Annotated in this window: 93 protein-coding genes, 4 tRNA genes and 1 pseudogene (1 of these 98 cut by a window edge); 46 read left to right on the top strand and 52 right to left on the bottom strand. The window is 59.3% G+C overall.

All coding sequences use genetic code 11. The features are described from left to right. Nucleotides 1–227: 227 nt before the first annotated feature. The 6 genes from msrQ to ACP7D9_RS18520 all read right to left on the bottom strand — a co-directional run bounded on the left by msrQ (nucleotide 228) and on the right by ACP7D9_RS18520 (nucleotide 6,215). Nucleotides 228–851: a protein-methionine-sulfoxide reductase heme-binding subunit MsrQ gene (msrQ, locus tag ACP7D9_RS18545; RefSeq protein WP_426159018.1), complete on the bottom strand. Its 624-nt coding sequence runs from the start codon at nucleotides 849–851 to the stop codon at nucleotides 228–230. Next, nucleotides 851–1,864: a protein-methionine-sulfoxide reductase catalytic subunit MsrP gene (gene msrP / locus ACP7D9_RS18540; protein ID WP_426159016.1), complete on the bottom strand. Its 1,014-nt coding sequence runs from the start codon at nucleotides 1,862–1,864 to the stop codon at nucleotides 851–853. Before msrP ends, msrQ begins: the two co-directional genes overlap by 1 nt. Before the next feature lie 63 nt (nucleotides 1,865–1,927). Continuing rightward, a complete protein-coding gene (pssA, locus tag ACP7D9_RS18535) occupies nucleotides 1,928–2,785 on the bottom strand; it encodes a CDP-diacylglycerol--serine O-phosphatidyltransferase (protein WP_016773182.1) in 858 nt (285 codons plus the stop codon). 148 nt (nucleotides 2,786–2,933) lie between these two features. Beyond that, nucleotides 2,934–3,950 (bottom strand): ketol-acid reductoisomerase, encoded by a 1,017-nt coding sequence (gene ilvC / locus ACP7D9_RS18530; protein ID WP_003228216.1) that lies wholly within the window; start codon nucleotides 3,948–3,950, stop codon nucleotides 2,934–2,936. A 46-nt stretch (nucleotides 3,951–3,996) separates the two neighbouring features. After that, on the bottom strand, nucleotides 3,997–4,488 hold the full coding sequence (gene ilvN / locus ACP7D9_RS18525; protein ID WP_003176102.1) for an acetolactate synthase small subunit: 492 nt from the start codon (nucleotides 4,486–4,488) through the stop codon (nucleotides 3,997–3,999). A gap of 2 nt (nucleotides 4,489–4,490) precedes the next feature. Further along, nucleotides 4,491–6,215 (bottom strand): acetolactate synthase 3 large subunit, encoded by a 1,725-nt coding sequence (locus tag ACP7D9_RS18520; protein ID WP_039761986.1) that lies wholly within the window; start codon nucleotides 6,213–6,215, stop codon nucleotides 4,491–4,493. Nucleotides 6,216–6,613: 398 nt separating this feature from the next. Here ACP7D9_RS18520 and ACP7D9_RS18515 point away from each other — a divergent pair, with 398 nt between their 5' ends. Further along, nucleotides 6,614–7,030 carry a DUF4124 domain-containing protein gene (locus tag ACP7D9_RS18515; protein ID WP_426159013.1) on the top strand — a complete coding sequence of 139 codons (417 nt, stop codon included), beginning with the start codon at nucleotides 6,614–6,616 and terminating at the stop codon, nucleotides 7,028–7,030. Nucleotides 7,031–7,152: 122 nt separating this feature from the next. On the opposite strand, the gene ACP7D9_RS18510 is transcribed toward ACP7D9_RS18515, so the two are convergent. Genes ACP7D9_RS18510 through mrcB form a run of 3 tightly spaced genes read right to left on the bottom strand, consistent with a single transcriptional unit; the run spans nucleotide 7,153 to nucleotide 10,578 of the window. Continuing rightward, nucleotides 7,153–7,488 carry a YqcC family protein gene (locus ACP7D9_RS18510; protein WP_426159011.1) on the bottom strand — a complete coding sequence of 112 codons (336 nt, stop codon included), beginning with the start codon at nucleotides 7,486–7,488 and terminating at the stop codon, nucleotides 7,153–7,155. Beyond that, nucleotides 7,488–8,237: a tetratricopeptide repeat protein gene (locus ACP7D9_RS18505; RefSeq protein ID WP_101157670.1), complete on the bottom strand. Its 750-nt coding sequence runs from the start codon at nucleotides 8,235–8,237 to the stop codon at nucleotides 7,488–7,490. Before ACP7D9_RS18505 ends, ACP7D9_RS18510 begins: the two co-directional genes overlap by 1 nt. A 16-nt stretch (nucleotides 8,238–8,253) precedes the next feature. After that, nucleotides 8,254–10,578 carry a penicillin-binding protein 1B gene (mrcB, locus tag ACP7D9_RS18500; protein WP_426159009.1) on the bottom strand — a complete coding sequence of 775 codons (2,325 nt, stop codon included), beginning with the start codon at nucleotides 10,576–10,578 and terminating at the stop codon, nucleotides 8,254–8,256. Nucleotides 10,579–10,694: 116 nt separating this feature from the next. Here mrcB and ACP7D9_RS18495 point away from each other — a divergent pair, with 116 nt between their 5' ends. The 4 genes from ACP7D9_RS18495 to ACP7D9_RS18480 all read left to right on the top strand — a co-directional run bounded on the left by ACP7D9_RS18495 (nucleotide 10,695) and on the right by ACP7D9_RS18480 (nucleotide 14,061). Then, complete coding sequence (locus ACP7D9_RS18495; RefSeq protein ID WP_101157666.1) at nucleotides 10,695–12,251, top strand: AAA family ATPase; 1,557 nt, start codon at nucleotides 10,695–10,697, stop codon at nucleotides 12,249–12,251. 91 nt (nucleotides 12,252–12,342) lie between these two features. Further along, on the top strand, nucleotides 12,343–12,687 hold the full coding sequence (locus ACP7D9_RS18490) for a pentapeptide repeat-containing protein (RefSeq protein ID WP_039761605.1): 345 nt from the start codon (nucleotides 12,343–12,345) through the stop codon (nucleotides 12,685–12,687). 291 nt (nucleotides 12,688–12,978) lie between these two features. After that, nucleotides 12,979–13,251, top strand: coding sequence for a TfoX/Sxy family protein (locus ACP7D9_RS18485; protein WP_101157664.1), 273 nt, complete (start codon nucleotides 12,979–12,981; stop codon nucleotides 13,249–13,251). 15 nt (nucleotides 13,252–13,266) lie between these two features. After that, nucleotides 13,267–14,061 carry a Crp/Fnr family transcriptional regulator gene (locus tag ACP7D9_RS18480; RefSeq protein ID WP_426159006.1) on the top strand — a complete coding sequence of 265 codons (795 nt, stop codon included), beginning with the start codon at nucleotides 13,267–13,269 and terminating at the stop codon, nucleotides 14,059–14,061. Between the two features lie 231 nt (nucleotides 14,062–14,292). On the opposite strand, the gene ACP7D9_RS18475 is transcribed toward ACP7D9_RS18480, so the two are convergent. From ACP7D9_RS18475 to ACP7D9_RS18460, 4 genes are read right to left on the bottom strand one after another with little or no spacing between them, the layout of a single operon-like run. Further along, nucleotides 14,293–15,141, bottom strand: a complete 849-nt coding sequence (locus tag ACP7D9_RS18475; RefSeq protein WP_426159004.1) for a ChaN family lipoprotein — start codon at nucleotides 15,139–15,141, stop codon at nucleotides 14,293–14,295. Nucleotides 15,142–15,161: 20 nt separating this feature from the next. Next, the gene (locus tag ACP7D9_RS18470; protein ID WP_426159002.1) at nucleotides 15,162–15,929 is read right to left on the bottom strand and encodes a heme ABC transporter ATP-binding protein; all 768 of its coding nucleotides are present in this window, start codon (nucleotides 15,927–15,929) and stop codon (nucleotides 15,162–15,164) included. Beyond that, nucleotides 15,929–16,912 carry a FecCD family ABC transporter permease gene (locus ACP7D9_RS18465; protein WP_178081163.1) on the bottom strand — a complete coding sequence of 328 codons (984 nt, stop codon included), beginning with the start codon at nucleotides 16,910–16,912 and terminating at the stop codon, nucleotides 15,929–15,931. The genes ACP7D9_RS18470 and ACP7D9_RS18465 overlap by 1 nt, the downstream gene beginning before the upstream one ends. A 50-nt stretch (nucleotides 16,913–16,962) precedes the next feature. Then, complete coding sequence (locus ACP7D9_RS18460) at nucleotides 16,963–17,835, bottom strand: heme/hemin ABC transporter substrate-binding protein (protein ID WP_426159000.1); 873 nt, start codon at nucleotides 17,833–17,835, stop codon at nucleotides 16,963–16,965. Between the two features lie 164 nt (nucleotides 17,836–17,999). Between ACP7D9_RS18460 and ACP7D9_RS18455 the strand changes: the two genes are divergently transcribed. Next, complete coding sequence (locus ACP7D9_RS18455) at nucleotides 18,000–18,317, top strand: Rieske (2Fe-2S) protein (protein WP_426158998.1); 318 nt, start codon at nucleotides 18,000–18,002, stop codon at nucleotides 18,315–18,317. On the opposite strand, the gene sfsA is transcribed toward ACP7D9_RS18455, so the two are convergent. Next, on the bottom strand, nucleotides 18,314–19,027 hold the full coding sequence (sfsA, locus tag ACP7D9_RS18450) for a DNA/RNA nuclease SfsA (protein WP_426158996.1): 714 nt from the start codon (nucleotides 19,025–19,027) through the stop codon (nucleotides 18,314–18,316). The two genes, ACP7D9_RS18455 and sfsA, sit on opposite strands and share 4 nt — an antisense overlap. Further along, the gene (locus tag ACP7D9_RS18445; RefSeq protein ID WP_426158994.1) at nucleotides 19,027–20,196 is read right to left on the bottom strand and encodes a pyridoxal phosphate-dependent aminotransferase; all 1,170 of its coding nucleotides are present in this window, start codon (nucleotides 20,194–20,196) and stop codon (nucleotides 19,027–19,029) included. Before ACP7D9_RS18445 ends, sfsA begins: the two co-directional genes overlap by 1 nt. A 333-nt stretch (nucleotides 20,197–20,529) precedes the next feature. Between ACP7D9_RS18445 and dksA the strand changes: the two genes are divergently transcribed. The 14 genes from dksA (at nucleotide 20,530) to ACP7D9_RS18375 (ending at nucleotide 40,258) form a co-directional block, all read left to right on the top strand. After that, a complete protein-coding gene (gene dksA / locus ACP7D9_RS18440) occupies nucleotides 20,530–20,973 on the top strand; it encodes an RNA polymerase-binding protein DksA (protein ID WP_101157646.1) in 444 nt (147 codons plus the stop codon). Nucleotides 20,974–21,168: 195 nt separating this feature from the next. Beyond that, on the top strand, nucleotides 21,169–22,065 hold the full coding sequence (gene gluQRS / locus ACP7D9_RS18435) for a tRNA glutamyl-Q(34) synthetase GluQRS (protein WP_101157644.1): 897 nt from the start codon (nucleotides 21,169–21,171) through the stop codon (nucleotides 22,063–22,065). Nucleotides 22,066–22,142: 77 nt separating this feature from the next. Further along, nucleotides 22,143–22,319, top strand: coding sequence for a hypothetical protein (locus ACP7D9_RS18430; protein WP_003176118.1), 177 nt, complete (start codon nucleotides 22,143–22,145; stop codon nucleotides 22,317–22,319). Then, nucleotides 22,303–25,257, top strand: a complete 2,955-nt coding sequence (locus ACP7D9_RS18425) for a sensor histidine kinase (RefSeq protein WP_178081162.1) — start codon at nucleotides 22,303–22,305, stop codon at nucleotides 25,255–25,257. Before ACP7D9_RS18430 ends, ACP7D9_RS18425 begins: the two co-directional genes overlap by 17 nt. Before the next feature lie 22 nt (nucleotides 25,258–25,279). Then, on the top strand, nucleotides 25,280–26,716 hold the full coding sequence (locus tag ACP7D9_RS18420; RefSeq protein WP_101157640.1) for a sigma-54-dependent transcriptional regulator: 1,437 nt from the start codon (nucleotides 25,280–25,282) through the stop codon (nucleotides 26,714–26,716). 736 nt (nucleotides 26,717–27,452) lie between these two features. Beyond that, a complete protein-coding gene (locus tag ACP7D9_RS18415) occupies nucleotides 27,453–28,853 on the top strand; it encodes a polynucleotide adenylyltransferase PcnB (protein WP_426158991.1) in 1,401 nt (466 codons plus the stop codon). Nucleotides 28,854–28,856: 3 nt separating this feature from the next. After that, nucleotides 28,857–29,342, top strand: coding sequence for a 2-amino-4-hydroxy-6-hydroxymethyldihydropteridine diphosphokinase (folK, locus tag ACP7D9_RS18410; protein ID WP_101157637.1), 486 nt, complete (start codon nucleotides 28,857–28,859; stop codon nucleotides 29,340–29,342). A 398-nt stretch (nucleotides 29,343–29,740) separates the two neighbouring features. Further along, entirely contained in the window at nucleotides 29,741–30,541 is an 801-nt protein-coding gene (panB, locus tag ACP7D9_RS18405) for a 3-methyl-2-oxobutanoate hydroxymethyltransferase (RefSeq protein WP_101157635.1), read from the top strand. Continuing rightward, entirely contained in the window at nucleotides 30,538–31,398 is an 861-nt protein-coding gene (panC, locus tag ACP7D9_RS18400) for a pantoate--beta-alanine ligase (RefSeq protein ID WP_426158988.1), read from the top strand. The genes panB and panC overlap by 4 nt, the downstream gene beginning before the upstream one ends. Nucleotides 31,399–31,777: 379 nt before the next feature. Further along, on the top strand, nucleotides 31,778–33,442 hold the full coding sequence (gene pgi / locus ACP7D9_RS18395; protein ID WP_101157631.1) for a glucose-6-phosphate isomerase: 1,665 nt from the start codon (nucleotides 31,778–31,780) through the stop codon (nucleotides 33,440–33,442). Nucleotides 33,443–33,691: 249 nt separating this feature from the next. Then, nucleotides 33,692–35,629, top strand: a complete 1,938-nt coding sequence (gene acs, locus ACP7D9_RS18390; RefSeq protein WP_426158986.1) for an acetate--CoA ligase — start codon at nucleotides 33,692–33,694, stop codon at nucleotides 35,627–35,629. A 143-nt stretch (nucleotides 35,630–35,772) separates the two neighbouring features. Beyond that, on the top strand, nucleotides 35,773–36,789 hold the full coding sequence (locus ACP7D9_RS18385) for a class I SAM-dependent rRNA methyltransferase (RefSeq protein WP_426158984.1): 1,017 nt from the start codon (nucleotides 35,773–35,775) through the stop codon (nucleotides 36,787–36,789). A 221-nt stretch (nucleotides 36,790–37,010) separates the two neighbouring features. Continuing rightward, nucleotides 37,011–39,962 carry a DUF748 domain-containing protein gene (locus tag ACP7D9_RS18380; protein WP_426158982.1) on the top strand — a complete coding sequence of 984 codons (2,952 nt, stop codon included), beginning with the start codon at nucleotides 37,011–37,013 and terminating at the stop codon, nucleotides 39,960–39,962. Beyond that, nucleotides 39,959–40,258, top strand: coding sequence for a DUF2845 domain-containing protein (locus ACP7D9_RS18375; protein ID WP_426158980.1), 300 nt, complete (start codon nucleotides 39,959–39,961; stop codon nucleotides 40,256–40,258). The genes ACP7D9_RS18380 and ACP7D9_RS18375 overlap by 4 nt, the downstream gene beginning before the upstream one ends. A 143-nt stretch (nucleotides 40,259–40,401) precedes the next feature. Here the strand turns inward: ACP7D9_RS18375 and ACP7D9_RS18370 are convergent, their stop codons facing one another. Together ACP7D9_RS18370 and ACP7D9_RS18365 are read right to left on the bottom strand one after the other, a co-directional pair. Continuing rightward, nucleotides 40,402–40,755 carry a BON domain-containing protein gene (locus ACP7D9_RS18370; RefSeq protein WP_101157621.1) on the bottom strand — a complete coding sequence of 118 codons (354 nt, stop codon included), beginning with the start codon at nucleotides 40,753–40,755 and terminating at the stop codon, nucleotides 40,402–40,404. Between the two features lie 298 nt (nucleotides 40,756–41,053). Beyond that, nucleotides 41,054–41,491: a pilin gene (locus ACP7D9_RS18365; RefSeq protein WP_426158977.1), complete on the bottom strand. Its 438-nt coding sequence runs from the start codon at nucleotides 41,489–41,491 to the stop codon at nucleotides 41,054–41,056. Nucleotides 41,492–41,717: 226 nt separating this feature from the next. On the opposite strand from ACP7D9_RS18365, the gene pilB reads away from it, so the two are divergent. The 5 genes from pilB to yacG are packed head-to-tail and all read left to right on the top strand — an operon-like array spanning nucleotide 41,718 to nucleotide 46,329. After that, nucleotides 41,718–43,418, top strand: coding sequence for a type IV-A pilus assembly ATPase PilB (pilB, locus tag ACP7D9_RS18360; protein ID WP_101157617.1), 1,701 nt, complete (start codon nucleotides 41,718–41,720; stop codon nucleotides 43,416–43,418). Between the two features lie 2 nt (nucleotides 43,419–43,420). Next, nucleotides 43,421–44,638 (top strand): type II secretion system F family protein, encoded by a 1,218-nt coding sequence (locus ACP7D9_RS18355; protein WP_101157615.1) that lies wholly within the window; start codon nucleotides 43,421–43,423, stop codon nucleotides 44,636–44,638. Between the two features lies 1 nt (nucleotide 44,639). Beyond that, on the top strand, nucleotides 44,640–45,512 hold the full coding sequence (locus ACP7D9_RS18350) for a prepilin peptidase (RefSeq protein WP_397479507.1): 873 nt from the start codon (nucleotides 44,640–44,642) through the stop codon (nucleotides 45,510–45,512). Beyond that, nucleotides 45,509–46,132 carry a dephospho-CoA kinase gene (coaE, locus tag ACP7D9_RS18345; protein ID WP_313005931.1) on the top strand — a complete coding sequence of 208 codons (624 nt, stop codon included), beginning with the start codon at nucleotides 45,509–45,511 and terminating at the stop codon, nucleotides 46,130–46,132. Before ACP7D9_RS18350 ends, coaE begins: the two co-directional genes overlap by 4 nt. Then, nucleotides 46,129–46,329, top strand: a complete 201-nt coding sequence (gene yacG, locus ACP7D9_RS18340) for a DNA gyrase inhibitor YacG (protein WP_016773149.1) — start codon at nucleotides 46,129–46,131, stop codon at nucleotides 46,327–46,329. The genes coaE and yacG overlap by 4 nt, the downstream gene beginning before the upstream one ends. Before the next feature lie 50 nt (nucleotides 46,330–46,379). Here yacG and ACP7D9_RS18335 read toward each other — a convergent pair whose 3' ends face one another. Beyond that, nucleotides 46,380–47,069, bottom strand: coding sequence for an energy-coupling factor ABC transporter permease (locus ACP7D9_RS18335; RefSeq protein ID WP_101157609.1), 690 nt, complete (start codon nucleotides 47,067–47,069; stop codon nucleotides 46,380–46,382). Nucleotides 47,070–47,258: 189 nt separating this feature from the next. Here ACP7D9_RS18335 and ACP7D9_RS18330 point away from each other — a divergent pair, with 189 nt between their 5' ends. The 4 genes from ACP7D9_RS18330 (at nucleotide 47,259) to ACP7D9_RS18315 (ending at nucleotide 49,996) form a co-directional block, all read left to right on the top strand. Continuing rightward, nucleotides 47,259–47,885, top strand: coding sequence for a DUF1780 domain-containing protein (locus ACP7D9_RS18330; RefSeq protein ID WP_101157607.1), 627 nt, complete (start codon nucleotides 47,259–47,261; stop codon nucleotides 47,883–47,885). Next, nucleotides 47,882–48,409 (top strand): MOSC domain-containing protein, encoded by a 528-nt coding sequence (locus ACP7D9_RS18325; RefSeq protein WP_426158973.1) that lies wholly within the window; start codon nucleotides 47,882–47,884, stop codon nucleotides 48,407–48,409. Before ACP7D9_RS18330 ends, ACP7D9_RS18325 begins: the two co-directional genes overlap by 4 nt. 51 nt (nucleotides 48,410–48,460) lie before the next feature. After that, complete coding sequence (locus ACP7D9_RS18320; RefSeq protein ID WP_007909875.1) at nucleotides 48,461–48,634, top strand: DUF3094 domain-containing protein; 174 nt, start codon at nucleotides 48,461–48,463, stop codon at nucleotides 48,632–48,634. 63 nt (nucleotides 48,635–48,697) lie between these two features. Further along, nucleotides 48,698–49,996, top strand: coding sequence for an NAD(P)/FAD-dependent oxidoreductase (locus tag ACP7D9_RS18315; RefSeq protein WP_101157603.1), 1,299 nt, complete (start codon nucleotides 48,698–48,700; stop codon nucleotides 49,994–49,996). A gap of 152 nt (nucleotides 49,997–50,148) precedes the next feature. On the opposite strand, the gene ACP7D9_RS18310 is transcribed toward ACP7D9_RS18315, so the two are convergent. The 9 genes and pseudogenes from ACP7D9_RS18310 to rluD form a co-directional block, all read right to left on the bottom strand. After that, the gene (locus ACP7D9_RS18310) at nucleotides 50,149–51,012 is read right to left on the bottom strand and encodes a methyl-accepting chemotaxis protein (protein WP_426159023.1); all 864 of its coding nucleotides are present in this window, start codon (nucleotides 51,010–51,012) and stop codon (nucleotides 50,149–50,151) included. After that, nucleotides 51,004–51,774, bottom strand: a pseudogene (locus tag ACP7D9_RS18305) (MCP four helix bundle domain-containing protein); the annotation flags it as partial. The pseudogene ACP7D9_RS18305 and the gene ACP7D9_RS18310, both read right to left, overlap by 9 nt. A 161-nt stretch (nucleotides 51,775–51,935) precedes the next feature. Further along, nucleotides 51,936–52,012, bottom strand: a tRNA-Pro gene (locus ACP7D9_RS18300). A gap of 97 nt (nucleotides 52,013–52,109) precedes the next feature. Further along, nucleotides 52,110–52,185: transfer RNA gene (locus tag ACP7D9_RS18295), tRNA-Lys, on the bottom strand. A gap of 5 nt (nucleotides 52,186–52,190) precedes the next feature. Beyond that, nucleotides 52,191–52,267: transfer RNA gene (locus tag ACP7D9_RS18290), tRNA-Pro, on the bottom strand. 9 nt (nucleotides 52,268–52,276) lie between these two features. Then, nucleotides 52,277–52,352 (bottom strand) — tRNA-Asn (locus ACP7D9_RS18285). A 296-nt stretch (nucleotides 52,353–52,648) separates the two neighbouring features. Further along, the gene (clpB, locus tag ACP7D9_RS18280; protein WP_016773142.1) at nucleotides 52,649–55,213 is read right to left on the bottom strand and encodes an ATP-dependent chaperone ClpB; all 2,565 of its coding nucleotides are present in this window, start codon (nucleotides 55,211–55,213) and stop codon (nucleotides 52,649–52,651) included. A 130-nt stretch (nucleotides 55,214–55,343) separates the two neighbouring features. Continuing rightward, nucleotides 55,344–56,066: a peptidoglycan editing factor PgeF gene (gene pgeF / locus ACP7D9_RS18275; protein ID WP_426158970.1), complete on the bottom strand. Its 723-nt coding sequence runs from the start codon at nucleotides 56,064–56,066 to the stop codon at nucleotides 55,344–55,346. Next, a complete protein-coding gene (gene rluD, locus ACP7D9_RS18270) occupies nucleotides 56,063–57,025 on the bottom strand; it encodes a 23S rRNA pseudouridine(1911/1915/1917) synthase RluD (protein ID WP_426158969.1) in 963 nt (320 codons plus the stop codon). The genes pgeF and rluD overlap by 4 nt, the downstream gene beginning before the upstream one ends. Before the next feature lie 151 nt (nucleotides 57,026–57,176). Between rluD and ACP7D9_RS18265 the strand changes: the two genes are divergently transcribed. The 4 genes from ACP7D9_RS18265 to ACP7D9_RS18250 all read left to right on the top strand — a co-directional run bounded on the left by ACP7D9_RS18265 (nucleotide 57,177) and on the right by ACP7D9_RS18250 (nucleotide 61,475). Beyond that, nucleotides 57,177–58,193 (top strand): outer membrane protein assembly factor BamD, encoded by a 1,017-nt coding sequence (locus tag ACP7D9_RS18265; protein WP_101157596.1) that lies wholly within the window; start codon nucleotides 57,177–57,179, stop codon nucleotides 58,191–58,193. 126 nt (nucleotides 58,194–58,319) lie between these two features. Continuing rightward, complete coding sequence (locus tag ACP7D9_RS18260; protein ID WP_426158967.1) at nucleotides 58,320–58,553, top strand: PP0621 family protein; 234 nt, start codon at nucleotides 58,320–58,322, stop codon at nucleotides 58,551–58,553. Beyond that, the gene (locus tag ACP7D9_RS18255) at nucleotides 58,543–60,132 is read left to right on the top strand and encodes a sensor histidine kinase (RefSeq protein WP_313005342.1); all 1,590 of its coding nucleotides are present in this window, start codon (nucleotides 58,543–58,545) and stop codon (nucleotides 60,130–60,132) included. Before ACP7D9_RS18260 ends, ACP7D9_RS18255 begins: the two co-directional genes overlap by 11 nt. Beyond that, nucleotides 60,129–61,475 carry a sigma-54-dependent transcriptional regulator gene (locus ACP7D9_RS18250; RefSeq protein WP_426158965.1) on the top strand — a complete coding sequence of 449 codons (1,347 nt, stop codon included), beginning with the start codon at nucleotides 60,129–60,131 and terminating at the stop codon, nucleotides 61,473–61,475. Before ACP7D9_RS18255 ends, ACP7D9_RS18250 begins: the two co-directional genes overlap by 4 nt. 88 nt (nucleotides 61,476–61,563) lie before the next feature. Here the strand turns inward: ACP7D9_RS18250 and thiO are convergent, their stop codons facing one another. The 7 genes from thiO to ACP7D9_RS18215 are packed head-to-tail and all read right to left on the bottom strand — an operon-like array spanning nucleotide 61,564 to nucleotide 68,334. Beyond that, complete coding sequence (gene thiO, locus ACP7D9_RS18245) at nucleotides 61,564–62,664, bottom strand: glycine oxidase ThiO (RefSeq protein WP_426158963.1); 1,101 nt, start codon at nucleotides 62,662–62,664, stop codon at nucleotides 61,564–61,566. A gap of 57 nt (nucleotides 62,665–62,721) precedes the next feature. Further along, nucleotides 62,722–63,123, bottom strand: coding sequence for a type IV pilin protein (locus tag ACP7D9_RS18240; protein ID WP_426158961.1), 402 nt, complete (start codon nucleotides 63,121–63,123; stop codon nucleotides 62,722–62,724). A 15-nt stretch (nucleotides 63,124–63,138) separates the two neighbouring features. Further along, entirely contained in the window at nucleotides 63,139–66,228 is a 3,090-nt protein-coding gene (locus ACP7D9_RS18235; protein WP_426158959.1) for a pilus assembly protein, read from the bottom strand. After that, the gene (locus ACP7D9_RS18230) at nucleotides 66,215–66,694 is read right to left on the bottom strand and encodes a pilus assembly PilX family protein (RefSeq protein ID WP_101157679.1); all 480 of its coding nucleotides are present in this window, start codon (nucleotides 66,692–66,694) and stop codon (nucleotides 66,215–66,217) included. Before ACP7D9_RS18230 ends, ACP7D9_RS18235 begins: the two co-directional genes overlap by 14 nt. A 10-nt stretch (nucleotides 66,695–66,704) precedes the next feature. Beyond that, nucleotides 66,705–67,418 carry a PilW family protein gene (locus tag ACP7D9_RS18225; RefSeq protein WP_313005352.1) on the bottom strand — a complete coding sequence of 238 codons (714 nt, stop codon included), beginning with the start codon at nucleotides 67,416–67,418 and terminating at the stop codon, nucleotides 66,705–66,707. After that, the gene (gene pilV, locus ACP7D9_RS18220; protein ID WP_426158957.1) at nucleotides 67,415–67,864 is read right to left on the bottom strand and encodes a type IV pilus modification protein PilV; all 450 of its coding nucleotides are present in this window, start codon (nucleotides 67,862–67,864) and stop codon (nucleotides 67,415–67,417) included. Before pilV ends, ACP7D9_RS18225 begins: the two co-directional genes overlap by 4 nt. Then, entirely contained in the window at nucleotides 67,861–68,334 is a 474-nt protein-coding gene (locus tag ACP7D9_RS18215) for a GspH/FimT family pseudopilin (RefSeq protein ID WP_426158955.1), read from the bottom strand. Before ACP7D9_RS18215 ends, pilV begins: the two co-directional genes overlap by 4 nt. A gap of 130 nt (nucleotides 68,335–68,464) precedes the next feature. Between ACP7D9_RS18215 and ACP7D9_RS18210 the strand changes: the two genes are divergently transcribed. Continuing rightward, nucleotides 68,465–69,034 carry a GspH/FimT family pseudopilin gene (locus tag ACP7D9_RS18210; protein WP_101157577.1) on the top strand — a complete coding sequence of 190 codons (570 nt, stop codon included), beginning with the start codon at nucleotides 68,465–68,467 and terminating at the stop codon, nucleotides 69,032–69,034. Here ACP7D9_RS18210 and ispH read toward each other — a convergent pair. The 6 genes from ispH to murJ all read right to left on the bottom strand — a co-directional run bounded on the left by ispH (nucleotide 68,991) and on the right by murJ (nucleotide 76,527). Beyond that, nucleotides 68,991–69,935, bottom strand: coding sequence for a 4-hydroxy-3-methylbut-2-enyl diphosphate reductase (gene ispH, locus ACP7D9_RS18205; protein ID WP_313005357.1), 945 nt, complete (start codon nucleotides 69,933–69,935; stop codon nucleotides 68,991–68,993). The two genes, ACP7D9_RS18210 and ispH, sit on opposite strands and share 44 nt — an antisense overlap. 190 nt (nucleotides 69,936–70,125) lie before the next feature. Further along, complete coding sequence (gene fkpB, locus ACP7D9_RS18200) at nucleotides 70,126–70,578, bottom strand: FKBP-type peptidyl-prolyl cis-trans isomerase (RefSeq protein WP_101157575.1); 453 nt, start codon at nucleotides 70,576–70,578, stop codon at nucleotides 70,126–70,128. Continuing rightward, complete coding sequence (gene lspA, locus ACP7D9_RS18195; RefSeq protein ID WP_426158952.1) at nucleotides 70,571–71,083, bottom strand: signal peptidase II; 513 nt, start codon at nucleotides 71,081–71,083, stop codon at nucleotides 70,571–70,573. The genes fkpB and lspA overlap by 8 nt, the downstream gene beginning before the upstream one ends. Then, complete coding sequence (gene ileS, locus ACP7D9_RS18190; protein WP_426158950.1) at nucleotides 71,076–73,907, bottom strand: isoleucine--tRNA ligase; 2,832 nt, start codon at nucleotides 73,905–73,907, stop codon at nucleotides 71,076–71,078. The genes lspA and ileS overlap by 8 nt, the downstream gene beginning before the upstream one ends. Nucleotides 73,908–73,920: 13 nt before the next feature. After that, nucleotides 73,921–74,859, bottom strand: coding sequence for a bifunctional riboflavin kinase/FAD synthetase (ribF, locus tag ACP7D9_RS18185; RefSeq protein ID WP_178081160.1), 939 nt, complete (start codon nucleotides 74,857–74,859; stop codon nucleotides 73,921–73,923). Nucleotides 74,860–74,988: 129 nt separating this feature from the next. After that, nucleotides 74,989–76,527: a murein biosynthesis integral membrane protein MurJ gene (gene murJ, locus ACP7D9_RS18180; protein WP_101157567.1), complete on the bottom strand. Its 1,539-nt coding sequence runs from the start codon at nucleotides 76,525–76,527 to the stop codon at nucleotides 74,989–74,991. A 252-nt stretch (nucleotides 76,528–76,779) separates the two neighbouring features. Between murJ and rpsT the strand changes: the two genes are divergently transcribed. Further along, a complete protein-coding gene (gene rpsT / locus ACP7D9_RS18175) occupies nucleotides 76,780–77,052 on the top strand; it encodes a 30S ribosomal protein S20 (protein ID WP_003228351.1) in 273 nt (90 codons plus the stop codon). Between the two features lie 181 nt (nucleotides 77,053–77,233). Here the strand turns inward: rpsT and ACP7D9_RS18170 are convergent, their stop codons facing one another. The 5 genes from ACP7D9_RS18170 to rplU all read right to left on the bottom strand — a co-directional run bounded on the left by ACP7D9_RS18170 (nucleotide 77,234) and on the right by rplU (nucleotide 80,989). After that, nucleotides 77,234–77,701 (bottom strand): CreA family protein, encoded by a 468-nt coding sequence (locus tag ACP7D9_RS18170; protein ID WP_039761698.1) that lies wholly within the window; start codon nucleotides 77,699–77,701, stop codon nucleotides 77,234–77,236. Between the two features lie 10 nt (nucleotides 77,702–77,711). Next, complete coding sequence (gene proB / locus ACP7D9_RS18165; protein ID WP_039761700.1) at nucleotides 77,712–78,830, bottom strand: glutamate 5-kinase; 1,119 nt, start codon at nucleotides 78,828–78,830, stop codon at nucleotides 77,712–77,714. A gap of 137 nt (nucleotides 78,831–78,967) precedes the next feature. Further along, nucleotides 78,968–80,191, bottom strand: coding sequence for an Obg family GTPase CgtA (gene cgtA / locus ACP7D9_RS18160; RefSeq protein ID WP_426158946.1), 1,224 nt, complete (start codon nucleotides 80,189–80,191; stop codon nucleotides 78,968–78,970). A gap of 193 nt (nucleotides 80,192–80,384) precedes the next feature. Further along, complete coding sequence (rpmA, locus tag ACP7D9_RS18155) at nucleotides 80,385–80,642, bottom strand: 50S ribosomal protein L27 (protein WP_016773121.1); 258 nt, start codon at nucleotides 80,640–80,642, stop codon at nucleotides 80,385–80,387. A 35-nt stretch (nucleotides 80,643–80,677) separates the two neighbouring features. Then, a complete protein-coding gene (gene rplU / locus ACP7D9_RS18150; RefSeq protein ID WP_007924746.1) occupies nucleotides 80,678–80,989 on the bottom strand; it encodes a 50S ribosomal protein L21 in 312 nt (103 codons plus the stop codon). Between the two features lie 241 nt (nucleotides 80,990–81,230). Between rplU and ACP7D9_RS18145 the strand changes: the two genes are divergently transcribed. From ACP7D9_RS18145 to ACP7D9_RS18135, 3 genes are all read left to right on the top strand, one after another. Continuing rightward, a complete protein-coding gene (locus tag ACP7D9_RS18145; RefSeq protein ID WP_016773120.1) occupies nucleotides 81,231–82,199 on the top strand; it encodes a polyprenyl synthetase family protein in 969 nt (322 codons plus the stop codon). Nucleotides 82,200–82,358: 159 nt separating this feature from the next. After that, the gene (locus tag ACP7D9_RS18140) at nucleotides 82,359–82,700 is read left to right on the top strand and encodes a zinc ribbon domain-containing protein YjdM (protein WP_090286447.1); all 342 of its coding nucleotides are present in this window, start codon (nucleotides 82,359–82,361) and stop codon (nucleotides 82,698–82,700) included. 205 nt (nucleotides 82,701–82,905) lie between these two features. Then, the gene (locus ACP7D9_RS18135; RefSeq protein ID WP_016773118.1) at nucleotides 82,906–83,163 is read left to right on the top strand and encodes a hypothetical protein; all 258 of its coding nucleotides are present in this window, start codon (nucleotides 82,906–82,908) and stop codon (nucleotides 83,161–83,163) included. A 146-nt stretch (nucleotides 83,164–83,309) separates the two neighbouring features. Here ACP7D9_RS18135 and ACP7D9_RS18130 read toward each other — a convergent pair whose 3' ends face one another. The 3 genes from ACP7D9_RS18130 to ACP7D9_RS18120 form a co-directional block, all read right to left on the bottom strand. Beyond that, on the bottom strand, nucleotides 83,310–83,927 hold the full coding sequence (locus ACP7D9_RS18130; protein WP_426158943.1) for an FKBP-type peptidyl-prolyl cis-trans isomerase: 618 nt from the start codon (nucleotides 83,925–83,927) through the stop codon (nucleotides 83,310–83,312). A gap of 120 nt (nucleotides 83,928–84,047) precedes the next feature. After that, nucleotides 84,048–84,353, bottom strand: coding sequence for a DUF6482 family protein (locus tag ACP7D9_RS18125; protein WP_101157563.1), 306 nt, complete (start codon nucleotides 84,351–84,353; stop codon nucleotides 84,048–84,050). A gap of 129 nt (nucleotides 84,354–84,482) precedes the next feature. Next, nucleotides 84,483–84,971 (bottom strand): TIGR00645 family protein, encoded by a 489-nt coding sequence (locus tag ACP7D9_RS18120; protein ID WP_090286455.1) that lies wholly within the window; start codon nucleotides 84,969–84,971, stop codon nucleotides 84,483–84,485. 160 nt (nucleotides 84,972–85,131) lie between these two features. On the opposite strand from ACP7D9_RS18120, the gene ACP7D9_RS18115 reads away from it, so the two are divergent. Then, entirely contained in the window at nucleotides 85,132–86,961 is a 1,830-nt protein-coding gene (locus ACP7D9_RS18115) for a hypothetical protein (protein ID WP_426158940.1), read from the top strand. Here the strand turns inward: ACP7D9_RS18115 and ACP7D9_RS18110 are convergent. Together ACP7D9_RS18110 and ACP7D9_RS18105 are read right to left on the bottom strand one after the other, a co-directional pair. Then, a complete protein-coding gene (locus ACP7D9_RS18110) occupies nucleotides 86,958–87,278 on the bottom strand; it encodes a hypothetical protein (RefSeq protein ID WP_016773114.1) in 321 nt (106 codons plus the stop codon). The two genes, ACP7D9_RS18115 and ACP7D9_RS18110, sit on opposite strands and share 4 nt — an antisense overlap. Nucleotides 87,279–87,592: 314 nt before the next feature. Beyond that, nucleotides 87,593–90,031 (bottom strand): Lon protease family protein, encoded by a 2,439-nt coding sequence (locus tag ACP7D9_RS18105; RefSeq protein WP_426158938.1) that lies wholly within the window; start codon nucleotides 90,029–90,031, stop codon nucleotides 87,593–87,595. A 302-nt stretch (nucleotides 90,032–90,333) separates the two neighbouring features. Here ACP7D9_RS18105 and ACP7D9_RS18100 point away from each other — a divergent pair, with 302 nt between their 5' ends. The 4 genes from ACP7D9_RS18100 (at nucleotide 90,334) to ACP7D9_RS18085 (ending at nucleotide 94,015) form a co-directional block, all read left to right on the top strand. Further along, on the top strand, nucleotides 90,334–90,822 hold the full coding sequence (locus ACP7D9_RS18100) for a DUF3015 domain-containing protein (protein WP_007909797.1): 489 nt from the start codon (nucleotides 90,334–90,336) through the stop codon (nucleotides 90,820–90,822). 192 nt (nucleotides 90,823–91,014) lie between these two features. Next, on the top strand, nucleotides 91,015–92,874 hold the full coding sequence (locus tag ACP7D9_RS18095) for a DUF4105 domain-containing protein (protein ID WP_426158936.1): 1,860 nt from the start codon (nucleotides 91,015–91,017) through the stop codon (nucleotides 92,872–92,874). 220 nt (nucleotides 92,875–93,094) lie between these two features. Next, nucleotides 93,095–93,451, top strand: a complete 357-nt coding sequence (locus tag ACP7D9_RS18090; protein WP_313005457.1) for a hypothetical protein — start codon at nucleotides 93,095–93,097, stop codon at nucleotides 93,449–93,451. A 69-nt stretch (nucleotides 93,452–93,520) separates the two neighbouring features. Then, a complete protein-coding gene (locus tag ACP7D9_RS18085; protein WP_426158934.1) occupies nucleotides 93,521–94,015 on the top strand; it encodes a GreA/GreB family elongation factor in 495 nt (164 codons plus the stop codon). On the opposite strand, the gene gdhA is transcribed toward ACP7D9_RS18085, so the two are convergent. Together gdhA and ettA are read right to left on the bottom strand one after the other, a co-directional pair. Then, nucleotides 94,012–95,349 (bottom strand): NADP-specific glutamate dehydrogenase, encoded by a 1,338-nt coding sequence (gene gdhA, locus ACP7D9_RS18080; protein WP_426158932.1) that lies wholly within the window; start codon nucleotides 95,347–95,349, stop codon nucleotides 94,012–94,014. The two genes, ACP7D9_RS18085 and gdhA, sit on opposite strands and share 4 nt — an antisense overlap. A 347-nt stretch (nucleotides 95,350–95,696) precedes the next feature. Further along, nucleotides 95,697–97,388, bottom strand: coding sequence for an energy-dependent translational throttle protein EttA (gene ettA, locus ACP7D9_RS18075; protein WP_426158930.1), 1,692 nt, complete (start codon nucleotides 97,386–97,388; stop codon nucleotides 95,697–95,699). 1,107 nt (nucleotides 97,389–98,495) lie between these two features. Here ettA and ACP7D9_RS18070 point away from each other — a divergent pair. The 3 genes from ACP7D9_RS18070 to ACP7D9_RS18060 all read left to right on the top strand — a co-directional run. Continuing rightward, nucleotides 98,496–105,269 (top strand): neuraminidase-like domain-containing protein, encoded by a 6,774-nt coding sequence (locus ACP7D9_RS18070; protein WP_426158928.1) that lies wholly within the window; start codon nucleotides 98,496–98,498, stop codon nucleotides 105,267–105,269. Then, nucleotides 105,269–105,976: a hypothetical protein gene (locus tag ACP7D9_RS18065; RefSeq protein ID WP_426158926.1), complete on the top strand. Its 708-nt coding sequence runs from the start codon at nucleotides 105,269–105,271 to the stop codon at nucleotides 105,974–105,976. The genes ACP7D9_RS18070 and ACP7D9_RS18065 overlap by 1 nt, the downstream gene beginning before the upstream one ends. A 306-nt stretch (nucleotides 105,977–106,282) precedes the next feature. Continuing rightward, on the top strand, nucleotides 106,283–107,759 hold the beginning of the coding sequence (locus ACP7D9_RS18060; RefSeq protein ID WP_426158924.1) for a SpvB/TcaC N-terminal domain-containing protein. It continues 3,161 nt past the right edge of the window; 1,477 of the gene's 4,638 nt are visible here — the first part of the coding sequence; it begins with the start codon at nucleotides 106,283–106,285; its stop codon lies off the right edge, out of view.

The following is a 107,759-nucleotide window of genomic DNA, read 5'->3' as shown; positions in this document are numbered from 1 at the left end:
AGCGTTAATCGCTGCTGTCAACACCTCTTTTTCTCCGCTTTCGACCGAGAAGATCGAACCGTTAAAAGAGCTACACATCATTGCTCTTTCAACTCCTTCCAGGCTTCGATGATCTGAAGTAAGTCGCTGTCGAAAACTGCGTAACTCTTTGAATCTCAAGGAGTTTTCCGTTTCGACGGCGCCGGAAGTGGGGCGAATTATAGACCTCTGGAATCTGCCGTCAACCGTTAATTTCGCTTTTCTTGAAGATTCTGCCTTTTACCCATTAAACGCGGGATTCGCCTTGCCACCAGCGGCAGACGAAGCAGCAAAAGCACAGCGCCTATAAAGGCATAAATCGTCCACTCTTCAAGATCAGCCCGCACGATCCAAAGCATGTGCAGCAATCCCAGACCGAGAATCACATAAACCAGGCGATGCAACTTCTTCCAGCGAGCCCCCAAACGACGCTGACTATAACGATTTGACGTCACCGCCAATATCAGCAAGCCGAGAAATCCCAGCGCACCGACAATAATGTACGGCCGCTTGCGTAGCTCAACACCCAGTTGAGACCAGTCGAACCCGAGGATAAAAGCCATATAGCTGAACAGATGGAGCGTCACATAAGCAAAACACCAAAGTCCCAATTGCCGGCGAACCGCAACCCACCCCGCCCAGCCACTCAGTTTTTGCAGCGGCGTCATGCTCAGCGTGATCAACAGCAACACCAGCGTGCCAAGCCCCAGACGATCAACCAGCACCTTGCCCGGATCAGGCCCCAGCAGATCCGCGAAGGCCTGATAGAACCACAGCAACGGCCAAATCGCTGCCGCAATGAAAACGCCCACTCGCCAGAACGGATAGCGCATCAGTAGTTCTTCCGCAGATCGAGTCCTGTATATAAAGAAGCGACTTCATCCGAGTAGCCGTTGAACATCTGCGTTTCGCGCACATTTGGTTTGAACAGGCTGTTGGGCAGACGCCGCTCGCGCGCCTGGGTCCAACGCGGATGGTCGACCGCAGGGTTCACATTCGCATAGAAACCATATTCGTCGGCAGCAATGCTTTGCCAGGTAGTCTTCGGTTGTTCGCTGACCAGACTGATGCGCACGATGGATTTCACGCTTTTGAAGCCGTACTTCCATGGCACCACCAGACGTAAAGGCGCGCCATTCTGATTCGGCAGTTCGCGCCCATACATGCCCACCGCCAGAATCGCCAAAGGATTCATCGCCTCATCGAGACGCAAGCCTTCGACATACGGCCAGTCGATCAAGGCAAAGCCGGAACGCTGGCCGGGCATGCTCTTGGGATCCTGCAGGGTTTCGAAGCGGATGTATTTGGCTTTGGAGGTCGGCTCGACCTGTTTGAGCAAGGCCGAGATGGGAAAGCCGATCCAGGGAATGACCATCGACCACGCCTCGACGCAGCGCAGACGATAAATACGCTCCTCCAATTGATACGGTTTCATGAAATCTTCCAGCGCGTAACGCCCCGGTTTACCCACCTCCCCGTCTATCACTACGCTCCAGGGTTCGGTTTTGAGGTCGCCAGCGTTCGAAGCCGGATCGCCCTTGCCGGTACCGAACTCGTAAAAGTTGTTGTAGTGCGTGGCGTCTTTATAGGGCGTGATTGCCTCGTCCTTGACGTTGACCGCACCCCATTGAGTAGAAGGAAGCTTTTCGGCGAACCAGGCCGGGGCCTTGCCGGATTCGACATCCGAGTAGCGAGGGGCATCAGCGGCATTCGCCCAACGCGGCAGGCTGCTCATGGCAATACCGGCAGCGGTAGCACCGATCAATTGGCGACGGGAGAGATAAATGGCTTCAGGCGTGACATCCGACTCATGGCAGTCGGATGCTTTGGGGATCTTGATCAACATGACAACTCCGCAGCGTTGGAGGACAGGTGCACCCATAGACTGCGGAGTATGCGGGAAATTACATCACTCGGCGTTTTTGTGACGACGAAGACGCAACAGGTACTGTACCGGACCGGAAGCGGCATAGGCGAGGAACACCAGCAGCAGAATGCGCGGCGGATCACTGAATACAACAGCGAATACCAGCACCACCGCGAGGATCGCTACGAACGGCACGCGACCTTTGAGATCCAGCTCCTTGAAGCTGTTGTACTTGATATTGCTAACCATCAGCATGCCGGCCGCCGCCACCATCAAGGCCACCAGGAACGACATCTTCGAACCCTGAATGCCGTAATCGCTGAACGCCCAGACAATACCGGCCACCACACCTGCCGCCGCCGGGCTGGCCAGACCGATGAAGTAGCGTTTGTCCGCCGTGCCGACCTGGGTGTTGAAGCGCGCCAGACGCAATGCCGCACCTGCCACATAGATGAAGGCGACCATCCAGCCGACCTTGCCCATATCACCCAGCGCCCAGCCGAACGCCAGCAACGCCGGCGCAACACCGAACGCGACCATGTCCGACAACGAGTCGTACTCGGCGCCGAAGGCACTTTGCGTGTTGGTCATGCGCGCCACGCGACCATCAAGACCGTCGAGCACCATGGCGACGAAAATCGCGATCGCGGCGAAAGCGAAATACTTGCTCGCATTCACCGAATCCCCGGCGCTCAACGCAGCCTGGGCACTCATTGAATTGATGATGGAATAGAAGCCTGCAAACAGGTTTGCAGTGGTGAACAGGTTCGGCAGCAGATAGATACCACGATGCCGGACTTTACGACCTTCAGCGTCGTGCCCTTCTTCGATGTGCTCATCGATGGGCAGCAGGCTTTCGGCGTCGGAAGCCTTGTTCGGCTCTTCGGGACGTTCGCTCATGGACATTACCTTGCAACGGTTTGGATAAAATTCGACAGAAGCTTGAGGACGACAGTTCGGCCACAAACGATGCAGCTTTATACCAGAAGCACCGCCCCAAACGAAAAAACGCGGCCGAGGCCGCGTTTTTCGTACAAGGGACGACGACTTAGTTCTTGGCTTTGTCGACGATCTTGTTGGCACCGATCCACGGCATCATGGAGCGCAGTTGCTCGCCGATGATTTCGATACCGTGAGCGGCGTTGTTACGACGCTTGGCGGTCATCGAAGGGTAGCCGGTTGCGCCTTCGCTGATGAACATTTTGGCGTATTCGCCGTCCTGAATGCGTTTCAGGGCGTTGCGCATGGCCTGACGGGATTCGGCGTTAATCACTTCCGGGCCAGTCACGTACTCGCCGTATTCAGCATTGTTGGAGATCGAGTAGTTCATGTTGGCGATACCGCCTTCGTACATGAGGTCAACGATCAGCTTCAGTTCGTGCAGGCACTCGAAGTAGGCCATTTCCGGCGCGTAGCCAGCTTCAACCAGGGTTTCGAAACCGGCTTTGACCAGCTCAACGGTACCGCCGCACAGAACGGCTTGCTCGCCGAACAGGTCGGTTTCAGTCTCGTCCTTGAAGGTGGTTTCGATGATGCCGGTACGACCACCACCGACGCCAGCGGCGTAGGACAGTGCAACGTTTTTGGCGTTGCCCGAGGCGTCCTGGTAGATCGCGATCAGGTCAGGGATACCGCCGCCTTTGACGAATTCGGAGCGCACGGTGTGACCCGGGGCTTTCGGCGCGATCATGATCACGTCGAGGTCGGCACGCGGAACAACCTGGTTGTAGTGAATCGCGAAGCCGTGGGAGAAGGCCAGAGTGGCGCCTTTCTTGATGTTCGGCTCGATTTCGTTCTTGTACAGCGAGGACTGGAACTCGTCCGGGGTCAGGATCATGACCAGGTCGGCAGCGGCAACAGCGGAAGCAACGTCGGTCACTTTCAGGCCGTGGGCTTCAGCCTTGGCAACGGTCGCCGAACCTTTACGCAGACCGACGGTAACGTCGACACCGGAGTCTTTCAGGTTGCACGCTTGAGCGTGGCCTTGGGAGCCGTAACCGATGATGGCAACTTTCTTGCCCTGGATGATCGACAGGTCGCAGTCTTTATCGTAGAAAACTTTCATGAATTTCCCCTTATATCCGGCCATTCAGGCCATGCGCTAATTTGGTTTAGATGCTGAGTACTTTGTCGCCGCGAGCAATGCCGGTCACGCCGCTGCGGACGGTCTCCAGAATCGATGCGGTGCCGATGGACTGAATGAAGCTGTCGAGCTTGTCGCTGGTACCGGTCAATTGAACGGTATACACGCTGGCGCTGACGTCGACGATCTGTCCACGGTAGATATCGGTGGTGCGTTTGATCTCGGCGCGCTGGGCGCCAGTGGCCTTGACCTTGACCAGCATCAGTTCACGCTCGATGTGAGCGCTTTCCGACAGGTCCACCAGCTTGACCACTTCGATCAGCTTGTTCAGGTTTTTGGTGATCTGCTCGATCACTTCATCGTGGCCCACGGTGGTCAGCGTCAGACGCGACAGGGTCGGGTCTTCGGTCGGGGCCACGGTCAGGCTTTCGATGTTGTAGTTGCGCTGCGAGAACAGGCCGACTACGCGAGACAGAGCGCCGGGTTCGTTTTCCAGAAGCAGGGAAATAATGTGCCGCATGATTAAGTACGCTCCGTCTTGCTCAGCCACATATCGCGCATGGAGCCGTCTTTGATCTGCATCGGGTAGACGTGCTCGCTGGTGTCGACCGCAACGTCGATGATCACCAGGCGATCCTTCATGGCGAACGCTTCTGCCATCTTCGACTTCAAATCTTTCGATTCGGTGATGCGTACGCCGACGTGGCCGTAGGCTTCAGCCAGTTTGATGAAGTCAGGCAGCGATTCCATATAGGAGTGCGAGTGACGGCTGCCGTAGCTCATGTCCTGCCACTGGCGAACCATGCCCAGCACACCGTTGTTGAGGATGACGATCTTCACCGGCAAGCCGTACTGCAGGCAGGTCGACAGTTCCTGGATGTTCATCTGGATACTGCCTTCGCCGGTGACGCAGGCAACGTCGTCGTCCGGGAAGCTCAGTTTGATGCCCATCGCCGCCGGCAGGCCGAAGCCCATCGTGCCCAGACCACCGGAGTTGATCCAGCGATTAGGCTTGTTGAACGTGTAGTACTGCGCAGCAAACATCTGGTGCTGACCGACATCGGACGTCACAAAGGCGTCGCCCTTGGTCACTTCGCAGAGGGTTTCGATCACGGTCTGCGGCTTGATCTTGCTGCCGTCGCCCTTTTCATAAGGGAACAGGCCGCGATCACCGCGCCATTCATCGACCTGCTTCCACCAGCTGGCTACGGACTCCTTGTTCGGGGTCTCGCCGATTTCCTTGAGAATCGCGACCATTTCGGTCAGGACGCTCTCGACCGGACCCACGATTGGCACGTCGGCCTTGATGGTCTTGGAGATCGATGCCGGGTCGATGTCGATGTGGATGATCTTGGCGTTCGGGCAGAACTTGGCCGGGCCGTTGATCACCCGATCGTCGAAGCGTGCGCCCACTGCGAGGATCACGTCGGCATGGTGCATTGCCAGGTTGGCGGTGTAGCTGCCGTGCATGCCGAGCATGCCGATGAACTGACGGTCAGTGCCTGGGAAGGCACCCAGGCCCATCAACGTGTTGGTTACCGGCAGGTTGAGCATTTTCGCCAGTTCGGTCAGTTGCGCGGAGCCATTGCCGAGAATCACGCCGCCGCCGGAGTACAGCACCGGGCGCTTGGCCGCCAACAGCATTTCGGCTGCTTTGCGGATCTGCCCGGAGTGACCGCGAACGGCCGGGCTGTAGGAGCGCAGCTTGGCTTTCTTGGGAAAAACGTATTCGAACTTTTCGGCCGGGTTGGTCATGTCTTTCGGGATGTCGACAACGACCGGGCCCGGACGACCGGATTGCGCCAGGTAGAAGGCCTTCTTCATGACTTCCGGGATTTCCGAAGCGTGCTTGATCATGAAGCTGTGCTTCACGATCGGCCGGGAGATGCCGATCATGTCGGTTTCCTGGAACGCGTCGGTGCCGACCATGGTGCTGGGCACCTGACCGGAAATGATCACCATTGGAATCGAGTCCATATAGGCGGTGGCGATACCGGTGATGGCGTTTGTGGCGCCTGGACCGGAAGTCACCAATACCACGCCGGCTTTACCGGTGGCACGGGCGTAGCCGTCAGCCATATGGGTAGCCGCTTGTTCGTGACGAACCAGGATGTGGGTCACTTCCGGTTCTTTGAACAAGGCATCGTAAACATGCAGGAGAGCACCACCCGGGTACCCGTAGATATATTTGACGCCTTCGTCACGCAAAAAGCGGACGAGCATCTCACCGCCAGATAAAAGCTCCACGTTGTTCACCTCTAAAACGCCAGAATACCGTCCACAAAAAGGGGCGGGTCTTAATAGGTTTACTTCTCGGCAGAGCATGAGCGACGGTGGTCGCCGACTACGTCAGCACTGACTGAGCAAGTATTGGGATCGTCCCAAGTGTTGCGGGCCTTTCCCACCCAGCGCGAGGTAACGCGTTGCGGGTGTAACAGGTCGGCGCGGATGTGCGCCTCATGATCTACCGAGTGGGTCTGCTTCTGGCAGTCCCTCTACAGCGGACTTTGGATTCTTCTGTTTCGCCCTCTGCAAGTCAAGTCGTCTATGAGGTTAATTGTGGGTAAGCACATGAGAACGCAAGAAAAAACCTGAAAAGCGCTACTGTGTTAGCGTCAATTGCGCATTTTTACCAAGGAATCAGCATGCGAACGCTCCTCCTTACTCTGCTGATCGGCCTCAGCCCATGGTGCTGGGCCGCTCAAATCTACAAATGGGTCGATGCCCAGGGTGTCACGCATTTCGATGCGCAGCCGCCGCAGGGGCAACCGTCCACGACCGTGCAGACGCCCTCCTCGCCCACGCCGAGAGCTGCGCCGATGCCGGGCAGCGGCGTACTTGGCGATCAGAAAGCCATTGATGCCAAGGTGAAGAAACAGGTCGCCGAGCAGCAGGCGCAGCTCAAGGCCTTTTGCGAGCAGGCACGCACGAACCTGGCGCAACTGCAGAACAATCCGCGTTTGCGTGAGGAGGTCGAGGGGGATGTGCGCAGGCTCGACGATACACAGCGTCAGGAACGCATCGTCGAAGCGAAGAAGCAGATCGCCGAGAATTGCTCGTAATCGCGACGTCGGAACTTGTAGGAGCTGACGAGTGCAACGAGGCTGCGATCTTTTGATCCTGCTCGTCTAAAATCAAAAGATCGCAGCCTTCGGCTGCTCCTACAAAGCCCCTACAACTGTGGTCAGCGGGACGCGCTGATCAGCAGGTCGAACTCTTTGAGCAGTACCTGCAGCTGACGATCCTTGCCGCCGAGATTGCGTTGGGCGAAAACCATCTCCGCCATTTCCTGAATGCCGGAGGCGCTCGGCAAGGGCAGATCCTGCTCAAGGATCATCTTCATGCGCGGCAGGAAGATCCATTGCAGCCACTGCTCGAAGTCCAGCGTGTCGACCGAAAACGGCTCGACACTGCTCAGGGCTTCGACCGATGGCTCAACCTCATCCCACCAGCCCTGGGTGCGCAACTCTCGTTCGATCAGCAATAGCTGATCGGCGATTTTCGAAAAGCGCGCATCCATCACAGGGAAACCTTGGCCTTCTGACGGGCAAGCGCGGCGCCGGCAGAATCACCTTGTTTCTCACGGGCCTGAGCGATCAATTCCCACAGGCTGGCTTGCAGATCCGGACGACCGTTGGCCATGGTCAGCGCACGACGGGCAAACTGCTCGGCTTGCGGCGCATCCCCCTGGGCCATGCGCACCTGCGCCAGACGGTAAAGCACCTGCGGCTCACGCGGGGCGACACGTTGCGCTCGCTCCAGGCTGGAAGAGGCACCGTTGAGGTCGCCGCCGGCCTGCTGTTGTTGCGCGGTGGTCAAAAGAGCGAGTACCGGGCCGTCCAGTTGCTCATCCGCCGACAGACCACCACCACTGCTGGCCGAAGGAATGCCGCTTGGCGTCGACGGCATGCTGTAGCCGCCGGAGTTGATCGGTGCCGACTCAACCGCCGATGGGTTGTAAGGCCCCGACGTGATCCCTCCGGATGCTGGGCCCGGGACGATAGGCGAAGAGCTGATCGGTGTCGACACCGCAGCACCGCCGCCCGGCACCATTACCACTACGCCGGTATCGCCTTGCGGAATCGCCTGAGTCTGGCCCTGCGCCGGGCGCTTGACCGTGGTCTGGCGGAAACCGCCATTGGCACCGATACGTTCGCTGTTGGAAACGGCTGTGCCCGAATCCACTACCGGAATCGAACCACGCTGTACGGTAGAGCAGCCGCTGAGCAAAGCCACGGCGGTCACCGCTGGAATCAACCACTTGTTCACTTGAAACCCTCTTTGCTTAATTCATCCAGCCCTTGACCCAGTCCATCACCGACTCCGGCGAGGCAGGTGTTTCGCTTGCGCACGCGGCGCCGGGTGGCGGTTCGCTGCCGCGAATATACGGCATCTGTACCGCGCCAGGGCAGTTGGCATCGGAGCCCTGTCCGGTGCGTGAATCGACCCAGGCCTGCACGACGTTGTCGGGCTGCGGCATGTCCAGTGGCAGCGGATCGGCCTTGCGCATGAAACTGGTCCAGACCTGCAGCGCACCGGTCGCCCCGGTGAACGGCGTCTTGCCGTTGTCATCGCGACCGAGCCAGACCACCGCCAGCAGATCCTGACTGAAACCGGCGAACCAGCTGTCACGCGAATCGTTACTGGTACCGGTCTTGCCCGCCAGCGTCAGGGTCTTGGGCAGCACGTTATAAACCGAACTGCCGGTACCTTCACGCATCACCCGCTGCATGGCGTTCTGGATCAGGTAGATGGAGGCCGGATCGAAACGCTGCTCGATCTGGAACGGATACCGCTTGAGCGGCTCGCCCTCGGCGGTCAATACGCTGCGAATCCCGCGCATCGGCGTATTGAAACCGCCGTTCGCCAGCGTCTGGTACATGGTCGCCACTTCGATCGGCGTCATGCCGCCAGCCCCCAGCAGCATCGATGGGAACGCCGGGAACTCACGGGTCACGCCCAGACGACCGAGGGTCTTGAGGACGTTCGGCACACCGACTTCCAGGCCCAGACGCGAGGTCGAGAGGTTGTAGGAATGCGCCAGGCCCTGATAGAGGAAAACCGTACCGTGGGAGCGTCGATCGTAGTTTTGCGGCTTCCACACCTGACCGTTAGCGCCTTTGACCGACAGCGGATCGTCGGACAGCCAACTGGTCAACGTGTATTGGCTCGGTTTCTCCAGCGCGGTCAGGTACACCGCCGGCTTGATCAACGAACCGATCGGGCGCACCGCATCGAGTGCACGGTTGAAACCGGCGTAACTGGCCTGACGGCTGCCGATCATCGCCTGGACTTCACCGGTTTCCGGATTGGTCACGACCATCGCCGCTTCGACGTCATCGGAGCCTTTGCGCCCGGACAGGCGTTTAAAAGTGTCGTTGACCGAGGCTTCGGCTTTCATCTGCAGTATCGGGTCGAAACTGGTGAAGATGCGCAGGCCTTCTTCGGTCAAGTCTTCGTCGCGGTAGTCTTCGCGCAACTGACGTTTGACCAGATCGATAAAGCCCGGGAACGAGCTGTCGGCGAGCTTGCCGCGAGTAGTTACACCCAGTGGCATTTTCTTCGCTGCTTCGACCTGTTCGGCGGTTGCCACGCCCTGCTGGGCCAGCACGTCGAGAACCAGATTGCGCCGCTCCAGCGCGCGTTCCGGGTTACGACGCGGGTTGTAGTAGGACGGCCCCTTGACCATGCCGACCAGCAACGCCACTTGATGCAGTTTCAGCTCGGACAATGGCTGGCCGAAGAAGAACTGGCTGGCCAGACCGAAACCGTGCACCGCGCGCTGACCGTCCTGACCGACGAAGACTTCGTTGAGGTAGGCCTCAAGGATTTCCTTCTTGTCGTAGTGCAGCTCGAGCAGCAACGCCATCATCGCTTCGGTGAGCTTGCGGGTCAGGCTGCGTTCGCTGGTCAGGTAGAAGTTCTTCACCAACTGCTGAGTCAGCGTACTGCCGCCCTGGGTCATCTTGCCGCCGGAGGTGTTGATCCAGACCGCGCGGGCGATCGATTTCGGCGACACGCCCCAGTGGCTGTAGAAATCGCGGTCTTCAACGGCGATCAGAGTTTCGAGCAGGTACGGCGGCACCTGATCGAGTTTGATCAGGATGCGGTCTTCAAGATTTTTCGGATAAATGCCGCCGATCATCAGCGGCTCGAGGCGTACCACCGACAGCTTAGAGCCATTGGTCGCGGACAGCTCGGCGACGTAATCGCCGGAGAAGCGCACGCGCACCGGCTGCGCTTTCTCCAGCCCTTCATAAAACTGGAAGCCACGGGTGTTCAGGTCAACCGTATTGCCACTCACGGCAGCGGCGCCGGGGCCGTTGCTCACGGCTTCGCGGCGATAGCCGAGGGCATCGAGTTCGGTAAGGAAATCGTCCTTGCTGAGCTTCTGCCCGACGAACAGCTCAAGCGGGCGCGCGTACACCTTGGCCGGGATGGTCCAGCGCTTGCCGGAGAATTTCTCCTGCACCACGGCATCGAGGTAAACGGCGAAGCCGGCCAGCACTACAAGGCCGACCAGGCAGAGTTTAATGGCCCAGCTCAACCATGGGCTGAGGCCCTTGGCTGGTGGTTTTTTCTTGGTACGGGGGGATCGGGATCGAGTCATGGCGGCGGATTATACGCACTTTATCGATCCTCAACAGGCACGCGCAGAGGTTTGCGTCAGGCGGGCAAGCAGCCATAATGGCCGCCTCGAATTCCCCCGTCTCTGAAGGATCGCCCGTGAGCCAGTCCCTGATCGCTGCCCTGCAAAACCCGGCCCTCTACCCGCATCCCGTCGAAGGATTTCAGGTCATCGAAACCCACATTTCGTGGGTGATTCTCACCGGTCCCTTTGCCTATAAAGTGAAAAAGCCGGTGAATTTCGGCTTCCTCGACTTCACCAGCCTCGATGCACGCGCACATTTCTGTGCGGAAGAGCTGCGTTTGAACCAGCGTTTGACCGCTGATTTGTATCTGGACGTGTTGCCGGTCACCGGCAGCGTCGAAGCACCGCAATTGGGTGGCGACGGCCCAGCTATCGAATACGTGCTGAAAATGCGCCAGTTCCCGCAGAGCGGCTTGCTCAGCACCCTGCAAGCCAATGGCGAGCTGACCACTCAGCACATTGATGCGCTGGCCGAGCAGATCGCCCATTTCCATCTCAACGCCCCGAAAGTCCCGGCCGAGCACGACGCTGGCACGCCAGATAGCGTGATGGCGCCGGTCGCGCAAAACTTCGAGCAGATCCTGCCGTTCCTCAGCGACAAGAATGACCTGCTGCAACTCGAGGCGCTGAAAGCCTGGGCCGAAAGCAGCTTCGAACGCCTCAAACCATTGTTCGCACAGCGCAAGGCCCAAGGTTTCACCCGCGAATGCCACGGCGACATCCACCTGGGCAACGCCACTGTGATCGACGGCAACGTGGTGATCTTCGACTGCATCGAGTTCAACGAGCCATTCCGATTCACTGACGTTTGGGCCGACACCGGTTTCCTCGCCATGGACCTGGAAGACCGTGGCCTGAAATCGTTGGCGCGTCGCCTGATCAGCCAGTATCTGGAACTGACCGGCGACTATCAGGGCCTGGAAGTGCTGAACTTCTATAAAGCCTATCGCGCGCTGGTACGGGCCAAAGTGGCGCTGTTCAGCATGCCGGCAGAGGCGACTGCGGTGCAACGCGCCACGACCCTGCGCCAGTACCGCAACTACGCCAACCTGGCGGAAAGCTACAGCACCATTCCTTCGCGCTTCATGGCCATTACCCACGGCGTTTCCGCTGTCGGTAAAAGCCATGTGGCCATGCGTCTGGTCGAAGCGCTGGGCGCAATCCGTCTACGTTCCGATGTCGAGCGCAAGCGTCTGTTCGGTGAGCAGACCGTAGCCAACGAGGTGCAGGCCGGCATTTACAGCGCCGATGCCAGTGCCGCGACGTACGCGCACCTGCATGAGATCGCCGAGGTGATTTTGCACGCCGGTTTCCCGGTGGTGATCGACGCGACCTATCTCAAGCGTGAGCAGCGCGACAACGCCGCGAAGATTGCCGAAGCCACCGGCACGCCGTTCCTGATCCTCGACTGCAACGCCCCGCAAGCAGTCATCGAGAGCTGGCTGGCGATGCGTCAGGCCGATCAGAAAGATCCGTCCGACGCCACCCTGGCAGTGATCGAAGCGCAACAGGCCAATCGCGAAGCGTTGACGCCGGAGGAAATCCTGCGTAGCAAACGCGTGCAGACCAATGAATCCGGCACGCTGGACACTGTGGTGGCGCAGATTCGTCAGCGCCTGCCAGGCCTGTAAAAAACTATTTCGGCCGTGAAGCCCTTGCTCGCTTCACGGCCGTCAAATAGTGGCACTATACTGGCGTCATAAAACCAACAGGTGATCTGACATGAGCCAGCCGAAACTGCTCGACACTCCGCTTTACGCCCTGCTGCACAAAGATGACGTCGCAGGCTTCAACAAGGAACGCCCGCAGGATGGCCCGATCGACATGGTCGGCGGCGATTTCCGTGGCCTCGACCTGCGCGAACTGAACGCCGATGGCGTGGATTTCCGCGATGCGTATTTCCGCTCCGCCGATCTGCGCGGCATCGACTTCCGCAAGGCCTCGCTCGAGGGCGCCAGCCTGGCCCATGCGCAGATTTCCGGGGCGTACTTTCCGCCGGAGCTGAGTGCCGACGAGATCTTGATGTCGATGAATTTCGGCACGCGGTTGCGTTATCGCACCCGCTGATATTCGCAAATCTCCCTGAACCCACGCCCTTTCCCTGTGGGAGCGGGCTTGCCCGCGAAGGCGTCGGGACAGTCGACACTTCTGTGTGATTGACCCGCCGCCTTCGTGAGCAAGCACGCTCACACATTTGTTTCTGCATTTCCTCCCGTCTTCCTGCGTTCGCAGGCATTTCATTACCCTTTCTTAGAAGCTTTTGCGTCGAATCCGACCAAACAACCACGCTTTTCCTACTGATGGCTACACTCCTGAGAAGCTCGCCCACGCACCATTCGGCCGTCGCAAGGAGGCTTGATGAATGATGAACTGCAACACCTGAAAAATCTTGGCAAGACGTCGGCGCAATGGCTGCATGCCGTGGGCATCCACAGCGCCTCGGATTTGCGTCGCCTCGGTGCAGTGGATGCCTATCGGGCCGTGCGTACTCGGGGGTTTCGTGCATCGAAAGTGTTGTTATATGCGATCGAAGGCGCGTTGATGGATGTGCACTGGAACGACATCCCCACCGAGCGCAAGGATGCCCTGAACAAGCAGCTCGAAGCCATTTCTGCGCGCCACAAGAACTGAACAGGCGCTGACGCCATGTATCTACTCGGGGAACGACCGGCCCATGCCGATGCATTGATCAATCGCTTGCAGAGTATTCCTGGGCAGTGGCTGCAGGATTTGTCGCCATGCGCCCCCGTCATCGAACTGGAGGCAACGGATAATCTGTTTGCGCAGGTGCCCGGCGACCAGCTGTTTATGCTGATCGAGGGCGTTGTGCATGGCTGTGTCGCGGGCCGCGCGCTGTTCTACTGGCAGGAAGGTGATCTGCTCGGCCTGCAACAGGGCGAAGAATGGAACGACTGCCGCTTGTGCAGCGACGGGGCCTTGCGCCTGCTGCCCTATCGGCGTGGCGAAGTTCTGCAGCATGTGCATGCCGAGCCTGACCGAACGGAGCAGTTTCTGAGCTACTTGCTCGGGCAAATGGCGCTGCTTGCCCACGCCGTGGCGGAGTTGAAACCGCGCGAGTTTCGCAGCACCAACGGCTTCAAACGCGTTGAGGCCGGCGCCATGCTGATCCAACAGGGCGATTCGGCGGACCATGTCTTCGTCCTGATCGATGGACACGCCGAGGCATTCGTCGACGGGCACAAGGTCGGCGACGTGCCCAGGGACGAGATTTTCGGCGCGATGGCGTTGTTCACTGGGGAGCCGCGCAACGCCACGGTAGTGACGTCAGAGCCGAGCACGGTGATGTTGATTCCGGGTGATCAATTTTTGAGCATGATCCGCAGTAATCCAAAGATCGCGCAGAGCCTCATCAAAGGTATGGCTCGACGTATCGGCCAGTTGAATCGACAGATCACCCAATTGACGATGCGTCGCGACTAGTGCCAACCCCTGTTTCACGGGGCTTCGCGGGCGTTCGTAAAACTAAATTACAGATTTGCAAAAACAGCGGTTGACGCGGTAATGAGAATCGCTATGATTATCACAACTGGTCGCGAGATCAGTCGATATTCTGAAAAGCCCTTGGTTCGGACTCTCAGATTATCTCCTCATCAGGCTAATCACGGTTATTTGACCCGGTTTTTACCGGGTCTTTTTTTGCCTGTGGAAAAGTCATTTGGCGAATTGCTTGCGCATCTGTTCGCAATAATCCGGCTTCGGCGTGGCCGGCGTGTACCAGACGTAATCGGCCATCGCCGCCGTTACCGCATCGCCCTGCTCGGCCAGCATCAACACGGTCGGTGCCTCGCCAGCGCCGAGATCCTGCACATGCAGCGGCACACCAACATCTTTGCGCGCATGCCACGCACCGGCCAGCAGGATCGTAGGCATCGGCGCCGCCAGCATGCTTTCGGCCATCCGTCGATCACGCTGCTGCTGGATCGCCAACATTGCCGGCATCTGTGATTCAGGCAGCAAGCCGCAGTGAGACTCACTGATTTGCCCAAGCAAAGTTTTTTTAACCGAAAGCGAATTGCTGCGCGGACCGTTCAGAGCCGGTGGATTGTGGTAGAACGCGCGGGTTTCGCTGTCGTCAAGATTGGCCGCCAGCAGCGAATACGGCTGCGTCAGGGCGAAGCGCACGATCGGCCCGTAGAGATTCCAGTCCCAACCATCCTGCCAGGCCAATGCAGCAGGCAGATCTGCCGGAACGGATTTTGACTGGCGCAACGCATCGACTTTCGCTTGTTGATCCGGCGTGAGCATTTCCAATAGCAGACTGCCTTGCGCTCGTTGCTCGCCGAGCGCCTGCAAAAGCCACAACTGCGCCGCATGATGATCGGCATTGTCGTGCTGTTCCCCCATGATCAAGCGCTCCGGCTCAGCCAGACGCGTCAGTAATTGCTGCGCGCTTAGCACCTCGCCGTTGCGCAGATCACGGGTCTCACCGCTCACCGGCGGAGCCGCCATGTGCTGACACCCCGCAAGCAACATCAGCGCCAACCACCACATTCCACGCATGCGACACCTCGATGACGAATTCAGCGGGCGATGATCAGCGGATGCCCACGCTCCGGGTGCGGCTGCACCAAAACCTCCAGGCCGAACACCGCTTTGAGCGTGTCCGGACGCAGCACCTGCCGCGGGGTGTCCAGCGCAACCGGACGGCCGTCCTCCAGCAACAGCACCCGATCACAATAGCGTGCCGCCAGATTCAGATCATGCAAGATCACCAGCACTGCCGCGCCGCGATCGGCGAACTCGCGCACCGCTTGCAACGTGGTGTGCTGATGCAGCGGATCGAGCATCGACGTCGGTTCGTCGAGCAACAAGACTTGCCCTGCCTGCCCCGGCCACAGCTGCGCCAGTACCCGCGCCAGGTGCACGCGCTGACGCTCGCCACCGGACAATGCCAGATAACTGCGCCCACTCAGGTGACCGGCATCGGCGGCGGCCAGCGCCGCCGCGACAATCTCGTCGTCACGCACGCGCCCGGTCTGGTAAGGCAAACGGCCCATGCCGACGACCTCTTCGACGGCGAAGGCAAAGTCCAGTGTCGAAACCTGCGGCAACACCGCCAGTCGTTGCGCCCGTTGCGTTCCGCTCCAGTGACTCAACGCCTGACCATCCAGCGAGACGTCGCCGTCACTGGCGAGCAACTCACCACACAATGCGCCAAGCAACGTGCTTTTCCCGGCGCCGTTCGGCCCCAGCACGCCAAGCACTTCACCGGGCTCGAGTTGCAGCGTGACCCCGCTGAGCACAGCCTTGCGGCCACGGCAGACATGCACATTGTGCGCAGACAACATCAGGCACGCCCTCGCAGCAGCAGATAAAGAAAGAACGGCGCGCCGATGAACGCGGTGACAATGCCGATCGGCAACTCCGCCGGCGCCAACGCCAGGCGCGCCACCAGATCGGCCAGCAACAACAGGCTCGCACCCGCCAGAACAGAGGCCGGCAACAGAACTTTGTGATCGGGGCCGGCCAGCAGGCGCACCAAGTGCGGGACCACCAGCCCGACAAAACCGATCATGCCAGCCGCAGCCACCGCCGCGCCGACACCCAGCGCGGTGCAGAACACCAGTTCGCGCTTGAGCCGTTCGACATTGATGCCCAGATGACCGGCCTCGGATTCGCCGAGCAACAAGGCATTCAATGCCTTGGCCCGACGCGGCAGCCACAGCGCGACGCCGATGGAGATGATCAGCAGTGGCCACAGCCGCGCGTAACTGGCGCCATTAAGGCTGCCGAGGTTCCAGAAGGTCAGGGTGCGCAGCGTGGCGTCATCGGCCAGATAAGTGAACAGACCGACCGCCGAACTGGCCAGCGCCGTCAGCGCGATACCGGCCAACAACATGGTCGCCACATGCGTCTGACCGTTGCGCCGGCCCAGCCGATAGACCAGCGCCGTCACGCCGAGCCCGCCAAGAAACGCACACACCGACAACAGATACGGCCCGAACCACTCCGGCAGGCCGCCAAAGAACGATCCGCCGACAATCGCAATCGCTGCGCCGAGTGCCGCGCCACTGGACACCCCGACCAGCCCCGGATCGGCCAGCGGATTACGAAACAAGCCCTGCATCGCCACTCCGGACAGCGCCAGCACGCCGCCGACCGCCAACCCGAGCAAGGTTCGCGGCAGGCGGATCTGGCCGAGAATCAGCTCAGCCTGCTCCAATCCTTGCGGCGCCAATGGCACGCCGATCAGACGCAGCGCCGCGCGCAAGGTATCGAACAACGGCAGGCTCACCGGCCCCAGCGCCAGCGACAGCCAGATCGCCAGCAGACACACCAATGTCAGGCCGATAAACAAGCCACGGGGTCTGACCAGTGTGGTCATTGGCCGCCCTTGGCGGGGTAGAAGCCGTCAGTCAGGGTTCTCAGTGCTGCCGGCAGCCGCGGCCCGAGTCCGCCAACCAGCAACGTCGGATCCAGCTCCATTACCCGTCCGGCCTTGGCCGCACGGCTGGAATTGAGAATCGGATTTTCCTTGAACAACGCGATTTTTGCCGCTTCGCCCGTCAACGCTCGGTCGGCGAACACCAGCACTTCGGGATCGAGGCTGGCGAGAGATTCCACGGAAAACGGTTTGTAGCCGGTATGCGTCGCAAGATTGTGCCCGCCGGCCTGTTGCAGCAGCCAATCGGCGGCAGTGTCCTTGCCGGCGATCAACGGCTTGCCGCCGGCGTGCCCAACCAGCAGCAACACGTCCGGGGCTTTGCGTGTGGTTTGCACTTGGGCAACTCGCACTTCCTGCGCCTGGAGTTGCTGTTGATAAGTCTGCAGCAGTTGCGCCGCTTCCTCTTGCGCACCGAGCAACTGGCCCAGATGAGTGACATTCTTTTCCAGCGTCGGCAGATCAGGCTGTGCCGAGAACAACTCGACATTCACCTTGGCGGCTTTGACTTGCGCCAAAACCGACGGCGGGCCCATTTCTTCGGTGCCGATCAGAATGTCCGGGCGCAGGCTCAAGATGCCTTCGGCCGACAGGCTGCGCTGATAGCCAATGCTAGGCAGCGCCTGCATCGATTCGGGATGCTGACTGGTGGTGTCGACCCCAACCAGCTTAGACTCGCCGCCCAACGCGCTGACCCATTCCGACAGCGCGCCGCCGGCGCTGACCCAGCGTTGCGGTAAATCCGCTGCGGCCGCCTGATGGCTGAGCAAAAGGCCGGCGCACAGCATGGCAACGCGGGTTTTCGGGCGCATATACAGCTTCCTTGAACAAGGTTTCCCGGGCATCGGCGCAGCGAGCCAAGTATCCTCGGCAACGGCCAGACTCCCTTTGGGAGAAGGCCGCCATTTGATAATTGTTTGCATTTGAACGTCAAGCTCGGACATATCCAGACACGAGCGGACACTAGAGGATAGCCATGAAGTTTCTCTGCACCGGCTGCGATTTGGCCGAGGCCGACAGTCGCGGTTTCGTTATCGAAGGCAAAAAGCTGTTTGCCGTGCGTCGCGGCGGGCAGGCCTACGTTTATCTCAATCGCTGCCCGCATCGCGGCGTCGGACTTGAATGGCAGCCCGACCAGTTTCTCGACCCGAGCAACAGCCTGATCCAGTGCGCCAGCCACGGCGCACTGTTTCTGATCGAGGACGGCGAGTGCGTTGCCGGCCCGTGCGCCGGGCAATCGCTCACGGCGATAAAATGCCGGGAAGATACACAAGGCGTTTGGATCGACGTTTAACCGTTTAGCCGCACATCGAGTCGGCGGTCGATGACCATCTCTTCATGGTCCAGGCGCACGCCGTACGCCAACACCTCGACACCGCAAGCAACCGCTTCACGCAGCGCCTCGGCGTAAGCCCAATCGATTTCCTCGGCCGGGCGCACGGCATCGATGCCTGTGAGGTTCACACAGTACAGCTGCACCGCCCGAATGCCGTCGCGCGCCAGATGCGCCAGCTCACGCAGATGCTTGGCGCCGCGCTGGGTCACCGCATCGGGAAACGCCGCTACCGCCGTGCCGTCGAAGCCGAGGGTGACGCTTTTCACTTCGACATACGCCGGGCCGCTGGGATATTCGAGGCGGAAGTCGATGCGGCTTTTTTCCTGCCCGTACGCAACTTCACGCTTCAATGCGGTAAACCCGGCCAGTTCGGTGATCACACCGGCCTGCAAGGCTTCCTCGACCAGACCATTGGCGCGCCCGGTGTTGACGCAGAACAGCCGACCCTGCGGGGTTTCGCCAATCTCCCAAGTGCCAGGCAATTTGCGTTTCGGGTCGTTGGAGCGACTGAACCAGACCTGCCCGCCCTCGACTTGGCAATTGAGCATCGAACCGGTGTTCGGACAGTGAATGGTCAGCAACTCGCCGCTAACGGTTTCGATATCGGCAAGAAAACGCTTGTAGCGACGGATCAGTCGCGCCTCTTCCAGAGCAGGATAAAAGCGCATCAGCCTTGCCAGCTCTTCAAACCGCGCGCGATGCGCTCCACGGCTTCCTGTAAACGTGCGAGGTTTTGTGTGTAAGCGAAGCGCACGTGATGGCCGGCCTGGTAGCGGCCGAAATCCAGTCCGGGTGTGAAGGCGACGTGCTCGGTTTCGAGGAAATGTCGGCAGAACGCGAAGGCATCACCGCCGAAACGGCTGATATCGGCGTACAGATAAAACGCGCCTTCCGGCTCAACGGCGATGTTGAAACCGAGTTCACGCAGCGCCGGCAGGAGGAAGTCGCGACGGCGCGCAAATTCGGCGCGGCGCTCTTCAAGAATCACGATGGTGGCCGGCTCGAAACAGGCCAGCGCTGCGTACTGCGCCATGCTCGGCGCGCTGATGTAGAGGTTCTGCGCGAGTTTTTCCAGTTCGCTGACCGCCGCGTCTGGCGCCACCAGCCAGCCCAGGCGCCAACCGGTCATGCCGAAATACTTGGAGAAACTGTTGAGAACAAAAGCGTTGTCATCGACTTCCAGCACACTGGCAGCATCAGTGCCGTAGGTCAGGCCGTGGTAGATCTCGTCCACCACCAGATGCCCGTGTCTGGCTTTGATCGCTGTGGATAACCCGGCCAGTTCATCACGAGTCAGCAAAGTGCCCGTCGGGTTGGCCGGCGAAGCGACAAGGGCGCCGACACTGTCGTGATCCCAATGCCGCTCGATCAGATCCGCGGTCAATTGGTAACGCACCTCCGGCCCGACCGGCACCAGTTGCGCCGCACCTTCGACCAGCCGCAAGAAATGCCGATTGCACGGGTAGCCCGGGTCGGCGAGCAGCCAGTGTTTACCCGGATCGACCAACAGGGCACTGGCCAGCAACAGCGCGCCGGAGCCGCCGGGTGTGATCAGAATCCGCCGCGGGTCAATATTCAGGCCGTAGCGCGACTGGTAAAACCCGGCGATCGCCTCGCGCAGTTCGGGAATGCCACGGGCAGCGGTGTAGCGAGTCTTGCCCGCCGTCAACGCAGCTTGTCCGGCGCGGATGATCGGTTCGGCGGTGGTGAAATCCGGCTCGCCGATTTCCAGATGAATCACGTCGTGGCCTTCAGCCTGCAATTCATTGGCCCGCGCCAGCAGCGCCATCACATGGAACGGTTCGATCGCACGACTGCGCGCACTGTAGGGGGCCATTGGATTGCCTTCGACAGGAAAAAAGAGACGATTCTACCTGTCTGCCGGAACGAGCGAGAACCCGTGAAGGTCACAGCCTCAAGAACGCTGGACTGTAACGATCTGAACGTACGCTCCAGGATTGACTAAAATCAGTGATTGAACAGGTCTCCAACCCCACAGACACGGCTTGCCAAACATCTGCAAGCGCCACCCGCCGGGGGCTCGACATCCGGGAGTAGCGCAGGCTGATTTGATCTGGTAAGTTCGCCCGCTTGCAGCCGCAGGGCCGGCAGGTGTCGGTGATGGAGCAATCCTGCGCAATGGATTACAAGAGTAGAGGCGGTCTATTTCATGTCCACCCAAGCAAAGCAACAGCAGCAAGCGACGATCAGCGGCTTCGAACCTTACGTTCCGAAGGCGGGTGAAGAGTACATGGGCGCCCCGATGCGCGCGCATTTCACCAAGATCCTGAACAAGTGGAAACTGGACTTGATGCAGGAAGTCGACCGTACGGTTGATCACATGAAAGACGAAGCGGCCAACTTCCCCGACCCGGCCGACCGTGCCAGCCAGGAAGAAGAATTCGCCCTCGAACTGCGCGCCCGCGACCGCGAGCGCAAGCTGATCAAGAAAATCGACAAGACGTTGCAACTGATCGAAGACGAAGAGTACGGCTGGTGCGAGTCCTGCGGCATCGAGATCGGCGTCAAGCGCCTCGAAGCCCGTCCGACTGCGGATCTGTGCATCGACTGCAAGACCCTGGCGGAAATCAAGGAAAAGCAGGTCGGCAAGTAATCTCGATCTGAACGAAAAACGGAGCGTGCGAACGCTCCGTTTTTGTTTGTGCGGTTCCTGCTTTTGTGGGAGGGGGCTTGCTCCCGAATGCGGTGTGTCATTCAACATCCAGGTTGTCTGAACTGACGCTTTCGCGAGCAAGCCCGCTCTCACAGGGGTAACCTGCGTAAATTCTGAATAGCTCTTATCGCCTCCATGACTGCCAAGACATCCCTCGCCTACATCGGCCGCTTTGCCCCTACCCCCAGTGGTCACCTGCACTTCGGTTCGCTGGTTGCTGCGCTGGCGTCCTATCTCGATGCCCGCTCGGTTGGCGGGCGCTGGCTGGTGCGCATGGAAGATCTCGACCCGCCGCGCGAAGAGCCCGGTGCGCAAGCGGCGATTCTCAAGGCGCTGGAGAGTTACGGCTTCGAATGGGACGGCGAAATGGTGCGCCAGAGCGATCGGCATGCGGCCTACGCCGAGGTGCTCGACAGGCTGTTCAATCACGGTCTGGCCTATGCCTGCACCTGCTCGCGAAAACAACTGGAGCCGTATCACGGCATTTATCCGGGGTTTTGCCGCAACGCCGGCCACGATCAGCACGACGCCGCGATCCGCCTGCGCGTGCCGGAGCTTGAATACCACTTTATCGATCGCGTGCAGGGCGAATACCGCCAGCACCTGGGCCGCGACGTCGGCGACTTCGTCATTCGTCGGCGCGACGGTCTATACGCCTATCAATTGGCGGTGGTGCTCGACGACGCCTGGCAAGGCATTACCGACATCGTCCGTGGCGCCGATCTGCTCGATTCCACGCCGCGACAGCTGTATCTGCAGGAACTGCTCGGTATGAAACAGCCGCGCTATCTGCATCTGCCGCTGATCACCCAACCGGACGGCAACAAACTCGGCAAGTCCTACCGCTCGCCACCGCTTGAAGCCGATCAGGCCACGCCGTTGCTGCTGCGGGCCTTGCGCGCGCTGGGGCAGAATCCTGGCAGCGAGCTGGCGCACGCTTCGCCGCGCGAACTGCTGGCCTGGGGCTGCGCGCACTGGGATGCCGAAAAGATCCCGCGCACACTGACCCTGCCCGAAGCGCAACTGCAATGACGACACTTGCAGTCGCGCGCCCATCCGTTACCATCGCCGCACGTTTTCGGGCACGTGCATAAAAAAGAGAGGCCGGGATGTACATCTATCGCTTGGTCCTGCTTTTGGTCGTCGGGATCTACCTGTTCTCCCCCGCCATCATGGATTGGTGGATCGACGCGACGGGCGCCTGGTATCGCCCTTATCTGCTCTGGCTGATCCTGATTGTTGTGACCTTCATCCTGCAGAGCCAAAAAGATGCCGATGAGCTTTAGCCTGACCCAGATGATCCTGATCAGCGCCGCGTACCTGGCGGCGCTGTTCGGCGTTGCCTGGGTCAGCGAACGGGGCATGATCCCGCGCGCGATCATTCGCCACCCGTTGACCTACACCTTGTCGCTGGGGGTTTACGCCAGTGCCTGGGCGTTCTACGGCACAGTGGGCCTGGCCTATCAGTACGGTTACGGCTTTCTGTCCAGCTATCTCGGCGTGTCCGGTGCGTTTCTGCTGGCGCCGGTGCTGCTATATCCGATCCTGAAGATCACCCGCACCTATCAACTGTCGTCGCTGGCCGACCTGTTTGCCTTCCGCTTTCGCAGCACTTGGGCCGGTGCGCTGACCACGATTTTCATGCTGATCGGCGTGCTGCCGTTGCTGGCCCTGCAGATCCAGGCAGTGGCCGACTCCATCGGCATCCTGACCGGCGAGCGCGTGCAGAGCCGCGTGGCGCTGGCGTTCTGTGCGCTGATCATTCTGTTCACGATTTTCTTCGGCTCCCGGCATATCGCCACGCGCGAGAAACATGAAGGGCTGGTGTTCGCGATTGCCTTTGAGTCGATCATCAAACTGATCGCCCTCGGCGGCGTTGGCCTGTATGCGCTGTATGGCGTGTTCGACGGCCCGCAACAACTCGAATTGTGGCTGCTGCAGAACCAGACCGCCCTCGCCGCTCTGCACACGCCGTTGCAGGAAGGCCCGTGGCGCACGCTGTTGTTGGTGTTCTTCGCCTCGGCGATCGTGATGCCGCACATGTATCACATGACTTTCACCGAAAACCTCAACCCACGCTCGCTGGTCAGCGCCAGTTGGGGCCTGCCGCTGTTTCTGCTGCTGATGAGTCTCGCCGTACCGCTGATTCTCTGGGCCGGGCTGAAACTGGGTGCTACCACCGACCCGGAATATTTCACCCTCGGCATCGGCATTGCCGCCAACAGCAAACCGCTGGCTCTGCTTGCCTACGTCGGTGGTCTGTCCGCTGCCAGCGGCTTGATCATCGTCACCACGCTGGCTTTGTCGGGCATGGCGCTGAACCACCTGGTGCTGCCGCTCTATCAGCCGCCGGCCGAGGGCAATATCTACCGCTGGCTGAAATGGACCCGCCGGGCGCTGATCGTGGCGATCATCATGGCCGGTTTCGGTTTCTACCTGATGCTCGGCGTCGAACAGGATCTGGCCAACCTCGGCATCGTCGCGTTCGTTGCAACTTTGCAATTTCTGCCCGGGGTGTTGTCGGTGCTGTATTGGCCGACCGCCAATCGCCGTGGCTTCATTGCCGGTCTGTTGGCGGGGATCACGGTCTGGGTGGTGACCATGCTGCTGCCGCTGGTCGGCAATCTGCAGGGTTTTTACATTCCGCTGCTGAACATGATCTACGTGCTCGACGACACCAGCTGGCACATGGCGGCCATCGCCTCGCTGGCCGCCAACGTGTTGATGTTCACTTTGATTTCGCTGTTCACCAACGCCAGCCCGGAAGAAGCCAGCGCCGCCGAAGCCTGTGCGGTGGACAACGTGCGCCGCCCGCAACGTCGAGAGCTGCACGCCGCCTCTCCGCAGGAGTTCGCTACGCAACTGGCCAAACCGCTGGGTGCCAAGGCTGCGCAGAAGGAAGTCGAGCAAGCGCTGCGCGACTTGTATCTGCCCTTCGACGAGCGCCGCCCGTACGCCTTGCGCCGTCTGCGCGACCGCATCGAGGCCAACCTGTCCGGGCTGATGGGCCCGAGCGTGGCCCAGGACATGGTGGAAACCTTCCTGCCGTACAAGGCGGGTGGCGAAAACTACGTCACCGAAGACATTCACTTCATTGAAAGCCGGCTCGAGGATTACCACTCGCGCCTTACCGGGCTTGCCGCCGAACTCGATGCGCTGCGCCGCTATCACCGCCAGACCTTGCAGGAACTGCCGATGGGCGTCTGCTCGTTGGCCAAGGATCAGGAAATCCTGATGTGGAACAGGGCCATGGAAGAACTCACCGGGATTGCCGCGCAGCGTGTCGTCGGCTCGCGCTTGAGTACCATTGGCGAGCCATGGAAAGATCTGCTGCAGGGCTTCATCAACCTGCCCGATGAGCATTTACACAAACAGCACCTGACCCTCGATGGCCAGACGCGCTGGCTGAACCTGCACAAAGCGGCGATCGATGAGCCCCTGGCACCGGGCAACAGTGGTCTGGTGTTGCTGGTCGAGGATTTGACCGAAACACAGATGCTCGAAGACAAACTGGTGCATTCCGAACGCCTGGCCAGCATCGGTCGGCTGGCGGCGGGGGTGGCCCACGAAATCGGCAACCCGATCACCGGCATCGCCTGTCTGGCGCAGAACCTGCGCGAGGAGCGCGAAGACGACGGCGAGCTGACGGAAATCAGCGGGCAGATTCTCGAGCAGACCAAACGCGTCTCGCGCATCGTTCAGTCGCTGATGAGTTTCGCCCATGCCGGCAGCCATCAGCACAGTGACGAACCGGTGTGTCTGGCCGAAGTCGCGCAGGACGCCATCGGCCTGCTGGCGCTGAACCGGCGTAATTTCGAAGTGCAGTTCTACAACCTGTGTGATCCCGACCATTGGGTCGAAGGTGACCCGCAACGGCTCGCCCAGGTGCTGATCAACCTGCTCTCCAACGCCCGCGACGCTTCGCCGCCGCACAGTGCGGTACGGGTCAAGAGCGAAGCCGGCGAACACACGGTCGATCTGATCGTCGAAGACGAAGGCAGCGGTATTCCATCGAGCATCATGGACCGATTGTTCGAACCTTTCTTCACCACCAAGGATCCGGGTGAAGGCACCGGTCTGGGCCTTGCACTGGTCTATTCCATCGTTGAAGAGCATTATGGACAAATCACCATCGACAGCCCGGCTGATGTACAAAGCCAACGCGGCACCCGTATCCGGGTGACCTTACCGCGTCATGTCGAAGCGACGTCCGCTGTGAACTGAGACCGTCGAGAGTATCGAATCAATGCCGCACATTTTGATCGTCGAAGACGAAACCATTATCCGCTCCGCCTTGCGCCGCCTGCTGGAACGCAATCAGTACCAGGTCAGCGAAGCCGGATCAGTGCAGGAAGCACAAGAGCGCTTCACCATTCCTACGTTCGACCTGATCGTCAGCGACCTGCGCCTGCCCGGCGCCCCGGGCACTGAGCTGATCAAGCTCGGCCAGGGCACGCCGGTGCTGATCATGACCAGTTACGCCAGCCTGCGCTCGGCGGTCGACTCGATGAAAATGGGCGCTGTCGATTACATTGCCAAACCGTTCGACCACGATGAGATGCTCCAGGCCGTTGCGCGGATCCTGCGCGATCGCCAGTCGGCGCCAGCTGCCGGCGAAGCCACCGCGAGCAAGCCTGCCACCGGCAACGGGAAAGCCGCTGTGGATAACAGCAATGGCGAAATCGGCATCATCGGTTCGTGCCCGCCGATGCAGGATCTTTACAGCAAGATCCGCAAGGTCGCGCCAACCGATTCCAACGTGCTGATCCAGGGCGAATCCGGCACCGGTAAAGAGTTGGTGGCCCGCGCTCTGCACAATCTGTCGAAACGCGCCAAGGCGCCGATGATTTCGGTGAACTGCGCAGCCATTCCGGAAAGCCTGATCGAGTCCGAACTGTTCGGCCACGAGAAAGGCGCGTTCACTGGCGCCAGCGCCGGGCGTGCCGGTCTGGTCGAAGCGGCGGACGGCGGCACGTTGTTCCTTGATGAGATCGGCGAACTGCCACTGGAAGCCCAGGCCCGCCTGCTGCGCGTCCTGCAGGAAGGCGAAATTCGCCGGGTCGGCTCAGTGCAGTCGCAGAAAGTCGATGTGCGCCTGATCGCTGCAACCCACCGCGATCTGAAAAGCCTGGCGAAAATCGGCCAGTTCCGTGAAGACCTTTATTACCGTCTGCACGTGATTGCTCTGAAACTGCCGCCGCTGCGCGAGCGTGGCGCCGACGTCAACGAAATCGCCAATGCTTTCCTCGCTCGCCAGAGCGCGCGCATCAATCGTACCGATCTGAGATTTGCCGCCGATGCCGAACAGGCCATCCGGCATTATTCCTGGCCGGGTAATGTGCGAGAGTTGGAAAACGCCGTAGAGCGCGCCGTGATTCTCAGCGAAAGCCCGGAAATCTCGGCCGACCTGCTGGGTATCGACATCGAACTGAGCGATCTGGACGACGACGAGTTCATCGGCCTGCCGCCACAAACCGCAGGTAACGCCAGCAACAACAGCCATGAGCCGACCGAAGACCTGTCCCTGGAAGACTACTTCCAGCACTTCGTCCTCGAGCACCAGGACCACATGACCGAAACCGAACTGGCGCGCAAACTGGGCGTGAGTCGCAAATGCCTGTGGGAACGCCGCCAGCGTCTGGGCATTCCACGGCGCAAGACCGGCGTAGCGAGCGAGAGCTGAACGTTACCTGTCGCTTGCGCAGGTAACGCACGAGATTGTGAAAAAACTGTTACCGCAGTCGATTCACGTAACAGAAGCCGGGGTTATCGGTAACGAAACCCCGGCTTTTTTTCGTCCCTGGAAAACGGCCATAACGACCTAACCCCTTGTTTTGTTGGGGTTCGCAAAAGTTGGCACGCACCCTGCTATATGTTTGGTACAAGAACAATAACAAGCAATGCACAAGACAATAAAAATAAGACGAATCGACTCACGCACAATAAAAACAAGACGGCGAGAGGCGCAGCTAACTGATTCTTTTGGAGAGGCGTTGTATTTGGGGCTTGCCCCACGACCAGGCCGAGAACAACAAAAACTGTCCTAAGACAGAGCCTGTACTGGTTGGATCGACAGATCACTGCAATTCAGCGACCAAAGCAATCCGTTTGCTCTTGGCTCCCGATTGGGAGGGTCACGAAGGAAGCACTTCGTGGCGAGGGCACTCAACAAAAACAAGAAGCCCGAATCAATAATAAAAAGAGCACGCAACTACTTCTTGGGGAGCTTCGGCTCCCCTTGTAGTTTCTCCCTTCTGTAAAAAATCCTCCGATCTACCCCGCTCGCCCCCTTGTAACTTGCGGCTTTCAGCTTGAATCTGCTGTCTCCTACACCATCCCCCGACTAAATGCTAGAATCTGCGCCCATCATGCGGTCATTCTTTTGGTATGGCCGAACATTCCTTCAAACAGTGCATCCCATGCTGAAGAAGCTGTTCCAGTCATTCCGAACTCCCGTGCGTCGTACGCAACACATCCGCAGCACCCCTGAAGTGCTCAACAGCGGCCAACACTCGCTGCAGAAAACGCAATTCAGCCGCTATGCGGTGAATATCGTCGAACGCCTGCAAGGTGCCGGTTACCAGGCTTACCTGGTCGGTGGTTGCGTGCGTGACATGCTGCTGGGCATCACGCCCAAGGATTTCGACGTCGCCACCAGCGCCACCCCCGAGCAGGTCCGCGCCGAATTCCGCAATGCGCGGATCATTGGCCGTCGCTTCAAGCTGGTGCATATCCATTTCGGTCGCGAAATCATTGAAGTCGCGACCTTCCGCGCCAATCACCCGGTCAACGAAGACGACGAAGACAGCAATCAGTCTTCGCGCAACGAGAGCGGGCGGATTCTGCGCGATAACGTCTACGGCACCCTGGAAGAAGACGCGCAACGCCGCGACTTCACCATCAACGCCCTGTATTACGATCCGGTCAGCGAGCGCATTCTCGATTACGCCAATGGCGTGCACGACATCCGCAATCATCTGATCCGTCTGATCGGTGACCCGAAGCAGCGTTACCAGGAAGACCCAGTGCGCATGCTGCGGGCCGTACGGTTTGCCGCCAAGCTCAATTTCGGCATCGAAAAGCACACCGTGCAGCCGATCCGCGAATTGGCGCCGATGCTGCGCGAGATTCCGTCGGCGCGGCTGTTCGAAGAAGTGCTCAAGCTGTTCCTCTCCGGTCACGGCGCGATCACCTTTGAAATGCTGGTCGATCTGCAACTGTTCGCCCCGCTGTTCCCGGCCAGTGCCGAAGCGCTGGAATACAATCCGCAATACACCCACACGCTGATCAGCGAAGCCCTGACCAACACCGACCTGCGCATCAAGCAGAACAAACCGGTAACCCCGGCGTTCCTCTTCGCTGCGCTGTTGTGGCCGGCGCTACCGGCGCGCGTGTTGCGTCTGCAGGAACGTGGCATGCCGCCGATTCCGGCGATGCAGGAAGCCGCTCACGAACTGATTGCCGAGCAGTGCCAGCGCATCGCGATTCCGAAGCGCTTCACCATGCCGATCCGCGAAATCTGGGACATGCAGGAACGCCTGCCACGCCGCAGTGGCAAACGCGCCGATCTGTTGCTGGACAACCCGCGCTTTCGTGCCGGTTACGATTTCCTCCTGCTGCGTGAAAGCGCCGGTGAGGAGACCGACGGCCTCGGCGAATGGTGGACCGATTATCAGGACGCCAACGACAGCGAGCGCCGCGACATGATCCGCGACCTCAGCGGCAAGGGTGACGATGCCAGCGGCGCACCGCGCAAACGTCGCCGCAGCGGCGGTTCCAAGCGCAAGCGCGCCGGCGCATCGAGCGCAACGGGCGAATAAGCCATGGAGCGCATCTATATTGGCTTGGGCAGCAACCTCGCTGACCCGGCCGGACAATTGCGCAGCGCCGTCGCGGCGCTGGAGCAATTGCCGCAGACCACCCTCGCTGGCGTTTCCAGCTTTTATCAAAGCGATTCGCTGTTGCCCGGCCAGCCGCGTTACACCAATGCTGTCGTCGCCCTCGATAGCTCGCTTGCTCCGATCGAGCTGCTCGACGCCTTGCAGGCGATCGAGAATGAGCAGGGACGTGAGCGTCTGGAGCGTTGGGGGCCACGCACGCTGGATCTGGATATTCTGCTGTTCGGCGATCGCCTGATCGATGAGCCACGGCTGAAAGTCCCGCATTATCAGATTCAGGAGCGGGCGTTCGTACTCTATCCTCTCGCAGAACTGGCGCCGCAAGACCTGCGGCTTGCCGATGGCCGCGCCCTCTCCGACCTGCTCGCCGCCTGCCCGTTCGTCGGCCTTGAACGCATCTTCCAGCCCTGACCCAAATTCCCCTGTAGGAGCTGCGGAACGCTGCGGTCTTTTGATCTTGATTCTAAAGACCAAAAGATCGCAGCCTCGTTTCACTCGACAGCTCCTACAGTTGATCGGGTGATATTCATGATTCCTGTCAGACAAAAATCCCCCGAATCAGGCCCGCCGCGCCGCTGAATCGCATCAGTAACGCCGGTAACACTGCCCGCGTAACAATGCGGTAACACACGCAATTGACTTCCTGTTGGCTCATCACGACTATAGGCGTCCCGCTGCCGCCAACCCGGCATGAACGGGCGCAATCCAGGCCTTTCAAAGCACGACACAAGACCGTGCGCCTGAGTAGATGAAAAATCACGCGCGTGACTCGCAGCAGTTTCCAGAGCGCCTGAACGAGGATTTTTTACATGCCAGCCATCACCCTGACCACGCTCCAGAGCCTCAAGCAGAAAGGTGAAAAGATCACCATGCTGACCTGCTATGACGCGACCTTCGCACATGCCTGCAATGAGGCTGGTGTCGAAGTGCTGCTGGTCGGCGACTCCCTCGGTATGGTCCTGCAGGGTCACGACAGCACTCTGCCGGTGACCACGGCGGAAATGGCCTACCACGTCGCCAGCGTCAAGCGCGGCAATGGCGATGCCTTGATCCTCGCCGACCTGCCGTTCATGGCCAATGCCACCCTCGAACAAACCATGACCAACAGCGCCCTGCTGATGCAGGCCGGTGCGCACATGGTCAAGGTTGAAGGTCAGCTGTGGCTGGCGGAGTCGATCCGCCTGCTGGCCGAACGCGGTGTCCCGGTGTGTGCGCACATGGGCCTGACCCCGCAGGCGGTGAACCTCCTCGGTGGCTATAAAGTGCAGGGCCGCAACGAGAACCAGGCGCGCCAGATGCGTGCCGATGCGATCGCGCTGGAGCAGGCCGGCGCGGCCATGCTGCTGCTCGAATGCGTGCCGAGCGAACTGGCAGCGGAAATCAGCCAGGCCGTGAGCATTCCGGTGATCGGCATCGGCGCCGGCAACGCTACCGACGGCCAGGTACTGGTATTGCACGACATGCTCGGCCTGTCGATCACCGGCCGTGTACCCAAATTCGTCAAGAACTTCATGCACGGTCAGGACAGCATCCAGGCTGCGTTGAAGGCTTACGTCAACGAAGTCAAAGCCACTACGTTCCCCGGCATCGAACACGGATTCTCTGCATGAACACCGTCAAAACCGTACGCGAACTGCGCGCCGCCGTCGCCCGCGCGCGCAGTGAAGGCAAGCGCATCGGCTTCGTGCCGACCATGGGCAACCTGCACAGCGGCCACGTTGCGTTGATCACCAAGGCCACACAGCGAGTGGACTTCGTGGTCGCGAGTATTTTCGTTAACCCGCTGCAATTCGGTGCCGGTGAAGACCTCGACAAATACCCGCGCACCCTCGCAGCCGATCAGGAAAAACTCCTCGAAGCCGGTTGCGATCTGCTGTTTGCGCCAACCATTGAAGAAATGTATCCCGATGGCATGGCCGGTCAGACCCGGGTCAGCGTGCCGCAATTATCCGAAGGTCTGTGTGGCGCCAGCCGTCCGGGGCACTTCGAAGGCGTGGCGACGGTGGTCAGCAAGCTGTTCAACATGGTCCAGCCAGATCTGGCGATTTTCGGCCAGAAGGATTACCAGCAACTGGCAGTCATCCGCGCGCTGGTGCATGACCTGAACATGCCGATTCAGATCATCGGCGAGCCGACCGTGCGTGCAGCGGACGGTCTGGCATTGTCGTCGCGCAACGGTTTTCTCAGTGAAGACCAGCGTGCCGTGGCACCGGTGGTCTACCGCGTGCTGAGCAACATTGCCGAAGCGATCAAGCAAGGCGAACGCGGCTATCCGGCGCTGATCGCTACGCAGTTGCAAGTGCTGGAAGCCGCGGGTCTGCGTCCGGATTATCTGGAGATCCGCCATGGCCTGAGCTTGCGTACGGCGACGGCGGAAGATCGCGATCTGGTAATTCTGGTAGCGGCGTTCCTCGGCACCACGCGGTTGATCGACAACCTGCATCTGAATCTCGACAGCCCGATTTAAACAGCAACGAATTTCCCTGTGGGAGCGAATCTGCTCGCGAAGGCGGTGTATCAGCGACTTATAAGTTGCCTGACACGACGCCTTCGCGAGCAGGCTCGCTCCCACAGGTGTTTTCGGTGCTGCAGAAATCATCTGTCGGACGTGCCGGGTGGGTGGAAGTCTTCCGCGCATCTCCGTTTGTCGGGCAGATTCCACTGCGAATGTTAAAAAAGTACAGGGATCTGGTCAGACAAAGTCAAGACAGAACGCAGCGCGAGGTTTACTGTATTCGCCCTGTGTCCAGTTATCGTGTCGACGCAGTTGATCCCATGCGATAAAAGGCATGGTTGATCTGTACCGTGTTCAAAAGGCCGTTCAAGTAAAAAGGAAAACCGCAGCGATGGCGTACTACCGCACTCCTCACGACGTTACCGCTCTGCCCGCCTGGCAAGCGTTGAAAGATCACCGCCAAGCGATGCAGGATTTCAGCATGCGCGAAGCCTTCAACGCCGATCCGCAGCGTTTCAATCAGTTCACTCTCAGCAGCTGCGGCCTGTTTCTCGATTATTCGAAGAATTTGATCAACGCCCAGACCCGCAACCTGCTGGTGGGTCTGGCCAACGAAGTCGATCTGAAGGGCGCAATCAAAGCGCTGTTCGACGGCGAAATCGTCAACGCCTCCGAAGCCCGTCCGGCCCTGCACACCGCCCTGCGCCGCCCGGTCGGCGACAAGTTGTCGGTCAACGGCGTCAACGTGATGCCGGAAGTGCACAAGGTACTCAACCAGATCACCGATCTGGTCGGCCGCATCCACGACGGCCTTTGGCGCGGCTACACCGAGAAGCCGATCACTGACGTGGTCAACATCGGCATCGGTGGCTCGTTCCTTGGTCCTGAACTGGTGTCCGAAGCGCTGCTTTCCTACGCGCAGAAAGGCGTGCGTTGCCACTATCTGGCGAACATCGACGGCAGTGAGTTTCACGAGCTGACGCAGAAACTGCGCGCCGAGACCACGCTGTTCATCGTTTCGTCGAAGTCGTTCAACACCCTCGAAACCCTGAAGAATGCCCAGGCTGCCCGTGCCTGGTACCTGGCGCAGGGCGGTTCGGAAGCCGAGCTGTATCGTCACTTTATCGCCGTCTCGAGTAACAACGCGGCAGCCGTGGCGTTCGGTATTCGCGAAGAAAACATCTTCCCGATGTGGGACTGGGTTGGCGGCCGTTACTCGCTGTGGTCGGCGATTGGTTTGCCAATTGCCCTGGCCATCGGCATGTCCAACTTCAAGGAACTGCTGTCCGGTGCCTACACCATGGACCAGCATTTCCAGACCGCGCCGTTCGAACAGAACATGCCGGTGCTGCTGGCCCTGCTTGGCGTCTGGTATGGCAACTTCTGGGGCGCGCAAAGCCACGCGATCCTGCCGTACGACCACTACCTGCGCAACATCACCAAGCACTTGCAACAACTGGACATGGAATCCAATGGCAAGAGCGTGCGTCAGGACGGCACCTCGGTATCGACCGATACCGGTCCGGTAATCTGGGGCGGCGTCGGCTGCAACGGTCAGCACGCTTACCATCAGTTGCTGCACCAGGGCACCCAGCTGATTCCGGCTGACTTCATCGTGCCGATCGTCAGCTTCAATCCGGTTTCCGACCACCATCAGTGGCTGTACGCCAACTGCCTGTCGCAGAGCCAGGCACTGATGCTCGGCAAGACCCTGCCAGAAGCCGAAGCCGAACTGCGCGACAAAGGCATGAGCGAAGACGACGTGCGCAAACTTGCGCCGCACAAGGTGATCCCGGGCAACCGTCCGAGCAACACGTTGGTGGTCGAACGCATCAGTCCGCGTCGCCTCGGCGCACTGGTTGCCATGTATGAACACAAAGTGTTCGTGCAGAGCGTGGTCTGGGGCATCAATGCCTTCGATCAGTGGGGCGTGGAACTGGGCAAGGAGCTGGGCAAAGGCGTCTACAACCGTCTGGTCGGCAGCGATGAAACCGTTGCCGATGACGCCTCGACTCAGGGCCTGATCAACTACTTCCGCGGGCGTCATCGCGGGTGATATGACTAAGTTGGCCACAAAACTGTGGTCAACGTGGTCCGAATGTGGGAGCGGGCTTGCTCGCGAACGCGGTGAATCATTCAGCCTCTCTGTTGACTGACACACCGTATTCGCGAGCAAGCCCGCTCCCACAGTTGTTCTGTGTATACCTGAATTCCGTAATCGCCATCGACTTCCTGTTCAGGCTTGAACCCTTCGCCCTCTCGGCGCATCTTTATTCGTGTCGCACCACAAGAATAAGGAACCGCCATGTTCGATATCAGCACGTTCCCCAAAGCCGATGCCGTGCGCCAGGCTGCTCAGTTGAGCCAGGACGAGTATCGGCGCCTGTACCGCGAATCGATTGAACACCCCAGCGCTTTCTGGGCCGAGCAGGCCACACGTTTTCTCGACTGGAGCACACCGTGGCAGACCGTGCAGCGCTATGACCTGAAAACCGGCGAAGCGGCCTGGTTTGCCGGCGGCAAGCTCAACGTCAGCTACAACTGCATCGACCGTCATCTCGACCAACGCGGCGAGCAGACGGCCCTGCTCTGGGAAGGCGATGACCCTGGCGAATCTGCGCAGATCACCTACAACAAACTCCATCACCACGTCTGCCGGCTGGCCAACGTGCTGAAAAGCCGTGGCGTGAAGAAAGGCGATCGGGTCTGCATCTACATGCCGATGATTCCCGAAGCCGCCTACGCCATGCTCGCCTCCGCGCGAATCGGCGCGATTCATTCGGTGGTGTTCGGCGGATTTTCTCCGGATTCCCTGCGTGATCGAATTCTCGACGCCGACTGCCATACCGTGATCACGGCCGATGAAGGCGTGCGCGGCGGCCGCTTCGTGCCGCTGAAAAACAACGTCGACAAAGCCCTGCAAAGTTGCCCGAACGTCAGCACCGTGGTGGTGGTCGAGCGCACTCAAGGCCAAGTCGATTGGGTCGAAGGCCGCGACCTCTGGTATCACCAGGCGGTGCGCGAGGTCAGCGACGACTGCCCGCCGGAACCAATGGACGCCGAAGACCCGTTGTTCATCCTCTACACCTCCGGCAGCACCGGCAAACCCAAAGGCGTGCTGCACACCACCGGCGGCTATTTGCTGCAAGCAGCGATGACCTTCAAATACGTACTTGATTACCGCGACGGCGAAGTGTTCTGGTGCACCGCCGACGTCGGCTGGGTCACCGGCCACAGTTACATCGTCTACGGGCCGCTGGCCAACGGTGCGACGACATTGATGTTCGAAGGCGTGCCGAGCTACCCAAACAGTTCGCGGTTCTGGCAAGTGATCGACAAGCACAAGGTCAACATTTTCTACACCGCGCCGACCGCCCTGCGTGCGTTGATGCGTGAAGGCGCCGAACCATTGAAGGAAACTTCGCGCGCCAGCCTCAGATTGCTCGGCAGCGTCGGTGAGCCGATTAACCCCGAAGCGTGGGAATGGTATTTCAATGCCGTCGGTGAACAGCGCTGCCCGATCGTCGACACCTGGTGGCAGACAGAAACCGGCGGCATCATGCTCAGCCCGCTGGTCAGTGCCCAACGAATCAAGCCCGGCTGCGCGACGCAACCGATGTTCGGCGTGCAACTGGTGTTGCTCGACGAAGTCGGCAAGGAAATCAAAGGTGCCGGCAGCGGCGTGCTGGCGATCAAGTCGAGCTGGCCGGCGCAGATTCGCAGCGTCTACGGCGATCCGCAGCGGATGATCGATACCTACTTCAAGCCCTATCCCGGCTATTACTTCACCGGCGACGGCGCCCGCCGCGACGAGGACGGCGATTACTGGATCACCGGACGCATCGACGACGTCATCAACGTCTCCGGTCACCGCATCGGCACCGCCGAAGTGGAAAGCGCGCTGGTGCTGCACGACAGCATCGCCGAGGCCGCCGTGGTCGGTTATCCCCACGACGTCAAAGGCCAGGGCATCTACGCGTTCGTCACACCAATGAACGGCACCGAGGCCAACGAAGCGTTGAAAAACGACCTGCTGGCGCACGTCAGCAAGGAGATCGGCAGCTTCGCCAAACCAGACCTGATTCAGTGGGCGCCGGCGCTGCCGAAAACCCGATCGGGCAAGATCATGCGGCGAATCCTGCGCAAGATTGCCTGCAATGAACTCGACAGTCTGGGCGACACTTCGACCCTGGCTGATCCGAGTGTGGTGCAGGATCTGGTCGACAAGCGTTTGAATCAATAGCTTCAAAAGCTTCGCGAGCAGGCTCGCTCCCACAGGTGATCGCATTGCACTGTGGGAGCGAGCCTGCTCGTGAAGGCCATCACGCGATCCACCGGCAAACTGTTAAACTCCCGCGCCCCAATTCCTCTCAGCAAGGCGCCCGCATGTCTTCCTTGAATCAGGCGCTGCGCGCCGCCCTCGATCAACGCCAGGACCTGCTTGCTGCGCTGCACAGCCAGGGCACCGATTGCTATCGGCTGTTCCACGGCAGCCAGGAAGGCGCCGGTGGCCTGACCATCGACCGCTACGGCCCGCAACTGCTGGTGCAGAGTTTTCACCAGACGCTCGAACGTGACGATCTGTTGCAACTGCATGCCATGGTCAACCAGACGCTGGGCTTCGACACCCTGCTGGTCTACAACGACCGCTCCCGCGGCAATTCGCGGATCGATCGCGAAGACAGCGTCTATAAAGCCGATGACGCTGCACTGGCCGATCTGGTCGGGCATGAATGGGGCCTGAACTACCGCGTGCGCGGGCGCCATGCCGGGCAGGATCCGCTGCTGTTCCTGGATCTGCGCAACACCCGCGGCTGGGTCAAGGATCACGCGCCAGGCAAAAGCGTGCTCAACCTTTTCGCCTATACCTGTGGCGTTGGTCTCAGCGCTGCGGCGGGCGGTGCGCGCGAAGTGTGCAATCTGGATTTCGCCGAGGGCAATCTGGCGGTTGGTCGTGAGAACGGCTTACTCAACCCGCAACTGCCGCCGATGCAATTCATTCAATCCGATTACTTTCCAGCCATCCGCCAACTCGCCGGCCTGCCGATCAGCCAACGGCGCGGGCAGAAACTGCCGAGCTATCAGCGCCTCGAACAGCGCCAATACGATCTGGTGCTGCTCGACCCGCCGGCATGGGCGAAAAGCCCGTTCGGCACGGTCGATCTGCTGCGCGATTATCAGAGCCTGCTCAAACCCGCGCTACTGACCACCGCCGACAACGGCGTGCTGATCTGCTGCAACAACCTGGCGAAAGTCAGCATGGACGACTGGCGCGAGCAGGTGTTGCGCTGCGCCGAGAAGGCCGGGCGGCCGGTGCGCGAGTGGAGCGTGATGCCCCCGGGCGCCGACTTCCCTTCGCAGGATCAACAACCGCCGTTGAAGACGCTGATTTTGCAACTGTGATTGCCGAGTCACCAATAGCCACACTCCATTGTGGGTGCGAGCTTGCTCGCGAAAGCGGTGTATCGGTTATCAAAAAGACTGCCTGATCCGACGGCCTGGCGAGCACGCCCGCCCCAACATGGAATATTTTCCTACAGAGATTTCTGAACAATCCTGCCCCACATCAAGCACTTCGGAACCAGAATCGCGTGCCATACTCCAAGGCACTCCGATTCAGACAGATGAAGCCGCACATGCCCAAAGGATTGATTCGCGCGATTGGCGCACTGCTGACAGCCCTGGCCCTCTACAGCCTGCTGGGGTTTCTGATCCTGCCGGGCATTGCCTTGCGCGTGGTCAACCAGCAACTGGCGAACTACGCGACGGTGCCAGCGCATCTGCAGCGCATCGAGCTCAACCCGTTCAGCCTTGAGGTCACCTTGTGGGGCCTGGTCATCGGCGAGCCGGGCAAGGAGCAGGTCGGCTTCGATCGCCTCTATGCCAACTTGCAGATCGACAGCCTGTGGACCAAGGCGCTGCACCTGTCGGATATCGAGCTGGACAAACCCAAGAGCGAAATCCTTTTTGCCAAGGACGGCAAGCTCAACCTGCTGGGTCTGTTCAACGTGCCGCCGAGTGAGCCCACACCCGCCGATCCCGACGCCAAGCCGTTTCCGCTGCGCATCGACAACATCAAACTGGCCGGCGGCGTTGTGCATTTCGAAGATGTGCGCCCCAGCGAGCCGATCGAATTTCTATACGACGATCTCAGTTTCGAGCTGAAAAACCTCAGCACTCTGCCCGAGGACAGCGCCGACATGACCCTCGTCGCGATCGGCCCCGCTGGCGGACGGATCGACTGGACTGGCAACTTCAGCCTGATCCCGTTCACCTCCGAAGGTACCTTGAAAGTCACCGATGGCCAGATGAAATCCTTCTGGCCTTACGTACGCGACGCGGTGCCGCTGGTGCTGGAAAACGGCGTAGTCAGCCTCAGCACCGAGTACAAACTCAATCTGTCGAAACAGACCGAATTACTGCTGAACAACGTTGCGGTGAGCATCGCTCCGTTCGCCATCAAGGCCCCGGATGGACGCCCACTGGCCAGGCTCGAACGTCTCGACGTCAGCGAAACCTCGCTGGACCTTGCCAGGCAGCAAGTGGTGGTCGGCAAGATCCGCAGCAACAAACTGGAAACCTGGGCCGCGCTGGAAGCCGACGGACAACTGGACTGGCAGAAGCTGTTCGCCAGTCAGCCTTCGAAACCTGCTGCCAAAGCGGCCGCCGAACCGGCCGATGCCCCGGCTGCCGCCGATTCGCCGAAGCCTGAATCGACTGCAGCGAGCAAGCCATGGCAGGTGCTGGTCAAGGACGTGCAACTGCGCAACTACACGGTCCATCTCGCTGATCGTTCGGCGCAACCGGCGGTGGCGCTGGACATCACCCCGCTGAACGTCGACCTGCAGGATTTCGACAGCCTCAATGGCTCGCCTTTCAAAATCAAGCTCGACAGCGGCCTGGGCAAACAAGGCAAGATCAGCGCAGACGGCACGGTGAATCTGGCCCCGGTCAACGCGCAACTCAACGTAAAAACCCAAGACGTCGACTTGCGCGTCGCGCAGTCCTACATCAACCCGTTCATTCGTCTGGAGCTGCGCAGCGGCATGCTCGGCAGTGACCTCAAGGTCGACCTGAAAAGCACCGAACCACTGGCGCTCAGCGTCACCGGCCGCGCGCAGATCGATCAACTGCACACCCTCGATACGCTCAAGACCCGCGACTTTCTCAAATGGCAGCAAGTGGTGGTCGACGGCATCAACTATCAGCACGGCAACAGCCTGTCGATCGACAAGGTCAACCTGTTGCAGCCCTATGTGCGATTCATGATCAACGACGATCGCACCACCAACGTCGATGACCTGCTGATCCCGCAACCGGCCGACAGCGCAGCAAAAGGCACCGCAGCCAAACCAGTCGGCAAGGACAAACCGCTGGGCATTCACATCGGTGCGATCGCCATCAACGACGGTTCGGCCAACTTCGCCGACTTCAGCCTGACCCCGAATTTCGCCACCGCCGTGCAGCAGCTCAACGGCCAGATCGGCACTATCGACAGCCGTCAGGCAAAACCGGCCAGCGTCGACATCAAAGGCAAGGTCGACCGCTACGCGCCGGTGACCATCAAGGGTGCGGTCAATCCGTTCGACCCGATGGCCAGCCTCGACATCGCCACCAGCTTCAAGCGCGTCGAACTGACGACCCTGACGCCCTACTCCGGCAAATTCGCCGGATACCGCATCCGCAAGGGCCGGCTTAACCTTGACCTGCATTACCTGATCACCAAGGGCCAGCTGAAAGCCGAAAACAAAGTGGTGGTCGAGCAGCTGCAACTGGGCGAGAAAGTCGACAGCCCCGATGCGGTGAGTCTGCCGCTTAAACTGGCGATCGCCCTGCTCAAGGATGTCGACGGCAAGATCTCCATCGAGTTGCCGGTGACCGGCGATTTGAATAATCCGCAGTTCAGCGTGATGCCGATCGTCTGGCAGACGCTGCGCAACCTGATCGTCAAGGCCGCTGCCGCACCGTTCAAGATGATTGGCGGACTGGTCAGTGGCGGCGGCTCCGAAGACCTCGGCACCGTATCCTTCGCGCCGGGTTCCAGCGACTTGAACAAAGACGCCGAAGCGGCGCTGGTGAAACTGTCGCAAGCACTCAAGGAACGTCCGGCGCTGCGCCTGGAGATCGAAGGCACTGCCGCAAAAAGCAGTGACGGACCGCTGCTGGCCGAGCAACGTCTGGAACGTGAATATCAGTACAACTACTACAAGATGCTCCAGCGCCGTGGCGACAAAGTCCCGGCCCAGGCCTCACTGCTGCAAGTACCAGAAAGCGAGAAAGGAGCCTTGCTCGAAGGCATCTACCGCACCCGCCTGAAAAACCAGCCACCGGCAGAATGGAAAGACCTGGGCAAAGAGGAACGCACGGCGAAAATGCGCCAGGGCGTTATCGCGTTCTGGAGCGGCAGCGATGTGCTGCTGCGTCAGTTGGGCCAGGATCGCGCCAGCACCATCAAGGATTACCTGGTCGACAAGGGCAAGCTCGAGGATGACCGCGTGTATTTCATCGACGCCAACCTCGGCGAGGCCGAAAGCGATGGCCGCGTAGTGACACAAATGCATCTGGATGCAGAATGACCGTGCGTAACTGGCTGGCGGTGCTCGCTCTGACGTGCGCCGCCGGCCACGCGTCGGCTTCGGATACATTGCGCTGTGGCAGCCAGTTGATCAGCCTCGGCGACCGCCCAAGCGAGGTGCTGCAAAAGTGTGGCGAGCCGGTGAGCCGTGACGTGCTGGGCTACAAGCGCAGTGCCAATCGCCGCGAGGAGTTTCAGGTCGAGGAATGGACCTACGGCCCTAACAACGGCATGTACCAATACCTGCGCTTTGAAGGTAACCGCCTGCGGCAGATCAACAGCAAACGCGGTAACTGAAAATAGAACAGGCCCCGACACAAGTGCCGGGGCCTGTAATGGTCACATCCGTGTGACCGTTCGCATGAACTCTAAAGTTGCGGCAGACGTATTGCTCGGCCCGTCTGTCGCGTCTTCTCCCGGTTCAGGCGAGAAGTCTTGCCTTACTCGGCTTTCAGGCCGTCAGCGGAGACCGCTTTAACGCCTTTGATTTTCTTGGTGATGTTCACTGCGGTGGTTTTCTGAGCTTCGGTAACAGCTACGTCAGAAGACAGGGAAACTACACCTTTGTTGGTTTCGACCTTGATGTCGGTGCCTGGAATACCTTTTTCGGTAACCAGATCGCTTTTCACTTTGGTAGTGATCCAGGTGTCGGAAGTAGCTTCTTTAGCCTGAGTCATTTCACCGGCAGCCAGAACCATTGGCGACTGGGTAGCCTGAGTGGTCTGGGCGAAAGCGCCACCAGCCATGGTCAGGGTCAGAGCGGTAGCAGCGGCAGTGATAGCGAACTTCTTCATACGAGTAACTCCTGTTTTTACTGGAAGTCTGCTGTAACGCTTGTCAGCAGGGTTACTGGAGATATTGCGAACGCTGTGCCAACTTTTTCCGTCATATAAAATCGTTTGAAAACAAAGAGTTATGAAAAATCATGATTTTCATTTTCATGCAAAATGCATGACTCGAGTGAAATTCACATGCAAGTTGCGGTTTTCAGGAAAGTTCATAAGTGGCTGAAATTATTGGAGCTTTTGTGAAGGGATCTGAAACGAAAATGCCCCGCAGTGCGGGGCATTTCCAGTTCTGACAGCAATGTGATTACGCACCGCTGGCCGTGCAGCCTCGAGGAGCGTAGTCCGAGTTTACGGTTGTCGCGCAGGTCCATACTCCGGAGGTATTACCCGTAGCAGCACCGGAACGAGAGAGAGTCACGGTTCTCCCCAATACCGGACCCGGCGCATTGAGCAGAGTGCAGGTAATCGAACCTTCGCCAGTCGCCGCTGTACCCGTGACTGCCAACGTACAGTTGGAAGTGGAAGTCGTACCGTTAGCCACGTTGGCCAGACTCGGCGCGGTGCCCTGATTGATCGTGTCCTCGAACGGCACTTTCAATGCACTGATCTCCGCCAACCCCGCCGTCACCTTCGACCGCGCCTGATACTTCGAATACTGCGGCAGGGCGATCGTCGCCAAAATACCGATGATCGCCACAACGATCAGCAGCTCGATCAATGTGAAACCTTGTTGTTTTTTCATAGACACGCTCCATGCATGAGTCGAAATCTCATGATCTGACCAAGGCTCAGCACAGCCCATGCCAACGCCTTTCAGGCCCCGCCCGCTGGGCGCGCGCAATCCTCTGTGCCGTTTCCTACAACCTGTAACCGCACTATCTGACACTTTTTGTCACCTGCACGGGCCGTGTTTGGTGCTGTCACTTGACTAGGCTATAAGTCATGAACGGCAAGCGTGCGGGATCCCCATGAATGACATCGCTCTGAGCGGTCTGGCCAAGCAATTGGTCCAGGCCGAACTGCTCACGGAAACAAGCGCCCGGCAATCCTGGGCGCAGGCCCAGCGCAATCGTGTGTCGCTGGTCAATTACCTGGTGCACAACAAACTGGTCAACAGCCGGCAGATCGCCGAGATCGCCTCGGAACATTTCGGCATGGCCCTGCTCGATCTGCATTGCCTGGACAAAGAAACCCAGCCCAAGGGGCTGGTCAGTGAAAAACTGGTTCGTCAGCACTGCGCCCTGCCGCTGTGGCGGCGCGGCAACAAACTGTTCGTGGGGCTTTCCGATCCGAGCAATCAGCAGGCGATCAGCGACATCCAATTCAGCACCGGCCTGAGCACCGAAGCGATTCTGGTCGAGGACGACAAGCTCAGCGACGCCATCGACAAGTTCTTCGACAGCCACACCTCGGGCCTGGAAGAAATGGCCGATGTCGATCTCGACGGCCTCGACGTCGAATCCATCGATGACAGCAAAAAGGACGTTATCGGCGGCCTCGATGCGGACGACGCCCCGGTCGTGCGCTTCGTGCATAAAATGCTGCTCGATGCGATCAAGAGCGGCTCTTCCGACCTGCATTTCGAGCCCTACGAAAAAAACTATCGGGTGCGCATGCGCACCGACGGCATGCTGCGTGAGGTGGCCAAGCCGCCAATCCAGTTGGCCGGGCGCATTGCCGCACGTTTGAAGGTAATGGCCAGTCTGGATATTTCGGAACGGCGCAAACCGCAGGACGGGCGCATCAAGATGCGTCTGTCAAAAAGCAAATCCATCGATTTCCGCGTCAATACCCTGCCGACGCTGTGGGGCGAAAAAGTGGTGATCCGGATTCTCGACCCGTCCAGTGCGCAAATGGGCATCGACGCCTTGGGTTACGAAACCGAACAAAAGGCCTTGTACCTCGCTGCGCTGAAACAGCCGCAAGGGATGATTCTGGTCACCGGCCCCACCGGCTCCGGCAAAACCGTGTCGCTGTACACCGGGCTGAACATCCTCAACACCGTCGACATCAACATTTCCACCGCCGAAGACCCGGTGGAAATCAACATGGAAGGCATCAACCAGGTCAACGTCAATCCTCGGCAAGGGCTGGACTTCGCCCAGGCGCTGCGTTCGTTTCTGCGCCAGGATCCGGACGTGATCATGGTCGGCGAGATCCGCGACCTGGAAACCGCCGAGATCGCGATCAAGGCTGCGCAGACCGGCCACCTGGTGCTGTCGACCCTGCACACCAACAGCGCGGCGGAAACCCTCACGCGCCTGCACAACATGGGCATTCCCGGTTTTAACATCGCCACCTCGGTCAGCCTGATCATCGCCCAGCGTCTGGCGCGCAAGTTGTGCGCGCACTGCAAGCGGCCGCTGGAGATCCCGCACGAAACCTTGCTCAAGGAAGGCTTCCCTGAGGAACGCATCGGCCATTTCACGATCTACGAGCCGGTCGGTTGCGATCACTGCAACGGCGGTTACAAAGGACGCGTGGGGATTTATGAAGTGGTAAAGAACACACCGGACCTGCAACGGCTGATCATGGCCGAGGGCAATTCGCTGGAAATCGACATTCAGATGCGTCGCGACGGCTTCGCCGATCTGCGCACTTCGGGGCTGCACAAGGCCATGCAAGGCATCACCAGCCTTGAGGAAATCAACCGGGTCACCAAGGATTGAACATGGCGGTCAAGGCAGCGAAAGTCAGCGTTTACGCCTGGGAAGGCACAGACCGCAAAGGCAGCAAGGTCACTGGAGAATTGAGTGGGCAGAATCCCGCACTGATCAAGGCGCAGTTGCGTAAACAGGGGATCAACCCCGGCAAGGTGCGCAAGAAATCCGCGTCCCTGCTGACCTTGGGCAAGCGCATCAAACCGCAGGACATCGCCCTTTTCACCCGGCAGATGGCAACGATGATGAAGGCTGGTGTACCGCTGTTGCAGTCCTTCGACATCATCGGTGAAGGCTTCGAAAACCCGGCCATGCGCAAGCTGGTCGATGAGGTCAAACAGGAGGTCGCGGCAGGTAACAGCTTTGCCACCGCCCTGCGCAAAAAGCCGCGATACTTCGACGAGTTGTACTGCAACCTGGTCGACGCCGGCGAACAGTCCGGCGCCCTCGACACCTTGCTCGAACGGGTCGCGACCTATAAGGAAAAAAGCGAAGCGCTCAAGGCCAAGATCAAGAAAGCCATGACTTACCCCACCGCCGTGGTGCTGGTGGCGGCTGTGGTAACGGGCATTCTGCTGGTCAAAGTGGTGCCGCAGTTCCAGTCGGTGTTTTCCGGGTTCGGTGCCGAACTGCCCGGCTTCACCCTGATGATCATCAGCCTGTCGGAATTCATGCAACAGTGGTGGTGGGCGATTCTTTTGGTATTGGTGGCGGCGTTTTTCGGTACTCGCCACGCGCTGAAGACTTCACAGGCCCTGCGCGACCGTCGTGATGCGTGGCTGCTGAAACTGCCGCTGGTGGGCACTTTGATGTACAAGTCCGCCGTCGCGCGTTTTGCCCGAACGCTGTCGACCACATTCGCAGCCGGTGTGCCACTGGTGGAAGCGCTCGATTCGGTCGCCGGCGCCACCGGTAACGTGGTGTTCAAGCGTGCAGTGCTGAGGGTTCGTCAAGACGTGTCGACCGGCATGCAACTGAATTTCTCGATGCGCAGCACCGGTGTGTTTCCGAACATGGCGGTGCAGATGACCGCCATCGGCGAGGAGTCCGGGGCGCTGGATGACATGCTCGACAAGGTCGCCGGCTTCTATGAAGCCGAGGTCGATAACATGGTCGACAACCTTACCAGCCTGATGGAGCCGTTCATTATGGTGGTGCTGGGAGTCATCGTCGGTGGTCTGGTGGTGGCCATGTATCTGCCGATTTTCCAACTCGGCTCAGCGATCTGACATGCCTATCGACGAACTGTTTGCCGTGTATCCGCTGGCCTTTGTGGTCACCGCGCTGCTGCTCGGGCTGGTGGTGGGGAGTTTTCTCAATGTGGTGGTCTGGCGTCTGCCGAAGATGCTTGAGCGCGACTGGCGCCAGCAAGCCCATGATGTGCTCGGCCTGCCCACCGAAACGCCTGTGCCGACTTACAACCTGATGCTGCCGCATTCCGCATGCCCGCATTGCGGACATCGGATCCGGCCGTGGGAAAACATTCCGCTGCTCAGCTACCTGTGCCTGCGCGGTCGCTGCTCGGCCTGCTCGGCGCCGATCAGCAAACGTTACCCGCTGACCGAACTGGCCTGCGGCCTGCTCTCGGCATTCATCGCCTGGCACCTGGGCTTTGGCTGGCCGGCAGGTTTGTTGATTTTGCTGACGTGGGGCTTGCTGGCGATGAGTCTGATCGACTGCGAACATCAACTGCTGCCCGATGTGCTGGTGCTGCCGTTGCTGTGGCTGGGGCTGATCGTCAACAGCTTCGGCGTGTTCGTGGCGTTGCCCGATGCATTGTGGGGCGCGGTCGCGGGTTATCTGGCGCTGTGGTCGGTGTTCTGGCTGTTCAAACTGCTGACCGGCAAGGACGGCATCGGTCATGGCGATTTCAAGCTGCTGGCCCTGCTTGGGGCGTGGGGTGGTTGGCAGATCCTGCCGCTGACGATTCTTCTGTCTTCCTTGGTGGGGGCGATTTTGGGTGTCGTCATGCTGCGTCTGCGCGCTCAGGAAACCTCGACGCCGATCCCGTTTGGGCCCTTTCTGGCAATTGCCGGCTGGATTGCCTTGCTCTGGGGTGGTCAAATAACCGACTTCTATTGGCAGTCTGTCGGCTTGAAATGAATACCCCTGTGGAAAAACCCTGGATTCTTGGCCTGACCGGCGGCATCGGCAGCGGTAAAAGCGCGGCGGCCCAGCACTTCATCGACCTCGGCGTGCATGTGGTGGACGCTGATCATGCGGCGCGCTGGGTGGTCGAGCCGGGGCGTCCGGCGCTGGCGAAGATCGCCGAACATTTCGGTTCCGGCGTATTGCAGGCCGATGGCACGCTGGACCGTGCCGCCCTGCGCACGCTGATTTTCGAGGACGCCGAACAACGGCGTTGGCTCGAAGCGCTGCTGCATCCGCTGATCGGCGAAGAAATCGCTCATCATCTGGCGCAGGCAAAATCGCCTTACGCGATTCTGGTTTCGCCGTTGCTGATCGAGTCCGGGCAATATGCGATGACACAACGCATCCTGGTCATCGATGCGCCGCAACAACTGCAGATCGAACGCACCCTGCAGCGTGACCAGACCAGCGAACAACAAGTGCAGGCGATCCTCAAGGCGCAATCGAGCCGTGAAGACCGCGTAAGCCGCGCCGACGATGTCATCGTCAACGACCGTGACCTCGCGTGGCTGCACAGCGAGGTCGAGCGCCTGCATCACTTTTACCTGACTTTATCCGGAGGCCAAGCATGAGCCAGATTCCAACCGTTGAATGCCCAACCTGCGGCGCCCCCGTCGAGTTTACCCCGGCGAACAAATTCCGTCCGTTCTGCTCCGACCGCTGCAAACTGATCGACCTCGGTGCCTGGGCCTCGGAAGAACACAAGATTCCAGTCGCCCCGGATGCTGAAGACGAACTGTTTTCCGGCGATTTCGACCCGCGTCACTGATCGCCGTCCAGGCGCGCATAAAGCCCGCGAGCACGGCGGTTCGATGTGGATCAGGATTTCGGATCGTCGTCTTTCCACGGTGCCGACAGGTAACGGGTGCGGTTGAAGGTCTCCAGCCACTCGGGGCAGAACACCACCAACGCGCTGACGACCATGCCGTTGATAAAAGCTTCGGGGAACAGCAGCAACCACAGGTAACCGACGAAATCCTCCAGCCATTCCGGCATGGCAAAGAGGCCGTCGTACCAGAGCAGTGTCAGGCTCAGGATCAGACACAACAGGCCGGACAACGCGGCGGCGAAAAAGCCCGAGCAGAAGATGTAAACGAACGGATTTCGTGGCTGCGCACGCTCGACCAGAATCGCCACGCACTCGGTGATCAGCACCGGCAGCAGAATCAGCAAAGCGCCATTGACGCCGACCGCAGCCAGATCCTGACGGCCCAACAGCACCAGCCCCACCTGCGCGACCAGTCCACCAATGATCGCCAGCGGCCAATCGAGCAGCAGGGTGACCGCCGTCATGCCAATGAAGTGATAGGACACACCGGTATCGAAATCCCTGCGCACCAGCCACAGCAGGAACAGCGCGAACACCGTACCGAAGAGCAAATGCTGCCGGCGGCTGTCGCTGAACAGCTCGACCCATGGCGCGCGGACGATCGCCCAGAGCAACACCGGCAGATAAATCAGCCAGCCGAGCGTCAGGCTTGCCGTTGAAAGCAGTTCGGCACCGATCATGATTCCCTCACCTGCCACTCGACACGTTTTTTGTAGGAGCTGCCGAAGGCTGCGATCTTTTGATCTTGTTTATAAAAGCAAAAGATCGCAGCCTTCGGCAGCTCCTACAAGGGCGCAATCGCGCGACGTTTATGTCTGGGCCGATGCAAAGCTATCTGCATGTCGCATTTGGACGCTAAGCTTGGGCTTATGGATGATTCAGATTATTTACGCCTGCTGACCATCGCGGCCGAGCAAGCCAACGCTTTCCTGTCCAATGCCCGCAAATGGGAGCGTGAGCGTTGGGTCTGCCAGCGCCTGTTGCAAGGCTTGAATATCCCCTACCGTACCGACGAGTTCGCCCCGGCCGGCGAGCCGCCGGACGTGTTGTTTCGCGATGCCAATTTCGAAGTTTTTTTCGTCCTCGATGAAGGCCGCCGCCTCAACGATGAATGGCGCGACGAACTGCAGCGCCGACGCAGCGCGTTCTCTCTAAGCCAACTGGTGCGCCGCGAAGCCAAGCCAAAACGCATCCCGGCCAATGAATTCCTCCTGCGCCTGGCGCCGACCCTGCGCAAGAAGGCACATAACTACAAGGAACGCGGCATGGATCTGGGTGAGTTGGACATCATCGCCTTCGCCAGCCTCAAGCGCGAAGTGCTGGACCTCAACAGTCATTTTCCGCCACCGACCGAATACCTGCGTCAGGGCTGGCGCTCGCTGTCGCTGGTCGGCCCGACGTTCGCCCGCGTGCTGTTCGCACACCCCGACGCACCGGACTTTCTGCGCAGCAACCTCGGCCGTAGCATCGTCTTCGACGTGGGCATCAGCCTGTGACGCCGCTGCAGCAATTGATTGCCGATGTTCCCCAGTCGGGCCGCGTGCGCTGGATCGGCGTGCGTCCCGAATCCCGAGGGCCGATGCTGGAGCTCGACGCGGTCGAGGCGCGCCTGGAAGCCGGGCTCACCGGCGATCACGCCCGCCCCGGCGTTCGCAATGCGCGGCAGGTCACGCTGATTCAGTGGGAGCACCTGGCGGTGATCAACGCCTTGATGGGCCGCCCCGATGACGAACCGATCCGGCCTGAAGATTTGCGGCGCAATCTCGTTATAAGCGGAATCAATTTGTTTAGCCTCAAGGGGCGGCGCTTTCGCATCGGGCAGGCAATACTCGAAACCACTGGCTGGTGTCAGCCTTGCGCACGTTTGCAGAACAACCTTGGCCCGGGCACTTTTCAAGCCGTGCGCGGGCATGGCGGAATCACCGCCCGGGTGTTACAAAGCGGCATCATTCGCCTCGACGATAGCGTGTGCGTCGAACCGGTTCCGGACAGCGGCTACGCTGCGTTCAACCCGGGCTGAAAACCGCTGTAGCCTGTGTTCATTCAGTAACGTCTACCTGACGAGGCAAATATGACCAGCCGCCTGAACCCCGAAGACCAAAAGCATGTCGAAGAGTACCTGCAATTGTCCCAACACCGTGTCGAGCGCCGGCCCTTCCGGCCGTGGATGCTCCTGGTGCTGGTGCTGGCAGTAACCATTGGTCTGGGCCTGTTGAGCCGATTTATCAGTTACCTGACGCTATGAGCAGCCTCGCGCTCGCTCGGGTAACCGCACCGATTCCCTTTAAAAACCTTGCGAGTTATCCCTATGTCCCATCGTATTGTCATTGTCGGCGGCGGCGCCGGCGGTCTGGAGTTGGCTACCCGTCTGGGTAAGACTCTGGGCAAGCGCGGCACGGCCAGCATCATGCTGGTCGACGCGAACCTGACCCACATCTGGAAACCGCTGCTGCACGAAGTGGCTGCCGGATCTCTGAACTCCTCCGAAGACGAACTCAACTATGTCGCCCAGGCGAAATGGAACCACTTCGAGTTCCAGCTCGGGCGCATGAGCGGGCTCGATCGCGCGCAGAAGAAAATCCAGCTGGCCGCAACCTACGACGAAAACGGCGTCGAGCTGGTGCCGGCGCGTGAAGTGGCTTATGACTCGCTGGTGATCAGCGTCGGCAGCACCACCAACGATTTCGGCACCCAGGGCGCGGCGCAGCATTGCCTGTTCCTCGATACGCGCAAACAGGCCGAGCGCTTCCATCAGCAATTGCTCAATCACTATCTGCGCGCCCATGCCGGGCAGACCGATGTGGTCGAGCAGATCAGCGTGGCCATCGTCGGCGCCGGCGCCACAGGCGTTGAACTGGCGGCAGAACTTCATAACGCGGCGCATGAACTGGCGGCATATGGTCTGGACCGGATCAAACCGGAAAACATGCACATCACTTTGATTGAAGCCGGCCCACGGGTACTGCCCGCCCTGCCGGAGCGCATCAGCGGGCCGGTGCACAAGACGCTGGAAAAGCTCGGGGTCAACGTGATGACCAATGCGTCGGTCAGCGAGGTCACCGCCGACAGCCTGATCACCGCCGACGGCAGCGAGATCAAGGCCAGCCTGAAAGTCTGGGCGGCCGGTATTCGCGCGCCGGGTTTCCTGAAGGACATCGACGGTCTGGAAACCAACCGCATCAATCAGTTGCAAGTGCTGCCAACCCTGCAAACCACACGTGATGAAAACATCTTTGCCTTCGGTGACTGCGCGGCCTGTCCACAACCGGGCACCGATCGCAACGTACCGCCGAGGGCACAAGCGGCACATCAGCAGGCTTCGCTGCTGGCCAAGTCGCTGAAACTGCGCATCGAAGGCAAGACCCTGCCGGAGTACAAATACACCGATTACGGCTCGCTGATTTCGCTGTCGCGTTTTTCTGCCGTGGGTAACTTGATGGGTAACCTGACCGGTAGCGTGATGCTCGAAGGCTGGCTGGCGCGGATGTTCTATGTGTCGCTGTACCGCATGCACCAGATGGCGCTGTACGGGCCGTTCCGCACGGCGATGCTGATGCTGGGGAGCAAGATTGGCCGTGGCACCGAGCCGCGTTTGAAGCTGCACTAAGGCCAACATCTGTAGGAGCTGGCTTGCCAGCGATGGCGGTGGGGCAGGCAACATGCTGCTCGCAGATCCAGCGCATTCGCGAGCAGGCTCGCTCCCACCTTTGATCTTTATTCCGAGCCCTGCAGCGAGCGGGGCTTTTGATAGGTTGTGGATCAGAGCTGGAAGCGTCGCACCATGCCCTGCAGGGCATTGGCCAGTTGCGACAGCTCATGGCTTGATGCGCTTGTCTGATCAGCGCCAGCAGCGGAACGCACCGACAGGTCGCGAATATTCACCAGGTTGCGATCCACTTCCCGCGCTACTTGCGCTTGTTCCTCAGCCGCACTGGCGATCACCAGGTTGCGCTCGTGAATCTCGTGCACCGACGCCGTGATCGTCACCAATGCCTCACCCGCCCGCTCAGCCAAGGCTAAAGTGCTTGCTGCACGGGAAGCGCTGGCCTGCATTGACTCCAGCGCCAGACTCGAACCGCTGCGCATGCCCTGCACCATCTGCTCGATTTCCTGAGTCGATTGCTGAGTGCGATACGCGAGTGCACGTACCTCGTCAGCCACCACCGCAAAGCCACGCCCGCTTTCACCTGCGCGAGCCGCTTCGATGGCGGCGTTGAGCGCCAGCAGGTTGGTCTGCTCGGCGATGGCGCGGATTACATCGAGCACTTTGCCGATGTCCTGTGACTGATTGGCCAGCGACTGCACCAGTTCCCCAGTGTTCTGCACATCACTGGCCAGCGCATTGATAGCGCTGGCGGTTTCGCTGACACGCTCCTGGCCCAACTGAGCCGACTGACTGGATTGACGCGTGGCATCGGACGTCGACACCGCGTTGCGCGCGACCTCCTCCACCGCAGCGGTCATCTGGTTGACTGCAGTGGCGGCTTGCTCGATTTCGTTGTTCTGCTCTTGCAAGCCCCGGGTGCTGTCGACGGTGACAGCGCTCAACTCGTCAGCGGCGGTGGCCAGTTGCGTCGCCGAGCCGCTGATGCCTTGCAGAGTTTCCCGCAGGTTCTGCTGCATCGTCGCAAGGGCCTTGAGCAAGCGGCTGACTTCGTCGTTGCCATGGCTTTCGATCGGTCGGGTGAGATCACCCTGAGCCACGCTTTCTGCGGCGCTTACGGCGCTGCTCAGCGGCCGCACGATACTGCGCGTGAGCAACATCGCCAGGGCCACCGTGGCCAGCGCAGCCAAACCAATGAACAGGCTGACGATGGTTCGCGAGGTTTCATAATGCGCAGCGGACTTCTCGCTTTCGGCGGCGACCTGGCGGGCGAACAGATCGGCGAGATCGTTGAGTTGTTTGCCGGAGCCGTCGACCACGGTCTTCATGTCGACGAGCAGCAATTTGGTCAGCTCGTCACGTTTGCCTTGCTCGGCGAGGGTAAATGACTGGGCAATACCGGTGCGATAGGCGGCGAAGGTTTTCTTGAACTGGTCATAAAGTTGCTGGCCTTCGGCAGTGTCGACCAGTTTGTCGTAGGCGGCGATCTTCTCGCTCAGCTCCTTGTCGCGGGTGTCCATCTGGCCGCGATAGGTGGCGATGTTGGCCGGATCCTGATCGAGCGCCATGCGCAGGGAGATGGTTCGGATGCGCAGCATCAGTTCACGAATCTCGTCGCCGCCACGAATGCTCGGCAACCAGCGGTTCTCCACCGCCACCTCGCTGTCGCGAATGCTCGACATCTGCCCCAGCGCAAAAACCCCGAGCAAGGCCACCAACACCGCGATCAAGGCAAATCCGAGGGCAGCCCGAGGTGCAATATTCAACTGACGAAGCAACATGACGAACGCCCTTATTCTTGTAATGGCTAGATCAAGGGGTGAAGTGTTGGCAGTCCCCTCGTGTTAGCGGGCTATCGGCCAGTTGTATGACCACTTGAAGAGATTCGGCTTTCGCCGGGCAAAAAAAATCCCCGTATCTTTCGATACGAGGATTTTCAATATGGTCGGGGTAAGGGGATTCGAACTCCTGACATCCTGCTCCCAAAGCAGGCGCGCTACCGGACTGCGCTATACCCCGGTAAAAAAAAGGCGACCTTTCAAAGATCGCCTTCTTCGATCAGCGCTTTTGGCCTCTGATCTTAAGATTCGATCCCAGCGCTAACTGGTTTCAAAAATGGTGGGTCGTGTGGGATTCGAACCTACGACCAATTGGTTAAAAGCCAACTGCTCTACCAACTGAGCTAACGACCCAAAAATGGTCGGGGTAAGGGGATTCGAACTCCTGACATCCTGCTCCCAAAGCAGGCGCGCTACCGGACTGCGCTATACCCCGGTTTGAAATTGGCTCCGTGACCAGGACTCGAACCTGGGACCCAATGATTAACAGTCATTTGCTCTACCGACTGAGCTATCACGGAACTACATATTTCAATTTACAACAGTGAAACCTGAAGCTTCTCGACACCGTTTCGCATCGCTGCGTTCGTGTGTCTGAGGCGCGCTATTCTACAACCTAGAACACCTCTGTCAACCCCCTAAATTGCTTTCAAGTTAATGATTTGCAACTTATTTCAGTTTTCAACCCAGTGGATTGAAACGCCGTCGGTGACTGACTGCGGGGCGCACTTTACAAGCCTTTTCCTTTGAGTTCAACAGCCTGGCGAAAAAAAGGCCTCGCAATGCGAGGCCTTTCCGGTTTCATTGCCGCTGAGGCTTAGCCAAAAACGATTTCGTCGTTCTCGACCTTGCCGGTGGCGGTGTCGCCCGGCATGAAATGACCCGACAGGATCAACTGCGCCAGCGGGTTTTCGATCCAGCGCTGAATCGCACGCTTCAACGGCCGTGCGCCATAGACCGGGTCGTAACCGACGGCAATCAGCTTGTCCATCGCTTCCGGACTCAGCTCCAGCTTCAGCTCGCGCTCGGCCAGACGACTGCGCAGACGACCCAACTGGATCTCGGTAATCCCGGCAATCTGATCGCGCGCCAGCGGCTCGAAGATCACCACTTCGTCCACGCGGTTGATGAACTCTGGCCGGAAGTGCGACGTCAGCGCGTCCATTACTGCCGCACGCTGCGCTTCACGATCACCGACCAGCTCCTGAATCTGCATCGATCCGAGGTTGGACGTCATCACGATGACCGTGTTGCGGAAGTCCACCGTACGCCCGTGGCTATCGGTCAGGCGTCCATCCTCAAGCACCTGCAGCAGGATGTTGAACACATCCGGATGCGCCTTCTCGACTTCGTCCATGAGGATCACCGAGTACGGCTTGCGACGCACGGCCTCGGTCAGATAACCGCCCTCTTCATAGCCGACGTAGCCCGGTGGCGCACCGATCAGACGAGCCACGGAATGCTTCTCCATGAACTCGGACATGTCGATCCGCACCATCGCCTCTTCGGTATCAAAGAGGAATTCGGCGAGCGCTTTGCACAGCTCGGTTTTACCGACACCGGTCGGGCCCAGGAACATGAACGAGCCGCTTGGACGGTTCGGGTCGGACAGCCCGGCCCGTGAACGCCGCACAGCGTTGGCCACAGCCACGACCGCTTCTTCCTGACCGATTACCCGTTTGTGCAACAGGCTCTCCATCTTCATCAGCTTGTCGCGCTCGCCTTCGAGCATTTTCGACACCGGGATGCCAGTCCACTTCGACACGACTTCAGCAATTTCTTCTTCAGTGACCTTGCTGCGCAACAACTGGTTTTCGCTTTTGCCGTGCTGGTCGACCATTTGCAGGCTGCGTTCCAGATCCGGGATCACCCCGTACTGCAACTCAGCCATGCGGTTCAGATCGCCTTTGCGCCGGGCTGCTTCCAGTTCCTGACGCGATTGCTCGATCTTCTGCTGGATCTGCGCAGAACCCTGCACTTCGGCTTTTTCCGAGTTCCAGATTTCTTCCAGATCGGAATACTCACGCTCGTGACGCTCGATTTCTTCCTGGAGTTTTTCCAGGCGTTTCTTCGCTGCGTCGTCACTTTCTTTCTTCAGCGCCTGGGATTCGACTTTCAGCTGAATCAGGCGCCGCTCCAGACGATCCAGCACTTCCGGCTTGGAGTCGATCTCCATGCGGATGCGGCTGGCGGCCTCGTCGATCAGGTCGATGGCCTTGTCCGGCAATTGCCGATCCGTGATGTAGCGATGGCTGAGCTTGGCCGCGGCGATGATCGCGCCGTCGGTGATCGCGACTTTGTGGTGCACCTCATAACGCTCTTTGAGGCCACGCAGAATCGCAATGGTGTCTTCTTCGCTCGGCTCATCCACCAGGACTTTCTGGAAACGTCGCTCGAGCGCCGCGTCCTTCTCTATATATTGGCGGTACTCGTTGAGCGTGGTCGCGCCGACGCAGTGCAACTCACCGCGCGCCAGCGCAGGCTTGAGCATGTTGCCGGCGTCCATCGAGCCTTCGCCTTTACCGGCGCCGACCATGGTGTGCAATTCGTCGATGAACAGAATGATCTGCCCTTCCTGTTTCGACAGCTCATTGAGCAACCCTTTCAGGCGTTCCTCGAACTCACCGCGATACTTGGCACCGGCAATCAGCGCGCCCATGTCCAGCGAAAGCAGGCGCTTGCCCTTGAGGCCGTCCGGCACTTCGCCGTTGATGATGCGCTGAGCCAGCCCTTCGGCGATCGCGGTTTTACCCACGCCAGGCTCACCGATCAGCACCGGGTTGTTCTTGGTGCGACGTTGCAGAACCTGAATGGTACGGCGGATCTCGTCGTCACGGCCGATCACCGGATCAAGCTTGCCGTCTTCGGCGCGCTTGGTCAGGTCGACGGTGTATTTGTCCAAGGCCTGACGCGATTCTTCGTGGTTGGCGTCATTTACCGCTTCGCCACCACGCAGGTTGTTGATCGCATTTTCCAGGGCTTTTTTGCTCACGCCTTGGCCGAGCAGCAACTTGCCGAGCTTGCTGTTCTCGTCCATCGCGGCGAGCAGCACCAGTTCGCTGGAGATGAACTGGTCGCCCTTCTGCTGAGCCAGACGGTCGGCCTGATTGAGCAGGCGCGCCAGATCCTGCGACATGTTGACGTCGCCGGTCGGGTTCTGGATTTTCGGTAGTTGATCGAGCTCTTTGGTCAGCTCTTTACGCAAGCTGTTGACGTCGAAGCCTACCTGCATCAGCAGCGGCTTGATCGAACCGCCCTGCTGTTCAAGCATGGCCTGCATCAAGTGCGCCGGCTCGATGGCCGGATGATCGTGGCCAACCGCCAACGACTGGGCGTCGGACAGGGCCAACTGTAATTTACTGGTTAAACGGTCAATACGCATGGGTCACCTTCCTTTTGAGCAGGCCGGACCTAAGAAACCATCCTGAATAAAGAAACCTGCCAGATACCGCTATAGATGCGGTCGATTCTGCAAGATTCAAGCGTCAGCGGGTTGATGCAGATCAGAGAGTTTAGCGGGTGAGCCAAACGAGGGAGGCAAAGCGACCGGTGCGCGACGCACGGCGATAGGAGAAGAAGCGCGAATCGCTCACGGTGCAGAAACCGCCACCATAAACAGCGCTGACACCCCGTTCTGCCAGACGCAAGCGCGCCAGCTGATAGATGTCGGCCATGAACTTGCCGGGGTTGTCGCTCGGCACGAAAGCCGTTGCCGCTTCCGGCAACTGATTGACGAAGACGTCGCGAACTTCCGCGCCGACTTCAAAGGCTTGCGGGCCGATGGCCGGGCCGAGCCAGACCAGCACGTTCTCAGGTGCAACATCGAGGCTGTCGAGGGTGGCTTCAAGCACACCCGCCGCCAGCCCGCGCCAACCGGCATGCGCTGCCGCCACCCGAGTGCCGGCGCGATTGCAGAACAATGCCGGCAGGCAATCGGCGGTCATGGCCGTGCAGGCGATACCGGGCTTGTCTGTCCAACTGGCATCTGCAGTCGCAACGGTGCCCGGATCAGCTTGCGCCACGGTGATCCCGTGCACTTGCTGCAACCAGGCAGGCTGTATGGAGAAGTGATCAGTCAGACGCCGACGGTTCTCGGCGACGGCCTGCGGACGATCATCGACATGATCGCCCAGATTCAGGCTGTCGAATGGCGCCTCGCTGACACCACCCTCGCGGGTGGTGACACAGGCCTTGACGCTGGCCGGCGCAGGCCAGTCCGGCGTCAGCCAGTTCATCCGACGAAGGCCTCGCGATCCTGCTTGAGCAGGGTCAGCAGCCAGACGAAATCTTCCGGCAGCGGCGATTCCCAGCTCATGCGTACACCGCTCGTCGGGTGATCGAGTTCGAGGAAGCGCGCGTGCAGGGCCTGACGCGGGAAGTGCTTGAGCGATTCGACCATGGTCGGGTTCGCCGCTGGCGGAATGCGGAAACGCCCGCCGTACGCCGGGTCGCCGACCAACGGGAAGTTGATGTGCGCCATGTGCACGCGGATCTGGTGCGTGCGACCGGTTTCCAGCTTCACCCGTACATGGGTGTGCGAACGGAAGCGCTCGAGCACGCGGTAGTGGCTAACCGCAGGCTTGCCGCCTTCCATCACTGCCATGCGCTGGCGTTGCTGGCCATGACGACCGATCGGCGCATTGATCTTGCCGCCGGCCGTGACTACACCGATGACGATGCATTCATAGATGCGGCTGACGCTGCGGCTCTGCAATTGCGCAACCAGTTTGGTCTGCGCCTGAATGGTCTTGGCCACCACCATCAGACCAGTGGTGTCCTTGTCCAGACGGTGGACGATGCCGGCACGCGGAACATTGATGATGTCCGGCACATGGTGCAACAAGGCATTGAGCAACGTGCCATCGGCGTGACCGGCAGCCGGGTGCACCACCAGGCCCGCAGGCTTGTTGATCACCAGAATGTCGTCGTCTTCATAGACGATGTCGAGTTCGATGTCCTGGGCGATCCACTCGCCCTGGGCTTCCTGCTCGGCAGTCAGCTCAAGGATGGCACCGCCATGCACGATGTCGCGCGGGCGGATCACCGCCCCGTCCACAGTCAGGCGACCTTCTTTGATCCAGGCGGAAAGGCGCGAGCGCGAGTGCTCAGCGAAGAGTTGGGCGGCGACTTGATCGAGGCGTTGGCCGCCCAATTCGGACGGCACCTCTGCGCGAAGTTCTATTTTATCGGACATGCTCGGACTGGGCGTCGGCACAGCCTTTGGTTTCGGCTGCGCGCTTGTGGTTAAATACGGCGTCTTTTGCCCCGAGGCTTTTCAACGGGGCGCTCATCATAACAGGACGGCCCCGCCCAAGACAGCGGCCGTCATAGGGACGCAAGCCGCCATGCAAGTGAAACACCTGCTGCTGATCGCCATCCTCGCATTGACCGCTGCTTGCTCATCGAAGGAAGTCGTAGACGAAAACCTCAGCGAAGCCGAGCTGTATCAGCAGGCTCAGACTGATCTGGACAACAACAGCTACACCAGCGCCACAGCCAAGCTGAAGGCCCTGGAATCGCGTTATCCGTTCGGTCGCTACGCCGATCAGGCTCAGCTGGAGTTGATCTACGCCAACTACAAGAACGCCGAGCCGGAAGCTGCAAAGTCTGCCGCCGAGCGTTTCATTCGTTTGCATCCGCAGCATCCGAACGTGGATTACGCGTACTACCTCAAGGGTCTGACCTCGTTCGACCAGGACGTCGGCCTGCTGGCGCGCTTCCTGCCGCTGGACATGACCAAGCGCGACCCGGGCGCCGCCCGTGACTCGTACAACGAGTTCGCGCAACTGACCAGCCGCTACCCGAACAGCCGCTACGCGCCGGACGCCAAGCAGCGCATGATCTACCTGCGCAACCTGCTGGCCGCCTACGAAATCCACGTCGCTGACTACTACCTGACCCGTCAGGCTTATGTAGCCGCTGCCAACCGTGGCAAATACGTGGTGGAGAACTTCCAGGAAACCCCATCGGTCGGCGACGGCCTGGCGGTGATGACCGAAGCCTACCAGCGTCTGCACCTCGACGATCTGGCGGCCACCAGCCTGGAAACCCTCAAGCTCAACTACCCGGACCACTCGAGTCTGCAGGACGGCCAGTTCGTGCCACGCGTGGCCGAAGCCGACAACCGTTCGTTCCTGAGCAAGGCGACTTTGGGCCTGATCGAATCGCGTCCACCGCTGCCGCCGGGCGAAACCCGCGCCAACCAGGACGTGCAGAAGCAGTTCCAGGAAGCGAAAGATGCGATCCCGAACGAGCTCAAGCCTAAAGACGAGAATGGCGACGTGATCGAAGAGCCAGAGCCGGAATCCAGCGACACCGATCGCTCGTGGTTCAGCTACATGACCTTCGGCGTGTTCGACTGATTACATCGGTTGAACAACAAAGGGAGATCTGCGGATCTCCCTTTTTTATTGCCGCGCTTTAATTGGCTGGGCGCTGATCCGGTCCTTGGCTAAACTGCCGGATCATCAGTCGAAAAGCCGCTCATCATGCTTCGTTTATTGTTCTGGATTGCCCTGATCTTCGCCGCCATCTGGCTCTGGCGCAAATTCAAGGCCCCCGCCTCGTCCACTCAAACGCCGCGCGAACAGGACGCCCCGCCGATGGTGCGCTGCGCCCACTGCGGCGTGCATTTGCCGCGCGACCGCGCGCTGGGCGACCAGCAACAATGGTATTGCAGCCAGGCTCATCTCGAGCAAGGCCCGGGCGCCAGTGGTCGCTGAGGCCGCCCAAGCCGACCAGAAACAGGCTCAGCGTCTGCTGCGCCTTTATCACCTGTACCGATTGAGTGTCGGCATCACCCTGGTGCTGCTGATCTCCAGCAACATGGACAACCGCCTGCTGACGTCGGCCAACGACGATTTGCTGCGCGGCGGCAGTTGGCTTTACCTGATCATCAACATGCTGCTGGTGGTGTTCCTCGAAAGCACCCGCCGCCCGGCGCAACTGTTCGGCCTGGCCCTCGTCGATGTGCTGCTGTTGTGCGGCCTGTTCTACGCGGCCGGCGGCGTCGTCAGTGCGCTGGGCAACTTGCTGGTCGTCTCGGTGGCGATCAGCAACACGTTGCTGCGCAGGCGCATCGGCCTGCTGATTGCCGCCATCGCGGCGATTGGCATTGTCGGCCTGAGCTTTCTGCTGGGTCTCAGCCAGCCCCTCAGCGCCAACGCCTACCTGCAAGCCGGCACCCTCGGCGCGCTGTGCTTCGCCGCCTCATTGTTGGTGCAGGGGCTGATTCGCCGATTGGAGGTCAGCGAAACCCTGGCCGAACAACGCGCCAGCGAAGTAGTCGGCCTGGAAGCGCTCAATGCGCTGATCCTGCAACGCATGCGCACCGGCATTCTGGTGCTGGACGAACAACGCCGGGTGCAACTGGCCAATCACAGTGCGCAGAGCCTCCTCGGCCATAGCCACCTGCAAGGACATTTGATCGACGAGTATTCCCCCGCGCTGGTCGATCGCCTGCAAATGTGGCGCAACAACCCGACCTTGCGCCCGCAGAGCCTGAAGATCCCCGACATTGGCCTGGAATTGCAGCCTAGCTTCATCGCTCTTGAGCAGAGCCCGAACCAGCAGACGCTGGTGTTTCTCGAAGATCTGGCGCAAATCACCCAACAGGCGCAGCAACTCAAACTCGCTGCCCTCGGGCGTTTGACCGCCGGCATCTCTCACGAAATTCGCAATCCACTGGGCGCGATCAGTCATGCCGCGCAGCTGCTGGCCGAGTCCGAGGAACTCGATAGTGCAGATCGGCGTCTGACGCAGATTATTCAAGACCACTCCCAGCGCATGAATCGAGTCATCGAAAACGTCCTGCAACTGTCCCGCCGCCAGCAAAGCGCACCGCAACGGCTGGATCTCAAGCCGTGGCTGGAAAACTTCGTCGCCGAAACCCGCGAGCAGGCCACCGAGCGCCAGCATATTCATCTGCGGATCAATTCCGGAGACTTCACCACACTGATGGATCCCAACCAGCTGCGGCAGATTCTCGACAACCTGATACGCAACGCCTGGCGGCACAGTGCCCAACTGCACGAACTGGCCGAAGTCTGGCTGGCCCTGTTCGTCGACCCCGACAGCCAATTGGCAGTGCTCGAAGTGCAGGACAACGGTCCCGGCGTGTCGGCCGATGAACAGGCGCATCTCTTTGAACCGTTCTTCACCACCAGCAGCCAGGGCACCGGTCTTGGCCTTTATCTGTCCCGTGAGCTGTGCGAAAGCAACCAGGCACGCCTAGACTTCAAATCACGCCAAGGCGGCGGCTGCTTTCGCATCACCTTTGCTCACGGACGGAAACAAAGTTGAATACAAGCCCACGGCAAAAAATTCTTATCGTCGACGACGAACCGGATATCCGCGAGCTCCTGGAAATCACCCTGGGACGGATGAAACTCGAGACCTTCAGCGCACGCAATCTGGGCGAGGCCCAGGCGCTGTTACAGCGCGAGCACTTTGACCTGTGCCTGACCGACATGCGCCTGCCCGACGGCACCGGGCTGGATCTGGTGCAACACATCCAGCAACGCGATCCGCATCTGCCAGTGGCGATGATCACCGCATACGGAAACCTGGAAACGGCCATCAATGCGCTGAAAGCCGGGGCGTTCGATTTCCTCACCAAACCGGTGGAGCTGCCGCGTCTACGCGAATTGGTCAGTTCGGCCCTGCGCATGCCGACAGCGGGTGGCCTGGGCACGGCAATCGAACGACGGCTGCTGGGCGACTCGCCGCCGATGGCCAATCTGCGCAAGCAGATCGACAAGCTCGCGCGCAGTCAGGCGCCGGTGTACATCAGCGGTGAATCCGGCAGTGGCAAGGAGCTGGTCGCCCGTTTGATCCATGAACAGGGCCCGCGAGCTGGCCAGCCATTTGTGCCGGTGAACTGCGGGGCGATTCCGTCGGAGCTGATGGAAAGCGAATTCTTCGGTCACCGCAAAGGCAGTTTCACCGGTGCCGTCGAGGACAAGCCGGGGCTGTTCCAGGCGGCCCATGGCGGCACTCTGTTTCTCGATGAAGTTGCCGATCTGCCACTGTCGATGCAGGTGAAACTACTGCGGGCAATTCAGGAAAAAGCCGTGCGCAGCGTCGGCGGGCAGCAGGAGACGGTCGTCGACGTGCGCATCCTTTGCGCCACGCACAAAGACCTTGAAGCCGAAGTTTCGGCCGAGCGTTTCCGCCAGGATCTGTATTACCGGCTCAACGTCATCGAACTGCGCGTGCCGTCCCTGCGCGAACGCCGCGACGACATCGAGGCGCTTGCCATGCACGTGCTCAAGCGCCTGGCCAAAGACACCGGACAACCCGAAGCGCGCCTGCACCCGCAAGCGCTGGAGGCGCTGAAGAACTATCGCTTTCCCGGCAATGTGCGCGAGTTGGAGAACGTGCTCGAACGTGCGCACACTTTGTGCGAAAACCGCATGATCGAGGCGCAGGATCTGCGTTTGAGCGAGGGCAATTGCTCGGCGGATGGCGCATTGGCCGATCTGACGCAGATCGACAATCTCGAGGATTATCTGGAGAGCGTCGAACGCAAACTGATTTTGCAGGCGCTGGAGGAAACCCGCTGGAACCGCACAGCGGCGGCGCAGCGGTTGAGCCTTTCTTTTCGGTCGATGCGCTATCGGCTGAAGAAGTTGGGTCTGGATTAGATCGCAAAAGATCGCAGCCTTCGGCAGCCCCTACGGGTACGCATTTCAATGTAGGAGCTGCCGAAGGCTGCGATCTTTTGGTCTTGCTTTAGATGCGGCCCTCAGGTGCATACGGCTTCGGATCAATAATTGGCGAACGACCCAACATCACATCGGCAAACAACTGACACGACGCCGGCGCCAACACCAGCCCATTGCGATAATGCCCGCAGTTCAGCCACAACCCCTCGAAACCCGGCACCCGACCAATAAAGGGAACGCCTTCCGGCGACCCCGGCCGCAGCCCGGCCCAGTGCCCGACCACTTCGGCATCCGCCAGCGCCGGCAACAATTCGATCGCCGAGGCCTTGAGGCTTTCCAACGCTGCATCGGTTGGGGTCTTGTCGTAGCCTTCATGCTCCAGCGTGCTGCCGATCAAAATGTGACCGTCGCGACGCGGGATCGCATAACGCCCCTTGGCCAGCACCATGCTCGGCAGGAAATCAGCCGCGCACTTGTAGAGAATCATCTGGCCTTTGACCGGCTCGACCGGCAGCGTCAGGCTCAGCGTCTTCAGTAGATCACCGCTCCACGCCCCCGCCGTCAGGACAATCTGGTCGCCGTTGATTACGCCTGTCGGAGTCTGCACGCCGACCACGCGCTCGCCCTCGCGGACGAAGCCTGCAACTTCGCATTGCTCATGAATCGTGACATTGGGCAGCGCCAGCAACGCGGCTTTCAGCGATTTGACCAGCCGTGGATTGCGCACATTGGCGACATCGGCCATGTAGATCGCCCGGCTGAAACCGCTGCCGAGCACCGGCACCGAGTCATGCGCCGCCGAGATATCCACAGCCCGCAACGGCCGGTTTTCCCGCTCGGCCCAGGCCAGTGCGTCGGCTTCATCGTCCAGATCCAGCCAGTACAGGCCGGTGGTGTGCACTTCAGGATCAACCCCGGTGTCGGCAAACAAGCGCTCGCCGAGCTGTGGATAAAAATCCTGCGACCAATGCGCCAGCGCGGTGACTGCCGGGCTGTAGCGCCACGGGTACAACGGCGACACGATACCGCCACCAGCCCAGGACGATTCCTGGCCGACATTCGTGCGATCCAGCAGCACTACGCTGCGCATTTCGGAGGCAAGATTGTAGGCGGTGAGCAGGCCAATCACTCCGCCACCGACAATCACCACTTGCTGTTGCCTGGTCATGTTTGATCCAACCGTAAAAAAGACAGTGGGCGCAAAGGGCACCCGAAAAAGAATGCGTCAGCGGCCCCAGCAATCCTTGGCGGTCACTCCGGTGGTCGCGTTGTTCATGCTTCGCACGCCGGTATTGGTCAGGGTGAAATCCCCGCACTTGTCGGTCACCATCGCCGAGCCGGTTTTACGCGTCGCGGTGAGCACAAAGGTCTGGTCCGTCAGCGTTGGGGTGATGGTGTAGAAATCATTGCCCGTGCTCAGTCCAGTGACGCCGGTGTAGGCATTGTTACGGGTGTAGAAACGCTCAAGGGTCTGCGCCTGCTCCGAGAGCAGCGAGACCACTTCGGCGCGACGGCCCTTCTTCACGTATTCGTTGTAGCTGGGGATGCTGATGGTGAGGATGATCCCGATAATCGCGATGACGATCATGATCTCGATCAGGGTAAAACCTCGGCTGGATCTGCGCATGCCTCAAATTCTCGCTTACTGGATTTGTCGCCACATGATACGACGGCTTCCGCCGCCGCCCTTTTCCACAATGACCGTGATCGCGCCGCTGGTGTCAATCGTGCCCTTGCGCTCGCCGTTAGCGGAAATGAAGTTCAGGGTCGGATTGCCGCTGGTAAAAATCACACCACTGGATATCGTGTCATTGCTGTCGACCAAACGGTCGCCGGTTGTGTCGATCACGGCGTAGTTGAGCATCTTACCGTTGAACGCATCGAGTTCGACCAGTCTGCCCGTACCAAAGCTCGAACAAGGGTCGGTGGTATCGACGCTGGCAGTGGTAAAAACAACGCGCCCCAACACGATACTGGCCTGATTGATCACGCGTTCACCGGTCAGCACGTTGTTATACACCAGCGGCAGATACCAGCCTTTCTCTCCCGGATAGGTCGTTTCATTCTGGCTGGTGGTCAGGAACTGCCCGGAACTGCCGGAGAACGAACCGGTAATTGCCTGGGCCTGCAAACTGCTGACGGTGATTTGCCCGGCCCCACCTTCTGCATCCCAGATCGAATAGAACGCCTGCAGATCCTTGTTGGTCTTGTCGGCAGTTTCGTTGAACTTGCCGGTGCCAAAGAACACCTGTTTGCCGCCCTGTGGGTTATCCGCCAGCAGCGGTTGCGCGGTAATCGGCTGCGTTGCCCCGCCCGGGGCGGTGAACAAAGGCTTGCCGGCGAACGCCACGCCCCAGCTTTCTGCCCCGGGTGCGCTCAAGTCGAATTTCCACATGCGTCCTTTCAGGTCTCCACCGTAGGCAGCCTGCACTACGTTCAAGGAATTGACCCTGAGTTCCACAGAGGACAGACCGTTGCTGGTCTCCGTGCTGTCGACGACGATTTTTCTGATCAGTGAACCATCCAGCGCATCCAGCACATACAACGCTGCAACCCCCGAATGGCTGCCGTAGCCATTGGCAATGAATGTCGCCCAGCGACCATTGGCCAAGCGTGCCACTTCCGGACGCGCGTAGGCGTAACCCAGATCATTGAAAGCATTCGACGTGTTGGCCGTGGCCGGCGCACTGACTTCCCACTGTGCCTTGATCACGTTGCCTGCCGAGGCATCGAACAGTTGCAGTCCATAAAACGTTTTACCGCCAGCCCCCGTTCCGCCAATGGCCAGGGTTTTCCAGGTGGTGCCTGCCTGCGCATCGAACACGCCGACCTGACCGTCCACCAGAAACTTGTGGCTGACGCCGTTGACGTAGTTGGTGTCCGCGATCAGACGCAACGAAGGCAGCACACTGGAGGGCATATAAGCGTAACGGCGCGTGCCGTTCGCCGAATTGATCACATTGACGAAACCGTCGTTGGCGTTCACCACCAGGCTAGTATTCATGTTCGCAGCCTTGGTAGTCAGGTAGTTGGTGTAACTGCTGTCACCCGTCAGATCAGATGCGGTCTTGTCCGAAGGCGACGCGAGCACCAGCGGCGAATTGATGATGTCGCCGAGCAGCGCACTGCGAACTTTGAGCCCGGTCTTGTTGGTGCCTTTGCTCCACTCCACCAGTTCAGTGCCGCTGATGCCGGTGGGCAAGCCCTGATTCAGTGTGTTCTGCTGGGCTGGGGAAAAGCTGCCGAATGCCAGAGCAATTGGCGTATTGCTCAACGTGTTCCAGGACTGGAAAGTCGGCGCGGTGGCAGAGGGCACGATGGTGGTGTCGGTCGACCATTGCGCCGTCGAGGTATTTACCGTGCCGGTCGAGGTAAAGCCGAACGACCTGATCGTGCCGCGCCAATCCTTGGGATCGTAGGTTGTCTGGTAAAAACTGCTGCCACTGGTCAACGTGCTGCTGCTGGCAGCGCCGGCACCACCAGAGCCGGCTTTGGAAGTGATATCGCTCAATGCCGACGACAACGCCGCATTGAGCCCGGAACTGTCGGTCGCCTGGTAATACCTGCCCTGCCCATAACTGGCGGCGTCGGACAGCATGTCGTTATCCGCAGCGAAACCCACGGTGTAGGTGTTCATGTACTGCCTGGGAAAATCCACGGCGTTCCAGCTATTGCCGGCGGCGTCGGTACCGGTCGAGCGCATGTCGATGTCGAAGGCGAATTTGGCAATGTCATCCAGATAAAGCGTGTCGCCTTCACCGTCACCACTGAGGTTGTCGCCATCGTTATTCACGCCATCCCAGTTCGGTAACCGACCGCCTCCCAGCGGATCGTTGGTCGGGAAGGTACGGTCATAGGTCGGCAAGCCATCGGTAATCACCACGCCGTAGTTTTTCTGGCAGCGATATTGAATCGGGCTGGTGTAGGTCGCTGGCGTGCCGTTGTAGTAAGGCGCCAGGCCGCGCATGTAGCGAGTGACTTCGTAATAGCTCTCGGCTAACGGCGTGTTGGCCACCGCATTCAAGCCGTTGATCGATGAAATCAGCGCGTTGTAGTTGGTGTCTGCCTGGGCCTGGGTGACGCTGCCCGCGACTGGTGACAAATCGGTGATCGAGCGAGCGATAAACCCGCCGTTGCCCGGGTTGCTGCTGGTGGCCGGATTGAACGTCGACAGGCCCATGCGCAAGGTGCGATTGCTGCTCACCAGTGCAGTGGAAACGTTGCGCGCCACGTTCATCCGGTAATCGTTGGGGATCGCCCCGGTGGTGAAGTCGCGGGTTCCGTTGCTGTTAGCCAGGCCGACAATGTAAGAAATGTAATTGGCGGAATACCGGGTGTTTTCGTTGCCTACGGGGTCGGGGAGCTTGAGGCACAACGGCGCCACACTGTTGTTGTAGAACGCATAGGCGCCTCCCGAGCAACCCGAGGTTGGCAGGCTCGATAGAAACACCGTGTCGCCGGTAATCTGCGGCGCATTGAGTGCAGAGCACAGTCCGAGGAAAGCATTGCACTGCCGGGCGGGCGTGCGGTTGACGTTCGGGTTGAACTCGGTGGCGTAAATGATGCTGTTCATACTCCCCGAATCGTCGATCAGCAGCATCACGTTTGGCGCCACCGCTGCCGCGCTCAGCAGCGGTGAATCGGACGGCGTGAATGCCCAGGCCGGCGCCGCCAGATAGAAACTCAGCAGCATGCCGATCAGCAGCGACACGCCGCGCTCAATACTTCGCATAGACACTCTCCACCACGCTACGCGAATTGCCGGCGATGCCGACCGCAGTGACTCGATACAAGGTCGCCGAGGTGTTGGTAGGTACGTTCACCGCGGTCAGGGTCGTGCCGATGTTTTGCACTCCGTAAAAACCGTTACCGGCGGCGATCCAGGTCACCCCGGAAGCTGAATTGAAGCCGGCCGCATTGATCACTGACGATTCCGCCGGCGGCAAACATTGAGTCGTGCCGCTGCACACCGCCAGAGAGTAGCTGTCCAGTTGCACAGCGCTCTCACCAACACGCAGCGCCGCTTCGGCCGCCTGAAATGATTGATTGCGCAGGCTGACGCTACCGGCCATTTTTTCCTGCAGGTTGGCGCTTTGCATTGAGGACAATCCGATCAAGGTAAGCAACAGCAGGAACACCAGACTGACCAACAAGACCATGCCGCGCTGTGCCTGACGTTGTTGCAAGCAAATCCTCATCATCACCCCCTCATTGCAAGCGGTTGCGCAATGCCGCAACCACGTTGAAGGTTTGGTTGCGCACCCGGTTGTTCGGGTCGGTGAGGGTCAGGCTCAGGCGCACACTGCGGATGCGCGCGGGATCGGCGGGGTTACTGCTGTAGGTTGAGGCTGCGACTTCGGTCGCCGAGCTGGCCAGGCCGAACGTGACGTTGAAGGCGCTGACGTTGTTCACCAGCACTTGCTGCGCCGGATTGCCGCTGCCAGTGCCCATGAGGATTTGGTTATTGCTGAAACTGTAGATCAGGCGCCGGATCGGGAAAGCAATTTGCCCCGTGGTCGGGCTGCGCAACCCGCTGTAGGCGACCGCGCTGTTGCGACAATCGGAGATCACCGTCCACGTTGGTGTCCCCCCGCCGCTGCCGACATCGGCAGTGACCAGGGTCAATTTGAGATTGGCGTTATCCCAGTCGATCGGAATGAGCTGCGCTGTGTTGAAATCGCCCGCGCTGCTCGAATCAGTGATGGTGCCGAGACATCCGAACATGCCGACCATACGGATTTCCTGAATCATCTTGCTGAGAACGAAACGCGCGTCTTCCTGCATTGCTGCGGCGCTGTTCTGACTGACGTAGGTGTTTTTCGCGGCGATGAAGATCTGCACCACACCTAGCACGACGATCAGCCCCAACGCCAACGCGATCAGCAATTCGATCAGGCCGAAACCGCGGTTGGCGTGCTTCATGGCGTCGCCACCGGGTCGACCGCCGCACGGCTGGTCAGCACGAAACTGCGCTGGGCGCTGGCAGCGTTGGCCGCGCGAGCATCGCTCCAGGTAATTGTGATGGTATAGACCCGTTGATTGAGGGTGATGCTGCCCGTCGCGGTCGGGCCGCCGAAGCTTGCGATATTGCTGGTGAAGTCGTAGAGATCCTGATCCCGCGCAACACTGAGATTGCCCGAGGTTGGTGGGGTAACGGTGTAGTTAGCGCCGGAGTTGGCGCGAATGCGGTCCATCATGTCATAGGCAATGAAGCTCGCCTGACTGGTCATCCGTGAACTGTCAGTGTACTTCAGCGCATTGAGTTGCACCGCTGCCGCGCCCAACAGCCCAACGGTCAGAATCAGTAACGCGACGAGCACTTCGATCAGCGTCATGCCCTCCTGTGGGTTTTTGCTCCCTGCCCTCATCCGCAATTTCCACCCAGTTGAATGCGTCCGTTCAAACACACGTTCAGCGTCCTGCTTTGCGTGCCCAGCGTGTAACCGATGGCCACCGCCGTCGACGGCGCCGCCAAGCCGCCGAGACTATTGAAATCCAGTGCGGTCACTCCTGAGGGTAGCGTCAGAGTCGCGCCACTGCTCATTGCTGGAACAACCCGCAACACATTGGCCGGATTGCCAGTACTGTCATAGACCGCCAGCTCACCGGTCCAGACACTGCCGCCAGCGGTCGGGCGCAGACGCGTGGTCACGCCACGGTTGATGGCTTCGAGCCGGGCGAAATTTATTGCGCGCTGCAAGTCGCCGACTTCGGTATCCGCCTTGCTGCTCTGGATCGTACGGGTAAAGGCCGGCACCGCCAACGTGATCAGCACCAGGAACACCGCGATGGCGACCAGCAACTCGACCAGCGTGAAACCTTTTGTACGAAGATCCATCGATGCCCTCCGTTGCCGTCGGCTATACCTGCTTCTACACGCTAGAACATTCGCTCGGCACGCGCCGACTGATTTGCCCTGCGCGGCGCACGGATTGCGCCGCTCATACCATTCCAAGGAGGGATGTTTCATGCCCCAACACGGTTTCAGCCTGATTGAACTGCTTATGGGACTGGCGATTGCCGCAATTGTTCTGCTGCTGGTCAGCCCGGCGTTCGCCGCGCTCACGCAAGCGACTCAACGCGATCATGCCGCGCAGTCGCTGCTCGAAGGTATCCGCCACGCTCGAACACTGGCTATGACCCACAATCAAGTCGTGGTGATCCATGGCATCGACGGTGACTGGAGTCAGGGCTGGCGCATCATTCTGGATATCAGCGGCAAGGGGCCGCAGGACAGCAGCAACCCGCTGCTGGTTGAGCGCGCCAGTGAGGCGAAGGTGCCGATTGTCGGCAACTGGTGGGTAAGCCGCTACGTGCGGTTCAGTCATCTGGGGCAGCCGCTGATGCCGGGACGGCGATTCCAGGCGGGGACGATACACATCTGCTCGCCGCGCGCACCCGTCAGCCAGCGCCAGATCGTGTTGGCGGCGACCGGTCGCGTGCGCCTGAACAGTCAGGAGACCGAACAGGCGTTGTGCGACAGAAGCAGAAACCTCAGATTGAACGGACGCGCAGCTCTTTCGGCATCGAGAACGTGATGTTCTCTTCACGACCGGCCAGTTCGTCTGCACCGGTCGCGCCCCAGGCCTGCAATTGCTGGATCACGCCACGCACCAGCACTTCCGGTGCCGAGGCGCCAGCGGTGATGCCGATACGCTCGACGCCGTCGAACCAGCTCTGTTGCAGGTCTTCGGCACCGTCAATCAGGTAGGCCGGGGTCGCCATGCGCTCAGCCAGTTCACGCAGACGGTTGGAGTTGGAGCTGTTCGGGCTGCCAACCACCAGTACCACATCACACTCGTCGGCCAGTTGCTTGACGGCATCCTGACGGTTCTGCGTGGCGTAGCAGATATCGTCCTTGCGCGGGCCACCGATCGCCGGGAAGCGAGTGCGCAGCGCATCGATAACGCGACTGGTGTCATCCATCGACAAGGTTGTCTGGGTGACGAAGGCGAGTTTGTCCGGGTTGCGCACCTGCAACTCGGCGACATCTTTCTCGTCTTCGACGAGGTAGATCGCGCCGCCGTTGCTGGCATCGTACTGGCCCATGGTGCCTTCGACTTCCGGGTGACCGGCGTGGCCGATCAGGATGCACTCGCGACCGTCACGGCTGTATTTGGCGACTTCGATGTGCACCTTGGTGACCAGCGGGCAGGTTGCATCGAATACTTTCAAGCCACGACCGGCGGCTTCGTTGCGCACGGCTTGCGAAACACCGTGGGCGCTGAAGATGACGATTACGTCATCGGGCACCTGATCGAGCTCTTCGACGAAAATCGCGCCACGGCTGCGCAGATCTTCGACGACGAACTTGTTGTGCACCACTTCATGACGCACATAGATCGGCGGCCCGAAGACTTCCAGGGCGCGGTTTACGATTTCGATCGCCCGGTCCACACCGGCGCAGAAGCCACGGGGGTTGGCGAGTTTGATTTGCATGCTGTGCCTCGTGTCTTGCGCGCGAAATATAGGTACGTCCTGCTGTTCGAGCACTATGCTCAAAAACAGCAAAAATCTAATGTGGGAGCGGGCTTGCTCGCGAAAGCGGTGTGTCAGACAACTCAATTTTGAATGTCAGTCAGCATTCGCGAGCAAGCCCGCTCCCACATTTTTGACCACGTGCGGTCAGTTATAGCGCTTTGACTGAAATGATTTCCACGTCAAAGGTCAATGTCTTGCCGGACAGCGGGTGGTTGAAGTCAACGGTCACTTGCGCGTCGTCGAACTCTTTTACCACGCCCGGCAATTCAGTATTGGCCGCATCGTTGAAGATCACCAGCAAGCCCGGTGACAACTCCATGTCGGTGAACTGCGAGCGCGGGATGGTCTGCACGTTCTGCGGGTTCGGCTGACCAAAAGCGTTTTCCGGCTCGACGGTCAGGGTGCGCTTGTCGCCGGCCTTGAAGCCGAACAGCGCGGCTTCGAAACCCGGAAGCAGGTTGCCGTCACCGACCTTGAAGGTCGCCGGCGCCTTGTCGAAGGTGCTGTCGACGGTGTCGCCGTTTTCCAGGCGCAAGGCAAAGTGCAAGGTGACTTCGGTGTTCTGGCCGATGCGTTGCTCAGTCGATAGCGGATCAGTCATGAGCGGTCTCTTCGGTTTTTTTCGATTTGAACATGTCCAGCGCCAGCATGATCGCGCCAACCGTAATTGCACTGTCGGCAACGTTGAACGCCGGGAAATACCAGCTGTTCTGCCAGTGCACCAGAATGAAGTCGATCACATGGCCCAGGGCAACGCGGTCATACAGATTCCCCAGCGCGCCGCCCAATACCAGGGCCAGCGCGATGGCCAGCCAGGTGTCATCGCGGCCCAGGCGCTTGAGCCAGACCACCAGCACGGCACTGACGACAATCGCGATCAGGGCAAACAGCCAGCGCTGCCAGCCGGAGCTGTCGGCGAGGAAACTGAAGGCAGCGCCGGTGTTGTAGGCCAGTGTCCAGCTGAACAGATCGGGAATGATCACGATCTGCTGGAACATTTCGAGTTTGCTTTCGAAGTAGAACTTGCTGGCTTGGTCTATGACCAGGACCAGCAAGCTCAACCACAGCCAGCTCAGCCGTCCGAAACGGCCAACGGCATTAGGCATAGTGGCGAACCTCGCCAGCGCCGCTGATGTTGTCGACGCAACGTCCGCAGATTTCCGGATGTTCCGGGTTCACGCCGACGTCTTCGCGGCAATGCCAGCAACGCGCACATTTCGGGAATGCCGACTTGACGATCTTCAGTTTCAGACCGCTGACTTCGGTGGCGACCGCGTCCGCCGGAGCCTGAACAAATGGCGCAACACTGGCGGTCGAGGTGATCAACACGAAGCGCAGCTCGTTGCTCAGCTTGGCCAGATCGGCGCTCAGCGCCTCTTCGGCAAACAGCGTCACTTCGGCCTGCAGGTTGCCACCGACGGCTTTCGCCGCGCGCTGGATTTCCATCTCTTTGTTGACCGCGACTTTCACTTCCATGATGCGATCCCAGTAGGCGCGACCCAGCTCGAAGCCTTCCGGCAGTTCGGTCAGACCTTCGTACCAGGTGTTGAGCATGACCGACTCGTTACGCTCGCCCGGCAGGTATTGCCACAGTTCGTCAGCAGTGAAGGCGAGGATCGGCGCGATCCAGCGCACCAGCGCCTCGGAGATGTGGAACAGCGCGGTCTGGCACGAGCGACGGGCCTTGCTGTCGGCGCCGGTGGTGTACTGGCGGTCCTTGATGATGTCGAGGTAGAAACCGCCCAGCTCCTGCACGCAGAAGTTGTGGATCTTCGAGTAGACGTTCCAGAAACGGTATTCGCCGTAGTGCTCTTGCAACTCGCGTTGCAGCAGCAGCGTGCGATCCACCGCCCAGCGATCCAGCGCCAGCATGTCTTCGGCCGGCAGCAGGTCGGTGGCCGGGTTGAAACCGGTCAGGTTGGAAAGCAGGAAGCGCGCGGTGTTACGGATACGACGATAGGCGTCGGCGCTACGTTGCAGGATCTGGTCGGATACCGCCATTTCGCCGGAGTAGTCGGTCGAAGCGACCCACAGACGCATGATGTCGGCGCCCAGGGTGTCGTTGACTTTCTGCGGCGCGATCACGTTGCCCAGCGACTTGGACATCTTGCGCCCGGCTTCGTCGACGGTGAAACCGTGGGTCAGCAGTTCGCGGTACGGCGCGTGATTGTCGATGGCGCAACCGGTCAGCAAGGACGAGTGGAACCAGCCACGGTGCTGGTCCGAGCCTTCCAGGTACAGGTCGGCACGTGGGCCGGTCTCGTGACCCATCGGGTGCGAACCGCGCAGGACGTGCCAGTGCGTGGTACCCGAGTCGAACCAGACGTCGAGGGTGTCGCTGATCTTGTCGTACTGCGGCGCTTCATCACCGAGCAGTTCGGCGGCGTCGAGCTTGAACCAGGCTTCGATGCCTTCGACTTGGACGCGCTTGGCCACTTCTTCCATCAGCTCGACAGTGCGTGGGTGCAGCTCGCCGCTTTCCTTGTTGAGGAAGAACGGGATCGGCACGCCCCAGTTGCGCTGACGCGAGATGCACCAGTCCGGACGGTTGGCGATCATCGAGTGCAGACGCGCCTGGCCCCAGGCCGGAACAAATGTGGTGTCTTCGATGGCTTTGAGCGAGCGCACGCGCAGGGTGTCGCCACTGGTGGGCTCTTTGTCCATGCCGATGAACCACTGCGCGGTGGCGCGGTAGATCAGCGGAGTCTTGTGGCGCCAGCAGTGCATGTAGCTGTGCTCGATGACCGTGGTGTGCATCAGCGCACCGACTTCGGTCAGCTTGTCGACGATCGCCGGGTTGGCCTTCCAGATGAACTGACCGCCGAAGAATTCCAGCGACGGCACGTACACGCCGTTGCTCTGTACCGGGTTGAGGATGTCGTCGTTGACCATGCCGTATTTCTTGCAGGTCACGAAGTCGTCCACGCCGTAGGCCGGGGCGGAGTGAACCACGCCGGTGCCAGCGCCCAGTTCGACGTAGTCAGCCAGGTACACCGGCGACAGACGGTCGTAAAACGGGTGACGGAAGTTGATCAGCTCCAGTTGTTTACCGGTGGTGGTGGCGATGACCGAGCCTTCGATGCCATAGCGGGTCAGGCACGCTTCAACCAGTTCCTCAGCCAGTACCAGCAACTTGTCGCCGGTATCCACCAGCGCGTAGTTGAATTCCGGGTGCACGTTCAGCGCCTGGTTGGCCGGGATGGTCCACGGGGTGGTGGTCCAGATCACGATCGCGGCAGGTTTGCTCAGCGACGGCAGGCCGAACGCGGCAGCCAGTTTGGCTTCGTCAGCGATCGGAAAAGCGACGTCGATGGTCGAGGACTTCTTGTTCTCGTACTCGACTTCCGCTTCAGCCAGCGCCGAGCCGCAATCGAAGCACCAGTTCACCGGCTTGAGGCCCTTGAAGACGAAACCGCCCTTGACGATTTCGGCGAGGGCGCGGATCTCACCGGCTTCGTTCTTGAAATCCATCGTCTTGTACGGATTGGCGAAGTCGCCCAGCACGCCGAGACGAATGAACTCGGACTTCTGCCCTTCGATCTGCTCGGTGGCGTAGGCACGGCACAGTTCGCGGGTCTTGTCTGCGCCCAGGTTCTTGCCGTGGGTCACTTCAACCTTGTGTTCGATCGGCAGGCCGTGGCAGTCCCAGCCCGGAACATACGGCGCGTCGAAGCCCGACAGGGTTTTCGAGCGGATGATCATGTCCTTGAGAATCTTGTTCAGTGCGTGACCGATGTGGATCGTGCCGTTGGCATACGGAGGGCCGTCATGCAGAACGAACTTCGGACGATCCTTGCCAATCTCGCGCAACTTTCCGTACAGGCCAATACTGTCCCAGCGCTGCAGGATCTGCGGTTCGCGCTGTGGCAGGCCGGCCTTCATTGGGAAGGCGGTGTCCGGAAGGTTTAGCGTGGCTTTATAGTCGGTCATTTAAGGCTCTTCATTAGCGATGGGCGCTAGGTGCGGCTAGTGCACGGGCGGTGGCGACATCCGCATTGATCGCCGTTTTCAATGCCTCCAGAGAGGCGAAGCGCTGCTCTTCACGCAGCTTCTGGTGGAAAACCACCGTCAAACGCCGGTCATACAGATCGCCGGCAAAATCTAAAAGATGGACTTCGAGGTGGGCCTTGCCATCACCTTGTACCGTGGGCCGTACGCCAATATTGGCGACACCGGGCCAGGTCTTGCCGTCGATATCGACATTCACCAGATACACCCCGGTGAACGGCACGCGACGACGCTTGAGTTGCACATTGGCAGTGGGCGTACCCAGTTGCCGGGCCAGTTTCTGGCCATGCAGCACACGACCGGCGATCCGGTACGGGCGGCCGAGCAAGCGTTCGGCCAGGGCAAAATCGGCGGCGGCGAGGGCGTTGCGCACTTGCGTGCTGCTGACGCGAATGCCGTCCAGCTCGACGGTTTGCGCGGCTTCAACGCTGAAACCGTGCATCTGCCCGGCCTGCAGCAGAAAATCAAAATCGCCGAGGCGATCGCAACCGAAACGGAAATCGTCACCGACCTCCAGATGCTGCACGCCGAGACCATCGACAAGGATGGTGTCGACGAACTCACTGGCGCTGAGCTTGCTCAGGCGCTGGTTGAAAGCCAGGCACAAGACCCGGTCGACGCCTTCGGCAGCCAGCAATTGCAGCTTGTCACGCAACCGCGCCAGACGTGCCGGCGCGGTATCGGGGGCAAAGAATTCCCGCGGCTGCGGCTCGAAAATCACCACGCAGCTGGGTACGCCCAACTCGAGCGCACGCTCACGCAGCCGGGCCAGGATAGCCTGGTGACCACGGTGAACACCGTCAAAGTTGCCAATAGTGGCGACGCAGCCCCGATGCTGGGGGCGCAAGTTGTGGAGGCCTCGAACCAGCTGCATAACGCGCTTCTTGCTCATAAAGTGGTCGATTATAACCACACCCGACGGCCGACGACAGGCAACACCGTAACGCAAAGTGAACGAGCCGACAAAACTGCCGGCCCACGCCTGTGGATAAAGGCTGAAACCTCAGCTCAAGGCCTTGCGATTGAAGTCACGCAGGCGGAAACCCAGCAACAGCAACATACCGAAATACGCCACCACACCAGCAACCACCAAAGCGCCAAGACGCAGGAAGCGCTCGAGCATGTGCCCCTCATCCCAAGCGGGCATGAAATGCATGCCCGCCAGCAACACCGCCGACATCACGGCCACCGCAACGACCAGTTTGAAGCCGAATCTGCCCCAGCCCGGCTGCGGCTGATACATCTTCTGCTTGCGCAGTTGATAGAACAGCAGCCCGGCGTTCAGGCAAGCACCGGCACTGATCGCCAGCGCCAGACCGGCATGGGCCAGCGGACCGATCAACGCCAGGTTGAACAACTGCGTACAGACCAAGGTGAAGATTGCGATTTTTACCGGCGTACGGATGTTCTGTTGCGCATAAAAGCCCGGCGCCAGCACTTTGATCACGATAATCCCGAGCAGGCCGACAGAATAGGCAATCAGCGCACGCTGGGTCATTTCAGCGTCGAAACCGCTGAACTGGCCGTATTGAAACAACGATACGGTCAGCGGCTCGGCGAGAATTCCCAGCGCCAGCGCACACGGCAGTACCAGCACAAAGCACAGGCGCAGCCCCCAGTCGAGGATCCGCGAGTATTCGTGGCGATCCTTACTGGCGTACGTTTTGGCCAGGGTCGGCAGCAGAATAGTACCGAGCGCCACGCCCAATACCCCCGAGGGCAACTCCATCAAGCGGTCGGCGTAATACATCCACGACACGGAGCCTGCGACCAGAAACGAGGCGAAGATCGTGTTGATGATCAGCGAGATCTGGCTGACCGAAACCCCGAGAATCGCCGGCAGCATCTGCTTCATCACCCGCCAAACGCCGCTGTCGCGCAGGTTCAGGCGCGGCAGCACCAGCATGCCGATCTTCTTCAGGTGCGGCAGTTGATAGAGCAACTGCGCCAGACCACCGACCAGCACCGCCCAGCCAAGGGCCATGACGGGCGGATCGAAGTACGGCGTAAGGAACAACGCGAACACGATCATGCTGACGTTGAGCAGCGTCGGCACGAACGCCGGCACGGAAAAACGGTTCCAGGTATTGAGGATCGCACCGGCCAGCGACGACAGCGAGATCAGCAATATATAAGGGAAGGTCACCCGCAACAGATCGGAGGTGAGCTGGAATTTCTCCGGCGTATCAGTAAAACCCGGGGCCGTGGCCCAGATCACCCAAGGCGCGGCGATCATGCCCAGCACGGTCACAATCGCCAGCACCAATGTCAGCAGGCCAGACACATAGGCAATAAAAGTACGCGTTGCCTCCTCGCCCTGCTGGCTTTTGTACTCGGCAAGAATCGGCACGAATGCCTGGGAAAACGCCCCTTCGGCAAAGATCCGCCGCAGCAGGTTGGGCAGTTTGAAAGCAATAAAGAAGGCGTCCGTGGCCATCCCGGCGCCGAATGTCCGCGCGATCAGCGTGTCCCGAACAAAGCCCAGAATCCGGGAAAGCATCGTGATAGAGCTGACGGCGGCCAACGATTTGAGCAGATTCATTGAGAGAGTTTGTGCCTGTCGATAAACAGCAGGCGAACAATGCGCCTACTTGTGCGATACTCCGCGCCGCAACAGCACAGAGCCAAAGCTCGCGAGTTTACAGGTCAAGCGCCGGAAATAAATATCCCGCCTCTTTATACCTACCACTTAGCGGAACGATTCAAGTGCCCTTGACAAGACAAGTCTTCATCGGCATGATTCGCGGCCTATTTTGTTTGCTATTTCCTAAAAAGTCTTTCGAGGAGCTCGACGGTGGCCAACTCACCTTCCGCCAAAAAACGTGCAAAACAGGCTGAGAAGCGTCGCAGCCACAACGCCAGCCTGCGTTCCATGGTTCGTACCTACATCAAGAATGTAGTTAAAGCCATTGACGCAAAAGACGCTGAAAAAGCTCAAGCTGCATACGTTCTGGCTGTGCCAGTTATCGACCGCATGGCCGATAAAGGCATCATCCACAAGAACAAGGCTGCTCGTCATAAGAGCCGTCTGAATGGCCACGTCAAAGCGCTGAAAGAAGCCGCTTAATCGACGCAGTCATTAAAAAACCGACCTCAGGGTCGGTTTTTTATTGCCTGTGATTTAACAAATTCAGCGCAAAAAATGTGGGAGCGGGCTTGCTCGCGAATGCAGTCGGCCAATTGATATCTTCATCGACTGACATGACCCCTTCGCGAGCAAGGCCGCCCCCACATTGATCTCTACGGCGCTATTGCTGCACAGGCACCCATGGCAGGATCGGGATCGCTGTCACGGCATTCTGCGGACTGCCCTCGATCAAGCGATCGCTATAGACCAGGTACACCAGCGTGTTGCGCTTCTTGTCGAGGAAACGCACGACCTGCATGGTCTTGAATACCAGCGAGGTGCGCTCCTTGAACACCTCGTCGCCATCCTTCAACTCGCCCTTGAACTTGATCGGCCCGACCTGCCGGCAGGCGATCGACGCTTCCGCGCGATCTTCGGCCAAACCCAGACCACCCTTCACACCGCCAGTCTTGGCGCGCGACAGGTAGCAGGTCACGCCCTCAACTTTCGGATCATCGAATGCCTCGACCACGATCCGGTCATTCGGCCCGACGAACTTGAACACCGTCGATACCTGACCGATCTCCTCGGCCGAGGCCAGCAGCGGCATCGCCATCAGCAGACCCAACAATCCTTTCGCTACACGCATCGAATTTTCCCTAGACCAGAATCAGGTTGTCACGGTGAACCAGTTCCGGCTCCGCCATGTAACCGAGCAAACCGACAATCGCATCCGACGACTGACCGATGATTTTTTGCGCTTCCAGCGCGCTGTAGTTAGCCAGGCCCCGAGCGATCTCACGACCATCCGGCGCCACGCAGACAACCATTTCACCACGACGGAAACTGCCTTGAACCAGCTTTACCCCCACCGGCAGCAGACTTTTATTGCCCTTGGACAACGCCGACACCGCCCCCTCATCCAGCACCAGCGTGCCACGGGTTTGCAGATGCCCGGCCAGCCACTGCTTACGCGCCGCGAGCATGCCGCGCTCAGGCGACAGCAAGGTGCCAATGCGCTCGCCCGCCTTCAAGCGGTCGAGCACCCGCTCAAGCCGCCCGCCGACGATGATGGTGTGCGCACCGGAGCGTGCCGCCAGACGCGCCGCGCGCAGCTTGGTCTGCATACCGCCACGCCCCAGCGCACCGCCGGTACCGCCCGCGACCGCATCCAGCGTCGGATCATCGGCGCGCGCTTCATAAATCAGCTGCGCATCGGGATTGTTGCGCGGATCGGCATCGAACATGCCATCGCGATCGGTGAGGATCACCAGCAGATCCGCTTCGACCAGGTTAGCCACCAGCGCCGCCAGCGTGTCGTTGTCGCCGAAACGGATTTCGTCAGTGACCACGGTGTCGTTTTCGTTGATCACCGGGATGACTTTCAGTTCGACCAGTGCGCGCAAGGTACTGCGGGCGTTGAGATAGCGCTTGCGGTCGGACAGGTCATCGTGAGTCAGGAGAATCTGCGCAGTGTGCCGGCCATGCTCGGCGAAGCTCGATTCCCACGCCTGCACCAAACCCATCTGACCGATAGCGGCGGCAGCCTGCAGCTCGTGCATGGCACTGGGTCGTGCGGTCCAGCCCAAGCGACTCATGCCGGCCGCCACTGCCCCGGAGGACACCAGCACCAGCTCGACGCCCGCTTCATGCAGCGCCACCATTTGCTCGACCCAGACACTCATTGCCGCGCGATCCAGCCCTTTGCCGTCAGCTGTCAGCAAAGCGCTGCCGATCTTCACGACCCAACGCTGCGCACCTGTCACCTTGCTCCGCATCATCTTCAACCTTAGCTTGAGGGCAGCGCGACCTGGCGCTGCCCGTGACGTTAATCGTGGCGATTGCTGACCAACGATCGATTTCCGGATACTAAAACGCCGCTCGATTGAGCGGCGTTCAAGTTTATCGCAACGGATCAGTCACGCACGTAAATGATTTCCGGACCGTCTTCGTCATCCACATCTTCTTCGTCCCAGTCATCGTCGCCGATGTCATGGACCGACTTCACGCCACTGCGACGCAGGGCACGCTTGTCATCCAGCGCCTGCAACTGCGCACGGGCTTCGTCTTCGATGCGCTGATCGAGATCGGCCAGCTCTTCCTTGTACGCAGGATCTGCGGCGAGGCGATCGGCACGGTCTTCCATGTAACGCATGATGTCGTGGCACAGTCGCTCGGTGCCGATCTTAGCAATGGCCGAAATCACGTACACCGGACCGGTCCACTCCAGGCGATCGACAATTTCCTTGACGCGAGCGTCATGCTCTTCTTCAAGGATCTGGTCGCACTTGTTCAGCACCAGCCAGCGATCACGCTCGGCCAGCGACGGGCTGAACTTGATCAGCTCGTTGACGATCACTTCCGCCGCGTCCGGAGCACTGGAGTCATCCAGCGGCGCCATGTCGACAAGGTGCAGCAGCAGACGCGTACGCGCCAGATGCTTGAGGAAGCGAATGCCCAGGCCGGCACCGTCGGATGCGCCTTCGATCAGACCCGGAATGTCGGCAATGACGAAGCTCTTCCAGCGATCGACGCTGACCACACCGAGGTTCGGCACCAGCGTGGTGAACGGGTAATCGGCGACTTTCGGCTTGGCCGCCGAGACCGAGCGGATAAAGGTACTTTTTCCGGCGTTCGGCAAACCCAGCAGACCGACGTCGGCCAGCACTTTCATTTCCAGTTTCAGGTCGCGCTGCTCGCCCGGCTTGCCCGGCGTGGTCTGGCGCGGCGCACGGTTGGTACTGGATTTGAAACGGGTGTTGCCCAGACCGTGCCAGCCGCCCTGCACCACCATCAGTTTCTGACCGGCCTTGGTCAGGTCGCCGATGACTTCCTGAGTAGCGGAATCGATCACCGTGGTGCCGACCGGCACGCGCAGGACCAGGTCTTCGCCCTTCTTGCCGGTGCAGTCGGTGCTGCCGCCGTTGGAGCCACGCTCGGCATCGAAGTGCCGGGTGTAACGGTAGTCGACCAGCGTGTTGAGGTTTTCGTCAGCCATCATGTAGATGGAACCGCCATCACCGCCATCACCACCGTTCGGGCCACCGTTTTCGATGAATTTTTCCCGACGAAAACTCATGGCGCCATTGCCGCCATCACCAGCCTTTACGCGAATCGATACTTCATCAACAAACTTCATAACCAACGCCTCTCGCCGTACGGACGAGCCGAAAAACAATCAAGACATAAGACTCTTGCAAAAATGAGCGCAGCGACCCCAAGACACGACCTGCATCGCACGCCGACAGCCCATACAAACAGCTTTGCAAGAGACTCACCCCACAAACGAAAAAGCCCCGTCGCAAGACAGGGCTTCTCCAGCGATCTCGCGATTAAGCCGCGATTACGCTCACGTAACGACGACCGAAGGCGCCCTTTACTTCGAACTTGATCACGCCTTCGATTTTAGCGAAGAGAGTGTGATCCTTACCCATGCCAACGCCGTAGCCAGCGTGGAATTGGGTGCCGCGCTGACGCACGATGATGTTGCCGGCCTTGATGACCTGGCCGCCATACATCTTCACGCCAAGGCGTTTGGCTTCTGAGTCGCGACCGTTACGGGTACTACCACCAGCTTTTTTGTGTGCCATGAGTTCAATTCTCCTAGTGAGGAATTAGGCTGTAATTAAGCCTGAATACCGGTGATTTTGATCTCGGTGAACCACTGGCGGTGGCCCATACGCTTCATGTGGTGCTTACGACGACGGAACTTGATGATGCGGACTTTATCGTGACGACCTTGGGAGATCACTTCAGCCTTGACGGTTGCGCCAGCAACAACTGGTGCGCCGATGTTCACGTCGTCGCCATTGGCGACCAGCAGAACGCGATCAAAAGTCACGGATTCGCCAGTAGCGATTTCCAGTTTTTCGATCTTCAGGTATTCACCTTCAGCGACCTTGTATTGCTTACCGCCGGTAACGATTACTGCGTACATGGTATTTCTCCGATAATCCTGCTCACCCAGCTCTTTATAAGAAGAGGTATTGGCTGGCATGGCTGCATGGGGCTGGAACGGCCCAAGTGCAATTGCGTAAGGCAGGTGCTGCCCAGGAAGTTCAGGGTGCGCGATTGTACGCAAGCAATCTGCGTCGCGCAAGTGGCCGTCCATCGCGCCTTGACAGGTCTGGACGGGGGTCCTAGCATGCCGCGCAACCCTTCTGGAGCGACTCTCGCTGATGCAACCCCAAGCTTTCTACCGCGCGGTGGCGGACGATTTTAGCGCCGTCGACGGCATCATCAAGAAGCAGCTGACGTCTCGAGTGCCGCTGGTATCGAAAATCGGCGATTACATCACCTCGGCTGGCGGCAAGCGTCTGCGTCCTTTATTAGTGTTGCTGTGTGGCAAGGCCCTGGGTCGCGAAGGCGATGACATGCGTCTGCTGGCCGCCACCATCGAATTCCTGCACACCGCGACCTTGCTGCATGACGACGTGGTCGACATGTCCGGCATGCGCCGTGGTCGTTCGACCGCCAACGCCATGTGGGGCAACGCCCCGAGCGTGCTGGTCGGCGACTTCCTGTACTCGCGCTCGTTCGAAATGATGGTCGAACTGGGCTCGATGCCGGTGATGAAGATTTTGTCCCAGGCCACTCGCATCATTGCTGAAGGCGAAGTATTGCAGTTGTCCAAGGTGCGTGACGCCAGCACCAGCGAAGAAACCTACATGGAAGTCATCCGCGGCAAGACCGCGATGCTCTTCGAAGCCTCGACCCACAGCGCTGCGGCCCTGGCCGGCGCGACCGCCGAGCAGAGCGAAGCCCTGCGCACCTTCGGCGATCACCTGGGTGTGGCCTTCCAACTGGTCGATGACCTGCTGGATTACAAAGGCGACGCGGAAACCCTGGGCAAGAACGTCGGTGACGATCTGGCCGAAGGCAAACCGACCCTGCCGCTGATCTACACCATGCGCGAAGGTACGGCCGAACAGGCGGCACTGGTGCGTCAGGCGATCCAGAAAGGCGGGATCGAAGACCTGGAAAGCATCCGCATCGCCGTGGAGGCGTCCGGTTCGCTGGAGTACACCGCGCAGCTGGCTCGCGACTACGTGGCCCGCGCGATCAAGTGCCTCGAGGCGCTGCCGGCCAGCGAATACCGCGATGCACTGGTGGAACTGAGCGAGTTTGCGGTCGCCCGCACACACTGATATTGCTGAAACAAGATCGAAAGATCGCAGCCTTCGGCAGCTCCTACACATCACCGTAGGAGCTGCCGAAGCCTGCGATCTTTTGCTTTTGACTGCCTCAAAAGCTAAAACCCTATACAATGTGCGCCCTTTTACCCTCCTGATACCCAAGGAACCTTAGTGAGCACGTTGCCACCCTGCCCGAAATGCAATTCCGAATACACCTACGAAGACGGTACGCAACTGGTCTGCCCTGAGTGTGCCCACGAATGGTCTGCCGGCGGCGAAGCCGAAGTGGCGTCCACCGATGACGTGAAGAAAGATTCGGTCGGCAACGTCCTGCAGGACGGCGACACCATCACCGTGATCAAGGATCTCAAGGTCAAGGGCACATCGCTGGTGGTCAAGGTCGGCACCAAGGTCAAGAACATCCGCCTGTGCGATGGCGACCACGACATCGACTGCAAGATCGATGGCATCGGCCCGATGAAGCTCAAATCCGAGTTCGTCAGAAAAGTCTGAATATTGCGTCATCCATCCCGCGCCAGCCGTGGGATGGAGCTTCACCCTCCCCGCCTCACCTCGGTTAAGTCACTCGATAGCCAAGCGCCAGTCGTTTTGACCTGACACAACCTTTACCCGGAAAAATCCTCTATCCGCCAATAGGCACTTGCTATTTGATGAATAAGAATTATTCTCATTGAAACCCTTCAAGGAGATGATACTCATGACTTATTTGATCGATGCGTGGCTGGACCGCCCACACCCCTACCTCAGAATCCTCCATCGGGAAACTGGCGAAGTCTGTGCGGTGCTTGAGGAAGAAGCCTTGCATGAGCTGCAGGATCAAGGTGATCTGGATGTCAGCAGTCTCAATTCCAGCGAACCGCTGGTTCTCAAGGAACTGGTGCGCAATCTGTTCCTGTTCTGCTATGCCCGGGCGTTGCGCCCGACCAATGAGTTGCACAACAAGATCGAAATATGAAAATGCAACAGGTCGCAGCGAGCCCTGTGGGAGCGGGCTTGCTCGCGAAGAGGCCGTAACATTCAACATCATCATCGTTGAATAACACACCGTCTTCGCGAGCAAGCCCGCTCCCACATGACCGAGCCCGCTCCAACCATCAAGCCTTACAGAACGTCCAGCAGCTCGACGTCGAACACCAGAACGCTGTGCGGCGGGATGCTGCCAACGCCTTGTGCGCCGTAAGCCAGTTCGCTCGGCACGTACAGGCGCCATTTGCTGCCGGCATTCATCAGTTGCAAGGCTTCGGTCCAGCCAGCGATCACGCCGCCGACCGGGAATTCTGCAGGCTGGCCGCGCTCGTAGGAGCTGTCGAACACAGTGCCGTCGATCAGCGTGCCGTGATAGTGCGTACGCACCTGGTCTTCACGGGTCGGCTTGGCGCCGTCGCCTTGTGTCAGCACTTCGAATTGCAGGCCGGAAGCCAGAGTGGTGATGCCGTCACGCTTGGCGTTTTCCGCGAGGAAAGCCAGGCCTTCGCCAGCTGCGGCTTCAGCCTTGGCAGCCGCTTCGGCTTGCATGATTTCGCGGATAACCTTGAAGCTGGCGGACATTTCTTCCTGGCCAACACGGCTCGGTTTGCCGGCGAAAGCATCGGTCAGACCGGCCAGGATCGCGTCCAGGCTGACACCCGGTGGCGGGTTGTCGCGCAGCTGGTCGCCGAGTTGACGGCCGATACCGTAGCTGACGCGGGTTTCGTCGGTGGACAGATTTATTTCGGACATGACACTGCTCCGCTGTGCGGACGGTTACAGGACTTGCCGTGCGTGCACAGCGCGTCCCGGCGCGCCCGGAACCAAAAGGGCGAGCAGACTAGCACAGATACCCCGGACTTGGGGCCGGGCCTACAGGGCCGAACGCCAGGCGAGCGGCACTTTCAGGCTTTCATCGAGGCCACCGACCAGACCACACATTTCATCGTGAACCGAGGTGTGCACAAGGTTGAACGGCAGAACCGGAAAGGCATGCAGCAGATCCCGCGCGTGCTCCACTGAGCGCAGCGTCAGCATATTGCCCTTGAGATCGCTCAACGGATACGCCGTCCCATGCATCCTCGCTTCCAGCAGGTAAATGCCCCCTTCCATCGAGATCAGGTTCAGTTCATCGACCTTCCTGGCAACAGCAAACGCGTTCAACTCTTGCAGGTTCATGGAAGCACCTCACACCGTGGCGAATCGCACCGTTACAGGGATAGGCCGGTGCGCTTGAAAGCACAAGGCAGAAACGAAACCGCCCGTCTGTTTCGCAACAGACGGGCGGCTTTTTGCCTGATCGGGTGATCAGTGCTTGGTGACCTTGTCGAGGTAACCCATGGCGAACGCCGAGATCACGAAGGTCATGTGAATGATCACATACCACATCAGATGCTCGGGATCGACGTTCTTGGCGTCCATGAAAATGCGCAGCAAGTGAATAGAGGAGATCGCCACGATCGACGCCGCGACTTTCATCTTCAGCGACGACGAGTCCATGGTGCCGAGCCAACTGAGCTTTTCCTTGCCTTCGTCGATGTCCAGCTGGGAGACGAAATTCTCGTAGCCGGAAATCATCACCATCACCAGCAGACCGCCCACCAGCGCCATGTCGATCAGCGACAGCAGCACCAGAATCAGTTCCGACTCGGCCATGGCGAAGACGTTGGGCAGGATGTGCACGATTTCCTGGAAGAACTTCAATGCCAGCGCCAGCAGACCGAGGGACAGGCCGATGTAGATCGGTGCCAGCAGCCAGCGCGTGGCGTACATTGCGTTTTCGATAAAGCGTTCCATTGACTCTCACACCAGGGGCTGGAAATGGCGGCGAGTATAACAGCCCGCTGTGACAGCCAGAAACCGCCGAAAAATCCGCCACCTGCGCGTGTGTGACAAAGCTTTTCTGCTAGTGTCCAAAGCATTGACAGCCCTATAACAGTGGACGGGACGCGTGGAAATGGATGTGCGATCAGCCTTGACGACTGCTGGAATATGCCTCGCCTTGCTCATCGGCGGTTGCTCGCCCAGCGATGAAAAACACGTCGCCAACCTCGACGAAAAAACCGCCACATTCGAACAGTCACTGGCTGCGGTCAGCGATCCGAAGCTCAAGGACGCCATTACCGAACTCGGCGGTTCACTGCTGTTGCTCGAACGGGCCCGGCTCAAGCTCGACGACATCACCCCGCACACCGAATACGGTGCCGACGCCCTCGCCGTGCTCAAGCACTACCCTACCCCGCAGGCGCTGGTCGATACGTTCATCAACGGCCTGTTCGTGCTGCACAAGGACGCCAGTTCGGATTACCTGACCGATCTGCAACCGGTATTCCCGTTCAACCTGAACATTCCCGGCGGTTTTCTGTTTCCGCACGGCATCGAGTGGCATTCGGTCACGCTGAGCAACAAACGGGTAATCGCCTGGCAGCCAGAGTGGTCGGAAACCGATCCAGGCATTCAGCTCAGCCCGTCCAGCTCCAACGTGACCAACCCCGACGACCTGACCGTGACCTACCCGTTCATCGACGGCCTGAACGTGGACAAGAAAACCCTGCCACAACCGGTCAGCCTGCAAGGCCAGGTCGAAGTCATCGCACCGCGTCGCCTGTACGGTTTCGACCTGACGCAAAAAGACGTCGGCCAGACCCGCACCAACGACAATCTGAGCGTCAAACTGCTCAAGCTGGAAAAGAATTACGCCGAGGTTGAAGTCAGCAACAGCCTGCCGTTGGCCCCAGAAGTCGCCGAAACCCGGATCAATCCGCTGATCGTCCAGGCCCGCGACGCCAGCGGCCAATACCTGGTGCGCGCCGGTTCGATCAACGAAAGCCCGGAGCAGGTCGCGTTCTATCAGCAACAACTGGCGCAGCTACAGAAGCAAACGAGCTGGAGCGATTCGCTGGAGAAACAGCTCAGCGACGACCAGCAGGCCTTCGAGAAAGGCCATCCGCGCCGCTACAACAAGGTCTACTTTCACGGCCCGATCGAAACGCTGGAAGTCAGCGTACTGGACTTTTCCTCAGCGACGATCACACGCAAAAAGCTCGACCTGCCTGTCCGCACCTTCAATCCGCACACCACGGCCAAAGCCGTGCAGCCGCTGGATCTTCCGGTGGTGGTGTATGACGATCTCGCCGCCAGCTGGCTCAAAGGCGCGGAGCTGACCGAACAACAATTGAAGGCCGGCGTGCGCATTCATCAATCGGTGGAAGAGCCCAGCGCGGCGCGTATCGAGTTTTCCCACCGCCGCACGTTCAATGACGAATTGCTTGGCGACGAACTCAACCCCGGCGTCAGCCCAGTGACCTTCTTCACGGAAAAGCGCGGCGGCAAACTCGACGAGCCGATCGAACTGCCGCCCGAGGCTTATCAGGTCGATCCGCTGCAAGCGACGATCACTTATGACCTGAACCTGTTCCCGGAAAACCCGGCGATCGCCGTGGGCTCGATGCCGTTGTTCCTGGCCACGGTGGCCAGGCAAACCTACGACGCGCCGTCATTGCCCAAAGGCCTGGCGATCAAGGACAACACGCTGGTGGTCGACCTGAAAACCTTCCCGGCCAACGAATGGCGTTTCTTCGTCAAGGACGACAGTGGCAATTACCTCAAGCAGATTCTCTCGGTCAGCCACGACGCCCGCACAGAAGGCCCGGCACTGCTTGGCGTGCATTACTTTTACGGTCGCCCGACTCGCGTGGAAACCTATCAGCGTACCGACCTCGCCACCGTGCAATACGGCTTTGAGGTCAAACTCGACAAGGCGCCGGTGGACGAGACGGCACCTTAACCGTTGAGGCTGCGCCCACGGCCGCCGTTGATCTGCCGCAACTGAGCCTGCAGGTGCAGGCTCCAGATCTGCGGATCATCGGCCAGTTCATAACCGTGCAAGGTCAGACTCTCAACAATGGTGTCGAGAATCGACTCGGCCGCCACCGGTCCGTGGAACGGGCCCTGCGCTTTGATCGCGGAAGGTTGTTCGCCAGCCATACCGGCGGCGAAGAGCAATGTCCACATGCCGTTATCGCCGGCCAGCGGCTTGACGGCGCATTCGATCCGGGTCACCAGACCCAGGCATTGACGGGTGAGACAGAGGTTGCGCGACATGGCGGCGACCCTCGGTAAAGCCGGTATTCAGCCCCCACGGGGGGACTGGCTCGATCCAGTGATACTGTCGATATCCTTGACCTGAGAATAGAAGAAAAGTGTCCCGCACAAGCCAAAAGGGACCAGAAGGCGCCGAATGGTCATTGTGTGAAGTTTGACGCCAGAGTAGTGGCACATTTGCCGAAGATGCCCACAAAATGAAAAAAAGAGGGAGAGGGCTTGCTCCCGAATGCGGTGTAACAGCCAACACAGTCGTCGACTGATACACCGAATCGGGAGCAAGCCCCCTCCCACAGGGTTGAGTGTGAATCCAGTCAGGCGGGTTTGGCTTCAGCCAAAGCCTCCTGCGCCAGTTCCTTCTCGGCCTCCTTCAGATCCTCCTCGCTGATCATCTCGGCAATGTCGCGCAGGCGCTCGACCACTCGGGCATTGATGCTGCCTTCGGGGAATTCGCCATCGGCATTCGGCTCCCCGGCAGGTTCGCCCACCAACAGGCTCAACGCCTCGTCGGCCTGACGCACCGCATACACGTGGAACTGCCCGGCGCGCACGGCGGCCAGGACTTTCTCATCGAGCATCAGTGTGGCGACGTTGGCCTGGGGAATGATCGCGCCCTGCTCGCCGGTCAGACCACGTGCTTCACAGAGCCGGAAGAAGCCTTCGATCTTCTCGTTGACCCCGCCGACCGCCTGCACTTCGCCAAACTGGTTGATCGAACCGGTGATTGCAAAACATTGCTTGAGCGGGGTTCTCGACAGCGCCGAAATCAGCGTGCACGCCTCGCCCAGCGACGCACTGTCGCCGTCGACGTAACCGTACGACTGCTCGAGCGCAATGCTCGCCGAGATCGCCAGCGGGAATTCCTGCGCATAACGGCTGCCCAGATACCCGGTGAGGATCATCACGCCTTTGGAGTGGATCGGCTGGCCAAGATTGACTTCACGCTCGATGTCGACGATGCCGCTGCCGCCCGGATAGACCGTGGCGGAAATTCGCGCTGGCACGCCGAACGCCGAATCGCCGACCTCCAGCACCGTCAGCCCGTTGCACTTGCCGACTGCTGCACCATCGGTATCGATGAGAATGATTCCGGCGAGCATGTCGTCGAGAATTCGCGCCGACACTCGCCCGGTGCGGGTAGCCTTGGCTTTCAGGGCGCGTTCGATATGGCCGGCGTCGGTCATTTCATCGCCGGCCAGATGACGAATGAAATCGGCCTCACTGACCAATTGGAACAGATCGCCAATGCGCGCCGACAAGCGCCCCTGATGCTCGGCCAGCCGTGCGCTGTAGGTCGCCAATCGTGCCACCGCATCGGCGGTCAACGGCGCCATGCCTTCTTCCGAAGTGCGGGTTTTCAGCAGTTGGGCGAATTGCTCCAGGCTTTCGTCGACCATCGGGATGTCTTCGTCGAAGTCGACCAGAACGCGAAACATCTCCTGGAAGTCCGGATCAAGATCCTGCAGCGTGTAATACAACTGCCGTGCACCGATGATGATCACTTTGACCTGCAACGGAATGTGCTGCGGGTTCAAGGTCACAGTGGCGAACCGGCCCATCTCGCCCAGTGGGGATTCCATTTTCAGTTTGCGCGATTGCAGGGCGCGTTTCAGCGCATCCCACACGAACGGCTCGCTGAGCATTTTTTCCGCTTCGAGTATCAGGAAGCCGCCATTGGCGCGGTGCAGTGCACCCGGACGCAACTGCCGGTAAGTGGTGTAGAGCGCGCCCTGATCCGTGGTGTATTCGATGCGGCCGAACAGGTTTTCGTAAGTCGGATGCGGCTCGAACACCACCGGCGCACCGCCGCTGGCCGGATGACCGACCACCAGGCTCGGCGCGTATTGCTCCTCAAGCAACTTGCGCGCGACGGCGTCAGTCTTGCTGTCATCGACCAGTTGCTCGACCACGGTTTTCAGCAGGTAGACCTGCATCGCCTGCAGATAACCGCAGACGGCGGCATTTTCTGCGTACTTCTCCGACAGCGGTGCCAACAACGGCTGCAACGCCAGCGTGATGGTTTCTTCGTTGAGCTGGCGCAGTTGATTGTTCGATTCGCGCTTCCACTGCGGCAGGCTGGCAAGTTCTTCGTTCAGGCGCTCTTCGAGTCCGGAAATATCATCGTGAAAGCGCTCGCGCTCGGCTTCCGGCAACTGGGCGAATTCGGCTTCGTCCAGCGCTTTACCGTCAAGCATCGGGGTGAAGGCGATGTTGCTGCTGTCGCGATACAAAGCGACGTCCTTTTCCAGGGCCAGGCGCTCGATGATGTCGAGGGCCTTGTCGTAGCGCTGGTTGAAAGCCCGGTCGATGGCGCTTTTTTTCTGCTGGTACGAGGGGTGCTCGAAGACTGCCGGGAAGGTCGCCAGCAGGTTGTCGATCAAGCCGTTGATGTCGCCGATGAACGAGGCCGCCGTGCCCGATGGCAGCTCCAGTGCGCGCGGTTCACGCGGCTCATCGAAATTGTTGACGTAGACCCAGTCCGCCGGGGTTTGCAGGCGCTTGCCTTCGGCCTTCAGGTAGCGTTTGACGAACGAGAAACGGCCAGTGCCGGGCTCGCCCATGACGAATACGTTGTAACCGGGGCGTGGCATCGCCACACCGAACTGCAAGGCTTCGACCGCGCGTTCCTGGCCGAGCACACCGCGAAAGGGCTCCAGATCATTGGTGGTAGTGAAGCTGAACTGTTCAGCGGAAAACGGACGAGTCAGCGCTTCGGGCGCAAGACGCAGGCTGGCAGCAACAGGATCAGGCATCGGGCTTCCTTAACAATCAGGCGGGGCAGGTAGCGGCATTCTGGCGCTGCCCGTGCCCCACTGGCAAGGCGCGCCACATGACAAAGCATAGACAAGCGCGCGGCCGACCGACGCGTTCCGGCAAATGGGGGTTTTATTCCAAATATTTTGCAAAAAGTCACGGAACCGCTGGAACGTGCCTAAACTCCAAACTGCGCGGCTGGAACTAATACCGGCCCACTGACACTTTCGGCGTTGTCCTCGGGCAGAGCGCGAAAGGCCAGAACCCTGTCCATTGGTATGCACATAAAGAGAACAAAGCTATGAAACGGATTCTTCTCGGTACTCTCTTCACCGCTGTATCCATCAACGCAATGGCGCAAGCTCCAGGCGGCCCGGATTGCGGTTGGGGCAACATGCTGTTCGAAGGTCAGCGTGGCACCCCGGCGCACTTCCTTGCTTCCACCACCAACGGCACTTCCGGTAACGCTACCTTCGGTATGACTTCCGGTACCAACGGTTGCTCGACCAACGCGTCGCTGACCTACGGCGGCAAATCCTGGTTCGCCATGAATGGCATGATGAACGAGCTGTCCGAAGACATGGCCAAAGGCAACGGCGAAGCGCTGACCACCTATGCCGTGGTACTGGGCGTGGCACCAGAAGATCGCGCGCACTTTGCCGCTGTCACTCACGAGCACTTCCAGCAGATCTTCAGCAAGGCTGACGTGACCGCTGAAGACGTGCATACCAACACCCTGGCGGTACTGAAGTCGGACCCACGTCTGGCCAAGTACGCCACTCAGGCTTAAGCTCGACCCCACCCGCTTCCTTCGGGGAGCGGGTTTTTATTTTTTGCCAAATGACGCGTTGCAGGAGCTGACGAGTGCAACGAGGCTGCGATCTTTTGATCCTCAAAAGCAAAGATCGCAGCCTCGCTGCACTCGTCAGCTCCTACAGTTCGATGGTATTGAATTTTTTCTTTTCGACTTAAGTTGCCGACTATGCTCAAACGCCTTGCCTGGCTGGCGCTCTGTGTCTGCGCCCCGCTGTCCGCCGCGCCTCACATCGATCCTCAACGTTTGCAGCAACTGGCCAACGATCGCTTCTGGATTTCCCTCGGTCACTACGAAACCGCCAAGCTCGGCGGTTGGCGCAGCTATGTCAGCGACAGGAAGTTTTTTCTCGCGCCCGACGGCAACGAACATCCGGACCGCGAACTCGCGGCCACCGTGCAGGCACTGTATGCGCCAGCCAGCCTTGGCGAGCAACACGCACAATGCGTTTACCCGGCGCGCACGCGCTGGCTGAAAGCCCAGCTCAACCTCAACGATCTGCCGACGCCGGAATGTGCCGAATACAAAAAGTGGTTCAAGGACGTCTCGCCGCACAGCGCAGTGATGATTTTCCCGGCCGCCTACCTCAACAGCCCTTCGTCAATGTTCGGCCACACCCTGTTGCGCATTGATCAGGCCGATGTACAGGCCGACAAGACCTCGCTGCTCAGCTACGCGATCAACTTCGGCGCCTATATCGAAGGCTCTGACAACAGCATTCTTTACGCCTGGAAAGGCCTGATGGGCGGCTACCCGGGGCTGTTCGCGCTGGTGCCCTATCAGGAAAAACTCTCCGAATACCGCAGCCTGGAAAACCGCGACCTGTGGGAGTACCGACTCAATCTGACCCAGGCTGAAACCGCACGCATGGTCGAGCATGTGTGGGAGCTCAAGCAGATCCAGTTCGACTATTTCTTCTTTGACGAAAACTGCTCCTATCGCTTGCTGGAACTGCTGCAAGTGGCGCGGCCAAGCCTGCGCCTGACCGAACAATTCCCACTGACCGCGATCCCGACTGACACCGTCAAAGCGGTGAAAGAGGCCGGGCTGGTCGAGCACATCGAATACCGCCCGTCCCGCGAACGTGAATTGCTCAGCCGTGCCGAGCCGCTGAGCGATGACGAGCAGCAATGGGTGCTGAAAGTCAGTGCCGATCAAAAGGTACTGCAAGAGCCGACATTCAAGGCGCTGCCCCGCGACCGTCAGGCGCTGATCGTCGACGCGGCCTATCGCCTGGAGCGCTACCGCGCCAACGGTCAGGAACGCGATCCACAACGGGCGCAGCGCAGCTTCGAACTGCTGCGGGCGATCAACAAGAACCCGGCTCCGGAGCTGGACATTCCGCAACCGGGTCTGCCCGAAGACGGTCACGAATCCCGCACCTGGCAGGCCGGCCTAGGCACGCGCGGCGATCGCGCGTTCGGCGAATACGGTTTGCGTATGGCCTATCACGACCTCAACGACAACGCCGAAAGCTTTCCCCTCGGCGCACAGATCGAGATCCTGCAACTGAAGCTGCGCCAGTACGAAGGCAACGACTGGCAATTGCAGCAACTGGATCTGGCGACCATTCGCTCGCTGACACCGCGCAACGAGCTGCTGCAGCCGTTGTCGTGGCAAGTCACCGGTGGCCTCGAGCGCGTCCCGGGCAAGCATGACGACGAAACGCTGGTCAGCCACGTCAACGGTGGCGGCGGCGGGACGTGGCAGCTGGGCGAAGACGTGCTCGGCTTTGCACTCGGCACCGTGCGCGTGGAGCACAACAATGACTTCGCCGAGTTCGTCTCCCCGGCCGGCGGTTTCAATACCGGGGTGCTGTGGAAAAATCCACTGGGCAATCTGAGCCTGGAGGCCAAGGGCGATTACTTCTTCAACGGTGAAGTACGCCGCAGCCTGAGCCTGAACCAGCAATGGGAGCTGTCACGCAACCTGGGTCTGGGTCTGCGTCTGAGTGCTCAGCGCGAATTCAGCCAGCTCGCCAGCCCTGAAACAGAACTCATGCTTGAAGTGAAGTGGTATCACTACTGATCCGCAGCCCTGCAAAAATCCTCTGTGGGAGCGGGCTTGCTCGCGAAAGCGGTCGGCCCGTCGATATTCGACTCGCCTGACACAACGCCTTCGCGAGCAAGCCCGCTCCCACAGTCGGATCTGTGGTCTGCAACGAATTACTCACACGCCTTTCACCGTCACCTGACGAATTCCCTTCTAGACTTTCCTCATGAGCCGAAAACCGGCGCGGGAGAGTGCAATGTGGCGGTGTGCGGGTGTGCTGGGCGTGTTGCTGGTGCTTGGCGGTTGCCAGACCACCCATGAAGATCTGATCGCCAAGGGTTACCCACCGGCGTTCGCCGACGGGTTCGATGACGGTTGCGTCAGCGGCCGGCAAGCCGCCGGTTCGATCAGCGGCGAATTTCGCAAGAACGTGCCGCGCTATCTCAAGGATCAGCAATACGCCGATGGCTGGGTCGACGGCTTCCGTCAATGTCAGGCGATGCTGGAAAACAAGAGCCGCGAAGACTATCGCAACGAACATTGGGACGAACGCGAGCGCGCCTGGCAGCAACAAAAGGATCAGGACACCGGGCGGGCCTATCGCTCGCAATAGGTCGCTTGCAGACATCCGTTGAAACCAAATGCCGGCGAGCATGGCCCAAATCCTTTAGAGGAGGACTTCATGAGCCGTGCATTCGTCAACGAAGACAACGCCGCCGCGCAGGCCGATCAGCCGGTCGAGCGCCAGGTCAGCACACAGCCCAATTATGTGACGCCGCAGGGCCTGGCGCAGCTGCAGGCGAAAGTCACCGAGCTGCAAGCCCGGCACGCCGAGCAAACGGCCAAAGGCGAGCAAGCCGACAAGCAACGGCTGGCGGATCTGCAACGCGATCTGCGTTATTTCACCCAACGCCTGAGCAGCGCCCAAGTGGCTGTTGCCGCGACCTCCACCGACAAGGTGCAGATCGGCAGCTGGGTCACTTATGCCGACGAGCACGACACCGAACACCGCGTGCAACTGGTCGGCGAGGATCAGGCCAACGCCAGTCAGGGCCTGATCAATTGGGCCTCGCCGCTGGGCCGGGCCTTGCTCGGCGCCCGGCTCAACGATGAAGTGTTGTGGCAGCGGCCTGCAGGCGATCAACTGATTGAAGTGATCCGCATCGAACCGGCTTAAACCACGCCTTGCGCCAGCATCGCATCGGCGACTTTGACGAAGCCGGCAATGTTCGCGCCCTTGACGTAGTTGACCTGACCGTTGTCTTCGCCGTAATGCACGCAGGCGTGGTGAATAGACTGCATGATCGCGTGCAGCTTGCTGTCGACCTCGCCCGCCGTCCAGAGCAGGCGCATGGCGTTCTGCGACATCTCCAGACCACTCACGGCCACGCCGCCAGCGTTGGACGCCTTGCCCGGCGCAAAAAGAATGCCGGCCTCGATGAAGATATCCACAGCCTCCAACGTGGTCGGCATGTTCGCGCCTTCGGCCACACAGACGCAGCCATTGCTCAGCAGCGTGCGCGCGGCTTCGGCGTCGAGTTCGTTCTGCGTCGCGCAGGGCAGCGCGATGTCGCACGGCAGCGTCCATGGATGCTGCCCGGCACGGAATTCCAGACCATGAGCGCTCGCAAGTTCGCTGATGCGCCCGCGTTTGACGTTTTTCAGAGCCAGCAGCGCCAGCCACTGTTCTTCGCTCAAGCCTGCTTCGCAATACAGCGTGCCCTCGGAGTCAGACAGAGAAATCACCTTGCCGCCCAGATCCATGACCTTGCGTGCCGCGTATTGCGCAACGTTACCGGAACCGGAAATCACCACCCGTTTGCCTTCCACGGTCTGGCCACGACGCTTGAGCATTTCTTCAGCGAAATACACGCAACCAAAACCGGTGGCTTCCGGGCGAATCAGGCTGCCGCCATACGTCATGCCTTTACCGGTCAGAACACTGGTGAACTGGTTGCTCAGGCGCTTGTACTGGCCAAAGAGGAAACCGATCTCTCGCGCACCGACACCGATATCACCGGCCGGCACGTCAACATCGGCGCCGATGTGGCGGTACAACTCGCTCATGAACGCCTGGCAGAAACGCATGACTTCGGCGTCGCTCTTGCCTTTCGGATCAAAGTCCGAGCCGCCCTTCCCGCCGCCCATTGGCAGGGAGGTCAGCGAGTTCTTGAAGGTCTGTTCGAAGGCGAGGAATTTCAGCACACCGAGGTTCACTGACGGATGAAAACGCAAGCCGCCCTTGTACGGGCCGATGGCGCTGTTCATCTGGATGCGGAAACCGCGATTGACCTGGACCTTGCCCTGATCGTCGACCCATGAGACCCGGAACACCACAGCGCGCTCCGGCTCGCAGATGCGCTCGAGGATTCCTGAACTCAGATAGTGCGGATTGGCTTCAAGAAACGGCCACAGACTGCGCAGGACTTCTTCGACAGCCTGGTGAAATTCGGGCTGATCGGGGTCGCGTTTTTTCAGGCGCGCCAGGAAGGTTTCGACGGATTCGATCATGGGGAAAGTCTCGGCAAATTTATTGTCGTTGGAGGAGATTGGGCCGGACTGTAACAAACGAGTTGCGCACAGGAACAGAGCAAAATGTCGCAGTTATGAAATTAAATGGTGCACAGGATATAAATCAGGACCTTTTTTGAGCTGTACTTGCACCTGAACAGGGATGACATATCCAAGCCATGCACCAATAGTTACATCGCCTTCGCGAGCAAGCCAGCTCCCACAGGGAAATGCATTTCAAGTGTGGGAGCGGGCTTGCTCGCGAAAGGTGCGCGTCGGTCCCCCTGAAAAAACCCGGACAAAAAAACGGAGCCCGAAGGCTCCGCTTTTTCTGCCACTAACCCGGATCAGGCCAGTTTCTTGTGACGAACCCGGTGTGGCTGGGCCGCTGCTTCGCCAAGACGCTTTTTGCGATCGGCTTCGTACTCTGTGTAGTTGCCTTCGAAGAACACCGCTTGCGAGTCGTCTTCGTACGCCAGGATGTGCGTGGCGACACGGTCAAGGAACCACCGATCGTGAGAGATCACAATCGCCGCGCCCGGGAAGTCCAGCAGCGCTTCTTCCAGGGAACGCAGGGTTTCCACGTCGAGGTCGTTGGACGGTTCGTCGAGCAGCAGGACGTTGCCGCCCTCCTTCAGGGTCAGTGCCAGGTGCAGTCGACCCCGCTCACCGCCGGACAAGTCCTTGACGAACTTCTGCTGATCGCCCCCCTTGAAGTTGAAGCGGCCGACGTAAGTGCGCGACGGGATCTCGTAGTTGCCGATGCGGATCTGGTCGGAGCCGTCGGAGATCTGCTGGAACACGGTCTTGCTGCCGTCCAGGTCTTCACGGCTCTGGTCGACGCAAGCCAATTGCACGGTTTCGCCGACTTCGATGGAGCCGGAATCCGGGGTTTCCTTGCCCATCAGCATGCGGAACAGGGTTGACTTACCGGCACCGTTACCACCGATCACGCCGACAATGGCGCCCTTTGGCATCGAGAACGACAGGTTGTCGATCAGCACGCGGTCGCCGTAGCCCTTGGTGACGTTCTTGAATTCGATGACCTTGTCGCCCAGGCGCGGACCGGCCGGGATGTAGATCTCGTTGGTTTCGCTGCGCTTCTGGAATTCCTGCGATTGCATCTCTTCGAAGCGTTGCAGACGGGCCTTGGATTTCGACTGGCGGGCCTTGGCGCCTTTGCGCACCCACTCCAGTTCTTCTTTCATCGCTTTTTCATGAGCCGACTGCTGCTTGGATTCCTGGGCCAGACGATCGGACTTGGCTTCGAGCCAGCCCGAATAGTTGCCCTCATAAGGAATGCCCGCGCCGCGGTCGAGTTCCAGAATCCAGCCGGCGACGTTGTCGAGGAAGTAGCGGTCGTGTGTGATTGCGACCACGGTGCCCGTGAAGTCATGGAGGAAATGCTCCAGCCACGCCACCGAATCGGCATCCAGGTGGTTGGTCGGTTCGTCGAGCAGCAGCATGTCCGGAGCGGAGAGCAGCAGACGGCACAGGGCGACACGACGTTTTTCACCACCGGACAGGTGTTCTACCTTTGCGTCCCAGGCCGGCAGACGTAGCGCATCGGCGGCGACTTCCAGTTGACGCTCAAGATTGTGGCCGTCACTGGCCTGCAGGATCGCTTCGAGCTTGGCCTGTTCGGCGGCGAGCTTGTCGAAGTCGGCGTCCGGGTCAGCGTAAGCGGCATAGACCTCGTCCAGACGCGCTTGCGCATCCTTGATCACGCTGACCGCTTCCTCGACCACTTCACGTACGGTCTTGGCAGGATCGAGCTGCGGCTCTTGCGGCAGGTAACCGATGTTCAGGTCTTGCATCGGACGCGCTTCACCTTCGAACTCGGTGTCGACGCCGGCCATGATTTTCAGCAGCGTGGATTTACCCGAACCGTTGAGGCCGAGCACGCCGATCTTGGCGCCGGGGAAGAAGGACAGCGAAATGTTTTTGAGAATTTCTCTCTTCGGCGGAACAACCTTGCCCAGCCGATGCATGGTGAAGACGTAAGAACCTGTCTGTCCGTGCTTGTCACCTTTTGCCATTTTTAAAAACACCTATAAGTCAGATATTGTCGGGCGTTGCAGTGCTTTTCAGCACGCCATACAGAATGAATAGAGTTTCAGAACGGGCTAAATTCGATTCGTTACTATACTTGAAAAAGTCAAGTTTTGGAGGCGGATCGTTGCCCATCCCTGGCTCCGCAATTCAAACCCCGCGAGCGCGTGCTGGAAAAGCACTCCAGACCTTGTCTACACCTACCGAGCCTTCAAAAAGGGGCAGCCTGAAGCAAAGAAACATGCTTTTCTGCTGGTATCTCATCGACGCAATGATGGTAGCGCCCTCGCACCCGAGTTGGCGCATGTTCAGCCACGTGTGTTGCGCCACGATGCCGTCTTCACGCTCCTCGGTAGCCTGCACGAGGAGTTGGAAACACTTGCTCCCGAGGACAGCACGACAGAGGCTCAACAACCTGCATCCAGCCCCCCCCCACAGTCCGATGATGTGCCGGAAATATCTGGCGGCATATCACCGAGCGACAGTCAGCAGCATCAAATACCCAGCGAAAGCTGAACTTACAACTTGCGGTGCTTTTTCACAGATCGAACAGGGTGATGAGTTCCTGATATGCGCATTATATGACCGGGCACTCAGCCGAAAGCGGCGATTGAACTAGTATCCAACAAGCACACTAACTTCTCCATTTCTTTCTCCCGCCTTGATGCGCACCCAATAAAACATATTCCCAGCGGTGCGTAACGCACAATACATACAACCTTATACCCGAGGCATGTTTATTTATTTTTTGAGTAGCCCGCCTGAAGAACTCACACTTTCTTACGGTCAAAACATGGCGCACGTCCGAAACCAGAGTGTAAGTTCGCAAACATCAAAACCGTCGCCCCACAGCGAATACATCAACTTCGTGCAGTATTTTTTTGTATTTGAAAGAGGAGATTTGATAGTGAACACGACCACTCCAAATAATTAAGCACTCCGACAACCCCGCAGAAAATCCAGTAACAATCAGACAGTCCAGTCGGAATCAAGACTTTCTTTGCTCAACTTTCCTGCTGTTCTTAATGCCGTAGTGCGCTGCATCAAGTGTTGATCCGGCCACCGTCAAGTAACTATTTCTAAAGGATAACTCTATGAGCCTTAACACCGTTACGCGAGTAAAGCTGTTGTCTCAGCGCGCGGAACTGGAGACTCTTGTCGAGCACACACAAGACTCCCCAGAAGCTTTCCGTCAGCAGTTTTCGAACGAACTGCTTTCCAGTGAAGCCGATGAACTTTACCAGGCGGCCTGGGATGCGCGAGACACAGCAATAGTGCACGAAAAGTGCCTGCTGACTCGATCGTCGCCATTGCTCCAAAATGCGGTAGCTCTCGGGGTGAAGACCCCACAGGGCGCGTTGCGCGACTACGAAGACCAGTTTGGCAGCCGTGCCAGCCGCTATACATCACCCGGTTCGGTGTCTTCGATGTTCTCCCCTGCCGCGTATCTGACCACTCTCTATCGCAACGCTCGCAGGCTGTACCCAGATCAGTCGCCTTATCATATTGACTTCCGCCGCCCAGACCTTAAGGAATTGGCGCTGAGCCAGCACAACATGAACAAGGTGGTGCCGGCGCTGTCGCTGTCTAACGAAGTGCTGATGGCCCATACCCGCGAGGCCCTGTCCTTGGATAGTGACGGTGCCGTGTTAGATCACTTGTCTACTTGGCGCCTGAGCGGCGGAACGCCGTATCACCACGCTTACTCCCGCCTGCGCCAGTGTCGGACACTCAAGGACGCAAAATTTGAGCAGATGAGCGCCAACCCGCAGGTGGCCGGGCTATTTTCTGGGCCGTCATCGGTCGGTATGGAGTTTGATATTTCACCAGAACTGTACGCCATCCTGACGGAGGAAGTGACAGAGGAAAATGCGGAGGCGCTGTACGCCAAAAACTTTGGCGACCAGTCGCCAGAGTTACTGCTGGAGCCTGAGCGCCTGCGCCGTTTCTATGGCCTGAGCGATGACGAGGTTCGGTTGTTTCTCGATACAGCCAGTAGTGATTATGTTAACAACCTATTGGAAGTCAGGCTGGGTAATACCTTTTACCGTCTGGAATGTCTTAATGTAGTTCCCGAAATCAATTTTGTCAGATTGTATCCGCAGGTCGACGGCAGTTATAAACTACTGGTAAATAGCAAAGTAGAGGATCTAGCACTCAGCTGGTTAAATGTGCATGTCGATACCGATACGGTCTTACCTATTGCGAGGGTACGCACCCTCCCTCACTTGCAAGCTGGAGTGACGTACGAGCTAATCATTCCTCCAAACAGAGTGCGCTTGAATGGGTCGATTCCATTTAGTCTCAGTTTCACAAGCTCGAGCACTGGCCCCAGCCGGGGTGTTAGTTTCCGATATACCATTGATAGGATGTCTCCCGCGGCCTATGCATTGAAGTTAAACAAGGCTATTCGTCTGAGGCGGGCCGCAGGTATGCACCCGCACGCGCTACGGAATATTGTCGACAGTGTAAACAGAAACAATATTAATGATGAAACGCTGCAGCTACTGCACCAAGTCCAGCGCTGTGTAGAACGTTATGGGGTTAAACCGGACGAAGCACTGAGCCTTTGCGGTGGCCGGTTGTCCATGTCCGCACAAGACGGAGAGCTCAGTCAGTTCGACAAGCTATTTAATAACCCACCAATAGGCGACACGGCGTTCGTCCCCTCTGGGCTGCTGCTGTACCTGGCACCGTCCAGCACTAAAAACCCAGTGGAAAAAGCCACGTTGAAGCGAGCGCTGCAGGTAGATGACGCTGGCCTATTCGCACTGCTGGGCATTTATGACAAAGATAACAACAGTGGCTTTATCGAATTAAACCTGCACAATCTGTCCCGGATGTATTCCCTCAGCCGCTGGGCACAGTTGCATGCGCTGAGTGTTTCCGAGCTAGGCCGATTGCTGCAGTTTGCAGGTGCGCCAAGGCTTTTCGAGGCGAAATCAGAGCTCTGGATGTCTTGGCTACAGAGTGTTGACGCCTTGACGAAGTGGCTTACAGCCCAGCAGTGGTCGGTGGCTGACCTGGGATTAATGCTCGATACTCCGCTCAATGAAAAGACGCCCGGCATCGTTAGCTTATTTGACGCGCTTAAAGAAGAAGCAACGAGAAAACCAGATGCTCTTCCTGAGGAGAAAGTGGCGCTGTTGGCGCCCCACGTCGCCGCTGCGTTTCAACTGCCGTCGGCAGACATCGCGGTTACATTACTGGAATGGGGGGACGGGCTGAAACCAGGAGGAATGGATATTGCTGACGTTTGGGCTGCCCTGAGTTCGAGCGAGCCCGAAATCCCCGAAACGGCCTTCGCTTTTATCCATGGCCTTCCCCAGTTGGCACTGTTTTATCACGCTTCGGGCATCAGCCCACAAGCCTTTGCGCTGTTCGTGGCGACGCCTGAGCGGCTCCAGGGTGGTAATGCCGTGGTGCTGCCACGCACCTTGAGCACCTTACAAGGGTTCTGCGGTTTTTCAACCTGGTTGAAAGGCTTGGGCGATGCCGCTACCCCCGTCCTCACGGCTTTTTTAGCTGACACCCTGGCGCCCGCCAAACTAATAGATGCATTGAACTCAGACACCACGACGTTGGCGCAGGCTGGCGCGCAAGCGGTGAAACATGGACAGGTGAACAGCGATGCCAAGCTCAGCAACTGGGCCGAGCTGGACGCTGTACGTCAGTGGGTCGCGCTGAGTTCTGCCTTTGGTGTCACTCCGGTGGATATCAGCAACTGGATTGAACTGGAATATGCAGCGAATACAGAGGCCACCTGGACAAAATGGGGCCTGGTCACCGACGCGTTCGCGGCCGGCTTGAAGCCCGGCGAGACAGCGAGCGTGGAGCTTGCCTTGTCATCTGCTCTAAGCACCGCCCTGAGTGGGGCTCTGCTGAGTCCGGGTGGAAACCGCTACGTAACACACGGTTCGCGCGAAGATCTCTACCAGTACCTGCTATGCGACAACCTGAATGGTCCGCAGGTGAGTACCTCCAGGATTGCTGAGGCCATTGTGAGCCTGCAAACCTTCATCCAACGCACCCTGAGCTCGCCGGAGGGCGCGGTGGAAAAGGCCGCGCTCACCTCGCAGTTTTTCACAGACTGGGAGCGTTACAACCAGCGTTACAGCATGTGGGCCGGGGCTGCGAAGCTTCTCTACTACCCGGAAAACTATATTGACCCAACCGTACGCCTGGGTCAGACCAAAATGATGGGGGAGATGCTACAGACGCTGGGCCAATCCCAACTGAACACCGATACGATTGGGGACGCGTTTCACACTTATTTGAATGGATTTGAGGAAGTTGCCAATCTGCAGGTTATCAGCGGCTATCACGATAACCTGAACGTTAAGGAAGGCAAGAGTTACTTCATCGGCGCCAACCAGAGCGAACCAAGAGACTTTTACTGGCGCAGTGCCGACGAGGGCAGACGCAGCGAGGAAGGGCAACTGGCGGCTAACGCATGGACCGACTGGCGCGAGGTGGGCTGCGCCCCTCAACCGTGGGGAGACTGCATTCGCCCGGTAATATACAAGTCGCGCCTCTATCTCTGCTGGCTCGAGCAGTATGATGTCACTCCGCCGGATGAAAACGGTGACTCGGGCGACATTAAAAAATACCGCTACACGGTGAAAATGGCCTACCTGCGGTACGACGGCAATTGGAGTACGCCGAACGCTATTGACGTCACGACACAAGTAAACGGTTTGGGGTTGGGAGGTGAGCATCCAGGCTTGTACTGCAGTAATTACCAGTCGGAGACGACCATGCCCGTACTGCTGTATAAAAAGCAGTCGAGCTATGCCGCCGCCAACCAACCGGTTAAAAGGCACCTGCTGTATATCTATGAAGACATGAGCTTTGCTCATCAACCTGAAGCGACCACGCGAACGTTTGTTGAGTACATGAAGCATGAGTTGGACACCACAACGACAGTTGTGATGAACAATACTTATGCTCAAGGATTACAGGTGGACAGTGCTCTTGCCAATAGAGTTGGCACTAGTCTTCTCTACAACGTAACCGGAGAGGCTAGCAATATTGTTGTTCATGGAGGCGCCAGCGGCGATGCGAATGCGACCATTTCTTTGCTTCCCAAGCTTAACGTATCAATAAATAGCATTGAAACTACGTTACGCTCTTTGATTAATACTGTTCCAGAAATACAGGCGACCCCGGAGTTCTATTTTTGCACAACAGGAGCGACACGATATGTGGCCTTCGGGAGAGCCAATGGCTATATGTACGTTCTGTCTAGAATTACAAACGGCCTGCTTCGGAAACTAGTAATCTATTATCGCGATCACACTTTCGATACGTTCAACCCGTTGCGAACCTATCAAGCTCTGGATCCGAGCACCTCTGAATATTTCAATGTTGGTGTATATAGGGATCCGCACCCTGATCTGGAGATTGCTCAGCATAATTCTGGAGTTTGGGTTTTTTTTGATGGTCCTGGATGGCCTGACTTCATTATGCCAAATACATCGGCAGGCAGAATATTGTCCAATCCGTTGCGCCCTATCCCTGCTGGAAGCGTGAGTATTGAATTCTTTGACGGAACCAACAGGACTTCGTTTTTGGCAAGTCAACATGTTGATGTTCCACCTTCGTTCGATCCCGAAAATGAAATGGCCTACTCGTTTAAACCATTAACCAATATCCCGGTGAAGAAAGACTGGGGCGACCGAAATGAACTGTTGATCGATGTGTTTTTCAAAGTGGGCGGTGCTGATTACGCCAAATACACTCTGCGCCTTTACCGCCCACTCATAAATCCACGGAATGTCATTCGCCTGGGAACCACCGCTGAAAATGCCCAATATATGGAAGTTGGACCTTATCGCACCCGACTGAATACTCTGTTTGCACGCCAGCTAGTTGAGCGGGCCTCTGCGGGCATTGACACTATCCTCAGTTATGATACGCAGAATATTCAGGAGCCGAAGTTGGGTCATGGCTTTTACACTACTCTGACCCTGCCCAAATACAACCCTGCCGTTCATGGAGATGAGCCATGGGTAAAAGTCTATTACACCTATTTTTTTGCTTACGAGGATACTTTCCCTATCTGGAGCGGCACCCTCAGCCCTGATACATTCACTCAAGTAACTTTGTTTGTACCCCGCCCTGCCAATGGGTGGAGCATAAGTACCGCACATTTGCAGATTTCTTATAAAAGAGCCGTTAACCCTGCGATATCTGGATATTCCGTCATGTTCAATTATGACGTGATTAATCACTCCGCAACTGTGCGTAGACCTGGAACCCTTGCACTCTCAAAGAACATTGTAGAAAGCGTGACCATTCAAAATACGGTGCCCATGGACTTCGGCGGTGCCAATGCCCTCTATTTCTGGGAATTGTTCTACTACACCCCAATGATGATGGCCCAGCGCCTTCTACAGGAGCAGCAATTTATCCTGGCTGAGCAGTGGCTGCGCTATGTCTGGAGCCCGTCTGGTTACGTGGTGCGCGGCAACCAAGAGGATCGTTTCTGGAATGTCCGCCCGCTGCAGGAAGACACTGGCTGGAACGACTCACCGCTCAAATCGCTGGACCCGGATGCCGTGGCGCAAAATGACCCGATGCACTACAAAGTGGCCACCTTCATGCGCGGCCTGGACTTGCTGATTGCCCGCGGCGATACCGCGTACCGAAAACTGGAGCGCGACTCCCTGGCAGAAGCCAAGGTGTGGTACAGCCAGGCACTGAATCTGTTGGGCGAGCAGTCGTACATCGAGAATGATGTCGACTGGACCGAACCTACTCTGGAGGATGCGAGCTCGGATGCCGCCGCCGCTCGTCACCTGGCCGTGCTGTGTCTGTTATGCGAGGGCAAAACAGGGGAACTGAAGGCTATGGCATCGCCGAAAGCGGCCGGTGCAGTCGAATTCCTGCCAGAAGCTAACGAGGTGATGCAGGGGTACTGGCTGACGCTTCGCCAGCGCATGTTCAACCTTCGACACAACCTGACTCTGGACGGTCAGCCACTACTGCTTCCGCTCTTCGCCAAGCCTGCCGATCCGAAAGCACTACTGAACGCTGCAGTGGCGGCTGAGAGTGGTGCCGGTGCAGGACTGGCCCCGGTCGACCTTCCACTGTGGCGCTTTGAGCCGATGCTGGACAGCGCTCGCGGACTGGTGAGCCAACTCATCCAGTTTGGCAACTCCGTCCAGAATGTACTTGAACGCAAGGACGCGGAGGCGCTCACCGCCCTGCTGCAAAATCAGGGGTTCGAGCTGATGGCCAGCAGCATTCGCCTGCAGGAGGGTGTGCAGCAAGAGCTTGAGGCCGAAAAATCAATCCTGTCGCAGGCTTTAGCCAGCGCCCGGCAACGGCTTGCCAGTTACACCCGCCTGTACGATGAAAACATCAACGCTCGCGAGCGTTCCGCTATGGACGCGCTGACAGCATCCCAGTCCATCGCAGCAGGCGCAAAAATTGCTCATATGGCAGCCGCGGCAGCTGATCTTGTGCCGAATATTTTTGGCTTCGCTGCCGGGGGAAGTAAATATGGTGGCGTGGCCAACGCAGTAGGGATTGGTATCACTTTAGCGGCCGACGCCGCATCGATATCCGGTACACGCATCATGCAGGAGGAGGCTTACCGGCGCCGGCGCGAAGAGTGGGAAATCCAGCGCAACAATGCCCAGGGCGAGGTCCATCAGGTTGAGGCTCAACTGACCGCACTCGATGTGCGCCGTGAGTCCGCGCAGCTGCAAACAACCTACTTGAAAACGCAGCAGGGTCAGTTGCAGGTCGGACTGGATTTCCTGCAAAACAAGTTCAGCAACGTAGCGCTCTATAGCTGGATGCGCGGCCGGCTCGCCTCCTTTACTTTCAATTTTACGATTTGGCCGCCTCTCGTTGCCTGATGGCTGAGCGAGCCTGGCAATGGACAAGTGGTGAGAGTCGGACCTTCATTCGGGGCGGCGCATGGCAAGGCACCTGGGCGGGGTTGACCTGTGGCGAAGCGCTGATGCTGAACCTGGCGCAACTTGAGGCCGCCTACATGAAGGGCTCTCGGCGGGCGCTGGAAGTCACCCGCACCGTGTCGCTGGCAGAGCTCTACCGCAGTGACAAGTTGGCCGAAGAGGATCGATTCGAGCTGGCCAGCGCCGTATCAGCAATCATTGGCGGTGATCAAACCGAAGCAGGCAGTGTCGCCAACGGCATTCGCCTGGAGAACGGTGAACTGATTGCAACCGTGACACTGGCAGACCTGGAGATAACTGGAGACTACCCGGCACAGCTGGGAAGTCAGCGGCGCATCAAACAGGTCAGCGTATCGCTTCCGGCACTACTGGGGCCGTACCAGGATATTCAGGCGGTGATGAACTACACCGGCGGGCAACAACCGCTGCCGCCAGGTTGTGAGCAAATGGCTATATCCCAAGGGATAAACGATAGCGGGATGTTCACACCTGACTTCAACGACAGTCGCTGGCTGCCGTTTGAGGGGGCAAATGTTGCCGAAGGCAGCCTGGCATTGCGCTTCCCGCAGGCGCAGGGCAAGCAAGAGGATGTGCTGAAAACACTCAGCGACATCGTCCTGCACGTCAACTACACCATCCTTCCTTAAAACAGCACCTGACTGGACTCGCCCTTCAAGGGCGGGTCCTTTGGAGAGTTTTATGCGCGCCCCAGTTTTCACAGAATGCGACACGTCGACAATCCGTCGGTACGACCCTCGAGTGGCTGCCCCACCACGAGGAACTCATCATGGGATTAATAATAGTCACCCATTCCATGTGATTGCCCCTGAGCACAAGACTGAACAAAAAGTTTGTGCAGTGTCGTTCCTCTCGCCCAGGAATCACGTTGTCTTCGCCACGCAGCAATTGATCGACCTGCCTGACATCAGCCACCGACGTAAGGGAGGTTCGCTATGAACGATCAGCAGCCATCCTTGATGCAAATCAACGCCCCCGCCCTGCCCAAGGGCGGCGGCGCAATCCAAAGCATTGGCAAGGGCTGGGGAGGCGTGGGCACCAGCGGTGCGGCGTCGCTGACGTTGCCTTTGCCGATTTCCCCTGGACGCGGCTTTGCGCCCGAGCTGAGCCTGGGCTACAGCAGCGATGTGGGCAACAGCCCGTTCGGGATTGGCTGGAGGATGACGGCCGATGCCATCACTCTGCGCACCACCAAGGGTGTGCCGGCCTACGACGGCAATGACCAGGTGGTCGGCCCTGGCGGTGATGTGTGGATGCCCGAGCGGGAAAGCGACGGCAAACCGATCTCCAGAACCGCAACTACCTACAAGGGCGTGCCATTGGGTGCCGCACATACGGTGGTGCGTCATTGGCCGAGGGTCGAGGGCGAGTTCGCCTTGATCGAGCATTGGTCCACCGCGACCGACCCCGCAGGGTTCTGGCTGATCCACGGTGCCGATGGCAGTTTGCATAGTTACGGAACAACCAGCAACTCGCGCCAGGTCGACCCGAATGAGGAAACGCATGTCGGCGTGTGGATGATTGACGAAAGCCTTAACACGCGAGGCGAGCACATCGTCTACGAGTACAAGGCCGAAATAGAGGCCCCTGCGCCGCCGCAGTTGCGCGATTACCGCGCTCAGCGCTACCTCAAACGCGTGTGCTACGGCAATGAAAAGGCCCATCCGCATTTGTACTCATGGGTCGCCGATAGCTGGCAAGAGCAACACTGGCATTTTCACCTGGTATTCGACTATGGCGAGCGCAGCACCGAGCTTGAGACCGCGCCCACCTTCGCTGAAACGCAAACGTGGCCCGAGCGCAGCGACCCGTTCTGGAACTACGCCTATGGTTTCGAACTCGGCACCCGGCGCCTGTGCCAGCAAGTGTTGATGTTTCATCACTTTGTCAAAGAGCTGGGAGCAACACCGGTACTGGTCCAGCGACTGCTGCTGGAACACCGGTCAAGCCCGCTGGGCTACAGTCACCTGACGGCCGCTCACGCCCAGGCCTATGACAGTCTGGGTCAGGTCGAGAATCGACCGCCGATGGAGTTCAGTTACAACGCGTGCGAACTCGACCCGCAGCGTCAGGGTTGGACCCGGTTCCCGGACATGCCCGGGCTCAACGACGGTCTGCAATACCAGATGGTGGACCTGTACGGCGAAGGTATGCCGGGGGTGCTGTGTCGTTATGACCAGGCCTGGTACTACCGCGAACCGTTGCGCAGCGCGGCAGGAGGGGATGAGGTCGGTTACAGCGACTGGAAACGGCTGGAGCATCTTCCCGTCGCCGACAGCAGTAAGCCAACTTACCAGTCGCTCACCGATCTGACCGGCGACGGTAAGCTTGACTGGGTGATCGCCCAGCCGGGGATGAGCGGTTTTTTCACTCTGGACCCGGACCGCAACTGGTCCAGCTTCGTGACTTTCG

Origin of the sequence: Pseudomonas sp. TSRC2-2 (genome assembly GCF_049897785.1) — a bacterium.
Lineage (GTDB): Bacteria > Pseudomonadota > Gammaproteobacteria > Pseudomonadales > Pseudomonadaceae > Aquipseudomonas.
This window is presented reverse-complemented; position numbering and strand designations above follow the sequence as displayed.

Excerpts from the sequence above, each read along its gene's own strand:
- fkpB (WP_101157575.1), bottom strand. The coding sequence starts at position 70,578 with ATGACTGATCCGCTATCGACTGAGCAACGCATCGGCCAGAACACCGAA.
- ACP7D9_RS18425 (WP_178081162.1), top strand. The coding sequence starts at position 22,303 with ATGCCGATGAGCTTTAGCCTGACCCAGATGATCCTGATCAGCGCCGCG.
- ACP7D9_RS18490 (WP_039761605.1), top strand. The coding sequence starts at position 12,343 with ATGAGCCAGCCGAAACTGCTCGACACTCCGCTTTACGCCCTGCTGCAC.
- rluD (WP_426158969.1), bottom strand. The coding sequence starts at position 57,025 with ATGTCCGATAAAATAGAACTTCGCGCAGAGGTGCCGTCCGAATTGGGC.
- ACP7D9_RS18485 (WP_101157664.1), top strand. The coding sequence starts at position 12,979 with ATGAATGATGAACTGCAACACCTGAAAAATCTTGGCAAGACGTCGGCG.
- ilvN (WP_003176102.1), bottom strand. The coding sequence starts at position 4,488 with ATGCGGCACATTATTTCCCTGCTTCTGGAAAACGAACCCGGCGCTCTG.
- pgeF (WP_426158970.1), bottom strand. The coding sequence starts at position 56,066 with ATGAACTGGCTGACGCCGGACTGGCCTGCGCCGGCCAGCGTCAAGGCC.
- clpB (WP_016773142.1), bottom strand. The coding sequence starts at position 55,213 with ATGCGTATTGACCGTTTAACCAGTAAATTACAGTTGGCCCTGTCCGAC.
- ACP7D9_RS18415 (WP_426158991.1), top strand. The coding sequence starts at position 27,453 with ATGCTGAAGAAGCTGTTCCAGTCATTCCGAACTCCCGTGCGTCGTACG.
- panC (WP_426158988.1), top strand. The coding sequence starts at position 30,538 with ATGAACACCGTCAAAACCGTACGCGAACTGCGCGCCGCCGTCGCCCGC.
- ACP7D9_RS18350 (WP_397479507.1), top strand. The coding sequence starts at position 44,640 with ATGCCTATCGACGAACTGTTTGCCGTGTATCCGCTGGCCTTTGTGGTC.
- pilB (WP_101157617.1), top strand. The coding sequence starts at position 41,718 with ATGAATGACATCGCTCTGAGCGGTCTGGCCAAGCAATTGGTCCAGGCC.
- ACP7D9_RS18215 (WP_426158955.1), bottom strand. The coding sequence starts at position 68,334 with ATGGATCTTCGTACAAAAGGTTTCACGCTGGTCGAGTTGCTGGTCGCC.
- rplU (WP_007924746.1), bottom strand. The coding sequence starts at position 80,989 with ATGTACGCAGTAATCGTTACCGGCGGTAAGCAATACAAGGTCGCTGAA.
- ACP7D9_RS18125 (WP_101157563.1), bottom strand. The coding sequence starts at position 84,353 with ATGAACCTGCAAGAGTTGAACGCGTTTGCTGTTGCCAGGAAGGTCGAT.
- ispH (WP_313005357.1), bottom strand. The coding sequence starts at position 69,935 with ATGCAAATCAAACTCGCCAACCCCCGTGGCTTCTGCGCCGGTGTGGAC.
- ACP7D9_RS18330 (WP_101157607.1), top strand. The coding sequence starts at position 47,259 with ATGGATGATTCAGATTATTTACGCCTGCTGACCATCGCGGCCGAGCAA.
- ACP7D9_RS18135 (WP_016773118.1), top strand. The coding sequence starts at position 82,906 with ATGACTTATTTGATCGATGCGTGGCTGGACCGCCCACACCCCTACCTC.
- folK (WP_101157637.1), top strand. The coding sequence starts at position 28,857 with ATGGAGCGCATCTATATTGGCTTGGGCAGCAACCTCGCTGACCCGGCC.
- ACP7D9_RS18315 (WP_101157603.1), top strand. The coding sequence starts at position 48,698 with ATGTCCCATCGTATTGTCATTGTCGGCGGCGGCGCCGGCGGTCTGGAG.
- ACP7D9_RS18070 (WP_426158928.1), top strand. The coding sequence starts at position 98,496 with ATGAGCCTTAACACCGTTACGCGAGTAAAGCTGTTGTCTCAGCGCGCG.
- ACP7D9_RS18355 (WP_101157615.1), top strand. The coding sequence starts at position 43,421 with ATGGCGGTCAAGGCAGCGAAAGTCAGCGTTTACGCCTGGGAAGGCACA.
- ACP7D9_RS18375 (WP_426158980.1), top strand. The coding sequence starts at position 39,959 with ATGACCGTGCGTAACTGGCTGGCGGTGCTCGCTCTGACGTGCGCCGCC.
- ribF (WP_178081160.1), bottom strand. The coding sequence starts at position 74,859 with ATGCAGCTGGTTCGAGGCCTCCACAACTTGCGCCCCCAGCATCGGGGC.
- ACP7D9_RS18455 (WP_426158998.1), top strand. The coding sequence starts at position 18,000 with ATGAAGTTTCTCTGCACCGGCTGCGATTTGGCCGAGGCCGACAGTCGC.
- ACP7D9_RS18420 (WP_101157640.1), top strand. The coding sequence starts at position 25,280 with ATGCCGCACATTTTGATCGTCGAAGACGAAACCATTATCCGCTCCGCC.
- ileS (WP_426158950.1), bottom strand. The coding sequence starts at position 73,907 with ATGACCGACTATAAAGCCACGCTAAACCTTCCGGACACCGCCTTCCCA.
- ACP7D9_RS18385 (WP_426158984.1), top strand. The coding sequence starts at position 35,773 with ATGTCTTCCTTGAATCAGGCGCTGCGCGCCGCCCTCGATCAACGCCAG.
- msrQ (WP_426159018.1), bottom strand. The coding sequence starts at position 851 with ATGCGCTATCCGTTCTGGCGAGTGGGCGTTTTCATTGCGGCAGCGATT.
- ACP7D9_RS18515 (WP_426159013.1), top strand. The coding sequence starts at position 6,614 with ATGCGAACGCTCCTCCTTACTCTGCTGATCGGCCTCAGCCCATGGTGC.
- rpmA (WP_016773121.1), bottom strand. The coding sequence starts at position 80,642 with ATGGCACACAAAAAAGCTGGTGGTAGTACCCGTAACGGTCGCGACTCA.
- ACP7D9_RS18120 (WP_090286455.1), bottom strand. The coding sequence starts at position 84,971 with ATGGAACGCTTTATCGAAAACGCAATGTACGCCACGCGCTGGCTGCTG.
- ACP7D9_RS18370 (WP_101157621.1), bottom strand. The coding sequence starts at position 40,755 with ATGAAGAAGTTCGCTATCACTGCCGCTGCTACCGCTCTGACCCTGACC.
- lspA (WP_426158952.1), bottom strand. The coding sequence starts at position 71,083 with ATGCCTAATGCCGTTGGCCGTTTCGGACGGCTGAGCTGGCTGTGGTTG.
- ACP7D9_RS18065 (WP_426158926.1), top strand. The coding sequence starts at position 105,269 with ATGGCTGAGCGAGCCTGGCAATGGACAAGTGGTGAGAGTCGGACCTTC.
- ACP7D9_RS18105 (WP_426158938.1), bottom strand. The coding sequence starts at position 90,031 with ATGCCTGATCCTGTTGCTGCCAGCCTGCGTCTTGCGCCCGAAGCGCTG.
- thiO (WP_426158963.1), bottom strand. The coding sequence starts at position 62,664 with ATGACCAGGCAACAGCAAGTGGTGATTGTCGGTGGCGGAGTGATTGGC.
- ettA (WP_426158930.1), bottom strand. The coding sequence starts at position 97,388 with ATGGCAAAAGGTGACAAGCACGGACAGACAGGTTCTTACGTCTTCACC.
- ACP7D9_RS18145 (WP_016773120.1), top strand. The coding sequence starts at position 81,231 with ATGCAACCCCAAGCTTTCTACCGCGCGGTGGCGGACGATTTTAGCGCC.
- ACP7D9_RS18085 (WP_426158934.1), top strand. The coding sequence starts at position 93,521 with ATGAGCCGTGCATTCGTCAACGAAGACAACGCCGCCGCGCAGGCCGAT.
- ACP7D9_RS18110 (WP_016773114.1), bottom strand. The coding sequence starts at position 87,278 with ATGTCGCGCAACCTCTGTCTCACCCGTCAATGCCTGGGTCTGGTGACC.
- ACP7D9_RS18235 (WP_426158959.1), bottom strand. The coding sequence starts at position 66,228 with ATGCGAAGTATTGAGCGCGGCGTGTCGCTGCTGATCGGCATGCTGCTG.
- ACP7D9_RS18260 (WP_426158967.1), top strand. The coding sequence starts at position 58,320 with ATGCTTCGTTTATTGTTCTGGATTGCCCTGATCTTCGCCGCCATCTGG.
- coaE (WP_313005931.1), top strand. The coding sequence starts at position 45,509 with ATGAATACCCCTGTGGAAAAACCCTGGATTCTTGGCCTGACCGGCGGC.
- ACP7D9_RS18130 (WP_426158943.1), bottom strand. The coding sequence starts at position 83,927 with ATGTCCGAAATAAATCTGTCCACCGACGAAACCCGCGTCAGCTACGGT.
- ACP7D9_RS18225 (WP_313005352.1), bottom strand. The coding sequence starts at position 67,418 with ATGAAGCACGCCAACCGCGGTTTCGGCCTGATCGAATTGCTGATCGCG.
- dksA (WP_101157646.1), top strand. The coding sequence starts at position 20,530 with ATGTCCACCCAAGCAAAGCAACAGCAGCAAGCGACGATCAGCGGCTTC.
- ACP7D9_RS18475 (WP_426159004.1), bottom strand. The coding sequence starts at position 15,141 with ATGCGTGGAATGTGGTGGTTGGCGCTGATGTTGCTTGCGGGGTGTCAG.
- cgtA (WP_426158946.1), bottom strand. The coding sequence starts at position 80,191 with ATGAAGTTTGTTGATGAAGTATCGATTCGCGTAAAGGCTGGTGATGGC.
- pilV (WP_426158957.1), bottom strand. The coding sequence starts at position 67,864 with ATGAGGGCAGGGAGCAAAAACCCACAGGAGGGCATGACGCTGATCGAA.
- acs (WP_426158986.1), top strand. The coding sequence starts at position 33,692 with ATGTTCGATATCAGCACGTTCCCCAAAGCCGATGCCGTGCGCCAGGCT.
- msrP (WP_426159016.1), bottom strand. The coding sequence starts at position 1,864 with ATGTTGATCAAGATCCCCAAAGCATCCGACTGCCATGAGTCGGATGTC.
- ACP7D9_RS18480 (WP_426159006.1), top strand. The coding sequence starts at position 13,267 with ATGTATCTACTCGGGGAACGACCGGCCCATGCCGATGCATTGATCAAT.
- ACP7D9_RS18090 (WP_313005457.1), top strand. The coding sequence starts at position 93,095 with ATGTGGCGGTGTGCGGGTGTGCTGGGCGTGTTGCTGGTGCTTGGCGGT.
- ACP7D9_RS18335 (WP_101157609.1), bottom strand. The coding sequence starts at position 47,069 with ATGATCGGTGCCGAACTGCTTTCAACGGCAAGCCTGACGCTCGGCTGG.
- ACP7D9_RS18460 (WP_426159000.1), bottom strand. The coding sequence starts at position 17,835 with ATGCGCCCGAAAACCCGCGTTGCCATGCTGTGCGCCGGCCTTTTGCTC.
- gdhA (WP_426158932.1), bottom strand. The coding sequence starts at position 95,349 with ATGATCGAATCCGTCGAAACCTTCCTGGCGCGCCTGAAAAAACGCGAC.
- pssA (WP_016773182.1), bottom strand. The coding sequence starts at position 2,785 with ATGAGCGAACGTCCCGAAGAGCCGAACAAGGCTTCCGACGCCGAAAGC.
- panB (WP_101157635.1), top strand. The coding sequence starts at position 29,741 with ATGCCAGCCATCACCCTGACCACGCTCCAGAGCCTCAAGCAGAAAGGT.
- ACP7D9_RS18470 (WP_426159002.1), bottom strand. The coding sequence starts at position 15,929 with ATGTTGTCTGCGCACAATGTGCATGTCTGCCGTGGCCGCAAGGCTGTG.
- yacG (WP_016773149.1), top strand. The coding sequence starts at position 46,129 with ATGAGCCAGATTCCAACCGTTGAATGCCCAACCTGCGGCGCCCCCGTC.
- ilvC (WP_003228216.1), bottom strand. The coding sequence starts at position 3,950 with ATGAAAGTTTTCTACGATAAAGACTGCGACCTGTCGATCATCCAGGGC.
- proB (WP_039761700.1), bottom strand. The coding sequence starts at position 78,830 with ATGCGGAGCAAGGTGACAGGTGCGCAGCGTTGGGTCGTGAAGATCGGC.
- ACP7D9_RS18380 (WP_426158982.1), top strand. The coding sequence starts at position 37,011 with ATGAAGCCGCACATGCCCAAAGGATTGATTCGCGCGATTGGCGCACTG.
- mrcB (WP_426159009.1), bottom strand. The coding sequence starts at position 10,578 with ATGACTCGATCCCGATCCCCCCGTACCAAGAAAAAACCACCAGCCAAG.
- pgi (WP_101157631.1), top strand. The coding sequence starts at position 31,778 with ATGGCGTACTACCGCACTCCTCACGACGTTACCGCTCTGCCCGCCTGG.
- ACP7D9_RS18445 (WP_426158994.1), bottom strand. The coding sequence starts at position 20,196 with ATGGCCCCCTACAGTGCGCGCAGTCGTGCGATCGAACCGTTCCATGTG.
- murJ (WP_101157567.1), bottom strand. The coding sequence starts at position 76,527 with ATGAATCTGCTCAAATCGTTGGCCGCCGTCAGCTCTATCACGATGCTT.
- ACP7D9_RS18240 (WP_426158961.1), bottom strand. The coding sequence starts at position 63,123 with ATGCGCAGATCCAGCCGAGGTTTTACCCTGATCGAGATCATGATCGTC.
- ACP7D9_RS18365 (WP_426158977.1), bottom strand. The coding sequence starts at position 41,491 with ATGAAAAAACAACAAGGTTTCACATTGATCGAGCTGCTGATCGTTGTG.
- ACP7D9_RS18510 (WP_426159011.1), bottom strand. The coding sequence starts at position 7,488 with ATGGATGCGCGCTTTTCGAAAATCGCCGATCAGCTATTGCTGATCGAA.
- ACP7D9_RS18230 (WP_101157679.1), bottom strand. The coding sequence starts at position 66,694 with ATGAGGATTTGCTTGCAACAACGTCAGGCACAGCGCGGCATGGTCTTG.
- ACP7D9_RS18310 (WP_426159023.1), bottom strand. The coding sequence starts at position 51,012 with ATGCAGCAGAACCTGCGGGAAACTCTGCAAGGCATCAGCGGCTCGGCG.
- sfsA (WP_426158996.1), bottom strand. The coding sequence starts at position 19,027 with ATGCGCTTTTATCCTGCTCTGGAAGAGGCGCGACTGATCCGTCGCTAC.
- ACP7D9_RS18100 (WP_007909797.1), top strand. The coding sequence starts at position 90,334 with ATGAAACGGATTCTTCTCGGTACTCTCTTCACCGCTGTATCCATCAAC.
- ACP7D9_RS18265 (WP_101157596.1), top strand. The coding sequence starts at position 57,177 with ATGCAAGTGAAACACCTGCTGCTGATCGCCATCCTCGCATTGACCGCT.
- ACP7D9_RS18210 (WP_101157577.1), top strand. The coding sequence starts at position 68,465 with ATGCCCCAACACGGTTTCAGCCTGATTGAACTGCTTATGGGACTGGCG.
- ACP7D9_RS18095 (WP_426158936.1), top strand. The coding sequence starts at position 91,015 with ATGCTCAAACGCCTTGCCTGGCTGGCGCTCTGTGTCTGCGCCCCGCTG.
- ACP7D9_RS18115 (WP_426158940.1), top strand. The coding sequence starts at position 85,132 with ATGGATGTGCGATCAGCCTTGACGACTGCTGGAATATGCCTCGCCTTG.
- gluQRS (WP_101157644.1), top strand. The coding sequence starts at position 21,169 with ATGACTGCCAAGACATCCCTCGCCTACATCGGCCGCTTTGCCCCTACC.
- ACP7D9_RS18170 (WP_039761698.1), bottom strand. The coding sequence starts at position 77,701 with ATGCGTGTAGCGAAAGGATTGTTGGGTCTGCTGATGGCGATGCCGCTG.
- ACP7D9_RS18430 (WP_003176118.1), top strand. The coding sequence starts at position 22,143 with ATGTACATCTATCGCTTGGTCCTGCTTTTGGTCGTCGGGATCTACCTG.
- ACP7D9_RS18320 (WP_007909875.1), top strand. The coding sequence starts at position 48,461 with ATGACCAGCCGCCTGAACCCCGAAGACCAAAAGCATGTCGAAGAGTAC.